Annotated in this window: 111 protein-coding genes and 12 pseudogenes (1 of these 123 running past the window's edge); 59 read left to right on the forward strand and 64 right to left on the reverse strand. The window is 61.8% G+C overall.

What is annotated here, in order from left to right; all coding sequences use genetic code 11:
• Positions 1-99: 99 nt before the first annotated feature.
• Genes serS through ACZ1HK_RS08450 form a run of 4 tightly spaced genes read left to right on the forward strand, consistent with a single transcriptional unit; the run spans position 100 to position 3,670 of the window.
• Entirely contained in the window at positions 100-1,392 is a 1,293-nt protein-coding gene (serS, locus tag ACZ1HK_RS08435; RefSeq protein ID WP_472628333.1) for a serine--tRNA ligase, read from the forward strand.
• Positions 1,393-1,438: 46 nt separating this feature from the next.
• Positions 1,439-2,170 carry a hypothetical protein gene (locus tag ACZ1HK_RS08440; RefSeq protein WP_472628334.1) on the forward strand — a complete coding sequence of 244 codons (732 nt, stop codon included), beginning with the start codon at positions 1,439-1,441 and terminating at the stop codon, positions 2,168-2,170.
• 52 nt (positions 2,171-2,222) lie between these two features.
• Positions 2,223-3,008 (forward strand): 5'/3'-nucleotidase SurE, encoded by a 786-nt coding sequence (surE, locus tag ACZ1HK_RS08445; protein WP_472628335.1) that lies wholly within the window; start codon positions 2,223-2,225, stop codon positions 3,006-3,008.
• A complete protein-coding gene (locus ACZ1HK_RS08450; protein ID WP_472628336.1) occupies positions 3,005-3,670 on the forward strand; it encodes a protein-L-isoaspartate(D-aspartate) O-methyltransferase in 666 nt (221 codons plus the stop codon). Before surE ends, ACZ1HK_RS08450 begins: the two co-directional genes overlap by 4 nt.
• 402 nt (positions 3,671-4,072) lie before the next feature.
• Here ACZ1HK_RS08450 and ACZ1HK_RS08455 read toward each other — a convergent pair whose 3' ends face one another.
• Both ACZ1HK_RS08455 and ACZ1HK_RS08460 read right to left on the reverse strand, forming a co-directional pair.
• Entirely contained in the window at positions 4,073-5,878 is a 1,806-nt protein-coding gene (locus tag ACZ1HK_RS08455) for a hybrid sensor histidine kinase/response regulator (RefSeq protein ID WP_472628337.1), read from the reverse strand.
• Positions 5,838-6,038, reverse strand: coding sequence for a hypothetical protein (locus ACZ1HK_RS08460; RefSeq protein ID WP_472628338.1), 201 nt, complete (start codon positions 6,036-6,038; stop codon positions 5,838-5,840). Before ACZ1HK_RS08460 ends, ACZ1HK_RS08455 begins: the two co-directional genes overlap by 41 nt.
• 226 nt (positions 6,039-6,264) lie before the next feature.
• On the opposite strand from ACZ1HK_RS08460, the gene ACZ1HK_RS08465 reads away from it, so the two are divergent.
• The 7 genes from ACZ1HK_RS08465 (at position 6,265) to ACZ1HK_RS08495 (ending at position 9,131) form a co-directional block, all read left to right on the forward strand.
• Complete coding sequence (locus tag ACZ1HK_RS08465) at positions 6,265-7,389, forward strand: peptidoglycan DD-metalloendopeptidase family protein (RefSeq protein ID WP_472628339.1); 1,125 nt, start codon at positions 6,265-6,267, stop codon at positions 7,387-7,389.
• A 114-nt stretch (positions 7,390-7,503) separates the two neighbouring features.
• A complete protein-coding gene (locus ACZ1HK_RS08470; protein WP_472628340.1) occupies positions 7,504-7,641 on the forward strand; it encodes a hypothetical protein in 138 nt (45 codons plus the stop codon).
• A 40-nt stretch (positions 7,642-7,681) separates the two neighbouring features.
• On the forward strand, positions 7,682-8,140 hold the full coding sequence (locus ACZ1HK_RS08475; RefSeq protein ID WP_472628341.1) for a DUF7884 domain-containing protein: 459 nt from the start codon (positions 7,682-7,684) through the stop codon (positions 8,138-8,140).
• Positions 8,044-8,367 (forward strand): SAM-dependent methyltransferase, encoded by a 324-nt coding sequence (locus ACZ1HK_RS08480; RefSeq protein WP_472628342.1) that lies wholly within the window; start codon positions 8,044-8,046, stop codon positions 8,365-8,367. Before ACZ1HK_RS08475 ends, ACZ1HK_RS08480 begins: the two co-directional genes overlap by 97 nt.
• 56 nt (positions 8,368-8,423) lie before the next feature.
• Positions 8,424-8,741 carry a class I SAM-dependent methyltransferase gene (locus ACZ1HK_RS08485; protein WP_472630807.1) on the forward strand — a complete coding sequence of 106 codons (318 nt, stop codon included), beginning with the start codon at positions 8,424-8,426 and terminating at the stop codon, positions 8,739-8,741.
• 13 nt (positions 8,742-8,754) lie between these two features.
• The gene (locus tag ACZ1HK_RS08490) at positions 8,755-8,910 is read left to right on the forward strand and encodes a hypothetical protein (protein ID WP_472628343.1); all 156 of its coding nucleotides are present in this window, start codon (positions 8,755-8,757) and stop codon (positions 8,908-8,910) included.
• Positions 8,907-9,131, forward strand: a complete 225-nt coding sequence (locus ACZ1HK_RS08495; protein ID WP_472628344.1) for a hypothetical protein — start codon at positions 8,907-8,909, stop codon at positions 9,129-9,131. Before ACZ1HK_RS08490 ends, ACZ1HK_RS08495 begins: the two co-directional genes overlap by 4 nt.
• Positions 9,132-9,141: 10 nt before the next feature.
• On the opposite strand, the gene ACZ1HK_RS08500 is transcribed toward ACZ1HK_RS08495, so the two are convergent.
• Positions 9,142-9,819 (reverse strand): HAD family hydrolase, encoded by a 678-nt coding sequence (locus ACZ1HK_RS08500; RefSeq protein WP_472628345.1) that lies wholly within the window; start codon positions 9,817-9,819, stop codon positions 9,142-9,144.
• A 184-nt stretch (positions 9,820-10,003) separates the two neighbouring features.
• On the opposite strand from ACZ1HK_RS08500, the pseudogene carB reads away from it, so the two are divergent.
• A pseudogene (gene carB, locus ACZ1HK_RS08505) lies at positions 10,004-13,339 on the forward strand (carbamoyl-phosphate synthase large subunit).
• Between the two features lie 1,089 nt (positions 13,340-14,428).
• On the opposite strand, the gene ACZ1HK_RS08510 reads toward carB, so the two are convergent.
• Complete coding sequence (locus ACZ1HK_RS08510) at positions 14,429-14,551, reverse strand: hypothetical protein (protein WP_472628346.1); 123 nt, start codon at positions 14,549-14,551, stop codon at positions 14,429-14,431.
• A gap of 160 nt (positions 14,552-14,711) precedes the next feature.
• Here ACZ1HK_RS08510 and ACZ1HK_RS08515 point away from each other — a divergent pair, with 160 nt between their 5' ends.
• Positions 14,712-16,001, forward strand: coding sequence for a trypsin-like serine peptidase (locus ACZ1HK_RS08515; protein WP_472628347.1), 1,290 nt, complete (start codon positions 14,712-14,714; stop codon positions 15,999-16,001).
• Positions 16,002-16,098: 97 nt separating this feature from the next.
• Here the strand turns inward: ACZ1HK_RS08515 and ACZ1HK_RS08520 are convergent, their stop codons facing one another.
• The 13 genes from ACZ1HK_RS08520 to ACZ1HK_RS08580 form a co-directional block, all read right to left on the reverse strand.
• Positions 16,099-16,482, reverse strand: coding sequence for a hypothetical protein (locus ACZ1HK_RS08520; protein ID WP_472628348.1), 384 nt, complete (start codon positions 16,480-16,482; stop codon positions 16,099-16,101).
• Positions 16,483-16,515: 33 nt separating this feature from the next.
• Entirely contained in the window at positions 16,516-16,680 is a 165-nt protein-coding gene (locus ACZ1HK_RS08525) for a hypothetical protein (RefSeq protein WP_472628349.1), read from the reverse strand.
• Positions 16,681-17,098: 418 nt separating this feature from the next.
• Complete coding sequence (locus ACZ1HK_RS08530) at positions 17,099-17,266, reverse strand: hypothetical protein (protein WP_472628350.1); 168 nt, start codon at positions 17,264-17,266, stop codon at positions 17,099-17,101.
• A 156-nt stretch (positions 17,267-17,422) separates the two neighbouring features.
• Positions 17,423-18,781, reverse strand: a complete 1,359-nt coding sequence (gene proS, locus ACZ1HK_RS08535) for a proline--tRNA ligase (protein ID WP_472628351.1) — start codon at positions 18,779-18,781, stop codon at positions 17,423-17,425.
• A gap of 68 nt (positions 18,782-18,849) precedes the next feature.
• Positions 18,850-19,038: a hypothetical protein gene (locus ACZ1HK_RS08540; RefSeq protein WP_472628352.1), complete on the reverse strand. Its 189-nt coding sequence runs from the start codon at positions 19,036-19,038 to the stop codon at positions 18,850-18,852.
• Complete coding sequence (locus ACZ1HK_RS08545; RefSeq protein WP_472628353.1) at positions 19,038-19,250, reverse strand: hypothetical protein; 213 nt, start codon at positions 19,248-19,250, stop codon at positions 19,038-19,040. The genes ACZ1HK_RS08540 and ACZ1HK_RS08545 overlap by 1 nt, the downstream gene beginning before the upstream one ends.
• Positions 19,251-19,451: 201 nt before the next feature.
• Entirely contained in the window at positions 19,452-19,646 is a 195-nt protein-coding gene (locus tag ACZ1HK_RS08550; protein WP_472628354.1) for a hypothetical protein, read from the reverse strand.
• 381 nt (positions 19,647-20,027) lie between these two features.
• Positions 20,028-21,569, reverse strand: coding sequence for a Ppx/GppA family phosphatase (locus tag ACZ1HK_RS08555; RefSeq protein WP_472628355.1), 1,542 nt, complete (start codon positions 21,567-21,569; stop codon positions 20,028-20,030).
• 71 nt (positions 21,570-21,640) lie between these two features.
• The gene (locus tag ACZ1HK_RS08560) at positions 21,641-23,815 is read right to left on the reverse strand and encodes an RNA degradosome polyphosphate kinase (RefSeq protein WP_472628356.1); all 2,175 of its coding nucleotides are present in this window, start codon (positions 23,813-23,815) and stop codon (positions 21,641-21,643) included.
• Between the two features lie 30 nt (positions 23,816-23,845).
• On the reverse strand, positions 23,846-24,523 hold the full coding sequence (locus ACZ1HK_RS08565) for a DnaA/Hda family protein (RefSeq protein ID WP_472628357.1): 678 nt from the start codon (positions 24,521-24,523) through the stop codon (positions 23,846-23,848).
• The gene (locus ACZ1HK_RS08570) at positions 24,523-25,611 is read right to left on the reverse strand and encodes an AI-2E family transporter (RefSeq protein ID WP_472628358.1); all 1,089 of its coding nucleotides are present in this window, start codon (positions 25,609-25,611) and stop codon (positions 24,523-24,525) included. Before ACZ1HK_RS08570 ends, ACZ1HK_RS08565 begins: the two co-directional genes overlap by 1 nt.
• 134 nt (positions 25,612-25,745) lie before the next feature.
• Positions 25,746-26,507: an alpha/beta fold hydrolase gene (locus tag ACZ1HK_RS08575; RefSeq protein ID WP_472628359.1), complete on the reverse strand. Its 762-nt coding sequence runs from the start codon at positions 26,505-26,507 to the stop codon at positions 25,746-25,748.
• Positions 26,504-27,103 carry a DsbA family protein gene (locus ACZ1HK_RS08580; protein ID WP_472628360.1) on the reverse strand — a complete coding sequence of 200 codons (600 nt, stop codon included), beginning with the start codon at positions 27,101-27,103 and terminating at the stop codon, positions 26,504-26,506. Before ACZ1HK_RS08580 ends, ACZ1HK_RS08575 begins: the two co-directional genes overlap by 4 nt.
• 114 nt (positions 27,104-27,217) lie before the next feature.
• Between ACZ1HK_RS08580 and ACZ1HK_RS08585 the strand changes: the two genes are divergently transcribed.
• Positions 27,218-28,246 (forward strand): ribose-phosphate pyrophosphokinase, encoded by a 1,029-nt coding sequence (locus ACZ1HK_RS08585; RefSeq protein ID WP_472628361.1) that lies wholly within the window; start codon positions 27,218-27,220, stop codon positions 28,244-28,246.
• Here the strand turns inward: ACZ1HK_RS08585 and ACZ1HK_RS08590 are convergent.
• The 10 genes and pseudogenes from ACZ1HK_RS08590 to ACZ1HK_RS08635 all read right to left on the reverse strand — a co-directional run bounded on the left by ACZ1HK_RS08590 (position 28,243) and on the right by ACZ1HK_RS08635 (position 37,095).
• Complete coding sequence (locus ACZ1HK_RS08590; RefSeq protein WP_472628362.1) at positions 28,243-28,833, reverse strand: hypothetical protein; 591 nt, start codon at positions 28,831-28,833, stop codon at positions 28,243-28,245. The two genes, ACZ1HK_RS08585 and ACZ1HK_RS08590, sit on opposite strands and share 4 nt — an antisense overlap.
• A gap of 94 nt (positions 28,834-28,927) precedes the next feature.
• Entirely contained in the window at positions 28,928-29,278 is a 351-nt protein-coding gene (locus tag ACZ1HK_RS08595; protein ID WP_472628363.1) for an H-type lectin domain-containing protein, read from the reverse strand.
• Between the two features lie 151 nt (positions 29,279-29,429).
• Entirely contained in the window at positions 29,430-29,828 is a 399-nt protein-coding gene (locus tag ACZ1HK_RS08600; protein WP_472628364.1) for a F0F1 ATP synthase subunit epsilon, read from the reverse strand.
• A gap of 50 nt (positions 29,829-29,878) precedes the next feature.
• Complete coding sequence (gene atpD, locus ACZ1HK_RS08605; RefSeq protein ID WP_472628365.1) at positions 29,879-31,300, reverse strand: F0F1 ATP synthase subunit beta; 1,422 nt, start codon at positions 31,298-31,300, stop codon at positions 29,879-29,881.
• Between the two features lie 19 nt (positions 31,301-31,319).
• Positions 31,320-32,198 carry a F0F1 ATP synthase subunit gamma gene (locus tag ACZ1HK_RS08610; RefSeq protein WP_472628366.1) on the reverse strand — a complete coding sequence of 293 codons (879 nt, stop codon included), beginning with the start codon at positions 32,196-32,198 and terminating at the stop codon, positions 31,320-31,322.
• A gap of 254 nt (positions 32,199-32,452) precedes the next feature.
• Positions 32,453-33,988: a F0F1 ATP synthase subunit alpha gene (gene atpA / locus ACZ1HK_RS08615; protein ID WP_472628367.1), complete on the reverse strand. Its 1,536-nt coding sequence runs from the start codon at positions 33,986-33,988 to the stop codon at positions 32,453-32,455.
• Between the two features lies 1 nt (position 33,989).
• Entirely contained in the window at positions 33,990-34,550 is a 561-nt protein-coding gene (locus tag ACZ1HK_RS08620; protein ID WP_472628368.1) for a F0F1 ATP synthase subunit delta, read from the reverse strand.
• A 345-nt stretch (positions 34,551-34,895) separates the two neighbouring features.
• Positions 34,896-35,705 (reverse strand): methyltransferase domain-containing protein, encoded by an 810-nt coding sequence (locus ACZ1HK_RS08625; RefSeq protein WP_472628369.1) that lies wholly within the window; start codon positions 35,703-35,705, stop codon positions 34,896-34,898.
• An 82-nt stretch (positions 35,706-35,787) separates the two neighbouring features.
• On the reverse strand, positions 35,788-36,318 hold the full coding sequence (locus ACZ1HK_RS08630; RefSeq protein WP_472628370.1) for a flavodoxin family protein: 531 nt from the start codon (positions 36,316-36,318) through the stop codon (positions 35,788-35,790).
• Positions 36,315-37,095, reverse strand: a pseudogene (locus ACZ1HK_RS08635) (class I SAM-dependent methyltransferase). The gene ACZ1HK_RS08630 and the pseudogene ACZ1HK_RS08635 overlap by 4 nt, the downstream one beginning before the upstream one ends.
• 77 nt (positions 37,096-37,172) lie before the next feature.
• On the opposite strand from ACZ1HK_RS08635, the pseudogene gloB reads away from it, so the two are divergent.
• From gloB to ACZ1HK_RS08650, 3 genes and pseudogenes are all read left to right on the forward strand, one after another.
• A pseudogene (gene gloB / locus ACZ1HK_RS08640) lies at positions 37,173-37,946 on the forward strand (hydroxyacylglutathione hydrolase).
• Positions 37,947-38,155: 209 nt separating this feature from the next.
• Positions 38,156-40,491, forward strand: a pseudogene (clpA, locus tag ACZ1HK_RS08645) (ATP-dependent Clp protease ATP-binding subunit ClpA).
• A 168-nt stretch (positions 40,492-40,659) separates the two neighbouring features.
• A complete protein-coding gene (locus ACZ1HK_RS08650; RefSeq protein WP_472628371.1) occupies positions 40,660-41,625 on the forward strand; it encodes a M23 family metallopeptidase in 966 nt (321 codons plus the stop codon).
• Between the two features lie 24 nt (positions 41,626-41,649).
• Here the strand turns inward: ACZ1HK_RS08650 and ACZ1HK_RS08655 are convergent, their stop codons facing one another.
• The 5 genes from ACZ1HK_RS08655 to ACZ1HK_RS08675 all read right to left on the reverse strand — a co-directional run bounded on the left by ACZ1HK_RS08655 (position 41,650) and on the right by ACZ1HK_RS08675 (position 45,737).
• A complete protein-coding gene (locus ACZ1HK_RS08655; RefSeq protein ID WP_472628372.1) occupies positions 41,650-43,365 on the reverse strand; it encodes a peptidoglycan -binding protein in 1,716 nt (571 codons plus the stop codon).
• On the reverse strand, positions 43,277-43,915 hold the full coding sequence (locus ACZ1HK_RS08660) for a hypothetical protein (protein WP_472628373.1): 639 nt from the start codon (positions 43,913-43,915) through the stop codon (positions 43,277-43,279). Before ACZ1HK_RS08660 ends, ACZ1HK_RS08655 begins: the two co-directional genes overlap by 89 nt.
• Positions 43,916-43,917: 2 nt before the next feature.
• Positions 43,918-44,832, reverse strand: coding sequence for a biopolymer transporter ExbB (locus ACZ1HK_RS08665; protein ID WP_472628374.1), 915 nt, complete (start codon positions 44,830-44,832; stop codon positions 43,918-43,920).
• Positions 44,817-45,122, reverse strand: coding sequence for a hypothetical protein (locus ACZ1HK_RS08670; RefSeq protein ID WP_472628375.1), 306 nt, complete (start codon positions 45,120-45,122; stop codon positions 44,817-44,819). The genes ACZ1HK_RS08665 and ACZ1HK_RS08670 overlap by 16 nt, the downstream gene beginning before the upstream one ends.
• Before the next feature lie 72 nt (positions 45,123-45,194).
• The gene (locus ACZ1HK_RS08675; protein WP_472628376.1) at positions 45,195-45,737 is read right to left on the reverse strand and encodes a gamma-glutamylcyclotransferase; all 543 of its coding nucleotides are present in this window, start codon (positions 45,735-45,737) and stop codon (positions 45,195-45,197) included.
• Positions 45,738-45,796: 59 nt separating this feature from the next.
• On the opposite strand from ACZ1HK_RS08675, the gene ACZ1HK_RS08680 reads away from it, so the two are divergent.
• Both ACZ1HK_RS08680 and ACZ1HK_RS08685 read left to right on the forward strand, forming a co-directional pair.
• Entirely contained in the window at positions 45,797-46,696 is a 900-nt protein-coding gene (locus ACZ1HK_RS08680) for a DUF2125 domain-containing protein (protein WP_472628377.1), read from the forward strand.
• Positions 46,693-46,899 carry a hypothetical protein gene (locus ACZ1HK_RS08685; protein ID WP_472628378.1) on the forward strand — a complete coding sequence of 69 codons (207 nt, stop codon included), beginning with the start codon at positions 46,693-46,695 and terminating at the stop codon, positions 46,897-46,899. Before ACZ1HK_RS08680 ends, ACZ1HK_RS08685 begins: the two co-directional genes overlap by 4 nt.
• Before the next feature lie 172 nt (positions 46,900-47,071).
• Here the strand turns inward: ACZ1HK_RS08685 and ACZ1HK_RS08690 are convergent, their stop codons facing one another.
• The 4 genes and pseudogenes from ACZ1HK_RS08690 to ACZ1HK_RS08705 form a co-directional block, all read right to left on the reverse strand.
• Positions 47,072-47,860, reverse strand: coding sequence for a hypothetical protein (locus ACZ1HK_RS08690; RefSeq protein ID WP_472628379.1), 789 nt, complete (start codon positions 47,858-47,860; stop codon positions 47,072-47,074).
• Positions 47,857-48,789 carry a prephenate/arogenate dehydrogenase family protein gene (locus ACZ1HK_RS08695; RefSeq protein ID WP_472628380.1) on the reverse strand — a complete coding sequence of 311 codons (933 nt, stop codon included), beginning with the start codon at positions 48,787-48,789 and terminating at the stop codon, positions 47,857-47,859. The genes ACZ1HK_RS08690 and ACZ1HK_RS08695 overlap by 4 nt, the downstream gene beginning before the upstream one ends.
• A pseudogene (gene hisC, locus ACZ1HK_RS08700) lies at positions 48,786-49,870 on the reverse strand (histidinol-phosphate transaminase). The gene ACZ1HK_RS08695 and the pseudogene hisC overlap by 4 nt, the downstream one beginning before the upstream one ends.
• 63 nt (positions 49,871-49,933) lie before the next feature.
• Complete coding sequence (locus ACZ1HK_RS08705) at positions 49,934-52,123, reverse strand: primosomal protein N' (protein ID WP_472628381.1); 2,190 nt, start codon at positions 52,121-52,123, stop codon at positions 49,934-49,936.
• Between the two features lie 89 nt (positions 52,124-52,212).
• On the opposite strand from ACZ1HK_RS08705, the pseudogene fsa reads away from it, so the two are divergent.
• From fsa to ACZ1HK_RS08725, 4 genes and pseudogenes are all read left to right on the forward strand, one after another.
• Positions 52,213-52,865, forward strand: a pseudogene (gene fsa / locus ACZ1HK_RS08710) (fructose-6-phosphate aldolase).
• A 108-nt stretch (positions 52,866-52,973) separates the two neighbouring features.
• Positions 52,974-53,702 (forward strand): DUF484 family protein, encoded by a 729-nt coding sequence (locus ACZ1HK_RS08715; protein ID WP_472628382.1) that lies wholly within the window; start codon positions 52,974-52,976, stop codon positions 53,700-53,702.
• Positions 53,703-53,706: 4 nt separating this feature from the next.
• Positions 53,707-54,630, forward strand: a complete 924-nt coding sequence (locus ACZ1HK_RS08720) for a tyrosine recombinase XerC (RefSeq protein ID WP_472628383.1) — start codon at positions 53,707-53,709, stop codon at positions 54,628-54,630.
• A 135-nt stretch (positions 54,631-54,765) separates the two neighbouring features.
• On the forward strand, positions 54,766-55,461 hold the full coding sequence (locus ACZ1HK_RS08725) for a CDP-alcohol phosphatidyltransferase family protein (protein ID WP_368476134.1): 696 nt from the start codon (positions 54,766-54,768) through the stop codon (positions 55,459-55,461).
• Positions 55,462-55,705: 244 nt separating this feature from the next.
• Here the strand turns inward: ACZ1HK_RS08725 and ACZ1HK_RS08730 are convergent, their stop codons facing one another.
• The 3 genes from ACZ1HK_RS08730 to ACZ1HK_RS08740 are packed head-to-tail and all read right to left on the reverse strand — an operon-like array spanning position 55,706 to position 58,206.
• Entirely contained in the window at positions 55,706-56,500 is a 795-nt protein-coding gene (locus ACZ1HK_RS08730) for an inositol monophosphatase family protein (protein WP_472628384.1), read from the reverse strand.
• Between the two features lie 45 nt (positions 56,501-56,545).
• Complete coding sequence (locus tag ACZ1HK_RS08735; protein ID WP_472628385.1) at positions 56,546-57,301, reverse strand: glycerophosphodiester phosphodiesterase; 756 nt, start codon at positions 57,299-57,301, stop codon at positions 56,546-56,548.
• Positions 57,298-58,206 (reverse strand): LysR family transcriptional regulator, encoded by a 909-nt coding sequence (locus ACZ1HK_RS08740; protein ID WP_472628386.1) that lies wholly within the window; start codon positions 58,204-58,206, stop codon positions 57,298-57,300. Before ACZ1HK_RS08740 ends, ACZ1HK_RS08735 begins: the two co-directional genes overlap by 4 nt.
• Positions 58,207-58,299: 93 nt before the next feature.
• On the opposite strand from ACZ1HK_RS08740, the gene metF reads away from it, so the two are divergent.
• Positions 58,300-59,166 (forward strand): methylenetetrahydrofolate reductase [NAD(P)H], encoded by an 867-nt coding sequence (metF, locus tag ACZ1HK_RS08745; protein WP_472628387.1) that lies wholly within the window; start codon positions 58,300-58,302, stop codon positions 59,164-59,166.
• A 26-nt stretch (positions 59,167-59,192) separates the two neighbouring features.
• Here metF and ACZ1HK_RS08750 read toward each other — a convergent pair whose 3' ends face one another.
• Positions 59,193-59,774, reverse strand: coding sequence for a Spy/CpxP family protein refolding chaperone (locus tag ACZ1HK_RS08750; protein ID WP_472628388.1), 582 nt, complete (start codon positions 59,772-59,774; stop codon positions 59,193-59,195).
• Between the two features lie 62 nt (positions 59,775-59,836).
• Between ACZ1HK_RS08750 and ACZ1HK_RS08755 the strand changes: the two genes are divergently transcribed.
• The 5 genes and pseudogenes from ACZ1HK_RS08755 to ACZ1HK_RS08775 all read left to right on the forward strand — a co-directional run bounded on the left by ACZ1HK_RS08755 (position 59,837) and on the right by ACZ1HK_RS08775 (position 64,345).
• A complete protein-coding gene (locus tag ACZ1HK_RS08755; protein WP_472628389.1) occupies positions 59,837-60,361 on the forward strand; it encodes a Crp/Fnr family transcriptional regulator in 525 nt (174 codons plus the stop codon).
• A gap of 246 nt (positions 60,362-60,607) precedes the next feature.
• Positions 60,608-61,096 carry a PaaI family thioesterase gene (locus tag ACZ1HK_RS08760; RefSeq protein ID WP_472628390.1) on the forward strand — a complete coding sequence of 163 codons (489 nt, stop codon included), beginning with the start codon at positions 60,608-60,610 and terminating at the stop codon, positions 61,094-61,096.
• Between the two features lie 81 nt (positions 61,097-61,177).
• Positions 61,178-62,368, forward strand: coding sequence for an acetylornithine transaminase (locus ACZ1HK_RS08765; protein ID WP_472628391.1), 1,191 nt, complete (start codon positions 61,178-61,180; stop codon positions 62,366-62,368).
• Positions 62,369-62,454: 86 nt separating this feature from the next.
• Complete coding sequence (argF, locus tag ACZ1HK_RS08770; RefSeq protein WP_472628392.1) at positions 62,455-63,381, forward strand: ornithine carbamoyltransferase; 927 nt, start codon at positions 62,455-62,457, stop codon at positions 63,379-63,381.
• Between the two features lie 110 nt (positions 63,382-63,491).
• Positions 63,492-64,345: pseudogene (locus tag ACZ1HK_RS08775) on the forward strand (DMT family transporter).
• Here the strand turns inward: ACZ1HK_RS08775 and ACZ1HK_RS08780 are convergent.
• Positions 64,314-65,369 (reverse strand): serine hydrolase domain-containing protein, encoded by a 1,056-nt coding sequence (locus ACZ1HK_RS08780; RefSeq protein WP_472628393.1) that lies wholly within the window; start codon positions 65,367-65,369, stop codon positions 64,314-64,316. The pseudogene ACZ1HK_RS08775 and the gene ACZ1HK_RS08780 overlap by 32 nt on opposite strands.
• 137 nt (positions 65,370-65,506) lie before the next feature.
• Here ACZ1HK_RS08780 and ACZ1HK_RS08785 point away from each other — a divergent pair.
• Both ACZ1HK_RS08785 and ACZ1HK_RS08790 read left to right on the forward strand, forming a co-directional pair.
• Positions 65,507-66,084, forward strand: a pseudogene (locus ACZ1HK_RS08785) (GcrA family cell cycle regulator).
• A complete protein-coding gene (locus ACZ1HK_RS08790; RefSeq protein ID WP_472628394.1) occupies positions 66,081-66,437 on the forward strand; it encodes a glyoxalase superfamily protein in 357 nt (118 codons plus the stop codon). The pseudogene ACZ1HK_RS08785 and the gene ACZ1HK_RS08790 overlap by 4 nt, the downstream one beginning before the upstream one ends.
• Before the next feature lie 123 nt (positions 66,438-66,560).
• On the opposite strand, the gene ACZ1HK_RS08795 is transcribed toward ACZ1HK_RS08790, so the two are convergent.
• The 3 genes from ACZ1HK_RS08795 to ACZ1HK_RS08805 are packed head-to-tail and all read right to left on the reverse strand — an operon-like array spanning position 66,561 to position 68,898.
• The gene (locus tag ACZ1HK_RS08795; RefSeq protein ID WP_472628395.1) at positions 66,561-67,067 is read right to left on the reverse strand and encodes a transglycosylase SLT domain-containing protein; all 507 of its coding nucleotides are present in this window, start codon (positions 67,065-67,067) and stop codon (positions 66,561-66,563) included.
• Positions 67,068-67,069: 2 nt separating this feature from the next.
• Positions 67,070-68,044 carry an AsmA family protein gene (locus ACZ1HK_RS08800; RefSeq protein ID WP_472628396.1) on the reverse strand — a complete coding sequence of 325 codons (975 nt, stop codon included), beginning with the start codon at positions 68,042-68,044 and terminating at the stop codon, positions 67,070-67,072.
• Positions 68,005-68,898: an AsmA family protein gene (locus ACZ1HK_RS08805; RefSeq protein ID WP_472628397.1), complete on the reverse strand. Its 894-nt coding sequence runs from the start codon at positions 68,896-68,898 to the stop codon at positions 68,005-68,007. The genes ACZ1HK_RS08800 and ACZ1HK_RS08805 overlap by 40 nt, the downstream gene beginning before the upstream one ends.
• A 128-nt stretch (positions 68,899-69,026) precedes the next feature.
• On the opposite strand from ACZ1HK_RS08805, the gene rimO reads away from it, so the two are divergent.
• The gene (rimO, locus tag ACZ1HK_RS08810) at positions 69,027-70,394 is read left to right on the forward strand and encodes a 30S ribosomal protein S12 methylthiotransferase RimO (protein ID WP_472628398.1); all 1,368 of its coding nucleotides are present in this window, start codon (positions 69,027-69,029) and stop codon (positions 70,392-70,394) included.
• Here the strand turns inward: rimO and ACZ1HK_RS08815 are convergent.
• Both ACZ1HK_RS08815 and ACZ1HK_RS08820 read right to left on the reverse strand, forming a co-directional pair.
• Positions 70,391-70,741, reverse strand: a complete 351-nt coding sequence (locus ACZ1HK_RS08815) for an LIC10280 family protein (protein ID WP_472628399.1) — start codon at positions 70,739-70,741, stop codon at positions 70,391-70,393. The two genes, rimO and ACZ1HK_RS08815, sit on opposite strands and share 4 nt — an antisense overlap.
• A 100-nt stretch (positions 70,742-70,841) precedes the next feature.
• On the reverse strand, positions 70,842-71,552 hold the full coding sequence (locus tag ACZ1HK_RS08820) for a M48 family metallopeptidase (protein ID WP_472628400.1): 711 nt from the start codon (positions 71,550-71,552) through the stop codon (positions 70,842-70,844).
• Between the two features lie 107 nt (positions 71,553-71,659).
• Between ACZ1HK_RS08820 and ACZ1HK_RS08825 the strand changes: the two genes are divergently transcribed.
• Complete coding sequence (locus ACZ1HK_RS08825; protein ID WP_472628401.1) at positions 71,660-72,046, forward strand: thiol-disulfide oxidoreductase DCC family protein; 387 nt, start codon at positions 71,660-71,662, stop codon at positions 72,044-72,046.
• Between the two features lie 9 nt (positions 72,047-72,055).
• Complete coding sequence (locus tag ACZ1HK_RS08830; protein ID WP_472628402.1) at positions 72,056-72,295, forward strand: hypothetical protein; 240 nt, start codon at positions 72,056-72,058, stop codon at positions 72,293-72,295.
• Here ACZ1HK_RS08830 and ACZ1HK_RS08835 read toward each other — a convergent pair.
• The gene (locus ACZ1HK_RS08835) at positions 72,292-72,693 is read right to left on the reverse strand and encodes a TraR/DksA family transcriptional regulator (protein ID WP_472628403.1); all 402 of its coding nucleotides are present in this window, start codon (positions 72,691-72,693) and stop codon (positions 72,292-72,294) included. The two genes, ACZ1HK_RS08830 and ACZ1HK_RS08835, sit on opposite strands and share 4 nt — an antisense overlap.
• 43 nt (positions 72,694-72,736) lie before the next feature.
• Between ACZ1HK_RS08835 and ACZ1HK_RS08840 the strand changes: the two are divergent.
• The 7 genes and pseudogenes from ACZ1HK_RS08840 to ACZ1HK_RS08870 all read left to right on the forward strand — a co-directional run bounded on the left by ACZ1HK_RS08840 (position 72,737) and on the right by ACZ1HK_RS08870 (position 77,789).
• Positions 72,737-73,836 (forward strand): annotated as a pseudogene (locus ACZ1HK_RS08840) (class II histone deacetylase).
• Positions 73,836-74,264 (forward strand): imm11 family protein, encoded by a 429-nt coding sequence (locus tag ACZ1HK_RS08845; protein WP_472630808.1) that lies wholly within the window; start codon positions 73,836-73,838, stop codon positions 74,262-74,264. Before ACZ1HK_RS08840 ends, ACZ1HK_RS08845 begins: the two are co-directional and overlap by 1 nt.
• 16 nt (positions 74,265-74,280) lie before the next feature.
• Entirely contained in the window at positions 74,281-74,511 is a 231-nt protein-coding gene (locus ACZ1HK_RS08850; RefSeq protein WP_472628404.1) for a hypothetical protein, read from the forward strand.
• 73 nt (positions 74,512-74,584) lie between these two features.
• The gene (locus tag ACZ1HK_RS08855; RefSeq protein ID WP_472628405.1) at positions 74,585-75,280 is read left to right on the forward strand and encodes a CoA transferase subunit A; all 696 of its coding nucleotides are present in this window, start codon (positions 74,585-74,587) and stop codon (positions 75,278-75,280) included.
• A gap of 10 nt (positions 75,281-75,290) precedes the next feature.
• The gene (locus ACZ1HK_RS08860; protein WP_472628406.1) at positions 75,291-76,349 is read left to right on the forward strand and encodes a GSCFA domain-containing protein; all 1,059 of its coding nucleotides are present in this window, start codon (positions 75,291-75,293) and stop codon (positions 76,347-76,349) included.
• Entirely contained in the window at positions 76,346-77,161 is an 816-nt protein-coding gene (locus ACZ1HK_RS08865) for a hypothetical protein (protein ID WP_472628407.1), read from the forward strand. Before ACZ1HK_RS08860 ends, ACZ1HK_RS08865 begins: the two co-directional genes overlap by 4 nt.
• A gap of 4 nt (positions 77,162-77,165) precedes the next feature.
• Positions 77,166-77,789 (forward strand): 3-oxoacid CoA-transferase subunit B, encoded by a 624-nt coding sequence (locus ACZ1HK_RS08870; RefSeq protein ID WP_472628408.1) that lies wholly within the window; start codon positions 77,166-77,168, stop codon positions 77,787-77,789.
• On the opposite strand, the pseudogene ACZ1HK_RS08875 reads toward ACZ1HK_RS08870, so the two are convergent.
• Positions 77,786-78,622: pseudogene (locus tag ACZ1HK_RS08875) on the reverse strand (lytic transglycosylase domain-containing protein). The gene ACZ1HK_RS08870 and the pseudogene ACZ1HK_RS08875 overlap by 4 nt on opposite strands.
• Before the next feature lie 261 nt (positions 78,623-78,883).
• Here ACZ1HK_RS08875 and ACZ1HK_RS08880 point away from each other — a divergent pair.
• The 14 genes and pseudogenes from ACZ1HK_RS08880 (at position 78,884) to ACZ1HK_RS08945 (ending at position 92,279) form a co-directional block, all read left to right on the forward strand.
• The gene (locus tag ACZ1HK_RS08880) at positions 78,884-79,120 is read left to right on the forward strand and encodes a hypothetical protein (protein ID WP_472628409.1); all 237 of its coding nucleotides are present in this window, start codon (positions 78,884-78,886) and stop codon (positions 79,118-79,120) included.
• A gap of 489 nt (positions 79,121-79,609) precedes the next feature.
• Positions 79,610-79,846 (forward strand): hypothetical protein, encoded by a 237-nt coding sequence (locus ACZ1HK_RS08885; protein ID WP_472628410.1) that lies wholly within the window; start codon positions 79,610-79,612, stop codon positions 79,844-79,846.
• Positions 79,847-80,118: 272 nt separating this feature from the next.
• Positions 80,119-80,355 (forward strand): hypothetical protein, encoded by a 237-nt coding sequence (locus tag ACZ1HK_RS08890; protein ID WP_472628411.1) that lies wholly within the window; start codon positions 80,119-80,121, stop codon positions 80,353-80,355.
• A gap of 261 nt (positions 80,356-80,616) precedes the next feature.
• Positions 80,617-81,441, forward strand: a complete 825-nt coding sequence (gene cpaB / locus ACZ1HK_RS08895) for a Flp pilus assembly protein CpaB (RefSeq protein ID WP_472628412.1) — start codon at positions 80,617-80,619, stop codon at positions 81,439-81,441.
• Positions 81,442-81,652: 211 nt separating this feature from the next.
• The gene (locus ACZ1HK_RS08900; RefSeq protein WP_472628413.1) at positions 81,653-83,044 is read left to right on the forward strand and encodes a type II and III secretion system protein family protein; all 1,392 of its coding nucleotides are present in this window, start codon (positions 81,653-81,655) and stop codon (positions 83,042-83,044) included.
• Between the two features lie 10 nt (positions 83,045-83,054).
• Positions 83,055-83,867 carry an OmpA family protein gene (locus ACZ1HK_RS08905; protein WP_472628414.1) on the forward strand — a complete coding sequence of 271 codons (813 nt, stop codon included), beginning with the start codon at positions 83,055-83,057 and terminating at the stop codon, positions 83,865-83,867.
• A gap of 111 nt (positions 83,868-83,978) precedes the next feature.
• Complete coding sequence (locus ACZ1HK_RS08910) at positions 83,979-85,241, forward strand: AAA family ATPase (protein WP_472628415.1); 1,263 nt, start codon at positions 83,979-83,981, stop codon at positions 85,239-85,241.
• Positions 85,242-86,716, forward strand: a pseudogene (locus tag ACZ1HK_RS08915) (CpaF family protein).
• 15 nt (positions 86,717-86,731) lie between these two features.
• A complete protein-coding gene (locus ACZ1HK_RS08920) occupies positions 86,732-87,700 on the forward strand; it encodes a type II secretion system F family protein (RefSeq protein ID WP_472628416.1) in 969 nt (322 codons plus the stop codon).
• 46 nt (positions 87,701-87,746) lie between these two features.
• Entirely contained in the window at positions 87,747-88,730 is a 984-nt protein-coding gene (locus tag ACZ1HK_RS08925) for a type II secretion system F family protein (protein ID WP_472628417.1), read from the forward strand.
• Between the two features lie 128 nt (positions 88,731-88,858).
• Entirely contained in the window at positions 88,859-89,401 is a 543-nt protein-coding gene (locus ACZ1HK_RS08930; RefSeq protein WP_472628418.1) for a tetratricopeptide repeat protein, read from the forward strand.
• A 64-nt stretch (positions 89,402-89,465) separates the two neighbouring features.
• On the forward strand, positions 89,466-90,308 hold the full coding sequence (locus ACZ1HK_RS08935; RefSeq protein WP_472628419.1) for a tetratricopeptide repeat protein: 843 nt from the start codon (positions 89,466-89,468) through the stop codon (positions 90,306-90,308).
• Positions 90,309-90,418: 110 nt separating this feature from the next.
• Positions 90,419-90,946 (forward strand): A24 family peptidase, encoded by a 528-nt coding sequence (locus ACZ1HK_RS08940; RefSeq protein ID WP_472628420.1) that lies wholly within the window; start codon positions 90,419-90,421, stop codon positions 90,944-90,946.
• Between the two features lie 94 nt (positions 90,947-91,040).
• On the forward strand, positions 91,041-92,279 hold the full coding sequence (locus ACZ1HK_RS08945) for an ATPase (RefSeq protein ID WP_472628421.1): 1,239 nt from the start codon (positions 91,041-91,043) through the stop codon (positions 92,277-92,279).
• A 79-nt stretch (positions 92,280-92,358) separates the two neighbouring features.
• Here ACZ1HK_RS08945 and ACZ1HK_RS08950 read toward each other — a convergent pair whose 3' ends face one another.
• Genes ACZ1HK_RS08950 through ACZ1HK_RS08960 form a run of 3 tightly spaced genes read right to left on the reverse strand, consistent with a single transcriptional unit; the run spans position 92,359 to position 94,188 of the window.
• A complete protein-coding gene (locus tag ACZ1HK_RS08950; protein WP_472628422.1) occupies positions 92,359-92,604 on the reverse strand; it encodes an isocitrate lyase/phosphoenolpyruvate mutase family protein in 246 nt (81 codons plus the stop codon).
• Positions 92,529-93,116: an isocitrate lyase/PEP mutase family protein gene (locus ACZ1HK_RS08955; protein ID WP_472628423.1), complete on the reverse strand. Its 588-nt coding sequence runs from the start codon at positions 93,114-93,116 to the stop codon at positions 92,529-92,531. Before ACZ1HK_RS08955 ends, ACZ1HK_RS08950 begins: the two co-directional genes overlap by 76 nt.
• A complete protein-coding gene (locus tag ACZ1HK_RS08960) occupies positions 93,103-94,188 on the reverse strand; it encodes a bifunctional transcriptional activator/DNA repair enzyme AdaA (protein WP_472628424.1) in 1,086 nt (361 codons plus the stop codon). The genes ACZ1HK_RS08955 and ACZ1HK_RS08960 overlap by 14 nt, the downstream gene beginning before the upstream one ends.
• Before the next feature lie 250 nt (positions 94,189-94,438).
• On the opposite strand from ACZ1HK_RS08960, the gene ACZ1HK_RS08965 reads away from it, so the two are divergent.
• Together ACZ1HK_RS08965 and pdeM are read left to right on the forward strand one after the other, a co-directional pair.
• A complete protein-coding gene (locus tag ACZ1HK_RS08965; RefSeq protein WP_472630809.1) occupies positions 94,439-96,859 on the forward strand; it encodes a ligase-associated DNA damage response DEXH box helicase in 2,421 nt (806 codons plus the stop codon).
• A 153-nt stretch (positions 96,860-97,012) separates the two neighbouring features.
• On the forward strand, positions 97,013-97,693 hold the full coding sequence (pdeM, locus tag ACZ1HK_RS08970) for a ligase-associated DNA damage response endonuclease PdeM (RefSeq protein ID WP_472628425.1): 681 nt from the start codon (positions 97,013-97,015) through the stop codon (positions 97,691-97,693).
• Positions 97,694-97,708: 15 nt separating this feature from the next.
• Here pdeM and ACZ1HK_RS08975 read toward each other — a convergent pair whose 3' ends face one another.
• Entirely contained in the window at positions 97,709-98,329 is a 621-nt protein-coding gene (locus tag ACZ1HK_RS08975; protein ID WP_472628426.1) for a LytTR family DNA-binding domain-containing protein, read from the reverse strand.
• Positions 98,330-98,617: 288 nt separating this feature from the next.
• Between ACZ1HK_RS08975 and ACZ1HK_RS08980 the strand changes: the two genes are divergently transcribed.
• Positions 98,618-99,067, forward strand: coding sequence for a PaaI family thioesterase (locus ACZ1HK_RS08980; protein ID WP_472628427.1), 450 nt, complete (start codon positions 98,618-98,620; stop codon positions 99,065-99,067).
• A 14-nt stretch (positions 99,068-99,081) separates the two neighbouring features.
• Here ACZ1HK_RS08980 and folD read toward each other — a convergent pair.
• The 3 genes and pseudogenes from folD to ACZ1HK_RS08995 form a co-directional block, all read right to left on the reverse strand.
• A pseudogene (folD, locus tag ACZ1HK_RS08985) lies at positions 99,082-99,980 on the reverse strand (bifunctional methylenetetrahydrofolate dehydrogenase/methenyltetrahydrofolate cyclohydrolase FolD).
• Entirely contained in the window at positions 99,977-100,432 is a 456-nt protein-coding gene (locus ACZ1HK_RS08990; RefSeq protein WP_472628428.1) for an OsmC family protein, read from the reverse strand. Before ACZ1HK_RS08990 ends, folD begins: the two are co-directional and overlap by 4 nt.
• 4 nt (positions 100,433-100,436) lie before the next feature.
• A complete protein-coding gene (locus tag ACZ1HK_RS08995; protein WP_472628429.1) occupies positions 100,437-102,113 on the reverse strand; it encodes a formate--tetrahydrofolate ligase in 1,677 nt (558 codons plus the stop codon).
• 386 nt (positions 102,114-102,499) lie between these two features.
• On the opposite strand from ACZ1HK_RS08995, the gene ACZ1HK_RS09000 reads away from it, so the two are divergent.
• Positions 102,500-102,790, forward strand: a complete 291-nt coding sequence (locus ACZ1HK_RS09000; protein WP_472628430.1) for a sll1863 family stress response protein — start codon at positions 102,500-102,502, stop codon at positions 102,788-102,790.
• A 77-nt stretch (positions 102,791-102,867) separates the two neighbouring features.
• On the opposite strand, the gene ftsH is transcribed toward ACZ1HK_RS09000, so the two are convergent.
• The 9 genes from ftsH to ACZ1HK_RS09045 all read right to left on the reverse strand — a co-directional run.
• Complete coding sequence (ftsH, locus tag ACZ1HK_RS09005; protein ID WP_472628431.1) at positions 102,868-104,781, reverse strand: ATP-dependent zinc metalloprotease FtsH; 1,914 nt, start codon at positions 104,779-104,781, stop codon at positions 102,868-102,870.
• Positions 104,782-104,855: 74 nt separating this feature from the next.
• Positions 104,856-106,133, reverse strand: a complete 1,278-nt coding sequence (tilS, locus tag ACZ1HK_RS09010; protein WP_472628432.1) for a tRNA lysidine(34) synthetase TilS — start codon at positions 106,131-106,133, stop codon at positions 104,856-104,858.
• Positions 106,130-106,273 (reverse strand): hypothetical protein, encoded by a 144-nt coding sequence (locus ACZ1HK_RS09015; protein ID WP_472628433.1) that lies wholly within the window; start codon positions 106,271-106,273, stop codon positions 106,130-106,132. The genes tilS and ACZ1HK_RS09015 overlap by 4 nt, the downstream gene beginning before the upstream one ends.
• Complete coding sequence (locus ACZ1HK_RS09020; RefSeq protein ID WP_472628434.1) at positions 106,270-106,980, reverse strand: tetratricopeptide repeat protein; 711 nt, start codon at positions 106,978-106,980, stop codon at positions 106,270-106,272. The genes ACZ1HK_RS09015 and ACZ1HK_RS09020 overlap by 4 nt, the downstream gene beginning before the upstream one ends.
• A 1-nt stretch (position 106,981) precedes the next feature.
• Positions 106,982-107,515 (reverse strand): peptidoglycan-associated lipoprotein Pal, encoded by a 534-nt coding sequence (pal, locus tag ACZ1HK_RS09025; protein WP_472628435.1) that lies wholly within the window; start codon positions 107,513-107,515, stop codon positions 106,982-106,984.
• Between the two features lie 66 nt (positions 107,516-107,581).
• Positions 107,582-108,910, reverse strand: coding sequence for a Tol-Pal system beta propeller repeat protein TolB (gene tolB, locus ACZ1HK_RS09030; RefSeq protein WP_472628436.1), 1,329 nt, complete (start codon positions 108,908-108,910; stop codon positions 107,582-107,584).
• A 67-nt stretch (positions 108,911-108,977) separates the two neighbouring features.
• Entirely contained in the window at positions 108,978-109,475 is a 498-nt protein-coding gene (locus tag ACZ1HK_RS09035) for a hypothetical protein (protein ID WP_472628437.1), read from the reverse strand.
• The gene (locus ACZ1HK_RS09040) at positions 109,472-111,046 is read right to left on the reverse strand and encodes a hypothetical protein (RefSeq protein WP_472628438.1); all 1,575 of its coding nucleotides are present in this window, start codon (positions 111,044-111,046) and stop codon (positions 109,472-109,474) included. Before ACZ1HK_RS09040 ends, ACZ1HK_RS09035 begins: the two co-directional genes overlap by 4 nt.
• Before the next feature lie 82 nt (positions 111,047-111,128).
• Positions 111,129-111,176 carry the 3' end of a hypothetical protein gene (locus tag ACZ1HK_RS09045; protein ID WP_472628439.1) on the reverse strand. It continues 1,125 nt past the right edge of the window, so the window shows 48 of its 1,173 coding nt (coding positions 1,126-1,173); its start codon lies off the right edge, out of view; its stop codon occupies positions 111,129-111,131.

Raw genomic sequence — 111,176 nt, forward strand, 5'->3', positions numbered from 1 at the left:
GAAAAACTACAGAATAATTACACCACAAAACCCCTCTTTTCCCGCCCTTCCCCCTCTGGCATACCCGCCCCACACAACACCCATCGGAGGGCCAGAGCCATGCACGACATCCGCATGATCCGCGACAATCCAGACGCCTTCGACGCGTCGATCCAGCGCCGTGGCCTCTCCCCCCAATCCGCAGCCATCCTCGCCATTGATGAGGCCCGTCGCGCCGCCATCACCGCCGCTGAAACAGCGCAGGCCGACCGCAATGCGGCCTCCAAGGAAGTGGGCAAAGCCAAGGCCAGCGGTGACGAGGCAGAGTTCGAACGCCTCCGCGCGTTAGTCGCTGAAAAGAAAGATGAAATCGCCCGTCTTGAGGAAGAGGCAAAGGCCAAGGATGCGGAATTGACCGCCATTCTCGAAGCCCTCCCCAACCTCCCCGCCGCCGATATTCCCGACGGGTCGGATGAAGAGGATAACGTCGAACTCCACCGCCGCGGAACCCCGCGCACGTTTGATTTCACGCCGCTCGAACACTTCGACATCCCCGCCGTGAAAGACAGTATGGATTTTGAGACGGCGGCCAAACTGTCGGGCAGCCGCTTTGTCCTTATGTCGGGCGCCACCGCCCGCCTGCACCGCGCGTTGGCGCAATTTATGCTGGATATTCATACACTTGAGAACGGCCTCACCGAAGTGAACTCTCCCGTCCTTGTCCGGAACGAGACGATGTACGGCACCGGCCAACTGCCCAAATTCGGCGAGGACAGCTACGAGACAACCAACGGCTGGTGGCTCATTCCGACCTCCGAGGTCAGCCTCACCAACATCGTCGCAGGCCACACCCTCGACGAAGATTACCTCCCCCGCCGCTACACCGCCCACAGCCTGTGTTTTCGCTCTGAAGCAGGCTCCGCAGGCCGCGATACGGCGGGCATGTTGCGTCAGCACCAGTTCGAAAAGGTTGAAATGGTCTCTATCACCCATCCCGATAAAAGTGATGAAGAACAACAGCGTATGCTTGGTTATGCCGAAGGCATTCTGGATCGTCTGAATATCCCCTACCGCACGGTTGTGCTGTGCACGGGCGACATGGGGTTCGGCGCGGTGCGCACCTACGATATCGAAGCCTGGCTTCCTGGCCAGAACATGTATCGTGAGATCAGCTCCGTCTCCACCTGCGGCGATTTCCAGGCCCGCCGCATGAACGCCCGCTTCAAGCCGAGCGCTGGTGGCAAGCCCGAGTTCGTTCACACCCTCAACGGCTCTGGCCTCGCCGTGGGCCGCTGCCTGATAGCCGTGCTAGAAAACGGGCAAGAGGCCGACGGCTCCGTCACCCTGCCGGAGGCATTGCACCCTTATCTGAATGGCAAAACGCGGATCACCGCCGACGGCGCGTTCGCGTAAGAAAAAGCGGGCGGGAACCTCTCGCCCGCCTCCGCATTATTCCTACATGACGTATATGCATGTGCCTGCCCAATCCGACCGCGCCCGCCTTTGGGCCATCCTGACGTTCACCGCTGCGTTGGCCTTCGCGGTTGTCCCGATCTTTGCAAATCCATTCGCGGGGTTTGAACCCGAACGCTTCCCGGTTCCCGTCAACAATCCGCCGATCCAACCCGCAGGATGGGCGTTTTCCATCTGGGGCGTCATCTATCTTTGGCTGATCGCTGGTACCGGCTACGGCCTTTTCAAACGCGCCGATGACGCGCGATGGGCTCCGCACAGACCGTGGGCATTTGTCTCGCTAACCATCGGGGCGGCTTGGATCCCGGTCGCCAATCAAAGCCCGATCTGGGCGACGATCCTTATCCTTGTAATGCTTGGCACGGCGCTGATGGCTCTGGCAAAAGCGCCCATAATTGAACGCGGTTGGGCGCGCTGGCCCCTCGGCCTTTACGCAGGCTGGCTCACCGCCGCTTCGTTCGTCTCGCTTGCAACTCTCAGCGCTGGCTACGGTATCGCATCGGCAGACCTCGCCAGTTGGATCGCCCTGCCTCTGGCAGTGATCGTCGCAACCGCAATCACTTTGCGTCTTTGGACACCAACCTATCCGGCCGCTGCAGCGTGGGCGGCCTTTGGGATCGCAATGGCGAATTGGCCGTCTGGCTATGCGTGGGGCGCTGCAACCGGGGCCGTGCTGCTTGGTGCACTGGTATCAATGGCGGTCGCCCGCCGGCTCTAGCCACAGCACACCACCGCTGGACGCCCCCTGCGCCACCGGATACACCGCGACCATGCGCATTCTCATCACCAACGACGACGGCATTAACGCCCCCGGCCTCAAGATCCTGCACGCCATCGCGGCAGAGCTTGCCGGGGCCGACAATGTCTGGACCGTCGCGCCCGCGTTCGAGCAATCGGGCGTTGGCCACTGCATCTCTTACGTGCATCCGACGCTGATCTCGGAATTTGGGCCGCAGCGCTTCGCCGCCGAAGGTTCGCCTGCCGATTGCGTGATCGCAGGCCTGCACGAGGTTATGAAAGACAGCCCCGACTTGATCCTGTCGGGCGTCAACAAGGGCAACAACTCGGCTGAAAACACGCTCTACTCCGGAACAATCGGTGCCGCGATCGAAGCTGCAATCCAAGGCGTTCCTGCCATCGCCCTGTCGCAATATTACGGCCCTGCCAATATCAGCCTCGCCAATAGCTTTGAGGCCGCCGCCGCCCACGGCGCGGATGTGATCCATAAGATCCTCGCCGCGCCGGGCGCCTTCGACAGCGCGCCCTACAAGCTGTTTTACAACGTCAATTTCCCGCCCTGCCCGGCGTCCGACGTCAAAGGCACACGCGTCGTGGCCCAAGGCTTCCGCAATGGCCAATCTGGCATGGGCATGAAGGCCGACATCGCGCCAAATGGCCGTAAGTTCCTGTGGATCACCGGCAACCCGCAAAACGTCCCCTCGGGCGATGACACAGATGCAACCGTCAATATTGACGGCTATATCTCGGTCACGCCCATGCGTGCGGACCTGACCGCGCGGGATCGGCTGGCCGATCTGAAGGCTGCCGTGGAATGAGTGACGCCCCCGATCAGAACGGCGGCTTCAACGCGGAACGCAAGATGCAGTTCCTGTTTCAGCTCCGTCAGAAGGGGATCACCGACAAACGTGTGCTCGAAGCGATGGAAAAGGTTGATCGCGGCGCCTTTGTGCGCGGCCATTTCGCCGCCCGCGCGTACGAAGATATGCCGCTGCCGATCAGTTCGGGCCAGACGATCAGCCAACCCTCCGTTGTGGGGCTGATGACGCAGGCGCTGGGAGTGCAGCCGCGCGATACCGTGCTCGAAGTTGGCACAGGCTCGGGCTACCAGGCTGCGATCCTGTCGCACCTCGCGCGCCGCATCTATACGGTCGACCGTCACCGCAACCTGACCCGCGAGGCTGAGTTGGCGTTCACGCGCGAAGGCCTCGTCAATATCACCGTGATCACCGGTGACGGCTCCTTCGGGCTGCCCGATCAGGGCCCGTTCGACCGCATCCTTGTAACCGCCGCCGCCGAAGATCCGCCGGGCCCGTTGCTGAACCAGCTCAAGCCCGGTGGGGTCATGGTTGTGCCGGTGGGCCAATCCGATGCTGTCCAAAGCCTCATCAAAGTCACCCGCACAGATGCGGGGTTCGACTATGATGAGATCATGCCCGTCCGCTTTGTTCCGCTGATGGAAGGCGTTGCGCGCGAGTGATCCTAATGCCCGGGGATGTCGAAGACGCAGATTTCGTCGTCCGTCCCAAGGCTCAACACGGCATCATCTACGGCAGAAACATCGCATCCGACACGACGCCCTCATGGGCGATGAAGCGGGGCAACTCTCCCCGTTTCCACGTCCCGCAAACGTATCGTTTCGTCCCGGTCGCAAGGTTGTGCACGCAGACAGAAGACCCGTCATCCCAGGCGACGGTAAGCGCGCTCGAGAAAGGCCAGAACATTTACCAGCACGCAATATCGCCAGGCCGCGCGGCCTTGCCGACCGTGCGTAGCTAGGCGCGACGATTAAGGGCGGCCGCACCAGGCAAAAAGCGGTCAACCGAAACCGCGCATGAAATATCATCCTTCGAATGTCTTGAATCAGTCTGCGGACTTATCCTTATGCCGCGTGCAACGCATCCGCAATTGCACTGGCCAATTCGTCAGCCGGCGCGGGCTTTTGCAAAAGCGGGGCACTGACTGCGCCCATCTCGGACGCCGTGAACCCGGTATATCCCGACACATAGATCACCGGCAGATCGGGCCGGGTTTCCCGGGCAAGGCGGGCCAGCTCAAAGCCGCCCAATTTGCCCGGCATCACAACATCTGTCAGCAGTAGATCAACTGTCGCGCCTGACGTGATCAGGTCCAAAGCCTGCTGGCCAGAGGTCGCCGTAACGACGTCGTAATCCAGCTTTTCCAGCAAATCTGTCATCATGCTCAGCAGCATGAATTCATCCTCGACCACCAGGATCGTCTCGCCCGCGCCCTGTTCGACTGGCGCTTTGTGGACCGCCCCCTCGCGTTTGCCCTGCGATGTGCCTCGCGGCAGAGTCATCTGCACCGTGGTGCCGATCCCGTCTTCCGAATAGATGCGCAAATCTCCATCGGACTGGTTGATGAACCCATAGACAATGGCCAGCCCAAGGCCCGTGCCGGAATTGCTCTCTTTGGTTGTGAAAAACGGATCGGTGCAGCGTGCAAGCGTTTCTTCGTCCATGCCGGGCCCATTGTCCGACACGCTGATTTCGACATACCGCAAGGCAGAATCGTCCTCGTGCACCCCTGCATTTTGGGTGTCGTCCAGAGTTTCGCTTGTTGCCAGAACCGGCCGGGCCTTGATCTGGATGCGGTTGCCCTCACCAGAGCGTATCATGGCGTCGCGGGCGTTCAGCACCAGGTTCATCAATGCGGTTTCAAGCTGGGTCTGATCACATCTGTGACGCAGGTCAGGCTCGCTGACGGACACCTCGATCTCGAAATGCGCTTCGATCATGGGGCGCACCAAGGCTTTGAAATCCTCAAAAACCTCAGCGGTCGACCGGACTGTGGCCAGACCCGGTTGGCGGCGCGCAAAGGCTAGAAGGCGTGCTGTCAGTGCAGAGCCCCGCTTGACCGACTGCGCAGCTGTCTCAAGGTAATCTGCCCGTGCATCGGGATCCGTGGCCTTGCCCGCCAGGTCGATGGCGTAGAGCAGCGAGGCCAGCAGATTGTTGAAGTCATGGGCAATACCGCCCGTTAGCTGACCAAGTGCGTCGAGCCTGCTTTTGCGTTCAATGACCTGCCGGTTGCGTTCTTCGTTGGAGACATCGTCGAGCACCAGCACCATGTGGATATTGCTTTCCGCATGGGCGACGCCGGCATTGCCCACGCGCACATAACGTGCCGACTCGGACCCGGAATGGCGGCGCATCAAATGTGTCTCGCCCTGCAAGGAATGCCCGGCCAGTGCACGGCGCAAAGGATCGGCGCTGGCAATCAGGGGCTGCATCGTCTCGGGATCAAGAAACTGGATCGCCTCCGGCCAGGCAAAAGGCACCTCAGCACTGATCCCACCCAGCATATGCCGCGCGGCGGAATTGATGCGGACAATCACGCCACCCTCATCCATCGCGACAATGCCGCTGGAAGCCGCGTTGAAAATCGTCTCAAGCTCATCCCGGGTCGCCGCGATTGCGGTTTCGCTGGTCTTTTGCTGCGAGATGTCGGTCGCCACACCAATATGGCGATGCACGGCCCCGTCTTCATCGCGGTCAAAAACAGTGTCGTTTGACAAAAGCCAGACCCAATGGCCGCTTTTGTGACGCAAGCGGTACTCAATCGAAACCGTTTTGCCGTCCACGAGGTTTTGCAGGGACGCGAAGTATTCGCCAATTCGTGGCAGATCATCGGGATGGCACAATGTGGGAAACAGGGCGTCGCCCAATTCGATCAGTTCTGCGCTCGGAATAGCCCAGAATGTCGGCCAGCGTGGTGTTGGTATATTCGTTGGATTGGGTCTTTTGGTTAAAAACATAGACAATCCCCGGGATCACCTTGGTGATCTTGGCAAGAAAGGCGTCCGCCTCCCAATTTGTAGTTGGCATTGAAAGATCCCATCCCAGCGATTTGGTTTGGTGTAGCACATGTGCGGGCTAACGCACATCGCCCACGCTTGCTCCGATGTGGGACCGACGGTGCGAGCAATCCCCCGCCCATCGCGCGCCTGCGGGGCAAGCCCCTTCCGATTTCCCCTTTGGTCATGCTATACTTCCATGCAATTAAAGGCCAAAGGCCCGGTACGAGGCCGACATTGAGGAAGGTTCGAGCGCCATGCGCCTGCCCATGATACGTTTTGCCCGCCGCAGTCTGATGCTGATGGCGCCCGCTTTGTTGGCCGCTTGTGTTGGCGCCCCGTCAGAGTGGGATTTTGATTTCCGGCCCAATGCACCGCGCGGCGAAGCCGTGACAGCCGATCGCCCGGATCCCGACAGTCGAGGGCTGATTTCCTATGACAGCTACCAGGTCGCCGTGGCGCGCCGGGGCGACACGGTCGCGGATGTGGCCACGCGGATCGGCCTTGGGGCAGACGAGCTGGCCAGCTTCAACGGACGCTCGGCAGGCGATGCCTTGCGCGACGGCGAGGTTCTGGCTCTGCCGCGGCGCGTGACCGGTGGAACAACGCCGGGCGCAGGCAACGACATCGCCTCCATTGCCCGCGGGGCCATCGATGCCGCCGATGCAGCGAACCCGACCTCATCTGGTCCGCAATTGCCTGACGGGCAAGAACCCGTTCGCCACCGCATCGCACGCGGCGAGACCGCCTATTCGGTCGCGCGCCTTTATGGCGTGTCGGTGCGCAGCCTTGCCGAATGGAACGGCCTTGGCCCGGATCTGGCCGTCCGCGAAGGGCAGTTCCTGCTGATCCCCATAGTGATCGAAAATGCTGCGGCACCCGAGGCGACCGAACCGGGAACCTCTGTGGCGCCCCTGCCGCCATCGTCCTCCGCACCGCTGCCCGGGCAGATCGAGACCGCAACCCTGCCAGATCTTGAAGGCACGGGGACGGGTGCGCCCGAAGCCGCCCCCGCCCCTGCGCCGCAACAATCCAGCGCGCGGCTGATCCGGCCCGTCGAAGGCTCGATCCTGCGGGGCTACGGCTCGGGCAATGAAGGCATCGACATCGGGGCTGCCGCTGGCACGCCGGTGCGTGCAGCCGCGGACGGCACAGTGGCCGCGATCACCCAAGACACCGATCAGGTCCCGATCCTGGTGGTCCGCCATGCCGATGGGCTTTTGACGGTCTACGCCAATATCCAGAACATCCGCGTCAGCCGGGGCGACAGTGTGAGCCGCGGCGCGACCGTGGCCGAGGTGGGCAGCGGCGATCCGTCCTTCCTGCACTTTGAGGTCCGGCGCGGGTTTGAAGCCGTCGATCCTTCGGACTTTTTGCCATAGCGTGAGGGGCAGATAAGGGGTTGCGCCGGCTGCGCCGTCGCCGGGCGCGCGCTTCGCGCGCGACGGCTGCGGTGATTGGGGCGGCCGTTCGCGCTGTAACCTGTCGCGGCGCGCTTGGCTGCTATCGCCGCATTATTGCATATTTCCGGAACAAAGATGGGCAGGGCGCACCCAGCACCGCTCGGCAAGGCGCTGAAATATGCCGATCTTTCGTCCACGAGCGGCGCCTTTTTGATTTTCAGCGCGTTCTGAGGCAAACTCCGTAGTTGCCAGCAGCTATGGGAGGCCGCCCATGTGGGACCGCATCCTTGACCGCATGATGCGCGATTTCATCCAGCGCCGTGCTCTTGCTTTGACCTATCCCGATGGAACCCGCCGCGTGTACGGCGAGGCTGATGTCGCGCCTGTAGAGGTCACGCTCGACGACCCTGCCCTGCCCCGCAAGATTGTCATGAACACAGATATGGCGGTGGGTGAGGGCTATATGGATGGCCGCCTGACAATCGCGCAGGACGACCTTGAGGGTTTTCTGGCCGTCGCCGTCAGCAATGCCAAGGTGGGCGACCGGGTCTGGTGGCGCTGGCTGTCTGCACTGATCTTCGGGGCGCGGCGCAGGATCGACCAGTGGAACCCGGCGCGGCGCGCGCGGAAAATGTGGCGCATCACTATGACCTCAGCTCCGAACTGTACGAGCTCTTCCTCGATGCGGATCGACAATATTCCTGTGGCTACTTCCCCGACCCGTCCATGACGCTCGACCAGGCGCAGGAGGCCAAAAAGCACCACATCGCCGGCAAGTTGCTGCTTGAGCCGGACATGGAGGTGTTCGAGATCGGATGCGGCTGGGGCGGTATGGCCCTGACACTCGCGCGGGATTACGGCGTGCGGGTCCTAGGTGTGACCTTGTCGGAAGAGCAGCATCGTATCGCCACCCGCCGTGCCGCCGAGGCGGGGTCTGCAAGACCGTGTGCGCTTTGAGTTGAAGGATTACCGCCACGTCACCGGGACAGTTCGACCGCGTGGTCTCCGTGGGCATGTTCGAACATGTCGGCGTGCCCCATTACGGCGAGTATTTCCGCACTGTGCGCGAGCGTTTGAAAGATGACGGCGTGGCCCTGATCCACACCATCGGCCGCACAGACCCGCCCGGCTATACCAGCCCCTGGATCCAGAAATACATCTTCCCCGGCGGCTATTGCCCGTCCCTGTCCGAGATGTCCAAAGCGGTGGAGAAATCCGGGCTTTACGGCTGTGACGTTGAGGTCTGGCGCCTGCATTATGCCGAGACGCTCCGCCATTGGCATGACCGGTTTCAAGGCGCGCGAGGACGAGGCCCGCGCGCTGTTCGATGACCGTTTTTGCCGGATGTGGCGCTATTATCTGAAAGCCTGCGAAACCACCTTTCGCCACAACCGCCAATGCGTGTTCCAATACCAGATGGCCAAAAGGCAGGACGCGGTGCCGCTCAGCCGGGATTACCTCTATCGCGCACCCGTCGCAAAGGTAGAGGCCGCCGAATGAAGCCGATGATCTTTGGGGACCATCTGTTCAACCAGTCCGGCCACTTCGACGGCATGATCAGTGGCAGGGCCACCGTGGTCTCTGACGTTGAGCTAAAGCTCAGTGGCATGGTCGGGGGCGATCCTCTCATCGGGAAGGGTGCAACCGTGCACCTTAGCGGAATGGTCGGGGGTCGTATCTGCAATGATGGCGGGCGCGTCATTTGCGCCCGCACGCTGTAGCGCCCAGACCTCAGGCCGCCGAAAGGCCAAGCCCACAGAAGCTTGGCTGCAGCCGATCCACATGGTGCGCAACACCTGACGGAAAGCTCCGCCCACGCGCCGATTCTCCCGGAAAGGCGATGCATTCGATGCCTGCGGCCAACGCGGATTGCGCGCTTTCAGGCGTGTCTTCGATGGCCACGGCCTGTGCCGCCGAGATACCGAAATGGGACAGCGCAAGACGGTAGATTTCGGGCGATGGCTTCCCTTCTGTGACGAAATCGCGATCCCCGACGAAACCGAAGGCGTTGCGCGGAACCGCTCCGTCCAGCCCCTCGAAAATCAGATCGACTGTTTTCGATCCCGTGGTGGTCGCAAACCCCAACAGAATACCTGAGCTCTGCGCCCGCTCGATAACCTCAACGACACCTGGGCGCGGCTCCAACCCTTCGCGGGCGAACTCCTGGAAGTAGGCGACCTTGGCGCGATGGATTTTTTCGACATCCACATCTTCACCCCGCACTTCGGCATAGGCCTCGACACGCGCTTGCCCGCCGGGCTTCTTCAGCATGTCGCGATACGCTTCCCGGCCCCAGTTCCAATCCAAACCCAGATGCGCAAAGGCGGCGTTGTAGGCACGGCGCTGCATGTCGCTGGTTTCACAAAGGGTGCCGATGGCGCCAAAAAACAGGGCTTTGGGTCGGGTCATGGGAAAGATCGCCTTTCGCTTTCAAGAACAGGTCGCTCGCCGGTGAACGTAGCCCCCCACCCAAAAGTTCCACCGAAAAGGTGCAGCTCCTCCTTTCGGCCCCTTGCACCCCGCGCGCCCATCCCTATAACGCGGGCAGTTTGCCCGCTGCACGGGCATCCGGGTCATACCGTCGGGGGACACCATGCCGAAAAGAACCGATATCAACTCCATCATGATCATCGGCGCAGGCCCCATCGTCATCGGGCAGGCCTGCGAATTCGACTATTCCGGCGCCCAGGCCTGTAAAGCGCTGCGCGAAGAGGGCTACCGCGTCATCCTCGTCAACTCGAACCCCGCCACGATCATGACGGACCCCGAGCTTGCCGACGCCACCTATATCGAGCCGATCACGCCCGAAACCGTCGCCAAGATCATCGAGAAAGAACGCCCCGATGCCCTGCTGCCGACCATGGGCGGGCAGACCGGCCTGAACACCTCCCTCGCGCTCGAAGAAATGGGCGTCCTCGACAAATTCGGCGTTGAGATGATCGGTGCCAAGCGCCCCGCCATCGAAATGGCCGAAGACCGCAAGCTGTTCCGCGAGGCAATGGATCGTCTGGGCATCGAAAACCCCAAGGCCGAGATCGTCACTGCCCCCATGGTGGACGGCAAGAAGGACCTTGATGCAGGCGTCGCCATCGCGCTGGAAACGCTCGAATTCGTGGGCCTGCCCGCCATCATCCGCCCCGCCTATACCCTTGGCGGCACCGGTGGCGGCGTGGCCTACAACCGCGACGATTACATGGCCATCTGTCGCTCCGGCATGGATGCCAGCCCCGTGGGCCAGATCCTCGTCGATGAAAGCCTTCTGGGATGGAAGGAATACGAGATGGAGGTCGTGCGCGACAAAGCCGACAACGCCATCATCGTCTGCTCCATCGAAAACGTCGATCCAATGGGCGTGCATACGGGCGACTCGATCACGGTTGCCCCAGCGCTGACGCTCACGGATAAAGAATACCAGATCATGCGCACGCACTCGATCAACGTGCTGCGCGAAATCGGCGTCGAAACGGGTGGCTCAAACGTGCAATGGGCCGTGAACCCCGAAGATGGCCGCATGGTCGTGATCGAGATGAACCCGCGCGTCTCCCGCTCCTCCGCGCTCGCCTCCAAGGCCACGGGCTTTCCCATCGCCAAGATCGCCGCGAAACTCGCCGTGGGCTACACGCTGGACGAGCTCGACAACGACATCACCAAGGTCACGCCCGCCTCGTTCGAACCCACAATCGACTATGTCGTCACCAAGATCCCGCGTTTTGCCTTCGAGAAATTCCCCGGCTCCGAGCCGAACCTGACCACCGCCATGAAATCCGTCGGCGAGGCCATGGCCATCGGCCGTTCCTTCCACGAATCCATGCAAAAGGCGCTGGCGTCGATGGAAACCGGCCTGACCGGCTTTGATGAAATCGAGATCGAAGGCCATCGGCACCGACCCCGCCGCGATCACCAAGGCGCTTTCCCAGCAAACCCCCGACCGCCTCCGCGTCATCGCGCAGGCCATGCGTGAGGGACTTTCCGACGACGACATCCAGCACGTCACATCCTTCGATCCCTGGTTCCTCGCCCGCATCCGCGAGATCATCGAGGAAGAGGCGCGCATCCGCGACGCGGGCCTTCTCGCCACGCCCGAAGATTTCCGCCGCGTGAAGATGATGGGCTTCACCGATGCCCGCCTCGCCACGCTCACTGGCATCCCCGAGGCCGAGATCCGCAATGCCCGCCACGGCGCTGGCGTCATCGCCCAGTTTAAGCGGATCGACACCTGTGCCGCCGAATTCGAGGCGCAGACGCCCTACATGTATTCCACCTACGAGGCGCCCGCGATGGGGGAGGCCGAGTGCGAAGCCCGCCCGTCGGACCGCAAGAAGGTCGTCATCCTCGGCGGCGGCCCCAACCGCATCGGCCAAGGGCATCGAGTTCGATTATTGCTGCTGCCACGCCTGCTTTGCGCTTTCCGATGCGGGCTACGAGACCATCATGGTCAACTGCAACCCCGAGACCGTCTCCACCGACTACGACACCTCTGACCGCCTCTATTTCGAACCGCTGACGCTCGAGCACACCCTCGAAATCCTCCGCGTTGAACAAGACAACGGCACCCTCCACGGCGTCATCGTCCAGTTCGGCGGCCAGACCCCGCTGAAGCTCGCCAATGCGCTGGAGGCCGCAGGCATACCCGATCCTCGGCACCACGCCCGACGCCATCGACCTCGCCGAAGACCGCGAACGGTTCCAGCAGCTCGTCCAGAAACTCGACCTCAAGCAGCCCGAAAACGCCATCGCCACAACCGACGAGCAGGCGAAGGAGGCCGCCGAACAACTCGGCTACCCGCTCGTCATTCGCCCCTCCTACGTCCTTGGCGGCCGCGCCATGGAAATCGTCCGCGACACCGCGCAGCTTGATCGCTATATCCGCGACGCCGTGGTCGTCTCGGGCGACAGCCCCGTCCTGCTCGACAGCTACCTCGACGGCGCCACCGAAGTGGACGTCGACGCGCTGTGCGATGGCACGGATGTCCACGTCGCGGGCATCATGCAGCATATCGAAGAGGCCGGCGTGCATTCCGGCGACAGCGCCTGCTCCCTGCCGCCCCACACGCTAAGCGTCGAGGTTCAGGACGAAATCATCCGCCAGACCAAGGCGCTCGCCAAGGCGCTCAACGTCGTGGGCCTGATGAACATCCAGTTCGCCGTCAAAGGCGACGAGATCTACCTGATCGAAGTCAACCCCCGCGCCTCCCGCACCGTGCCCTTCGTCGCCAAGGCCACGGACTCGGCCATCGCAAGCATCGCCGCCCGCCTCATGGCCGGTGAGAAACTGGCCGACTTCCCCACCCACGCGCCCCATGTCGACGTGGACGAAGACACCCCCATCGAGATCGGCGACCCCATGTCGCTCGCCGACTTCCGCACGCCCTGGTACTCGGTCAAGGAAGCGGTCCTCCCCTTCGCCCGCTTCCCCGGAGTCGACACGCTTCTGGGGCCGGAAATGCGGAGCACCGGCGAAGTCATGGGCTGGGACCGCACCTTCCCCCGCGCCTTCCTGAAAGCCCAACTCGGCGCAGGCGTGGAACTGCCGCAAGAGGGCACCGCGTTCCTCTCGATCAAGGAAGCCGACAAAACGCCCGACCTGATCGAGGCCGCCCAGATGCTGAAAGACCTCGGCTTCACCATCCTCGCCACCCGCGGCACCGCCGCGTTCCTCAGCGACCACGGCATCCCGTCCGAGGTCGTGAACAAACACTACGAGGGCGGCCGCACGATCGTCGACATCATGAAAGACGGCGGCGTGCAGCTTGGTGATGAACACAACAGAGGGCGCGCAAGCGGTCGAGGACTCACGGTCCATGCGCGGCGGTCACGCTGATGGACAAGATCCCGTATTATACGACGCTCGCAGGCAGCTCATGCAGCGGCGCAGGCGATGGTGTCAGCGAAAGAGGGTGAGACCGTGGTGCGGGCGTTGCAGGGGTGAAGTCTGCTACGTTACGCTTTGCCATGGTAGCAGTCCAAGCTGAGAACGAGCCTCATACCAGCGGCAAAACTCAGCGAGGAAACGTCAACGCAAAACCACCCAACGAAAAGACTGTTTCGAAGTGCATGTTTTGGCCGCGTGTTTTGCGACTTGAGAACCGAACACGAAGTTACTTCCGCCGCCGAAAAATGTTCTAACCTTGGATAGGCTGCTTTCACTGAAAACGTAATGTGACGATCATAATCGCTGCTAATGGCCACACGAAGCGGCGCGCGCTTTCGCGCCGCTCAACCGGTCGTTGCAATCGCCTGTTCGTACCGTGAGATTTCATACTCTATCAGAAGGCCAAGGGCCTCGCTCGCTACTTGCTTCCCTTGCGGCTTCAAGAATTGAACTATCGCCAACGTTGGAGTCAATCGAGTTAACAGAACTATTGCATCATGAACGATAATGGAAGAGCGGGAAACAAAAGAACCACGAGAAACCGGAGCCAGTGAAGGTTCTCTAAGAAAACTAGACTGCTCGTGCGACATTTTCTGCGATGTAGTCTTTGAGATCTGAGAAAAACACAAAGGCAGTGCTCCCTTTCTTCGACCTTCGACGGCTAAAATCCACTCCGTCTTCTCCAAGAAAAACTGAAAATTCTACCTCGCTGTTCCCTTCTTTTGGAGACGCAATTTCGATGGATTTTATCTCGTTAGGTTTCGCGTTATCCCCTAAGCCTCCCAATAACCATTCGATACATCTGTGGTTTCATAAACGACTCCTCCTCCCAAGGTTACTTTGAGAATAGCGCTCGGATCGTTTCGCCATTTCGTGTCTGTTCGGCTTTTGCCACCACCCTGCGCAACCTCTCTTCGTTCAAAACCGAAGCCTCGGTCAATTTTCGTGTTTGATCTTTGCTGACATCTCTTTCGCCAGCTTTCTACTAATGCTCGCTCACTGAGATCCAGTTAAAGCAGAATGCTTTCCTCGCGCAATGAGAAGACTCGGGTCATTGGCACGGAAAGTAGTAGGTGTCGACCGCTGCTTCGTTTTCGGGATGGCCCAGTCTCAAATTATTGGTTTAACAAAATGAAATCGCCCCCGTCACTCACACACCAACTCCGCAACCTCCAGCGTGTCCGGATCGATCACCTGCGTGCACTGATCCCCTTCCCCCACACATCCGACCACCAAAACCACAACAACAGCCAAACCCAAACGAACCATTTATAAACCCTCAACAAAATCCACCTCCACCCTCTCCATCCCCTCACCCAAAATCAACTCCGCGTCATCAAATCCCGTTTATTCCCCGCATTTCCTTACCTTGCGCCACCCCTCGCCAGCGGCCACCTTTAACGCATCAGCCACAACCAAAGGCACCAATATGCGCATTCTTGCAGCCACCGCTTTGACGCTTCTCGCCGCTCCGGCCCTCGCCGACGCCCACAAACCGGGCGAAGACGGCGCCAGCACCGGCGCGCCCACCTTCGGCGAAGTCTCCCTCGTCACCAACTTCCAGCCCGACCCGCATGAAGTGCAAGTCGAGGCCGGTGGCCCGCATATCGGCACCTATACCGACCAACGCACCGGCAACCGTTGCCAAGGCCACTTCTCGGGCGATCCGAACTTCCGCCTGAACTTCACCTCCGGTGATCTCGGCTTCCCGCTGCAATTCTTCGCAACCTCCGGCGCCGATACCGTCCTGCTCGTGCAGACACCCGACGGCACCTACCATTGCAACGACGATTTCGCGGGCCTGAACCCCCGCATCCGCTTCGACACGCCCACCACCGGCGCCTACAACATCTATGTCGGCACCTATTCCCCCGTCTCCGGCGCGCTTCCCGTGGCCGACCTCGCCATCACGGAATATGAAAATTACGGGCCCTCCTTCGACCGCGCCTTCTTCGGCAATGACGACCGCATCGTGATGGATGCCGCCGAAGCGCCCTGGAACATGATCGGCTTCCTCGACCTCTCAGACGCCTCCTGCACCGCCGTGTTGATCGGGCCTGCCACAATCATGACCTCCGCCCATTGCCTGGCCGAAAACGGGCGCATTGTCTCGCAACCGGTCGAATTCCTCGCCGGGTTCCAGAACGGCAACCACGTCGCGCGTGCAGGCATCACGGGCTACCACGTCGCCCAAGGCTACCTGAATGGGGAGCAGGAGGGGACGGACTACGCCTTCCTGTACCTCGACGAACCATTGGGCGAGCAACTGGGCTGGATGGATGTAGGCGTTCTGACGCCTGAGGAAATCTCCGCCCTCCAAGCCGGTGGCGGCCCCGACATCCTGCAAGCGGGCTACTCCTACGACCAGCAAGGCACGCTGACCGGCAATCTCGATTGCCCGTTCATCGAAGTGGCCCCGCAAAACGTCCTCGTCCACCAGTGTGACACGCTGCAGGGCGACAGCGGCTCACCGCTCTTCATCCAGGACGGCGACCGCTACCGGATCATCGGCGTGGAAAGCCGCACCGACCCCCGCCCGAACGAGGAATATGACCGCAACGTCGCCATGTATGTCGACTACGTGGTGCGGGAACTCGCAACGATTCGGCCAGGGCGGTGCCCCGGCAGCAACCCCGCAGCCGATCAAGTAAAAGGAAAGCGCCGCCCAATCGAAACGGGCGGCGCTTTCACGTTACGCCATCAGGTGCATGTGCCGTAGCGACGACCGTAGATATCAACCCAGTAGCCGCATCCGTCACGGATCGGTATGGAGCCGTAGAAGGTGTCTGTGCTCAACCCAAACCGTCAGAAAGCCCTCAGCATTCCGCGAAGCCGCGCCCATAGATATCGTAGACCACGCCACAGCCGCGCGGCGCAGAACGGTAGTCCTGCAAGCCATAGATCTCGGCCTGGGTTAGGAGGGACGACAGCTCATCAAACGAGCCGATGATAACCACCACACCCTCCTGTCCGCCGACGTTGACAGCATCGGGGTTGGTGCGCCCGAACCCGGGCAACCCATCCGGATAGGGGGTAGATGCGGCGGTGCCGATCCCGGTTGCGCCGGTCGAGCCGCCGCCCCCGGTCAGGAACGGCCCAGGCCCCACCGCCTCACGCGGGGCGGTGCCAAGGACCGGCCCAAGAGTCCCGGCCCGCGCCCACCGGCAATGGATCAACGCAGGCCGCAAGAGCCAGCACACTCAACGCAACTGCATATCGCATAATCCGGGCCGTCACTCGCACGGCGCGAAGTTGCCCGAGGCATCAACGCACGGAATGTCCGCATTTAGAGCCGGATCGCCGCCCGAATGAACCGGCGGTGCAGGGTCCGGCGCAACCGGCTGCAAGACGCAGGCCGAGGCGAGCAACAGCCCGGCAATCAATAGAGTCTTCTTCATGTCACTTATCCCAGTTGGTTCTTGTCGTTTCGTTTGCTTTATCGCCGAACCAGCACATCGCGTGGTGCCGCGCGCCGGTCAAAGACCTGTTCTACGACCGCACATGAAAACGCTGCGCCGAAGGTGGCAAACCCACCCCCTTAAACGATTGTTTCGAATGAAAAATCCCCTACTCGACGGCACAACAGTAAGCGCCGGCCGTTGTGGGTCCACAGAAAACAAGCCAGCCAGGGTCAAATCGTCTCGCATGCACGTTTTTCGGGCACGGGAACGCGGCCCAACGCCGCCAGAACGCGCTGGGGCCGCGATAAATGACATGCTCCCGCGCTCAGATCAGCCATACACCCGCACCCGTTATGGCGATCCGAGAGTGTTTTTCAGCATGGAGATTGCCGACCAGCCAAACCTTCGCTGGCGGTCAGCGACAGATCACCTGCTGATACTGATCGTAGTAGCAATGCGCAGGCAGATCGTAGATGTCCGGCTCTGCCGGGCCGCCATAGCCACCGCCGCCATAGGGCGCAGTGGGCGCATAAACGCAGGCGCTTGCGGCCAGAAGACCTGCAACCAAAATCAGTTTCTTCATGGAAATCTCTCCTTTTCAATGACTTGAGGCTAGCCCCGGCACTCCCCTGGTCCAGCATTATGTGCCGCCCCTTCGAAAAACGGGCAGAGCACCCACAGTAAACCAAAACACAACTTTGGTGGGTGTTTGAGGGATACATCGCCGGCAAAACCGGCTCTAAATTCCCGCATTCACCGGTCTGTGGGGCGCATAAATCTCCGCCACACGGGCCACGGCGGCCTCAGGAGACATCTCTTCGCTTTCGCCTGTTTTCCGGCTCGTCAGCTCCACGACACCGTTCTTCAAGCCGCGCGGACCCACGGTGATCCGCCACGGAAGGCCGATCAGATCCATGGTCGCGAACTTGCCGCCCGCACGCTCGTTCCGGTCGTCGTAGAGCGGCTCAAGCCCTTCGGCTTCCAGCGCCGCATACAGGCTCTCGCAAGCCGCATCAGCCTCCGCATCGCCTTGCTTCAGATTCACGATCCCGCAATGGAACGGCGTCACGCCTTCGGGCCAGATGATGCCATTGTCGTCGTGGCTGGCCTCGATAATCGCCCCCAGCAGACGGCTCACCCCGATCCCGTGCGATCCCATATGAAGCGGCACCCGCTCGCCCGCCTCATTCTGCACCATGGCCCCGAAGGATTCCGAGTATTTGGTGCCGAAATAGAAGATCTGGCCAACCTCGATCCCCCGCGCAACTCGTTTGCGTTCCTCGGGAATTTCGTTGAACAGGGCTTCGTCATGGGTCTCATCCGTGCGTGCGTAACGCCCGGTGAATTCATCCATGATCGCCTGGCAGGCGGCCTTGTCGTCATAGTCGATCTCGCGATCGCCAAAGGTCAAATCGGTGACTTCGCTGTCGTAGAAGACCTCGCTCTCACCCGTATCCGCCAGCACCAGGAATTCGTGCGTGTCATCGCCGCCAATCGGCCCGCTATCGGCACGCATCGGGATCGCCTGCAGGCCCATCCGCTCATAGGTGCGCAGGTAGCTGACGAGGTGGCGATTATAGGCATGCAACGCCTCTTCCTTCGACACATCGAAATTGTACCCGTCCTTCATCAGGAACTCGCGCCCCCGCATCACGCCGAAGCGCGGGCGCACCTCGTCCCGGAATTTCCACTGGATGTGATACAGCGTCAGCGGCAGCGCCTTGTAGGACGTCACGTAGTTGGCCACGATCTCGGTGATCATCTCCTCATTCGTCGGACCATAGAGCATGTCACGGTCATGCCGGTCCCGGATGCGCAGCATCTCAGGCCCATAGGCATCGTAACGTCCTGATTTCTTCCACAAATCCGCGCTTTGCAGGGTGGGCATCAGCATCGGGATATGGCCCGCGCGGATCTGCTCTTCGTGCACGATCCGCTCGATATTGCGCAGCACCTTGTAGCCCAGGGGAAGCCACGAATAGATGCCTGCACTTTGCTGCTTGATCATGCCCGCGCGCAGCATCAGCCGGTGGCTGACAATCTGCGCCTCGGCAGGCGTTTCCTTGAGAACGGGGAGGAAGTAGCGGCTAAGGCGCATATTGGCGGAACCCTTGGAAATATTGGTCCGCCAAGCTCTACGCGAAAGGAAAATGGCTCACAAGCGGCTCAGACGTTCGGGTCGCCACCGGCCATTGTGCCAAACCCATCCGGGCGCGGCGTGGGCGCAGGCCGGTCGATCGACCCGAACCCACCGGTTGGCGTTTGCAGGACCCCGGCCGCAGCGGGCCTAACCGCAAGCGAAAGGGCTGCGACGCCCATGGCGAGGGTCAGAGATGCAAGGATCACGCGCGACATCAGACCGTCCCTCCGGTGCAGGACCCGGGCACAAGCCCGGCGATCCAGGGTGCAAGGCAAAACGAGGGCCGATCTATCGTGCCCAACCCACCCGTTGGCGTCTCCAACACACCAGCCTCAGCCATCGGCGTGTTGAGAAGCAGCAGCGCCATGACCGCGCACAGAATGGCCAAAAAACCAAGGGCGGAGAAGGTGATACGTTCAAAGGTCATGGCATGCTCCATCAGACGTTCGGATCGCCGCCACTGGTTGTTCCAAACCCATCCGGTCGCGGCGCAGGTGCGGGGCGGTCAATCACGCCTCATCCGCCCGAGGATGTCCCAAACACACCAGCTTCCGCCATTGTCACGGCGCCAAGGCACAGGATCAGGCCAATCGTGGCGGCAAGGTGAAGGCGTCCGGGGGTGGTCATCTTACTGAGCCTCAAACAGGCCCGGCACGTCATCCATCGTGTCAGGCGCGAAATTCGCCTCGACACTCGGGGCAGGCAGGAAAACGGGGACGCTCGGCTCATTGGCCTGGGCTGCACGAATTCCGAAGAACAGGGCAATGCCAGAGGCGAGGATCAAAACGATAAGCGTAACGGACAAAATATTCATGGTAGACATTGGGGCAGCTCCTTCTCTCCTGCATCCAACTTACGCCCAAGCGCCCCTGCGCGGTATGGGGGCTTTCCCTACCATTTGCGCAGTCACACGAAAAAAAGCGGCCCCAAAATGGGGCCGCAGGAAAAGGGAACAAAGGGAACGGTGCGGCGGTACAAGGGACAAAACCCGCCGCACCTTCAGGGACATATCGCGTCAGATCACCCCGGCCGAGACGGGGGCAGATAGCATGACCGTAAACATCACAAGGATCAGCAAAACAGCAGAGCAGGCGATGGTATTCAGGGCAGTCATGGCAAGTCTCCTACGAAGTCATCCTTCGCGATGACCCATAGCTAGGGCATCGCGTGCGATCACTCTATTGAGGGAATCCCTACCACCCGCTTAACGCAGGCCCTTCACAATCGGCTCCACTTCAAGCGCTTGCGCCAGCGCCTTGAACCGCGCCTCCGACACCTCGCCAAACAGGCTTCGCCCCTCGTCCGAGGTCAGCGTCAGGATCAACTCGCGCCGCTTGGGGCGCAGGCGCAGCTTGCCGTGATCGACCGGGTTCTCCAACGCGAACATTGCCCCGAACCGCATGGCACGGCCCAGGATCTCAGCCTCGCGCACCTTCTTCTCTGACAACAACTCCAACAGGTTCGCATCAAAGCCCGTGCCTGCCCTGTTTGATTTGTAACGATGCAGCAGCGCCAGCCCCAGATAGACCCGCTCCCCATGGGTCAGCCCGCCAAGGTTCGCGCGCGTGGCGTTGTCAAAGCAGACCTCCGCCCGGTAATCGGGATGCGCGCGCCAGCTGACATCATGCAGCAGACAGGCCGCGCGGATCAGGCGCTTCTTGTCGGGCCGCGCGCCGGGAAAAAGCGGCTCGATAAACCGGTAAAGCGCCCGACCGAACCCGCGCTGCCGGGCGGAAGACGCCTCCGCATGGCGCGCCGCTTCAATCAGTGGATCACGCTGGCGCAGCGCATCGGACATCTGATCGTACAGCAGCCCTTCGCGGATCCCGTAGCTGGAAATCGCGACCTCCTTGGGCTTCAGCTGCCGCACCAATTCCTTCAGCACCAGCGCCGCCAAGGGCACCAACCGCATCCGTTCCACCGAATTGCCGGTCTGCGCCCTAAGCGCCTCCACGTCCGTGGCGCCGATATGCCTGATCGTGTTCATGATCGCCTTGGGCGTCATGCGGTATTCGTGAAGAACCTTCAGCGGATAGTCGCGCCGGATCATGTCGACCCGCGCAATCGCCCGCCACGAGCCACCGACAAGGAACAACCGCTTGGGCTTTTCGGGAAACCCGTCGATCAGCTCTGCAATCCGTTCCCGGATATGGGCGCGGATCGCCTTCTTGCCGCCCTTGATTCCCATCAGCTTGAGCGGCCCGAGGTTCGAGGTGCGCCGCTCCCCCACGACGCCGTCGCCTTTCAACACCGCCAATTCCATGGAGGACCCGCCAATATCGCAGATTAACCCCTGCGCACCGGGCCAGCCCAGAAGCACGCCCTGTGCCGAAAGCCGCGCCTCTTCCTCGCCATCAAGGATCTGGATCTCCAGCCCCGTATCCCGCAACACGTCGGCGCGAAACTCCGGCCCATCCTCTGCATCGCGCACTGCTGCCGTGGCCACCGTCAGCATCGGATGCACCTTCATCGACCGCGCCAAAGCGGCAAAGCGCTTGAGCGCTGCAAGGGCCCGCACCCGGCCTTCCGCATTCAAGCGGCCCGTTTCGGCAAAACCGGCGCCCAAACCACAAAGGATTTTCTCGTTGAAATAGTAGGCGGGCGAGCGCGCCGCGCCATCAAACACCACAAACCGGACGGAGTTAGAGCCGATATCAATCACCCCCACCCGTGCAAGCGACCGCGCTTCGGGGCCATCGAACAAGGGCACTCCGAAAGGACCCCAATCGGGGTGGCCGTCCTCCATGGTCTTGCTCCCCCTCAGGCCCGGATGCCCGCGTTTTGTGGCACGGCCTCCGCGCCCCGGTCAATCACCGGTCAGTCATCACCATGGGTCAATTCGGGCACATCCTTCGCCCCGGCAGATCCCCGGCCTGACAGCGATGGGTTTTCCATGAAAAAGCGGTGGCAGGAGAACGGGTTCTCAATCTGGCTAAGGTCGGGCCGCTCGAACGAGCCATCCCCGCGCAAGACCCAGCTTTGCGCCACATCCGCGAGGTTCGCGGCCATGATCTGGCCCACGATCTGCGCCTTCACGGTGGCGTTTTTGCACTCCACCAGAGTCTCCACCCGGCGGTTGAGGTTGCGGCCCATCCAATCGGCGGAGGAGATGAAGACCCGCGCCTTTTTGGCGGGAAGTCCGTGCCCATTGCCGAAACAGACGATCCGCGAATGCTCAAGAAACCGGCCCACAACCGATTTCACCCGGATATTCTCGGACAGCCCCTTAACACCGGGGCGCAACCCGCAAATCCCGCGGATAACGAGGTCGATCTGCACGCCCTTCTGGCTCGCATCATAAAGCGCATCGATCACGTCAGGCTCGATCAGCGAATTCATCTTGGCCCAGATCATCGCGGGCTTGCCCGCCTGTGCGTGCTCGGCCTCCGCCGCGATCCGCTCCAGCAACGTGGATTTCATCGAAATCGGCGAAATCGAAAGGTTTTCCAGGTTCGCAGGCTCGGCATATCCGCCGATATAGTTGAACACCTTGGTCGCATCGCGCCCCAAGGCGGCATCGCAGGTGAACAGGCTCAGGTCGGTGTAAATGCGCGCGGTAATGGGGTGGTAGTTGCCGGTGCCATAGTGGGTGTAGGTGACAAGGCGGTCTCCCTCGCGTCGGACCACCGTGCTGATCTTGGCATGGGTCTTGTAGTTGATGAACCCGTAGACCACATGCGCGCCGGACCGTTCCAGTTTGCGCGACTGGCGGATATTGGCGGCCTCGTCAAAGCGCGCCTTCAACTCCACCAAAGCAGTGACGGATTTGCCGTTCTCGGCCGCCTCACACAAAGCCTCCACGATGGGGCTCTCATTCGACGTCCGATAAAGCGTCTGCTTGATCGCCACCACATTGGGGTCCCGCGCCGCTTGGGCCAGAAAGCGGATGACCATATCGAAGGTCTCGTATGGGTGGTGCAGCAGCATATCCTTGGACTGGATCGCCGCGAACATATCGCCGTCATGGTCCTGCACCCGTTCCGGCACGCGCGGTGTGAACGATCGCCACAGCAGATCAGGCCGGGTGTCGGTGACGAGTTCCTTGAGTGAGACAAGGCCGATCATGCCTTTGACCTCAACCACCTCATCTCCACTGACATGCAGTTCATCAAGGATTTCGCGCGCCAGTTTCTCGGGCGCACCCTCACTGATCTGCAGGCGCACCACCTCTCCCCGGCGGCGACGCTTCAGCGCGGTCTCGAATTCGCGGACGAGGTCTTCGGCCTCTTCCTCGACTTCCAGATCGCTGTCACGCAGCACGCGGAACAGACAGGTGCCGCTCACATTATAGCCGGGGAAAAGTGCGTTGATGTTCAGCAACAGCAACTCTTCCAGCGGCAGATACCGCGCCTTGCCGTCCTCGGCCTCCAGCGGAAGGAAACGGTCGATCTGACCCGGGATCGGCAGCAGGGCCTGAAGCTGCCGTCCGTCCCGGTCACGCTTCATTTGCAGCGCGAGGGCGATGCCTTCATTCGGGATGAACGGGAAGGGATGCGCCGGGTCGATGGCAAGCGGTGAGAGAACCGGAAAGACCTGCTCCAGGAAGAAATCCGCAAGATGCGCCTTGTCGGCCTCGGTCAACGCATCCCGGGTGACGACGGTGATCCCCTCGGCTTCCAGCTCCGCGCGCAGGCCGGTGAACACCTCCTGCTGGCGGACCATCAGGGCCCGCGCATCGGCGTTGATCAGCTTCAACTGCTCCGCCGGTGTGCGCCCATCGGCGGCGGGCGTCAGGTTGCCCTCCTGCGCCAGCTCGCGCAGGCCCGCCACACGCACGGTGTAGAATTCATCTAGGTTGCCCGCGGAGATCGAGACAAAGCGTACCCGCTCCAACAAAGGCACACGGGGGTTCGCGGCCTCTTCCAGCACGCGCCAATTGAACGCCAGCCAAGACAATTCCCGGTTGAAGAACCGCTTGGGGCCTTCAATGTCGTCGGCCATCAGGTCCAGAGGCGCGCAGATGGGCGCATTGAGGAAGTCAGCGAAGCTCATGGATGCGTGCAATACCTTGGGTTTGTGGCTTCAGGATGACGGATCACCGGCTACATCCGCAAGGGCTGCACGGATATGGGCCATGTTGACGGGCTTCTTCTCGCTCAACGCCAAAGCATCGGCGCGTTTGATCAAGGCCGTGATCGCCGCGAAATCGCGCGGCATGCGGGCGGTGATATGGCTCAGCATATTGGGGGTCAGGCCCATGTTGCGGTCAGCGGCCTGTTTGACAAGGACCATCATCAAAAGCTGATCATCGGGCGGGTCGATATGCGCGAGCCCCGCCTGCGCCATGCGGCTGGCAAGATCCGGCAGGCGCAGGCCCCAGCGGCTGGGGGCCGTGGCGGCGGTGAAAAGCAGCGGGATGCCCTCGGCCACACAGGCATTGTGAAGGTGAAACAACCCCTCCTCGGCCACGGCATCCCCCGCGACCGCCTCGCAGTTTTCCAACACTAGGGCGGGCGGCAGATCGGTGAGGTCGTGCGACGCATCCGCCGCCACGATCCGCGCACCCGACTGCGCGGCCCAGACATGGGCGAGGTGCGTTTTGCCTGCGCCGGGTGCACCCGTCAGGACCATCTTGCCGTGTGGCCAATCCCTCCAGCCGTCGATCAGCGCAACAGCACTCATATTGGCCGCGCTGACGAAAAAGTCGTCACGCCCCATCGCCGGGCGCGGGGGCAGATCAAAGGTCAGTTGCCGGGGCATTACTCTGCGTCGCTGTCCTGGCTGCTTCGGGCTTCAACACCGCGATACAACAGCCCTTGCTGGTAACGCTCGATGAAATAGCGCACCAGCACGCCAATGGCCGCCGCCACCGGTACGCCGACCAGTAGGCCCACAAAACCGAACAGCGCGCCAAAGGCGGACAAGGAAAACAGCAACCAGACCGGGTGCAGGCCAACGGACGAGCCTACCAATTTCGGGGTCAGGACATTGCCCTCGATCATCTGGCCGATCTGGAAGATCGCGGCCACCACGATGATCATCCACCAATTGTCCGCGCCCCAGAACTGGAACAGCGCAAGGCCCACGGCCAAAAGCCCGCCCACCAGCGCACCGACGTAAGGAATGAACGTCAACAGCCCCGCGACAAGCCCGACCACCAGCCCGAATTGCAAGCCCACAACCATCAGGGCGATGGCGTAGAAGGCCCCCAGGATGAGGCAGACCGTGCCCTGGCCGCGAATGAAACTGGCCAACGTCCGGTCGATCCGGGCGGCGAGATCCCGGATCACCGGGGCGTGGTCACGCGGCAAAAGGTCGTCGATCCGCGCGACCATCCGGTCCCAGTCCAGCAGCATGTAGAAAGCCACCACAGGCACAACGACCATGAAGACCAGAACGTTGATCACACCGGCAGCCGAGCTGAGGACGGTCTGCAAAAGCTCCGCCCCGCGCTCCTGGATCGTTTCACCGATATTGGCCAGCGACTGGCGAATGGGCGAGGCTTCGTTGATCAACTCGGGGAAGCGTTCCGTCAGAAAGCCGCGCAGATTCTCGAAAATGCCGGGGGCCGCGGCGATCAGGTCGCTGGTTTGCTGAACCAGAAGCGGGATTACAATCAAGGCCGCCAATACGACGATCAGGATCAGGAAGACGAAGATGACGGCCGTCGCCAAAACGCGCGAGGCGCCCATCTTTTCCAGCCGGTCTGCGATTGGGTCCAGGAAATAGGCAATCGCCCCGCCAACAAGGAACGGCATGATCACATCACCAAGCAGATAAAGCACCGCAAGGAAAACGAGGGCGGCGATGCCCCAGTAGATCATCTGTTGCCGAACGGGCAGTGCCATGGAATGCGCCTTTCTGTTGAGGTTCTAGATGCGTCACCCGCGGCTGCGGTGCAAGGGGCTGCGTCGCGCGCACGGGGGCCAGCCCCCGTCCTGCGGACTCCCCCAGGCATATTTCGGGAACAAAGAAGGGCGGGTCAGAGCGTGGCGAGGAAATGCCGGATCTCGGACGCCACGGCCTCTGGATGTGTGATCGGCGCCATATGGCTGGCACCCTCAATCCGGGCGCGGGCAGCGCGGGGCAGATCAGCGGCCAGGCGCGTGTTGATCTCGGCAATCACCGGCGGGGATTTTGTGCCTTCAAGAAGCAGGGTCGGGAGGGTCAGCGCGCGCAAGCGCGGCAGCAGGCGCGCGCCGTCATGGACAAGCGCGGGCTCCGTCGCCTCAGGGATCCAGATGCGGTCAGTGATGTAGCGTTGCTGCGCGGCGGGCAGATCATCGAAGGCCTCCGTGCCCCAAAGGCCAAGGAAGATGCGCGCGGCCTCGTCCAGGTCGCCCTCAGTCATGGCCGTGGCTAGCGGCGCAAAATGCGCATCATGGGCGGCGCGACCGGGGCCATCGGCGGCACAGAACAGCACCGGCTCGATCAGCGTGAGGGATCGCACCCGCGCGGGCGCCTCGATGGCGAGGCGGAGGGCGAGTGTGGCGCCGAAACTGTGGCCGATCAGGTGCACTGGGGCGTCTGGAAAATGGCGCATCGCGCCCTCGGACGCCTGATCGTGAAAGTCACGGTTGCGATCAGCCTCGGGCCCCGCGCCATGGGCCAGAAGATCGGGCGCGATCATCGACAGGCGGTCACCCAGATGCCGCGCAACACCCGCCCAGGCCCGGCCATGGGCCAGGGTGCAGTGGAGCAGGACGGCATGCTCGGCCCCCTGCCCCCAGTGCCGGACGCTCACAATTTGCCGGCGAGGAACAGGTCGAGGTCCGCTATCCGATCCTGGCCCCAGAATTTCTCGGACCCATCAACGATGTAGAAAGGCGCACCAAAGGCTCCGGCGCTGACCGCATCTTCCAGGTTCCGTGCATATTCCTCGGCCCCCGCCAGCATCCCGCTATCGGCCAGCGCTCCGTCAAAGCCCGCCTCTTCCAATGCGGCGCGGATGACATCATCCTCGCTGATGTCCTGCTCATCCGCCCAAACGCGGCGCGTGAGCGCATGGACAAGCGCGCCCAAATCTCCACCGCCCGCTTTCGATGCGGCGATGAAAGCGTAAGACGATGGCGCCGGGTTCGTCGGCCAGAACGCGGGTTGCAGGTTCATCTTCATGCCCAGTTTCGCCGATTGGCGGCGCATTTCCTGCAGGCGCATCTCTTTGCGGCTTTCGTGGCGGTCGGCGGGCTTCACGCCGCCTGTCCGCCCAAACAGCGCAATAATGTCGAGCGGCTTGTAGGTGATCGTCGCGCCATGATTGGCTGCGACCTCCTCCATCCGGGTACCGGCGAGGTAGGTGTAGGGTGAGATCGTCGAAAAATAGTAGTCGATATGTGGCATGATGCGCCCCCTTTTGGCTTGGCGGATAAGTGGAGCGGGTGTTAGGGGGTGTCAACTGTATACAGGGGGGCCGCGTGGGGACGGGCCGATACCTTGGCCAGAGGGGACAGATCAATGGCTGCACAAGACCCGAAACTCATTTCCGGCAATGCAAACAAGAGCTTGGCGGATGCCATCGGCAAGCGGATGACGATGCATCGTGGGATGCAAGTGGGCCTGGTCGATGCCCGGGTCGAGCGATTCAACGATGGCGAGATTTTTGTCGAGGTGTTCGAGAATGTCCGGGGCGAGGACATGTTCATCATCCAGTCGACATCGAAGCCCGCCAACGACAATCTGATGGAGCTTCTGATCATGGCCGACGCCCTGCGCCGGTCCTCGGCATCCAGGATCACCGCGGTGATCCCCTATTTCGGCTATGCCCGTCAGGATCGCCGTACCAAGGCGCGCACGCCGATCAGCGCCAAGATGGTGTCGAACATGATCGTCGCAGGCGGGATCGAACGGGTCCTGACGATGGACCTGCACGCGGCCCAGATCCAGGGCTTTTTCGATATTCCGGTCGATAACCTCTACGCCTCGCCGATTTTCGCCCTCGACATCCTGCACCAATTCGGCGGCGACATGTCCGACGTGATGGTCGTCTCCCCCGACGTGGGCGGCGTGGCCCGCGCGCGCGAGCTTGCCACCCGGATCGGCGCGCCGCTGAGCATTGTGGACAAACGTCGGGAAAAGGCTGGCGAAGTGGCCGGAATGACCGTGATCGGCGATGTGACAGGCAAGAAATGTATCATCGTTGATGACATCTGCGATACCGCCGGCACGCTCTGTAAAGCCGCTGAGGTGCTGATGGAGGCTGGCGCCACCGAAGTGCATTCCTACATCACCCACGGCGTGATGTCCGGCCCGGCGGTAGAGCGTGTGACCAACTCCGTCATGAAATCGCTGGTGATCACCGACACGATCGAAGCCACCGAACACGTGGAAAACTGCGCCAATATCCGCGTGGTTCCGACCGCGCCCATGTTCGCACAGTCGATCCTGAATATCTGGAACGGCACGTCGGTGTCATCGCTGTTCGACACGGCCTCGCTGGTGCCGATCTACGAAGGGCTCTACCCCAAGGGCATGTGGGGGCGCTAAGCGCGCCGCCACACCGACAAGATCACCAAGTAAATGGTCTGCCAGCCGCAGAACAATGCCAGAAGCCATGGCACGGCAAGGGCGTCGTCGGAACTGGCCCACAACAGTGCGAAGGCAACACCGACCGCCCAGAGGGTCGGGACCACTAACAGGCTCGCCAACAATTTCATCTTCGCCAGATAGGGCCGGAACATGACAATCGGCGCCCCCAGGATCAGCGCACCGACCGGGCTCCCCACCAGATAGGACAGGACGTACTGGTTCGACGCATTGTCGAAAAACAAGATAGCCGCGTAGAACGCAGCACTCATGCCTATGATTGATCCTACGAACCAAAGGGCCGCATGGCGCAGATCATAGTCCAGCCGCCACAACCCGAACCCGGCGCCTGCAACGCCAAAGCAAAGGCCTGCCGTCAGTCCCAGGATCGACAAAAACCCAACGAGCGTGTCCTGCAGAAAGCTGATCTGTTCAAGGAATTGCACCCCCGGCTCCACCGCGAAGGCCGAGATCACGCCCGAAACCAGCCCGACCAGCACCGCTGGCGCCGCTTGCGTCATCCAGTCGATTAAAGTGTCACCCGCCATGGTTGCCGATCCTCCCGAATGCGATTCGAGATTGAACGTAGTTCATTTTTGAACGATGTTCAAAGTGACGTGGCGTCACACGGTTTGCTGCGGATCAATCGACGTCCCAGAAATCGTCATCCGGCAACTGCCCGATGGCCATCCAATCCGCCCGAATGCGGGCCACTCGGCTGTCACCCCAGGTGCGGAACACAAGGCTGAACCCCTTGGTCGTGATCTTCTCGGCCCGAAGATCCGCACGCTGGTTGGTATCGCCGCCCATATCCCACATGGAGATCGAGACATGGACCATCGGCGGCTCCAGATAAGGCTCCGCGAATTCGACCTTGGTCACCGACTCGCGCGGGCCTTCACCGGACCACATCGGCCCATTGTTGGAGAAGTCGGAAAACAGAACGCTCGACCCTTGGTCGACGGCGACGGAATTGGATTGGAAACGTTTCATGGCACTGACGAAATTACACTTTCGCTGTTTGTAAGCTGAAACCTGCGGCAATGTTGAGAAAAAGAATGGCGTAGGCCATGAATTCGCGCCGGATAAACAAAAAGGCCCTCAGCTTTGCGCCAAGGGCCTTTCGCAATTCATATTGTGGCGCTTATCGGCCGACGATTGCATCCAGCGTCGCGGTCAGGTCGGCATGGTATTTCGCCGCCACATCCGCCGCGGCCTCACTCGCCTCAGCCTTCTTGGCCTCGGAGGCCGAGATCAACTCTTCCACCAACTCGCCCGTGACTTCCTCGATCGGCAGCGCACGTTCCGCCAGGATCGTGGCAGACGGACCCGCGACATCGGCAAAGCCACCCGTCACGAAGTACGATTTCTCACCGTCCGCACCCGACACCTTCAGCACGCCGGGGCGCAGCGTGGTGATCATCGGCGCGTGGTCAGGCATCGCGGTCAGGTCGCCATCGGCGCCGGGGATCTGAACCTCCGACACTTCCATCGAGGCCAGGCGGCGCTCGGGGCTGACGAGATCAAATTGCATGGTTGCCATGATGGCCTCCGGTTTTCGGTGTGACGGGCCGGCGAACCGGCCCGCTTAAATCAGGCAGCCTCGGCTGCCATCTTCTCGGCTTTGGCGATCACGTCGTCGATGCCACCCACCATGTAGAAGGCCGCTTCGGGCAGATGGTCGTATTCACCTGCCACAACCGCCTTGAACGAACGGATCGTGTCTTCGAGGGCGACCTGCACACCGGGCGAACCGGTGAACACTTCGGCCACGTCGAAGGGCTGCGAAAGGAAACGCTGGATCTTCCGGGCGCGGGCCACGGTCAGCTTGTCCTCTTCCGACAGTTCGTCCATCCCGAGGATGGCGATGATGTCCTGCAGCGACTTGTAGCGCTGAAGGATACCCTGCACGGCAAACGCCACTTCGTAGTGTTCTTCACCCACAACGCCCGGATCCATAAGACGCGAGGTCGAGTCGAGCGGGTCCACGGCGGGGTAGATCCCCAGCTCCGAGATCGCGCGCGACAGAACGGTCGTGGCATCAAGGTGCGCAAACGAGGTTGCTGGCGCGGGGTCGGTCAGGTCGTCTGCAGGCACGTAGATGGCCTGCACCGAGGTGATGGAGCCCTGCTTGGTCGAGGTGATGCGTTCCTGCATCGCGCCCATGTCGGTCGCCAGCGTCGGCTGATAGCCCACAGCCGAAGGAATACGGCCCAGAAGGGCGGACACTTCGGAACCGGCCTGCGTGAAGCGGAAGATGTTGTCGACGAAGAACAGAACGTCCGTACCGGACTGGTCACGGAACTGCTCGGCCAACGTCAGACCCGACAGGGCCACACGCATACGCGCACCCGGAGGCTCGTTCATCTGACCGTAAACCAGCGCCACTTTGGACTGGGTCAGGTCTTCCATGTTGATAACGCCGGACTCGATGAATTCGTAGTACAGGTCGTTCCCCTCACGGGTCCGCTCCCCCACACCCGCGAACACCGAGAAGCCGGAGTGCACTTTGGCGATGTTGTTGATCAGTTCCTGAATAAGAACCGTCTTGCCCACGCCGGCACCGCCGAAGAGGCCGATTTTACCGCCCTTCGCGTAAGGCGCCAGAAGGTCCACAACCTTGATGCCGGTCACGAGGATCTCGGACTCGGTGGACTGCTCCTGGAAGTCAGGCGCCTCCTGGTGGATCGCACGGGTCTCGGTCGCGTCAATCGGGCCACGCTCGTCGATGGGCTCACCCACAACGTTCATGATCCGACCCAGCGTGCCGTTGCCCACGGGCATCACGATGGGGCCGTCCGTGTCGGACACTTCCTGACCACGCACAAGGCCCTCGGTTGCGTCCATGGCGATGGTGCGCACGGTGTTTTCACCCAGGTGCTGCGCCACTTCCAGAACCAGCCGCTTGCCGTTGTTGTCCGTCTCAAGCGCGTTGAGAATTGCGGGCAGGTGTTCGTCGAACTGCACGTCAACGACGGCGCCGATGACCTGCGTAATTTTACCGACTTTTGCCATGTCTAAGTCTCCGGTTCCGTTAGAGCGCTTCCGCGCCCGAGATAATTTCGATCAGCTCGTTGGTGATGACAGCCTGACGCGAGCGGTTGAACTCGATGGTCAGCTTGTCGATCATCTCGCCGGCATTGCGCGTTGCGTTGTCCATCGCGCTCATCCGGGCGCCCTGTTCGGACGCTGCATTTTCCAGAAGGGCTGTGAAGATCTGCGTGGCGATACCGCGTGGCAGAAGGTCTTCCAACACCGCCTCTTCCGAGGGTTCGTAGTCATAAAGCGTGCCGCTGTCGGCGTCTTCGCCCGCATCCTCGAACGAGGCCGGGATCACCTGCGTCGCGGTCGGGATCTGGCTGATCACGCTCTCGAAGCGGTTATAGAAGATCGTCGCGACGTCGAACTCGCCTTCGTCAAACCGGCCCAAGACGTCCGACGCGATGTCAGCCGCATTGGCATAGCCGATGCGCTTGACGTCGCTCAGATCAACGTGGCCGACCATATGCGCCGACAGATCACGCTTCAGCTGCTCCCGGCCCTTCTTGCCGACCGTCAGGATCTTGACGGTCTTGCCTTCGGCTAACAGCTTTTGCGCGTGCTGGCGCGCCAGACGGGCGATGGACGAGTTGAAGCCACCGCACAGACCACGCTCGGCGGTCATGACCACCAGCATGTGCACGTTGTCTTCACCCGTTCCGGCCAACAGCTTCGGCGCGCCTTCCGACGCCCCAACGGCAGAGGCCAGGCCGCCCATCACGGCGTTCATCCGGTCCGCATAGGGACGCGCAGCCTCCGCCGCTTCCTGCGCACGGCGCAGCTTTGCGGCGGCGACCATCTGCATCGCCTTGGTGATCTTGCGGGTCGACTTGACCGACTCGATCCGGTTTTTCAGGTCCTTAAGGCTCGGCATTCATATCCGCCCTTCACTCAGCTATCCCACATCGCAACGGCAACGATCAAAAGCACACTCGCAATCCCAAAGATCGCCCACTCTTTTCGTCGCCCCCGCCGATGCAATTTCCATTCGTCGTTCGTCATCTCGAAGGGCACATATTGCCCAAGTCGCATCGCGCAAATTCCGCGCCGCCTAGGACAAGGTGAGGTTCCCTCACGTATCCTTCTGCATTCGAGACACCGGTATACCTTCTTCACAGTCCCTTTCGATCAGGCGAAATCAGCCGAATAGGCGTCGAGCACGGCTTTGATCGTGTCAGCAGCCTCACCCTTCACCTTCGGGTCTTCCGTGGTGATCCAATCCAGCAGATCCTGATGCTTCGACCGCAGGAAGGTGATCAGGCCCTGCTCATAGCGGCCCACATCACCCACCGGCAGATCATCAAGGTAGCCGTTGGTGCCCGCAAAGATGACCACAACGATTTCCGCGTTGGTCAGCGGCGAGTATTGCGGCTGCTTCATCAGCTCCGTCAGACGCGCGCCACGGTTCAGCAGCTTCTGCGTCGAGGCGTCGAGGTCTGAGCCGAACTGCGCGAACGCCGCCATCTCACGGTACTGCGCCAGTTCCAGCTTCACCGGGCCAGCCACCGACTTCATTGCGTTGGTCTGCGCGGACGAGCCCACACGAGACACCGACAGACCGGTGTTCACAGCCGGGCGGATGCCCTGGAAGAACAGTTCCGTTTCAAGGAAGATCTGACCGTCGGTGATCGAGATCACGTTGGTCGGAATAAAGGCCGAAACGTCGCCGCCCTGGGTCTCAATCACGGGCAGAGCCGTCAAAGAGCCCGAGCCATTGTCTTCGTTCAGTTTCGCCGAGCGTTCCAGCAGGCGCGAGTGCAGGTAGAAAACGTCACCCGGATAGGCTTCACGTCCGGGCGGACGGCGCAGCAGCAGGGACATCTGACGATAGGACACAGCCTGCTTCGACAAGTCATCATAGATGATCAGCGCGTGCTTGCCGTTGTCGCGGAAATATTCCGCCATCGCGGTTGCGGCGTAGGGTGCCAGGAACTGCATCGGCGCGGGGTCGGATGCGGTTGCGGCCACAACGATCGAGTATTCGATCGCGCCGGTCTCTTCCAGCTTCTTCACCAGCTGCGCCACGGTCGACCGCTTCTGACCCACAGCCACGTAGATGCAGTAGAGCTTCTGGCTCTCATCCGTCGCGGCGTCGTTGTAGGTTTTCTGGTTCAGCATCGTGTCGAGCGCCACAGCGGTCTTGCCGGTCTGACGGTCGCCAATGATCAGCTCGCGCTGGCCACGGCCAATCGGGATCATCGCGTCAATGGCTTTCAGACCCGTCGCCATCGGCTCGTGCACCGATTTACGCGGGATAATGCCGGGCGCTTTCACGTCGGCCACGCGACGCTCTTCCGCCTCAACGGCGCCTTTGCCGTCCAGCGGGTTGCCCAGACCGTCCACAACACGGCCCAGCAGACCCATGCCAGCCGGCACGTCCACGATCGAATTCGTGCGCTTGACGGTGTCGCCTTCTTTAATCTCGCGGTCGGTGCCGAAGATCACGACGCCCACATTGTCGGATTCGAGGTTCAGGGCCATGCCTTGAATGCCACCGGGGAATTCGACCATCTCACCGGCCTGAACATTGTCGAGGCCGTAGACCCGCGCAATACCGTCACCCACGCTCAGAACGCGGCCGACTTCGGCAACCTGCGCGTCCTGACCAAACGACTTGATCTGCTCCTTGAGGATCTGAGAAATCTCAGCTGCTTGGATCGCCATGTTATCCGACCTCTTTCATCGTGTTCTGGAGTGCGTTGAGCTTGGAGCGGATCGACGTGTCGATCATCTTCGAGCCAACTTTAACAACAAGACCGCCGATGATACCCTCATCGACGGTCGCTTTCAGGTTCACGGATTTGCCGACAGACGCTTTCAGCGACTTGGCCAGCTTATCCAGTTGTGTCTTGGTCAGGGCCTTGGCCGACGTCACTTCCGCCGTCACCTCGCCCTTGTGGTCCGCAATCTTGGCGCGCAGCTCTGCAAGCAGCGCTGGCAGCACGAACAGGCGACGCTTGGACGCCATCAGGCGCAGCGTGTTGCCGGTGATCGCGTTCAAACCCATCTTGTCGGCCACGCCGCCAATTGCGGACGCCGTTTCCTCACGCCCGTAGATGGGTGAGTTGATCAGGTCGCGCAGGTCGGCGCTGCCCTCAAGGGCCGCGTCCAATGCATCAATGTCGGATTCCAGCGCGGGGAGCGCCTTGTCCTCAGACGCCAATTCAAACATTGCAGTCGCATACCGCGCAGCAATGCCGGTCGAGATCGAAGCTGGTTCGCTCACGAAGACCCCTTTCGTATACGTCGCGCCCGAAAGGCGCGCTCCATTTGGACGTGTGCCCGGGTCGGTTGGCAGCGACGCTGTCCCCGGGCAATCCCTGTCGTGACGGCGCTCGGCCATCACTCCCCTGTGAATTCGGGCGGGGTGTAGCAGAGGGTTTGCGATGCTGCAACAGGGTGTGCGAAAGCCCCTTCAGGTTGAAAGAGCGCCTTGTTTCAAAGGGTTGAAGGCACATCACGTCGCTGCGGCGCTTTGCCCGCGCAAAAGGTGCGGCACATTGGCTCGATTCTTGGGCGATTTGTCGTGGCACAGCGGCAATATTTGAGGTTTAGGCACAGTGCTCAGGCCTCAGGTGCTTGGCTTAAAGGCGATCTGGCTGACATAGGACATGAACCCAAAAAACGTCTTGGCGGACACCCTCCGCCGCGCTTCTGCCTTGAGGGCCACCGCCGTTTCCGCAAAAAGCGTGCCTTCTTCAACCATACGGTCGGCGCCGCGATCTATCACCGTCAGAAAGTAGGCGGCCTCACCTTCCGCCACATATCCATGCCCTCTGGACACGCCAAGCTGGAAACCGGCCTTGGTCAGAAGCCCGGTGATCTGGCGCATGATCCAAAGGTTGGTGACATTCTGGTTGATCATAAATCGGACAAGCTGGTCCACAGGGTCGAAATCCGCAATCTGCGCCGTCGCCGTGCTGTAGTCGCCATCGCATATCGCCAGAACCCCGCCCGGCTTCAGAATGCGAAACGCTTCTTCCACCACCTCTTCCGGACCGGGGACGTGACACAGCAAGGTGTGCATCAACACCAGATCGAAGGAGGCATCCTCAAAACCCGTCTGCTTCGCGTCCCCAATGGCGAAACTCAAACGCGGGTCATCGCCAAAAGTCTTTTTCGCCCGTGCAACCATCACCGGCGAGGGCTCCAACCCATGCGCGTTTGATGCGCCAGCAAGATCGAGCAGATCCTTCGTCACATGGCCGGTGCCGGACCCAAGTTCCAGCGCACGAGCATTACCCGGCAGATTCAGACCGCTGAGATAGTCTTTGCGAATGGCGATCTGCGCCGGCTCCAAACAGCGGGCCTCCATCGCGGCAGCAATCCGTTCTTGAAGTGCCGCATCCTGCGCGCCGAGGTCGGAATAGGGGTCGGCCATGGAGTCCTTCGCTCAGGTTAACGCCAGCAAAATACACCGTGCCAACCTCTTCACGAAGCAAAAAGTCCCTCATGCGCAGCGTCTACTGCGCCGCACCCCTCTGCCACCGCTTGGCCGCCGCCGTCACGCGCGCCCCAAACAGCCGCGCCGTTGCCTTGTCACCCTCCGTTACCGGATCGGTCGCCATCAGCCCCAGCCACGATCCATCGCGGTTGATCCCCTCCCGCTCCGGCTTCACCGGCGCGCCGATCTCGGATTGGCCCGCCCAGATCATCCCCATCTGCGCCGCAAACACCGCCAGCCGCACCAGCGCATTCAGCTTGTCGCCTGATGGGTGCACCGCCACGGTGAAGCCAGCCGCGATCTTGTCAGCCCATGCGCCCGTGTCCCAGCGGCTCGCCGCCTCTTCCAGAAACATGTCAAACCGCGCGGCGGTGGAGCCCATGTAGGTCGGCGCTCCAAAGACAATCGCCTCCGCCGCGTCCAGCGCGGCCCAATCCTGCGGCCCCATGGCCTCGACGTCGATCAACCGCACCTCGCCGGCGCCTTCGGCCACAGCCTCCGCAACAGCCCGCGTATGCCCGGTCTCGCTGAAATAGACGATGCAGATCACGACACGTCCCGCCGCGAGATATCTGCGGCCCTGCGGCCCGACACACCAGCCGGAGTTGGCGCACCTTCCAGCACCCGCAGCGGGCCTGCGCACAGCCGCCGCCAGACCCGGCCTTGGCCGCGCCGGCACGCGTTTGGACGCCTCCAGCAAGATCACCCCGCCCGCGCGGCTGCGGCTCAGCTTGCCACCAATCCGCTCCAACATGTCCGCACTTTTCAGCCAGAATTTCTGGTGCGACGGGGAGAACAAGGCCGCCGCATGGCGCTCTGGCACGAAATCGTGCCGCTTGAGCTGCGCCTCTAACTGCCCCAGCGAATAGGGCCGCCCGAACCCGAACGGCGTGCCGTCCCGTCGCGCCCACAGGCCCGATCGGTTCGGCACGATGAACATCGCCCGTCCGCCGGGGGCCAGCACCCGCTGGCATTCCTCCAGCACCGCCGCCGGATGCTCCGACGTCTCCACCCCGTGCAAACAGATCAGCTTGTCGGCACTTTCCGATTGCACCGGCCACAGGCCTTCGCGGCACAGGGTCGAGACATTCTCCAACCCTGCAGGCCAGGGCATCACTCCCTGCTCACCCGGCATCAGCGCAATCACCCGTCGCGCATCGGCCAGATACGGGCGCAACAACGGCACCGCAAAGCCGAAGCCCACGACCGCCTGCCCCTTCGCATCCGGCCACATCTTCAGCATCCGCTCCCGCACCGCCTTTTGCGCGATCCGGCCAAGCCGCGTGCGGTAATAGAATTGCCGCAGGTCGATGACGTCGAGATGCATGCAAGAAATCCGTTTGAACCCCACGGCACCATGGCGCAGGCTTGCCCAACAAGATAGCCAACCCCAGGGGGATTACCATGTCCGAGCCGCAGATCGTCACCATCCCGTGCCTGTCGGACAACTACGCCTTCCTCCTGCATGACCCCGCCACCGGGGCGACCGCTTGCATCGACGTGCCCGACCACGCCCCAATCATCGCCGAGCTTGACGCGCGTGGCTGGACCCTGTCGCACATCCTGATCACCCACCACCACTGGGATCATGTTCAGGGCGTCGACGCGCTGAAGGCCGCAAAAGGAGGCGCTGTCTACGGCTGCGGCGCCGATGCCGCCCGCCTGCCCGCGCTCGACCATCCGCTGGCTGAGGGCGACAGCTTCACAATCGGTTCCCTGAAGGTCGACGTCCTCGACGTCTCTGGCCATTGCGACAACCACCTCGCATTTGTCGTGCCCGGGGCCCGCGCCGCCTTCACTGCCGACAGCCTCATGGCGCTCGGCTGTGGCCGCCTGTTTGAGGGCACGCCCGACCAGATGTGGGACAGCCTGTCCAAGCTCGCCGCCCTGCCGCCCGAGACGATGATCTATTCCGGCCACGAATACACCGCGTCCAACGCGCGCTTCGCGATGACCATTGAACCGGACAATCCAGACCTTATCTCTCGCCTATGCCGAGATCGAGGCGGCCCGCGCCGCGGACCAGCCCACCATCCCCTCCAGCCTTGCTCAGGAATTGGCCACCAACCCCTTCCTGCGCGCCAATCGAGCCCGACATTGCCGCGACCCTGGGCCGTCACAAACGCCCCTGCCGTCGATGTCTTCACCGAGATCCGAGCCCGAAAAGACAAGTTTTGAACACGAAAGCAGCAGTCGCTGCAAAAACAAGCAACCCCAATACCTTACCGCGTAAATCCTGGTGAACCCCAGCATCTTGTGGCTCCGAACACGGACCGTTGATACATTTTTTCTTGAAACCTCCGCGCGGAAAGCAAAACTTAACTCTATGAGGCCATGATCGGGCGGGGACTTGCGCCGCCTCGACGCACACGGAAGGAGCACGCGACGTGCCATCTTTTTCGACCACTTTGGAACAGGCCATCCACGCTGCCCTGGCGAATGCCAATGCTCGTCGTCACGAGCTTGCGACGCTGGAACACTTGCTGCTTGCCCTGATCGACGAACCCGACGCGCAAAAGGTCATGAAGGCCTGCTCGGTTGACGTCGAAATCCTTCGCGAAACACTCGTGAAATTCATCGACGATGATCTCTCGACGCTGGAAACGGATGTCGAAGGGTCGGAGGCTGTGCCCACGGCCGCCTTCCAGCGCGTCATTCAGCGCGCCGCGATCCACGTCCAGTCCTCGGGCCGCACGGAAGTGACCGGGGCAAACGTGCTGGTCGCGATCTTTGCCGAACGCGAGTCGAACGCCGCCTACTTCCTGCAAGAACAGGACATGACCCGTTACGACGCGGTCAACTTCATCGCCCACGGCGTCGCCAAGGATCCGTCCTACGGCGAAGCCCGCTCTGTCTCCGGGGCCGAGGATGAAGAAAACGAAGCCCAATCCGTGCAGAGCGGCGAAGTTGAGGAAGAGGGCAAGGAATCCGCCCTCTCGAAATACTGCGTCGACCTCAACGCCAAGGCCACCAAGGGTGATGTCGATCCCCTGATCGGTCGTTCCCATGAGGTTGAGCGTTGCATTCAGGTGCTCTGCCGCCGCCGCAAGAACAACCCGCTTCTGGTGGGTGATCCCGGCGTGGGCAAAACCGCCATCGCGGAAGGTCTCGCCAAGAAAATCGTCGAGGGTGAGACACCCGAAGTGCTGCAAGGCGCCACCATCTTCTCGCTCGATATGGGCGCGCTGCTGGCCGGCACCCGCTATCGCGGCGATTTCGAGGAACGCCTGAAGGCCGTGGTCAAGGAACTCGAAGATCACCCCGATGCCGTTCTCTTCATCGACGAGATCCACACCGTCATCGGTGCAGGTGCGACGTCCGGCGGCGCAATGGATGCCTCAAACCTCCTGAAGCCCGCGCTTCAGGGCGGCGGCCTGCGCTGCATGGGCTCCACCACCTACAAGGAATACCGCCAACACTTCGAGAAGGACCGCGCGCTGTCCCGCCGGTTCCAGAAGATCGACGTGACCGAACCTTCGGTGGAAGACAGCGTGAAGATCCTCAAGGGCCTCAAGCCCTATTTTGAGGAGCATCACTCCGTCAAATACACCGCCGATGCGATCAAGACGGCGGTGGAACTCAGCAGCCGCTACATCAACGACCGCAAGCTGCCCGACAAGGCCATCGACGTGATCGATGAAGCCGGGGCCGCACAGCACCTTGTCGCTGAGTCCAAGCGTCGCAAGACCATCGGCACCAAGGAAATCGAAGATGTCGTGGCCAAGATCGCCCGCATCCCACCCAAGAACGTCTCCAAGGACGACGCCGAGGTTCTCAAAGACCTCGAAGTCTCCCTCAAGCGGGTCGTCTTCGGGCAGGACAACGCGATCGAGGCGCTGTCTTCGTCCATCAAGCTCGCCCGCGCGGGCCTGCGCGAACCGGAAAAGCCGATCGGCAATTACCTGTTCGCAGGACCCACCGGCGTCGGCAAAACCGAAGTCGCCAAGCAATTGGCCGATGTTTTGGGTGTCGAGATGCTGCGCTTCGACATGTCCGAGTACATGGAAAAGCACGCCGTCTCCCGCCTGATCGGTGCGCCTCCGGGCTATGTCGGCTTCGACCAGGGCGGCCTTCTGACCGATGGCGTCGACCAGCATCCGCATTGCGTGCTGCTGCTGGACGAGATCGAGAAGGCGCATCCGGATGTCTTCAACATCCTCTTGCAGGTCATGGATCACGGCACGCTCACCGACCATAACGGTCGCTCCGTCGATTTCCGCAACGTGGTCCTGATCATGACCTCGAACGCGGGCGCGGCTGAGCAAGCCAAGGCCGCCATCGGCTTTGGCCGCGACCGTCGGACCGGCGAAGATACCGCCGCAATCGAACGCACGTTCACGCCGGAATTCCGCAACCGTCTGGATGCGGTCATCTCCTTCGGCGCACTGCCAAAGGATGTGATCCTGCAGGTGGTCGAAAAGTTCGTCCTCCAGCTGGAGGCGCAGCTGATGGACCGCAACGTCACGATCGAGCTCACCAAGCCCGCCGCCGAGTGGCTGGCCGACAAGGGCTACGACGACCGGATGGGCGCCCGCCCGCTTGGCCGCGTGATCCAGGAGCATATCAAGAAGCCCCTCGCGGAGGAGCTTCTTTCGGGAAGCTGGCCAAGGGCGGCAACGTCAAGGTCGGCGTCAAGGATGGCGAGATCGAGCTGCGGATCGAAGAACCCGGCAGCCCGCGTTTGTCGTCCAAAAAGAAGCCGCCGCTTCTGACGGCCGATTGACCCAGTTCGGACCAGAGCAACAGGGGCCGGTGGCGCAAGCTGCCGGCCCTTTTCGTTGGCTCGACCTCGCAGCCGGCCATTTGCAAAATGCGGTCATCTGGACGCATCTTTGTAGGGCCTGGAAAAACCCGTCCATTTGGACGCTTTTTTCGCGAAAAATGCGTCCAAATGGACGCATTTGCGTTCAACTGGTCACAGTTTTGGGTAGTGATCTGGCCCCTCGCCGCTCCGGCACAAGACGCTCTGGAGTTACATTTTCCCGTTGAATGCACCCTGGGTGAGACGTGCTTTATCCAGCAGGCGATGGACCGTGATCCCGGCCCCGGCGCGCAAGATTTTCGTTGCGGGGCACAGACTTACGATGGCCACCAAGGCACCGACATTCGCCTGCCCGACCTCGCGGCCATGGCCCAAATCGTCCCCGTCCTCGCCGCCGCCTCCGGCACCGTCCTGGGCACCCGAAATTCAGTCCCAGACACAGGAATCGCAGGCTTTCCAGACGGCCAGGATTGCGGAAATGGCGTTGTTCTGGACCATGGAAATGGCTGGCAAACGCAGTATTGCCACCTTGCCCAGGGCTCGATTTCTGTGGCTAGCGGCGACACAGTCCAAGCCGGTCAACCTCTTGGCTTCATTGGACTTTCTGGCCGAACCGAGTTCCCGCATCTGCACCTCTCCGTTCGGCAAGATGGCACCCATGTCGATCCGTTCGACCCGTCCGACACCCATACCTGCGCAATCGACGCGGATGATCTCTGGGCCGATGAAATCGCTTTGCCAGCGGGCGAGATCCTCAGCGCAGGCTTTTCCGAAACCGTCCCCGATTATGCCGAAATTCAGGCTGGAACCGCCCGCGCCGAAACCCTCAGCGCCAACGGGGAAGCCCTTGTTTTATGGGGGTTTTTCCATGGCGGTCGCGACGGCGACGTTATCGAGTTCACCATTGCTGACGAAGATGGCGTCACCTTCCACAGCCAGTCCATCACGCTTGAGCGCACCCAGGCACAGCTTTTCCGCGCCTCCGGTCGTCGCCTCCGCGCACCCCTCGATCCGGGCACTTATGCAGGTACGATCACCCTCTCTCGAGGTGGTCAAGCCATTGATTCTACGACAATTTCCATCGCACTCCGATAGGCCGCGAGGATAAGAACGGGCGAATTACCGCTCGGTCAGCTTCAACTCGATCCGCCGGTTCGCCGCCTGCCCCTCAGCCGTTCCATTCGAGGCAATCGGGCGATGTTCTCCAAACCCCGTCGCCGCCAGCCGCGACGGAGGAATCCCAAGTTCTTCAGACATATAGAGGACAACCGACAAGGCCCGCGCCTGGCTCAATTCCCAATTGTTCGCGAACTCCGCACCCTCACGCAGTTGCTGATCGTCGGTATGCCCATCCACGCGAATGATCCAGTCAATCTCCGACGGAATCTCATCGGCCACTTCCAGCAGCAAATCGGCGACCCGCTGGATCTGCGCCAAACCCTCATTCGCAAGGTCCGCAGATCCCACTTCAAACAGCACTTCCGACGAGAACACGAACCGGTCGCCTTCGATGCGCACCCCTTCGCGGCCCTCCAGCAATTCACGCAAACGTCCAAAGAATTCAGACCGATAGCGTTCCAATTCCTGCGCCTCGGCGGCCAGCCGTTCGGCCTCCGCCGCCTCGAGCGCCGCATTTGCCCGCTCTTCCGCCGCCAGTTGCGCCAGGGCCGTGTTCAGTCGCGATCCCAGCGCGCTGATCTGAACCTGAGCCTCTGAGTCGCGCTCGTCTGCCACATCCAAAAGCGCCTCCAGCGATCCCAATTGTGCCCGCAAGGCCGCCACTTGCTCATTCAGCAACGCCACCTGCCGCGCGCTTTCGGCTGAGGCGCTTTCGGCGGCCTCAAGCTCCCGATTGGCCTGTGCCAGCAACGCCTCGCGCACCTCAGCCTCGCTCAGCGCCTCTGCCAATTCCGCGTCCGTGGACTGCCGCGCAGCCAGCGCCGCCGCCAATTGCGCCTCGAGCGTCGAAAGCTCCCCGGTCGCATCAGCGGCCTCCGCGGTGGCCGTGCTCACCTGCGCCTCGGCTTCGGCAATACGCGCCTCCAATTCTGCCAAACGGGCCGCTGTGCTAGCCTCCGTGCTTTCCAACCGCGACAGGGCCAGCGCCAGTTGCGTCTCCAAATCCGACATATCGCTGGATTGCGCCGCCAGCGCCGTTTCCACCCGGCCCAATTCCAACTCCGCCGCTGCCAGGGCATCAGCCAGAGTCGCAGCCTCGCCCTGCCCCTCATCGGCCCGCGCCAGCGCGCCGGCCAAACGGGTGGCAAGATCGTCCCGCGCGGCCTCCGCCGCAGCCAGCAAGGTCAACGTATCCTCGGCGCGCTGACGCTGCTCTTCCAAAGCCAGCGACATCGCGGTCAGTTCCGCATCCGCATCCTCCAACCGCCGACGCAGGGCTTCGGCAGCCGCAGCCTCAGCCAAACGTGCGGCCTCCTCTTCAGACAGGGCCGCATTCGATGCCTCAAGTTGCGCCTGTAACGCCGCCGCTGCGGCGGCTTCGGCCAACCGCGCGGCCTCTTCCTCGGACAGGGCGGCTTCGACCTCCCCTAACCGCTGGCGCAAGGCCTCGGCTGCCGCCAGCTCTGCCAATCGCGCGGCTTCTTCGGCGGATAGGTCCTCCTGAACGCTTTGCAACTCCGCCAGCAACTCGTCCGCCCGCTCATCACCCGTTGCAAGGGCCGCCAACGCATCTGAGAGGGAACTGTCCCGCTCCAGAAGTGCACCGGCAAGCTGTGCATTGCGCGTCTCAGCCGCCGCCAATGCGCGCAGGGCATCGGTCAGCGAGCCGTCCCGCTCCTCCGCCTGCGCTTCCATGTCTGCAATCAGGGCTTCCAAGCGCCTCGCGCCGCGCTGCCGCCAGACGCGCCGCCTCAGCCGTCGCGTCAATCTCGGACCGTGCCGTGGCCAGCGCGAGGTTCAGCGCCTCCGCCTCCGACATCGCCTCGGCCAACTCGCCTTCCGTGGCGGCAAGGCCAGCCGCCAACTCGCTGTTCTGCGCAAGCAGGCCGGCGACCTGCTCCTCAAAGGCCACTATCCGTGCGGCGCGTTCGGCGCTTTCTGCGGTGAGCGATGCGATCAACGCCTCCTGCGCCGCCGCCTGTTCTTCTGCCACGGAAAGGGAACCCGTCAGCGTCGCCACCCGGTTTTCCAGATCACCGGATCGCGCCTCTTCCAACCCCAGCGCCTCGGCCAGTTGGTTGACCTGCGCGGTCAGCGAATTCAGCTCGTCATCCTGCGTGCTGATCTCTTCGGACAGGACAAATTGCATGACCATGAAGATCGACAGGACGAAGATCATCACCATCAAAAGCGCGGTGATCGCGTCGACAAAGCCGGGCCAGATGGTGCCCGACATGCCTTGGCGTGCGCCGCGGTGAAAGGCCATCGCTACTCGCCCTGTGCCTGACGGCGCGCGCGGGCCTCGGCCGGTGCGCGCGCGGCTTGGGTCAGGGCCTGAAGCGCCTCAGTCAGCTGCGCGATGTCGCCGCGCAGGCCTGAGACCTCCGCATCGCGGGTCGCGCCCATTTCCTCGGCCAGCTTGAACAATTGCACGTCGATCGACCGCAACCGGTTCCGGCTTTCGTCGTCCAGCCCGTTTTCGGCGGCCAACCCGTCCAAGGCCGCCGCCAAGCGGTCCTGTGCCGTTGCCAAGCGTTCCGTGACAGCCACCTGACCCGGCCCCAGCTTTTCGGTCAGCCCTTCGACCGATTGCGACAGGTTCAACAAGCGTTGTTCGGTGGCAGCGCGCCGCGTCTCGGATTGCGCGAACAGGGATTGCAGCGTGTCCATCTGGTCGACCATGTGGTCGAGAACCGTGGCAATCGCCGCCTTGTCGATGGCCCCGTCGCCTTCGCCGGACGAGAACGACACGCGCGTGATGGAGGCCAGCCATTCCTCCAACTCGCGGTAAAACCGGTTCTGCCCGTGGCCCGCGTATAGCTCCAACAGACCCACGATCAGAGAGCCTGCGAGGCCCAGAAGGGACGACGCAAAGGCCGTGCCCATGCCGCCCAATTGATCATCGAGGCCGTCCATGAGCCGCCCGAAGACCGCAAGCCCCTCCTCCCCCTCGGTGGGTTGGAGGGAACGGATCGTCTCAACCACCGCCGGAACTGTGGTGGCGAGGCCAAAGAACGTGCCAAGAAGACCAAGGAAAATCAGAAGGTTGGCGATATACCGCGTGATGTCGCGGCTTTCTTCCATCCGCGCACCGACCGAATCCAGCACCGACTTGGCGGAAGCGGGTGTCACCTGCATCCGGTTGCCGCGCATGCGCGACACGCCTGTCATGGCTGCCAGCAAACGGGGGGCTTGTCTTCGTCGCTGGCGTTCCCGCCACCGGCCAATTGCTCGATCCACGCAACGGAGGAGAACAGCTGGATCACTTGGAAGAATGTCGCAAAGACGCCCACGATGAACACGACACCGATAGTGCCGTTCAGGAAGGGCGCCGACAGAAAAACCGGCTGCACGCGGGGCCAAACCAACACGCCGCCTGCGATGACCAACGCAAGGATGATCACCATCAGCACAATCTGCTGCGTCGGTCGTGTAAAGCGGAGCGCGCCTGCGCCCTCTCTGCTGCTCGCCATGGCGTTTCAATCGCTCTTTGGTCGTCTCTGGCGCGACCTTACACGGGCCGGACCCTTTCGCCAACAAAAGCCTTAAGGGCCACCGTTGATCGCACGCACCTGTGCGACAAGGCTGTCGAGGTCCTCGTCGCCGATGCCGAGGTCTGCCAGATGCGCAGCGGTATTGTAGAGGTATTCATCGTTCGGCCCGCGCCCGCCATGGGCGCCCGCAATGATGCGGGCCTGAACATCCAGCGGGTGCTGGCAATACTGCACGTGGCTCCGGTCGATCACATAGGCCAGCACATCTTGCTGCCGCGCGCCGTCGCGAAACTCCACCTCCTGGCGGGTCTCGATATAGGCCGAGGATATCAACTCCCGCTCGCGCAGGTAAGCTAAGGTCGCCTCTTCCGTCCCGGCTTCGGCCCGCAAGGCAAGGCCGTCGCAAAAGGCCGATGGCGCCTCATCCAGCGCCAGGACAAGGCCCGGATCAGCCTCCGTTCCGCGGTGGTGGATCGAGGTCATGCAAAACGACCGGTGCCAGCCATGCAGCCGCGCAATACGCGTCTCGGCCACCGGGAATCCTGGATTCCAGAGAAGCGAGCCGTAGCCGAAAACCCAAAGCGGTGCTGTCATGAACTGGTCCTTGTCGTGCCCCGCCGCTATAGGCGATAGAACGCCGGAAGGGGAGTGGTATGAAACGGCTTTTGATCCTGATTGTCATTCTGGCGGTGTTGGGCAGCATTGCATGGGCCGTGGCGGCCATGACGATGCAGACGGCGGCCACACGCTGGCTGGATGATCGGCAAATCGAGGGCTGGGTGGTCAATGTCGCCGATGTGTCGGTCGAAGGTTTCCCGCTGGATTTCGAGACCGACTTCACAGACATCCAACTGGCCGACCCCGACACCGGCCTTGCCTGGTCGACCCCACGTTTTCGCCTAGAGCAGGAGGTTTTCCGCCTTGACCGCATTACCGCCTATTTCCCGGAAACGCAGACCATCGCCACGCCGCAGGAGCGGCTGACTTTGGACAGCGGCGCGATGTTCGCCTCGCTTGACGTGCAACCAACCGCCAACTTCGCGCTCGATGGGCTAAGGGCTCAACTGGACGCCTTGAATGTGGTCTCAACCCTCGGTTGGTCGCTTGATCTGGACCGTGGGTTGGTGACGCTCGACCGGATGGAAGGCGAGGACAGCCGGTACGACATCCATGTGAACGCCTCCGACCTCAACCCGCCGGAGGCCATCCGCGCACGCCTCGACCCGGCGGGTGTCCTCCCCGAACGGATCAGCCATCTGTCATCTGTCACCCGTGCCCGTTTTGACGCGCCATGGGACATGGCGGCGCTGGAAATCGCCCGTCCGCAGCCCACGGAGCTTGAGATTGAGGATATCACCGCCCGTTGGGGCGACATGCTGTTCCGTGCGACGGGCACCTTGGATGTGACCGAGGGTGGCGTGCCGGAAGGGGAGCTTCGCGTGCGGGCCGAAAACTGGCGCGCCATGGTCGAGCTTGCCGAAAATGCGGGGCGTTCTGCCCGAGCGCATTCGCCCGACGGCGGAAGCCATGCTTGGAGGTTCTGGCGGGCATGAACGGCAGCGCCGAGAATATCGACGCAACGCTCAACTTCTCGAATGGGCGCGTCTTCATCGGGCCGTTGCCCCTGGCCCGGCGCCGTCGCTGCGCATCCGTTAAGGCACTTGCGTTTATCCAAGGCACTCTTTTCGCGTTCCGCGTTCGCGCCATCGGCGCGCGGCAGCGGGTTGCGCGTAAAATCAAACGCAAAGGGCTCTAGCGGCAATAGGACCCAGACCGGTAGGACGCCACGTCGAAGTGGAAATTGATCCTGATGGAACCGGTCCGCCGTCCGGGCCCAGGCACGGTGCCGAAGGTGCCACAGGCGGCCTCGTGCAAGCTGCGCATGGTGCCGCGAATTGCCGCTGCGCCAATCGCTCAGCACGCTCAACTCAGACCCGTTTTGCAAGGCCGATCCCGCCAATATCAATGGCATTTCCGGTCGAATGCTCCGACAGACCGCGCGCCCGGTTGCGAATTGCGGGTCCGGCACGCGTAGGAGGCCAGAACGCGCAAATTGGACATGCCACCGCCGGTATTCCCGATGATATCGTCGGCATCCAGACACCCATTGGCTGATCGGCCTGTGCGGTCGTGCAATTGATGGTCGCAGGCGTGGTCAGTTGAACCCCATGGACCACCCGCAGGCGCACCGCATTCTGGATACCGCATCCGCTGATCCGGCCCGTCACAGGTTCGATCACGTCGCCTTGCAGGCCGACAACACCACAAAGCTGGCCAGAGCTTTGGCCCGGTCGCGTCACACTGCTTGGCGTGTTGCGCGTTGCAGCCGCCCGCACCCGGCTTTCCAACCCATCGGGGCGCAGTGTGGGCCGCAGGGAACTCGCCACTGCAAGGGCCGTGCCGCCGCCCGCAACGACGGTGGGGGCTGCGTTGACCGCGCCAAGACCGCCGCCATTCTGGCGCGGACGGAACAGACCGCCCAGGATACCGGGCCGACGATTGGGGGCTTGCGGTTGCGCGGCGGCGGCCGCTGCGACGCCTGCATCAGCGGCGGATCCGGCGGAGGGCACAGGTGTTCCACCCGGACGAGCCGGAGGACGCAAAGACGCCCCCGGCGCAAGGTCCGTGGCCGTGATCACCCGCACCTCAGCTTGTTGTGCCACCGCCAAGGCAGGCACGGCCAATGCAATCGCCAACAGACCCGCGCGTATCCTCATGCGCCACTGTCCTTTCTTGCCGTAGAACGCCCGAAATTCGGCGCGTCGGTATCTTGCCCCGCCTCGATGATACCACGGCGGATCGCCCGCGTGCGGGTGAAATAATCGTGCAGATGATCCCCATCACCGGTGCGGATGGCCCGTTGCAAGGCAAAAAGCTCCTCCGTGAAACGGCCAAGGATTTCCAGCGTCGCCTCTTTGTTTGACAAGAACACGTCGCGCCACATCGTCGGATCACTGGCCGCAATTCGCGTGAAGTCGCGGAACCCGGCAGCAGAATATTTGATGACCTCACTGTCGGTCACACGCCGCAAGTCGTCGGCCACGCCGACCATCGTGTAGGCAATCAAGTGCGGAGTGTGCGAGGTCACGGCCAAGACAAGATCATGGTGATCCGCGTCCATTTCCTCCACCAACGCTCCACAGCCTTCCCACAGGCTTTTCAACCGCGCCGTTGCTGCTGGATCAGTACCGTCAACCGGGGTCAACAACGTGTAACGATTGTCAAAAAGCTCGGCAAAGCCGGAGGTTGGTCCAGAATGCTCGGTCCCCGCCAATGGGTGGCCCGGCACGAAATGCACATGGTCCGGCAGATGCGGGCCGATCGCCTCGATCACCTCGCGCTTGACCGAGCCCACATCCGTGACAGTCGCCCCGTCCGCCAGATGCGGCGCGACATCGGCGGCCACAGCAGACATCGCGCCAACCGGTACACAGAGCACCACAAGGTCTGCATCTGCCACCGCCTCAGCCGCGGTGTCCACGACCCGGTCGCACAGCCCGATGTCTCGCGCGGTTTCCCGGGTTTCAGCCGACCGCGCGGTCCCCACGATCTCACCCGCCAGCCCCTGCCGGCGCATCGCATGGGCCATCGAGCCTGCGATCAAGCCAAGGCCGATCAGGGCAACGCGTTGGTAAATAACGCTCATTCCGCCCCCTTGAACGACGCCAACGCGTCCAGCACACGGGTATTGTCTTCGGGTCGGCCAACGGTAATGCGCAGGCAATGGGGTAGGCCGTAACTCTTCGGTGCTCGCACGATAATGCCAGCCGCCTTCAGATGCGCATCGGCCGCGTCAGCCTCTGCCTCATCCGCGAAGCGCGCCAGCACGAAATTCGCGAAGCTGTCGTCGCAGGCAATGCCAAGCTGGCGCAATCCGCCCGTCAGGCGCGCCCGTTCTTCCTCATTTACGCGGATACAGTCGGCCACCCAATCGCGGTCCTTCACGGCTGCCTCGGCTCCGGCAAGGGCCACGCCGGACAGATTGAACGGCCCACGAATGCGGTTAAGCGTGTCGATCACATGCTGCGGCCCATAACCATAGCCAACCCGCAGGCCGCCCAAGCCGTACGCCTTTGAAAAGGTGCGCGTCATCACCACGTTGTCGCGGTTATCCACAAGGGCTTTGCCGCCGTCATAGCCTTCTGCAAATTCGGCATAAGCACCGTCCAGGACCAGAAGGCACTGATCCGGCAGAGCGTCGGCCAGACGATGCAGATCACCGCTTTCCAGCATCGTGGCCGTGGGGTTCGCCGGATTGGCGAGGAAGATCAGCCGCGTCTGCTCGGTCAGACCGCCAATCAACGCGTCCACATCCACGCGCCGCTCAGCCTCGGGCACCTGCACGGGGTTGCCCCCGCCGCCAAGGCGCTGATCCGATACATCCCGAACCCATGCTCGGTATAAAGCACCTGCGTTTGAGGCCCCGCATAGGCCTGGCACAGGAAGTGGATCACCTCATCCGATCCGACCCCGCAGATCACGCGATCCGCGTCCAGCCCGTACACCTCGGCAATCGCCGCGCGGAGCGGGCCGTGATCCGTCGGCGGGTATCGGTGGCTGTCCGTCAGGACCTTGCCCATCGCCTCCACCGCAGCAGGCGAAGGCCCGAACGGATTCTCGTTCGAGCTCAGCTTCAGCGGCGCATCGTGGCCTTCGATCTTCGACGCCCCACCCTGATAGAGCGCGATGTCGAGGATACCGGGTTGCGGGCGAATGGGGGCGGTCATCTCAGATCCTGTTTACAGTTCCGCAGGGTTCTAGCGCGCAGGCGCGTGCGGGGGAACAGGTTTTCAGAAGAAGTTCTGCGGGTCGATATCCACCGCCAACCGCATATGCCCCGGCAGTTTCAGCCCATGAATCCAGCGACTTATCGCAGGCTGCAGCGCCACGCCCTTGGGCGCCTTGACCAATAGCCGCACCCGATGCCGCCCGCGCACACGCGAAATTGGGGCGGGGGCCGGTCCATAGACGATGCCGCCCGCGTCACGGATCGGCCCGTCGTTGCGCGCCAGATGCGTGCCCAGATCAAAGGCCGCTGCCGCCTCGGTTGAGGAGATGATGATCCCCGCCAGACGGCCGTAAGGCGGCATGCCGGCCGCTTCCCGCTCCGCCGCTTCCGTCCGCCAGAACCCTTCCTCATCCCCGGACAAGATCGCGCGGATCACGGGATGATCCGGTTGGAAGGTCTGTAGCAAAGCCTGACCCGGCTTTTCGGCCCGGCCCGCACGCCCCGCCACCTGCCGCATCAACTGAAAGGTACGTTCCGCCGCGCGCAGGTCGGAGCCCTGTAAGCCAAGGTCCGCGTCCACCACACCCACCAGCGTCAAACGCGGGAAATTGTGTCCCTTGGCCACCAGCTGCGTGCCGATGATCAGGTCCGTGTCGCCATTCGCCAACTCCTCGATCTGCGCCTTCAGGGCGCGCGCGGAGCCAAACAGGTCCGACGACAGGATCGCCATCTTCGCATCCGGGAACAACGCCGCCGCTTCTTCGGCAATCCGCTCCACCCCCGGGCCAACGGCGGCCATTTTGCCCTCCACCTCGCAAGACGGGCAAGCCAGCGGCACAGGCTTCGTCTCGCCGCATTGGTGGCAGATCAGGCGCTTCTGAAAGCGATGCTCGACCATGCGTGCGTCGCAATGATCACACCCCACCATCTCGCCGCAGGCCCGGCAGAGCGTGACGGGCGCAAAGCCGCGGCGGTTCAGGAACAGCAGCGATTGTTCGCCCTCCCTCAACCGTTGCCCAACGGCTGAGGCCAGCGTTGGCGAAATCCACGACGATCCCGGCAAATCCTCCAACCGCATGTCGATCGCCGACATGTCCGGTAGGTCTTGGGGGCCAAACCGGCTGGTCAGGTCCAGCCGCGTGTACTTCCCGGCTTGCGCATTGGCCCAGGTCTCCAGCGATGGCGTGGCCGAGGCCAGCACAACCTGCGCATCGTTCAGCGAGGCGCGCAGCACGGTCATATCGCGGGCATTGTAGCTTGCCCCCTCATCCTGCTTGTAGGAGGTGTCATGTTCCTCATCGACAACGATCAACCCAAGGTCCCGGTAGGGCAGAAACAAAGCGGACCGCGCGCCAACCACCAGCTGCGCCTCACCCTGCCCCACCATCCGCCAGCACCGGCGGCGTTCGGTCATCGTCACGCCGGAATGCCATTCGGCCGGTTCCGCCCCGAACCGCGCCTTCACCCGCGTCAGGAATTCAGAAGTCAGCGCGATTTCGGGCAAAAGGACCAGCGCCTGCCGCCCCTGCCGCAGACATTCCGCCACCGCTTCCAGATAGACTTCCGTCTTGCCGGATCCTGTGACGCCCTTCAGCAACACCGTGCCATACCGGCGCGCCTTCAGACCGTCGCGCAGCTGCTCCGCCGCCTGCGCCTGATCTTCGGTCAGTTCTTTGCCCGGCAAGCCCGGATCAAGCGGCAGATAAGGCGCATCGCGCGGCGTGTCGGCCTCTTCCACCACGCCTTGTTTGGCGAGGCCTTTCACAACCGATGACGTGACCCCCGCCAATTCGCTGAGCTCCTTCAGCGTGAAACCAAGGCCACCATATTCTACGAGCGTATCAATGACCCTTTGCCGCGCGGGCGTGACGCGATCCGGCGCGCCCTGACCCAAGCGGTAGACCTTGCGCATCGACGGCGGGTCACTCATCCCCGGCGCGCGGGTCGCCAGACGCAACATGATGCTCATCGGCGTCAGGGTGTAGGCTCCTGCCTTTTCCAGAAACTCCCGCATCTCGGCCCGCATCGGGGCCACGTCCAGCACGCGGTTCACGGACCGCACCTTGGCAATGTCCCAATCGCCGCGTCCCTTGCCCCAAACCACGCCCAGGACCTTGCGCGGCCCCAGAGGCACCTCCACGAACGCCCCCAGCCAACAGCCGCCCGCGGGCGCTTTGTAATCGAGCACGCGATCCAGGGGCTCTGCCGTCAGAACCCCCACCAGATCACCTTCGTCAAAATGCTCGTCCATCGTATGTGTTAAGGGCTTCCTGTTAGCGCTAACGCAGGATATAGGGTGCCCCAAACGATCATACCCAATCCCCGAAAGGAACCGGCCAAATGAAATTCTTTGTGGATACAGCCGACGTCGATGCGATCCGTGAACTGCACGAGCTGGGGATGGTCGACGGTGTAACAACGAACCCTTCGCTGATCATGAAGTCGGGCCGCGACATCAAGGAAGTCACGGCTGAGATCTGTGCCATGGTCCCCGGCCCCGTTTCAGCCGAGACAGTCGCGCTGGACGCAGACGGCATGATCGCCGAGGGCCGCGAGCTGGCAAAGATCGCCGACAACATCACCATCAAGGTGCCACTGACCTGGGCCGGGCTTCAGGCCTGCAAGGTTCTGTCGGGCGAAGGGCGCATGGTGAACGTCACGCTTTGCTTTTCGGCCAACCAGGCGCTGCTGGCGGCCAAGGCGGGTGCGACGTTCATCTCCCCTTCGTCGGTCGCTTGGACGATATCAACATCGACGGCATGGATCTGATCGCTGAGATCCGCCAGATTTACGATAACTATGATTTCTCCACAGAAATCCTCACAGCCTCGATCCGTTCGGCCAACCACATGAAAGAGGCCGCGTTGATCGGCGCAGATGTCGCAACCGCGCCGCCGAATGTCATCAAAGCCATGGCCAACCACGTGCTGACCGACAAGGGCCTTGATGCCTTCATGGCAGATTGGGCCAAGACCGGGCAAAGCATCGTCTAAGGGTCACACCGACCGCTAATTCTCGGGCCAGAGTGAAAAATTCTGGCCCGTTTTGCCTCCGCCATGTTATGCCGCCCTCAACGAACAAGAAGACTTGAGGCAGTTGTAATGAGCACACCCGAGGCAGACGCCCCGCTCTTTCCCAATGAAGATTGGCGCGATCGCGCCCTGGCCGATCCGGAATTGATCCTTGAGGATCGCGACCTGATGCGCGCGCTGATCGCCGCAAATGACCGCCAGATGGGCGGCAATATCGTCGATATGCGCGGGATTGCGATGGAACGCCTGCAAAACCGCCTCGACCGGCTGGAAGACACCCATCGTTCCGTCATTGCCGCAGCGTATGAGAATCTCGCCGGCACCAATCAGGTGCACCGGTCGATCACACGCCTGCTGGATGCCAAGGAATTCACCGAGTTCCTGACCATGCTCGGCACCGATGTCGCGGGCATCCTGCGCGTGGACCGCGTGCGCCTCGTGCTGGAAAGCGCCGAAGCGACCGAGACCGAGGCCCCCAAGGTCCAGAAACTTGAAGATGTTTTGACTGTCGTCGCGCCCGGGTTCGTGAAGGATTACGTGACAGCGGGCCGCGATGTCCCCCACAGGCAGGTTACCCTGCGCCAGGTCGGCGGCGATGCCTCCAAAATCTTTGGGGAAGCCAGCCGCTGGATCCATTCGGAGGCCTGCCTGACACTCGATCTGGGCGAGGGGCGCCTGCCCGGCCTTCTGGTCATGGGCGCCGAGGACCCGCACCAATTCCGCCCCAGCCAGGGCACCGACCTGCTGACCTTCTTCGCGGGCGTCTTCGAACGCCTCATGCGCGGCTGGCTGGACTAGAGCCATGTCGACGGCGATCAACCCTGCCGTCCGTTCCCTGCTGGAAGCCTGGCTCACCCACCTGCGCGGCGTACGCGGGCGGGCAGAGGCCACGCTGACCGCATATGCGGCCGATGTGACCGATTTCCTCGCCTTTCAGTCGGGCCATCTCGGTGGTGCCCCCGGGCCCGCCGAACTCCGCTCGCTCCAAACCCGCGACTTACGCGCCTGGATGGCCAACCAGCGCGCCCGCGATGTCGGCCCGCGCTCGCTCGCGCGGCGCCTGTCGGCTGTGAAAGCCTTCTACAAATGGTGGGCAGAACGCGATGGGTTCGATGCCACGACCGTTCTGTCGATGCGCGCACCCAAGCACACCCGCCGCTTGCCTCGTCCACTGACAGAAGCGGGCGCAAAAGACATGATCAACGGCGTCGCCATGCAGGACGAACGCGATTGGGTGCAGGCCCGCGACATCGCTGTTGTCACCCTGCTCTATGGCTGCGGCCTGCGGATTTCCGAGGCGCTAGGCCTCACCGCTGACGCGCTTCCCCTGCCGCAAGTCCTGCGGATCACCGGCAAAGGCGGCAAAGAGCGCGAGGTTCCCGTTCTGCCCACAGCCCAGGCGGCCACAGCAAAATACGCCCGCCTCTGCCCTCACCGCCTAGAGGCCGAAACCCCGCTGTTCCGCGCCATACGCGGTGGCCCCCTTGGCCCCCGCGCGGTCGCAAAGGTGATGGAACAGACACGGATGCAGCTTGGCCTGCCTTCCTCTGCCACGCCCCATGCGATGCGCCATTCATTTGCGACGCACCTGCTGGACGCGGGCGGCGATTTGCGCGCGATACAAGAGCTGCTCGGCCACGCCTCCCTATCGACGACACAGGCCTACACCGCAGTCGACACCGCGCGCCTGATGGAAGTCTACAACGCCGCCCATCCCAAGGCCTAAGCCCCTTCCTTGTTTTGAAAATACCTCGGGGGAGGCGCGCATCGCGCGTCGGGGGCAGCGCCCCCCCAAACGCCCCACCACCCCGAATTGACCGCCACCTGTTGCAAATCCCCCGCAACCATGCATCCAGCCAAGATGCGTTTTAGAGCTTATTCTGTTCATCTCTTTACGGCCATCGGCGCCTCCCTCGCGATGCTCGCCCTGATCGAGGCTGCACAGCAGGATTGGGCGATGATGACGATCTGGCTTACCGTGGCCTTCATCGTCGATGGCGTGGACGGCCCGCTGGCGCGGCGCTACGACGTGACCGAGAATGCACCGATCATCGACGGCGCCCTGCTCGACCTGATCATCGACTTCCTGACTTACGTGATGATCCCCGCCTATGCGCTTTACGGCTCGGGCCTGATGCCCGGCTGGTCTGGCTGGATCGTGGTTCTGCTGATCCCCTTTGCCTCATCGCTCTATTTTGCAGACACGCGGATGAAGACGGCGGACAAAAGCTTCCGTGGCTTTCCAGGCTGCTGGAACATGGTGGCGCTTGCCATGCTGGTGATGGAGCCGCCTTGGTGGGTCATCCTTGCGCTGGTCATTGCCCTGTGCGCCGCGCAATTCCTGAACCTGAAATTCGTCCATCCCGTCCGCACGATGCGCTGGCGGTTCCTGTCCTTGCCGATTGCGATCCTGTGGGTGGCCGCAATTGCCTTTGCAGCCTGGACGAACTTCGCGCCAAATCCCGCGCTGACGTTGGTGGTGATGGTGACGTCGATCTACCTGGCAGTGGCAGGCATCGCACAGCAGGTCATCTACGATCGCGGCTACGCCCGCTAAAGCACTTTGCGTTTTATCTGAGGAACTCTTATCGCGTTCCGCGTTCGCGCCATCGGCGCGAGGCAGCGGGTTGCGATTCAATTCAAACGCGAAGTGCTACAGGCGAGCGCGGAATGCCGCGCATTCCGTATGGATTTCATCGCGAAATCCGCGGCAGCACCCAGTCGAACCGTCAGAGCTGGTATGGAACCGGCGGGGAAAACGCGCGCTTTCCACACGGATTTCTTGAGAAATCCGTCCGCGATCAATCGCGTGAGCGGATCACCTTGGCAAAGGCATCGAAGATCGGCTCGGCACCACACAGCACATGACCATCTTCCAGCAGGGATTGCTCTTCGCGGATCGGCTCCACAAAGGCGCCTGCTTCGCGCGCAATCAGGATCCCTGCCGCGATATCCCATGGCTTGAGGTTGTATTCCCAATAGCCCTCGAACCGGCCCGCTGCGACCCAGCACAGATCAAGCGAAGCCGCCCCATTGCGGCGCATCCCCGAACACATCGGCATCAGCTTTCCCAGATCCCGCAGGATGGCAGGCAGGTACTTGCCCCCATCGGGCGGCAGACCCGCGCCAAACACGGCCTCTGACATCTTGCTGCGGGCCGACACGCGCAGGCGCTGGGTGTCGTTCAACCAGGCCCCTTCGCCCTTTTCGGCAAAGAACATCTCGTCCTTTGACGGGTCGTATACGACGGCAGAGACAATCTCACCCTTGTGCTCCAAAGCGATGGAAATCGCCCAATGCGGCATGGCGTGCAGGTAGTTCGTGGTGCCGTCCAGCGGGTCCACGATCCAGCGCCGGGTCGGGTCCTTGCCCTCAACCGCACCGCCCTCTTCGCCGAGGAAGCCGTAGTTCGGGCGGGCCTCCATCAACTCTTCTTTGATGATCTCTTCCGCAGCCCGATCCGCGCGGCTCACAAAGTCGCCCGGCCCCTTGGACGAGACCTGCAATTGCTCCACCTCGCGGAAATCCTTCAGCAGGCTCCGCGCCGCCTTGCGCGCGGCCTTGATCATCACGTTGAGGTTGGCTGAGCCCTGCATGTCCGGTCACTCCGATAAGTCAGGCCGCGCGTATAGTCCCCGCGTTCAGGAATGCCAAGCGCCCCGCGCCTGCAACACCTCTTTCAACACAGTGGGCCGGTCGCTCATGATCCCGTCCACGCCCAGATCCAACAGGTGCTCCATCTCGGCGCGGTCATTGACCGTCCAGACCTGAACCTTCACACCCCGCCTGTCCGCCGCGCGCTGAACCCGCTTTGTGACCACAGGAATGCCGTTGAACGCGGTCGGCACCTGCACCACCGGAAACGGCAACCGCCCGACCGGCAACCCCCATCCCGCCACCCAAAGCCGCGCAACGCCTGCATGGGCGGGCGACCAACATAGGCCCTCCCCCAGCATGCCAAGGATCGCAGCGGTGTTCTTCGGATCGAACGCGCCCACGCAGACACGGTCCAGAGCGTCTGCCCGGCGAATGACCTCTGCCAATGGCGCGGCCACCTCCAAACACTTCAACTCGATGTTGAAAAAGGTCCCCGGAAACGCCTCCAACACCTCATCCAACCGAGGAACAGCCGCCCCACCAGCGGTCCGCAAACGCGTAAGTTCGGCCCAATCCATATCAGCGACCGCACGCGGATCGCCAAACATACGCTCAAACGTATCATCATGATGAACGACCACCACGCCATCGCGGCTCAGATGCACATCCGTCTCGATATGGGTGAACCCCAGGTCCACGGCACGGGCAAAAGCCTCCGCCGTATTCTCCTCCGCCTCCAATGCACCACCGCGATGGGCGAACCCGATAGGGCCGGGGAAATCCAGAAACGGATGCGTCATGCACGCCTCTGCAATTTCAACGGCTCGGTCCGGCACAGCTTCAGCACATGGCTCATGAATGGCTTTGCCGTGTCCTCCTCACGGCTCGCGCCATAAAGCCGCCGGGTTACCCCACCCTCGGTCAAGGGCTTGGTCACAATGCTCTGCGATCCACCCACATCGCGCACCACCCAGTCGGGCAGCACCGCAACCCCACGGCCAGAGGCCACGAGCAGCAAGATCACCGCAGACAATTCCACCTGCCGCACCGCCTTGGGCTCCACCCCCGCCGGATGCAAGAGTTGGCTGAACACATCCAGTCGCGCGCGCTCCACCGGGTAGGTGATCAGCGTCTGATCCGCGAAATCGCTGGCCTCGACGAAATCCTTGCCCGCCAACGGATGATCGGCGGCACAGACGAACACCGGCTCGTAGTCGAACAGCGGCGTGAAATCCACGCCCGCCAGATCCTCCGGGTCGCTCGACACAACCAGATCCACATCCTGCCGGATCAGCGCCGGCAAGGCCTCGAATTGAAGCCCCGGCCTGATATCCACATCCACATCGGCCCAGGTCTTCCGAAACGCCTCCAGCACCGGCAACAGCCAATCAAAGCAGGCATGGCATTCAATCGCGATGTGCAACCGCCCCGCCTTGCCCGCCCGCAGTCCAGTGAAATCCTCCTCCAATGCCGCAACCCTCGGCAGCACCTCCTCCGCCAAGCGCAGCATCTTCATGCCTGCCGCCGAAAGACGCATCGGCTTGGATCGGCGCACAAAAAGCTCCACGCCAGCCTGATCCTCCAGCCCCTTGATCTGATGGCTCAAGGCCGACTGCGTGATGTGCAGGCTGTCAGCGGCCTTCGCCAAACCGCCTTCCTCATAGATCGCCTTGATCGTGCGCAGATGTCGAAACTCGATATGCATACGGAACTCATATTCATGATGAGAGTTATGAATTTGGCTTCACCAGCCCTCTATGCGACATCCGAATGCGACTTATCAAGGACCTGAACCGTCATGGCCACTCCGCGCGTCTCTTTCGAATTCTTTCCGCCAAAATCCCTCGAAGCCTCCTTCCGCCTTTGGGACACGCTTGGCACTTTGGCCCCGCTGGCGCCGGAATTCGTGTCCGTCACCTACGGTGCGGGCGGCACGACCCGCAAACTGACGCATGAGGCCGTCACCACGATCCACGACAATTTCGGCGTGCCCGTCGCCGCCCACCTGACCTGCGTGGACGCCACGAAGGCCGAGACGCTGGAGATCGCCGACCAATACGCCGCCGCTGGCGTCACCCAGATCGTCGCCCTGCGTGGCGACCCGCCCAAGGGGTCCGACGGGTTTGCACCGCACGAAAACGGCTTCGCCTCCTCCGTCGAGTTGATCGAAGCCCTCGCCAAAACCGGCAAATTCGAAATCCGCGTCGGCGCCTACCCCGACCCACACCCCGAGGCCGCGTCCATGCAAGCCTGCGTCGACTACCTCAAACGCAAGATCGACGCCGGAGCCACCTCCGCCATCACGCAGTTCTTCTTCGAGGCCGAGACCTTCTTCCGCTTCCGCGACGCCTGCACGGCGGCAGGCATCACCGCCCCGTTCCTCCCCGGCATCCTGCCCATCGAGAACTGGTCCAACACCCGCCGCTTTGCTGAGCGCTGCGGCGCGACCATCCCCGCATGGCTCGACGATGCCTACGACGCCGCAATCCGAGACAACCGTGAAGAGTTGCTCTCAACCGCTATCTGCACCGAGCTCTGCTCCGACCTTATCGATGGCGGCGTCGAAGACCTGCATTTCTACACGCTCAACAAACCCGAACTGACCCGCGATGTTTGCGCCGCGCTGGGGGTCGCGCCGAAAGTGGCGCTCGCCGAGGTGGCGTGAGCCGTGCACACGGGCCCGGCATCGCCTCAGCCTTCGCATCCATTGTGTCGCTGCCACATCGCCGGATCGTGCCCCTCAGGCACGGCCGCACACGGGTCCGAGGTATAGCCTCGAAATACCGCATAGGCCGCCACCTGGTCCTGCTCCAAAACGTCCAAGGTCATCAAATGCCTGGAAAGATGGACAAAACGCAGATCAGCCCGGGCCGTTTCTGCCGCGTTGATCAGGGCCCTGAGTGCGCTTTCGTCCAAAGCGCCTGACCGGAATCCTGCGTCCAATGCCCGCTCCGCTTGGATCAGGGCCTCCCCGCGCGCAATCGCATCGGCGCGCATCGCCTCGTAGATCGCCTGAATGCGCTGCGACTGCGCATCCGTCAGCGCCAAATCCTCCGCCAATTCCAATACATGCGCCGGGCCAGGAAAACCGTTGAGTTCCGCCGGCAAGGCAAGACCCCAACCGGACCCTTCCCGTAATACCGCAATGTCTTCATCGGACAGGCTGGTGATCTCGCGCCGCTCAAACCCTTGGTAGGGCTGGGTATTGGTTTGTGCCGTCGCAGCGGACGAGGCCGCAATCAACGCAGTCGCAAAGACTATGGGGCGTAACATTTAAGTCCTCCTTGATTGATTGCTTATGGTCCGAATTGGGTCAGCCCTATATGATTGTGATCATGTGGCAGCCGTTTTTTGTTTTCGACCAGACACCTGTTCGCAAGATGGAGGCCGGGGATACACTCTTCCGAGCGGGCGCGCCGGTCTCCAAGGTATTCCTCGTACAAAGTGGGCGCACCGAACTGATCCGGCACTTGCCGTCGGGAGATCCCATCGTTCTGCAACGCGCATCTTCTGGACAGATCATTGCCGAAGCGTCGGTTTACGCGGCCCGCTATCATTGCGATTGCATGGCAACCGAACCAACTGTTCTGGCGTGTGTGTCGCAAGGGGCTTTCCTCGACGCGCTTAGGTCCGATGCGGATTTTGCCGAAGCTTGGGCGTCACACCTGGCCCGCGGGGTTCAACGGTCTCGCATGCTTAGTGAAATCCGAAGCCTGAAGACCGTGGCCCTTCGGCTTGACGCGTGGTTAGCCGAATACGGCTCGCTGCCTCCGAAGGGGCAGTGGCAGGGATTGGCGCACGAACTCTCGGTCAGCCGCGAAGCGCTGTATCGCGAATTGTCTCGGCGCCGCAAAAGCTGACTGATGTCTGCCCTGCGCATTTGTCAGAGGCCAACCCCGCCGCATTGGCAAAAAAGCAATCGCGATGCGCCAAAAATCATTTCTACAATTGTAGAAATATCAGAAATCCTAACCCATTGATTTCATTCAATCCACCCTCCAAAATCCACCCTGATCACGCGTGAGCAACCTTGCACACGCCCCCTTGCGCCCGCCCCACACCCATGGCCTCATACCTCCGACCGAGGAACCTAGAGGCCGCCACCCATGCCCCAACACCACTACGCCGAGACCATCGAGGGCCTCCCCACCCGCGAACAAACGCTCTCCATGTCCGGCCTCGATTTCATGCTTGGTATCCTGAACGGCACCCTCGCCGCCCCACCCATAAGCCAGACCCTCGGCTACCGCCTCGCCAGCGTCGAAGACGGGCGCGTCACCTTCCGTGGCACGCCTGAATTCAAGTCCATGAACCCCATCGGCACCGTCCATGGCGGCTGGTACGGCACCCTTCTGGACAGCTGCATGGCCTGCGCCGTGATGACGAAAGTGCCCAAGGGCTCCGCCTACACAACGCTGGAGTACAAGGTGAACATCACCCGCGCGATCCCGATTGGGACTGAGATCATCGCAGAAGGCACAGTCTCCCATGCAGGCCGCACCACCGGCGTCGCCGAAGGCACGATCCGCGATGCAGAAACAGGCAAGCTCTATGCCACAGGCTCCACCACCTGCCTGATCATGCAAATCACTTGACCCCATCAGCATCCGTGAATTGACTTGAGGTCAGCGCCCGTGCAAACCCACGCCTTCTTTTGAACCCATGGAGACGAGCCAATGATCTCGCCGGTCCTGCCAAGCTACAGCCGCGCCAACCTCTCCTTCGTCAAAGGCGAAGGGGCATGGATGATCGAGGCGGATGGCCGACGTTTCCTGGATTTCGCCAGCGGCATCGCCGTGATGGCCTTGGGCCACGCCCACCCCAAGGTGGTGCAGACGCTGAAGGATCAGGCAGATCAACTCTGGCACACGTCGAACCTCTACACCGTTCCGCAACAGCAGGCGCTGGCGGAACGGCTGGTCGAACACACCTTCGCCGACACGGTCTTCTTCTGCAATTCCGGCACGGAAAGCGCGGAACTCGCCATTAAGATGGCTCGCAAATACCGCGATGCCGTTGGCGAGCCTGAGCGCACCACGATCCTTTGCTTCGAGGGCGCGTTCCACGGCCGGTCCCTCGCCGCAATCTCTGCGGCCGGGCAAGAGAAACTGGTCAAAGGCTTCGGCCCCCTCGCCCCCGGTTTCCGCCAAATCCCCTTCGGCGACCATGACGCCCTGCGTGAAGCAGCCGCAGCTCCGGATGTCGGCGCGATCATGGTCGAGCCCATCCAGGGCGAAAGCGGCATCAAACCGCTGCCCGACCAATGCCTGAAGGGCCTACGTGATCTGTGCGACGAACATGGTCACCTGCTGATCCTGGATGAAATCCAATGCGGCATGGGCCGGACGGGCAAGCTTTTCGCCCATGAATGGGCCGGTATCTCGCCCGACATCATGCTGGTCGCAAAGGGCATCGGCGGCGGCTTCCCCCTCGGCGCGCTTTTGGCCACTGAAAATGCCGCCCAGGGTATGACCGCGGGCACCCACGGCTCCACCTATGGCGGCAACCCCCTTGGGTGCGCGGTCGGCACAACGGTGATGGATGAAATCACTTCTGACGGCTTCCTGGATAACGTAAACCGCAAGGCTGGCTTCCTGCGCCAGAAACTCGAAGGTCTTGTCGCCGCCCACCCGGATATCTTCGAAGAGGTACGCGGAACCGGCCTGATGCTTGGCCTCAAATGCAAAGCCACAAACCTCGATGTGGTCAATGCAGGCTATGACAATGACCTTTTGACCGTCCCCGCAGGCGACAATGTGGTCCGGATCCTGCCCGCGCTGACCATCACCGAGGACGAAATCAGCGAAGGCATCACCCGCCTGGATGCCGCTGCCACCGCATTGGAAGGGCGCGCTGCCGCCGAGTAGCGCTCTTGTCTTCCATTGGTCAAAAATACCTCGGGGGTCCGGGGGCTGGCCCCCGGGTGCACTCCACCAGCAAAAAGCACGCACACATGACCCATTTCCTCGACATCCACAAAACCAGCCAGGATGACCTGCGCCACATCATCGACCACGCGATCGAGATGAAGACGGCACGCGCCGGCCTCCCAAAAGGCACGCCGGACGCCGAGCAACCGCTTGCGGGCCACATGGTCGCGCTGATCTTTGAAAAACCCTCGACCCGCACGCGCGTGTCATTTGACCTGGGCGTACGTCAAATGGGCGGGCAAACCATGGTGCTCAGCGGTTCAGAAATGCAGCTCGGCCATGGGGAGACCATCGCCGATACCGCGCGCGTGCTCAGCCGCTATGTCGACCTCATCATGATCCGCACGTTTGAGGAGGAGGTCCTGCTGGAAATGGCCGAGCATGCCTCCGTCCCCGTGATCAACGGCCTGACGAACCGCACGCATCCCTGCCAGATCATGGCGGATGTGATGACGTTCGAAGAACATCGCGGCCCGATCAAGGGTAAGAAGGTGGTCTGGTGCGGGGACGGCAACAACGTCTTTGCGTCCTTCGCCCATGCCGCCGGGCAGTTCGGGTTCAACCTGACCTTTTCCGGCCCCGAAACGCTCGACCCGGAACAGGTTTTTCTTGATGCGGCCCGCGCCAAAGGCGTCTCGGTCGAGATTGAACGTGACCCGGCAAAGGCTGTCCGCGGCGCCGATCTGATCGTGACGGACACCTGGGTTTCCATGCACGACAGCCAGACCGCGCGCGAACGCCGCCATAACCAGCTGCGCCCCTATCAAGTGAACGACGCGTTGATGGCCCACGCCAATGACGACGCGCTCTTCATGCATTGCCTGCCCGCGCACCGGAACGAAGAAGCAACCGATGCCGTCATGGACGGCCCGCATTCCGTGATCTTCGATGAGGCCGAAAACCGCCTTCACGCGCAAAAGGCCATCATGCGGCATTGCCTTGGGGTTTAGGGCCAGGATCCTAGCCGCGTTCTGCGCCATGCCTCCCGCCCCGCAAATCCGATCAGCTGCCCTTACGACAGCGCCGATTAAAACCAGCGCCCGGCACGGCAATCCTCTTCATGCTCTGCGCCACCGCCTTCATCGCGGCGACCACTCTGATCGCCAAGGCGCTTGGTACAGACGCACTCGGTCCCGCCTTGCACCCGTTTCAGGTCACGTTTGGGCGGTTCCTGTTCGCGTGGCTCGCGATTGGCAGTTTCGTGGCAGTCACACGCCCACACTTCACGAAACCGCATCTGGGCCTGCATATCGGGCGGACGCTGTGCGGGGCGACGGGCGTGACGCTCATGTTCGCGGCCGCTGCTGCGATCCCACTGGCCGATGCCACGGCGATCAGTTTTCTGAACCCGGTCTTCGGCATGATCCTCGCCATCCCCCTACTGGGCGAGAGGGTGGGCAAATGGCGGTGGCTTGCAGCCGCCATCGCTTTCGCCGGCGCCCTTATGCTGATCCGTCCCGGCTCTGGGAGTATTCAGATCGGGGCTTTTCTTGCCCTTGGCGCGGCCGTTGTGCTGGGGCTGGAGTTGACGTTCATCAAGCGCCTTGCCGGGCGCGAGCGGCCTGTGCAGATCCTGTTCCTCAACAACTCACTGGGATTGCTGATCATTTGCGTGCCGGTCCTCGCCGTTTGGCAGGCGCCGACACCCGCGCAATGGGGCGGGCTGGCTGCACTGGGCCTGTTCATGGCCGCCGCTCAGGCCTGTTTCGTGAACTCGATGGCACGGGCTGATGCAAGCTTCGTGACCCCTTTTCCTACCTCACACTGGTCTTTGCCGCGCTCTATGACCTTGTCATTTTTGGCGTGATCCCAACCGGCCTTTCCATCGCTGGCGCGGGCATCATCATCGCCGGTGCGGCGCTTCTGGCTTGGCGCGAAAGGGTCAATCAGGCGCGCTCGACAGAAGCGACCTGAGCGCCTCATCCACTGGGCCCGCCACTTGTTCCAGATCACCGGAATTGACGGCCACAAACACGGCCTCCCCGGCGGCAGGGTCTATAAAGGCGACCGCATACCACATCGTATTCGACCCGGAATGCACCAGCGTCCCATCTTCGCCAACGCCCCAGCCCATCGCATAGTTCTGGGGTCCGACGGCGCTGTGCAGCATGTCCCAACTTTCTTCGGAGAGAAAACCACGATCCTGCAACAGATGCGCACGCAGATAACGCAACATATCCTCTGTATTCAGATGCACCCGGCCTGCGGGCCCCATCGCTGGAATGTTGTCTGAGCGCGTGCCCTGTCCCGCAGGTCGCAATCCACCGAACAAGCCTGGCCGATGCCCTTCAAGCGCGTCCCCCTGCGGCGCGCCGAAGCCCGCGCTTTCCAATCCAAGGGGTTCGAACACTTCACTCGTAATCAGGGTCTCCCATGAGGCATCCGCCGCCGCCTCAAGCATCGCCCCGGCCACCACATAGCCAGCGTTGGAATACAGAAACCCACCCGGAGCTTCGAGCGGTTGGTCTGAGAGTGCCGCGCGCACATACGCCTCCCTTGGTCGCTGTAGAAGAATGACAGACCGGATGAGGCCCATATTGGCGTCCATTCCACCGGCATGCGTCAAAAGCTGCGCCAAGGTTATGTCACGCCAATCCTCCTGCATTTCAGGAACTGACGGACCAAGCACTTCGCCGATCGTGCTAGTCCACTCAATCAGCCCGTCCTCCACAAGACGCGCCGCGAGCGTTGACGTCATGGACTTGGTCAATGATCCGACATGCCATGCGTCCGACCGAGCAGTCGGGGCTTCTCCACCCGTCACGCGCTGACCCGCAACCGCGAAATCCAGAAAGTCCGCCGTCACCCGCCCTGCCGTCGCGGCGGGAATGCCTGCCTCCTCGGCAAGTGCGTCCGCCACGTCTTGGGGCAGCGATTGCCCCGCACTCGGTCCATTCCACGCCATGATGGCCATCAATGTCAGCGCCAGAGATCTCATCGCACCACCTTCGTCTTGCCTCCGCTGGCCCGCAAGATAGAATAGGGCTTCCTTTTCAGGTCGACCCGCCCCATATGAGCGGGCTGAACCCAATCCGCCGCGCGGTCCTCGCGCCCAAAAGATCGGAACGCACTGCCATGTCATGGACCGACGAACGTGTCGAATTGTTGAAGAAGATGTGGGGCGAAGGCCAGTCGGCCAGCCAGATCGCGAAGGAATTGGGCGGTGTTACGCGCAATGCCGTGATCGGCAAGGTACACCGTCTGGGCCTGTCGAACCGGTCCGGTGGCGGTGGCACTTCAGCTCCGTCCAAGCCCGCCGCCGCGAAAGAGGCACCCGCCGCCAAGGCCGAGGCTGCGCCAAAGGCTGCACCGGCCCCCAAAGCCGATCCCGCACCTACGCCTGCGCCGCGCCCGTCGAACGTGACCCCCTGCGCAAGCCAATCGCGCCCGCAGGTCAGCCACTGCCGCCGCAGCCCTCGGCCAACGAGATCAGCCCTGAGGCCCTTGCCAAGGTCAATGAAGTGGAAAAACACGCCAAGAAAATCAGCCTGATGGAGCTGACCGAACGCGTGTGCAAATGGCCCATTGGTGATCCGGCGACCGAGGATTTCTATTTCTGCGGCCTGCCCGTGCAACAGGGCAAACCCTATTGCGATGCCCATGTCGGCGTGGCCTTCCAACCCATGAGCAGCCGCCGCGACCGGCGCCGTTGAACGCGCCGATCCCGATCCTTCGAAGCTACTCCGAGGCCGAGGCAAAGGCGTTCTACGTCGACTACCTTGGCTTCGAGATCACTTTTGAACACCGCTTTGATGCGGCAGCGCCTTTGTATTTTGAGGTGCGACGTGGTGCCTGTGTCTTGCATATCTCCGAGCATCACGGCGATGCCGCCCCCGGTGCAGCCCTGCGCATCGAGGTGGACGATATCGAGGCGTTTCACGCGGACATCACAGCACGCGGCCACAAAAGACTTCGGCCCGGGATCAACGAGACCGGCATCGGCTTTCGCGAAGTCAGCGTCGTGGACCCGTTCTACAACCGCCTGATCTTTTGCCAGCGGATGTAAGGGAACGTTCAAGCCATTGTGATTGGCGCCCGGCAAAGCGCCGGATCTTGAGGAATTCAGCTAAAGCACGGGACGGCGGGTGGGGCGCCTTTGGCCAATGGCCAAACAGCGTCACCCGGCGGATCATCGGCAGTGCCGCGCGACCTCGCGCTCTCGCAGCCCGGTTGCGACCAGCAGGCACCTGTCCCGCGCCTCGTAGTAATAACCGCGCGCATACCACATGACAGCCGCGTCGATATCCCCGTCACTCACCAGCCAGGCACCGCGCAGGTACCGGCCCGCATATTCAAGGTTGGTGCGCGCATCGAGCAGGTCATTGGGCTGGCCCTGAAACCCCATACCCCGCGCCGTTTCCGGCAGGATTTGCATCAAACCGTAGTACGGCCCATTGCGTGCATCGGCGCGGTAATCGCTTTCGCGCTGGATCACACGGTGCAAAAGCGCGACCGGTATATCGTGGCGCGCCGCATATTCGTTGACCAGCGCACGCATCTGCGGCGTTTCACCGGGGTAAAGGTCCGCAACCGGGGCCGCAGCAGCGGGTGCATCGTCGCGCCCACCGAACAGGCCAAAGCCGCCACACGCCGACAGCGCCAGGCAGGCACTCAGGATCACTACAGGTCTCAGCATGCTCATTCCTCTACTTCCACTTCCGGGTCCGGCTCACTCGGCGCGATCGGCCCGCCCAACAATCGCGCAACTTCTGCCGCGCGCGCCCGGTCCGCCGCCGCTGCTGCGGCCAAGTCCGCCAGCGCCTGTGCATCAGGCACGGCCTCCACATTGCCCCAGCGCCCGTTGATCAGAACGGGCACGGGCAATTCACGCTCAGGCCAGGCCGCCGGCTCCAGCCGATAGTCCATGCTGCGCTCTGCCAGATCAATCTGGCCCGCGCCCGTAAAGCTGCCCCAGGGCCCGTCCAACATCAAATCCTCAGTGATCACAACACCGCTGCGCACCCGGAACTCAGCTACGACCCTGTCAAATTCAGTTGTATCCCCCGGCGCGTCTGCATTCAGCGCCAATCCAGCAAGGTCCACACCCGAAAGCGCCCCTTGCCCAATCAACACGTCACCCTCTGCTTCCAGCCCATCGACAAGCGCGAACAGATCGTCCCCGACCCCCAAGAACTCGACGGAGGCGGAGCCGCGCCCCTCCACAGGTGCATGCCCCGACAAAGCCTCAAAAAGCGGGCCAGCCTGCGCATTTGCCAGCAACAGGTCTCCGCCAACCGACAGCCCGCCACGCCCGTTGATGACGAATTCACCCGCCAATTGCCCCTCGGCCAAACCGATTTGCGCAATATCAAAGACCATGCGCCCCCGCGTCAGCGCCACGCGCATGTCCAACCCTTCAAGGGTCACAGGCCCGACACCCAAACCGTCCGCTCGCACGGTCAGATCGGCGTCCATGTCGAACAGACCACTCACATCGATGGGGTCGCGCGACCACGTGCCATCCGCAACCAGAGAGGAAAATTCGAACTCGGGACCGAACCCGATCCGACCACCGGTTATTGTGCCGCGCACCAGAGGGCGGTCTTCGCCAGGGATAAGATCAAGTGCTGCGTTTAACTGGGTGTCGCCCAGTTCGACGATACCATTTCGCAAGTGAAACGACCCGCCTGTCGCGACGGACACGGTCCCGCGCACCGCCAATTCATTGCCAATCCACCGCGCAATACTGTCGGGCACATTGCCTGCCCAAAGGCTTGCAACCGGCGAAATATCCCGGGCGCGCAGCACCAGATCCCCTGCGCCGCGCCGCCAAGGGCCGCCGTTCCGTTGAAGCGCAGGCTGCCCTCATCCCACAGCAGATCCAGCCGCACCGGCTGCGACGCCCCTTCAAAGAACTCTGCCGCCTGCGCGATGGTGCCGGAAAGCTCCATCAAGGTGCCATTCGCCACGCCGGACGTGACAAACGCGGCAGAGCCACCGGCACTTTCGTTCAGATCAATGGAAGCAGTGACCTGACGCACATCCAGCGTCGTGCCCGCCGCCCGGTCAAGGTAGCGCACGCGCCCGCCCTGCATCTCAGCCTGCCGCAGGACCAAAGGCAAAAGCGAGGCTTCGCCATTGCGCCACGACAAGCGTCCATCATCTGCGCGCACAAGCGTCAGATCGGCGCCCGACAGATCAAGGCTGTCCACCCCTCCATCCCCGCCGAAAAGCGCCTGCCACCCGACTTGCAGCGTGGCTTGTTCAGCCCGTAACAGCGGGCGTGTTCCAGCCCAGGATGGGTTCGCAACTTCCAGCCCGTCGACCGTGATCATCAGATCGGGCCACAGCACGGGCCGCGTCGCGGCCTCTATCGTGATCTCGCGCCCGGTTTCCGCCGCCAGCCGGTCAACCGCAATTTGCGCCAGACGTTCCGCGGGCATCAAAAGAAAGACCGCAACAATCAGCAGTGCCAGAGCCACAAGGGCCCCGATCAGTCCGGAAAGTAGTCGCATTGCTCGTGTCATCGTCTTTGCCTCAGGCACAGATTAACCAGCCCCGCGCGCCACGCCCATCCCAAACCTGCGCCATGGGCGACCGCTTGCCGAAGATGTGGGGCTTTCCCATCCTCCGCGCCCGCGATAAAGCGAACGCCATGGCTCAAAACCCTCCCAATCTCCGCCCGGACCTCGCCCGCGCAGACGTGCCCGACGCGACCCGGCCCGGCCAGCCACGCATTGGCATGGTGTCCCTGGGCTGCCCGAAGGCGCTTGTCGACAGTGAACGCATCCTGACCCGCCTGCGCGCAGAAGGCTACGCGATCAGCCCCGATTATGCTGGGGCCGATGCGGTGATCGTGAACACCTGTGGCTTTCTCGACAGTGCCAAGGCCGAAAGCCTCGATGCCATTGGTGAGGCGTTGGAGGCCAACGGCAAGGTGATCGTCACGGGCTGCCTGGGGGCCGAGGCCGACTACATCACCGGCGCGCATCCCAAGGTTCTCGCCGTGACCGGACCACATCAATATGAACAGGTGCTGGACGCCGTGCACGATGCCGTCCCACCCGCGCCGGACCCGTTCATCGACCTTCTGCCACCCGCTGGCGTCAAACTCACCCCACGCCACTACGCCTACCTCAAGATTGCAGAAGGCTGCGATCACAAGTGCAAATTCTGCATCATCCCGGACATGCGCGGAAAGCTGGCCAGCCGCCCGCAACACGCAATCCTGCGCGAAGCTGAGAAACTGATCGAGGCCGGGGTGAAAGAGATCCTCGTGATCAGCCAAGACACCTCAGCCTATGGCACGGACTGGAAGGGTCGGGATGAGAAGTTTCCAATCCTCAATCTATCCCGTGACTTATCCACACTGGGTGCCTGGATACGCTTGCACTACGTCTACCCCTATCCCCATGTGCGCGAGCTGATCCCTTTGATGGCCGATCCCGCCAACGGCCTGCTGCCCTATCTCGACATCCCGTTCCAACACGCCCATCCCGACGCGCTCAAACGCATGGCGCGCCCCGCTGCCGCCTCGCGCACGCTCGACGAAATCCGCGCTTGGCGCAGCGACTGCCCGGACATCACGCTACGCTCCACGTTCATCGTCGGCTATCCCGGCGAGACAGAAGCCGAGTTTCAGACGCTGCTGGATTGGCTGGACGAAGCGCAACTCGACCGTGTGGGGTGCTTCCAATACGAAAATGTCGATGGCGCACGCTCCAACGCGCTGCCCGATCACGTGCCGGAAGAGGTCAAGCAAGAGCGCTGGGATCGCTTCATGGAAAAGGCGCAAGCGATATCCGAAGCCAAGCTGGCTGCAAAGGTCGGGCGCACGATGCAGGTGTTGGTCGATACGGTAGACTCTGAAGGCGCCACCTGCCGCACGATGGCCGACGCGCCAGAGATCGACGGCAACCTTTTCATCGACGAAGGCTTCGACGACCTCGCCCCCGGCGACCTTGTGACGGTCGAGGTGGACGAGGCCAGTGACTATGATTTGTGGGGTCGGGTGAAGGCTTAACGCGGATTGCGCGACAAAAGCTCAAGCCCGACGCCGTCGCCCCATGTGCCGTGCAGCTCACCATCGGGCATGACGATGTAGAACGCCGGATGATCGGCCCCCCATTCCACTGTCAGAACGTCCCCGTTCAGCACGCCAACGCCGGAATAGGAACTGCCAACGCTCCAATCGACACTCACGGTGCCGTCGGCATTGCCGGAAATCGCGACCGTGCCGCTATAGGCCGAGCCGTCGGCATTGCGGCCATAGGCGTAGTAGTCGCCCAGAATGTGCTGTTGCGCCTGCGCGATGGGGGCTGCGGCAAACAGTGCGGCGGCAGCAAGCGGAAGAAGGGAAATGCGGATCATTTGAGTGCTCCTGACAGAGGGGGTATCGCGCCACCCTGCCACGAAACCCGTCAAAGGCTCCATTCCGGTTTCCCCGCCCCTAAATCCGCCCCTCGGCGCCTTAGCACCGTTGCGCGGCAACCTGGCGGACAATGCGCACCCGTTCGCGGTTGGGAGGATGGGTGCCCAGCACGTTTTCGCCCGGGTCCGGCAATTGGCTGAAGAATTCCGCGCCCTGAACCGGATCAAAGCCGGCACGGCAAGTGATGATCGTGCCCAGTGCATCGGCCTCCAACTCGGCCGATTGGCTGAACTGACGCGAACCCACAAGCGCGCCCAGATTGGCTGCTTCAATCACCTCTTCCCGGCTCGCCCCCCGTTGGATCGCAGTATTCCCGAAAATGCGCGCGCCGCGTTCGGCCGCGCCCTGTTGCTGGTCGATATGTTGCGCGATGTGGTGCGCCGCTTCGTGCCCGATCACAAAGGCCAGCTCATCCGCGCTGCGCACTTCGTAGATCAGACCAACCGTCAGAATGATGACGGGGCGACCATTGTCGGGATCGACCGTTTGAAACGCGTTCACGCCGTATCGCGGATCGCGCAGCACAACGATGTCAAAATCGCAGTTCCGCCCCGGCGTCTCCGCTCGGCACACGGCTTCGGCCACAGGCTCCATCCGCTCAGTCACCTCAATGGCGCGGGCAACGGACACCGGCACGCCGGTCGGTGCTTCGGGGATCTGCGCCTCAGATGGCAACACGGTCGGCGTCGGGGCGGTCGTCACACAGGCCCCCAGGGCGAGGGGCGTGATCAGCATCATCAAAAGGCGCATGAAATCTCCAGTCTTCTGGCTATTGAGCCTAACCCGCTCTGGCCCGACGTCCAGCCCGGAAACGGGACATACTGGGCACCATGAAGACTTCGCCTATATCATCGCCGATGACAGCCACACTCATCCTCTACAATGGGCGCTGCCCGATTTGCGCGGCCGAGATTGCGCATTATCGCGCACGCGCCGTGAATACAGATGCGGCGCTGACGTTCCTTGATCTGCACGAGGCAGATCTTGGCGCATGGTCCCTGACCCCGGATCAGGCCAAGCGACGGCTTCACGCGCGTTTGCCCGACGGGACCATGGTCTCGGGCCTTGCCGCGTTCGAGGCCGTGTGGCGCAACCTTCCAGGTTTGCGCTGGCTGGCCCGTTTGGTCGGCTTGCCCATCCTGCGGCCCGTGGCCGCCATTGCTTATGACCGTCTGGCCGCCCCGCTCCTCTATCACCTGCATCGGCGGCGAGAGAGGCTTGGCAAGGCCGTCCCCCGCACATAGCGTGGGCCCATGTTTACGATTGAACACGAATTCGACGCCACCATCGTGACCCTTGTCGATGAAGGTGATGCGCCCTTACTCGAGGACGTTATCATCTCAACGTTTGAGGAATGCGTGACCTTGCAACAGGCCGATCCGCGCACCGATCAGATGCGCACGATCACGCTGTCCCTGGCGCAAGTCCGCGACCTTGCCGCCGCGCTCGATCTGCCGGAAGGGGCGTATCAATTGCAGGGATCCCCCGATTAACCGGCACAAGACACGCAGCGCGTGACACATGGGTCAACGCCCAATCGCCCATGACCGATGAAATCGCCGCAGTCTTCGCAAAAGCCGAACTCAGCGTCTGCAAAACGCTGAAGCGCCGCGTCAATGGCCCGGTGCCGGGCTGCCCGCCGCGCCTCCAGACCCTTTTGCATGGCCTGCCCCTGCAAAGCGTCCATCCGGCTCAACCGCCCAACGGCCTGCTGATCCAACTCAACCACCTGCCGTGCGTCCGCCGATTGCGCCGTCTGCGCGCTCAACGCCGCGCGTTCGTCCTCCAAAGCCGGGCGGTAGCGGGCCTCCAATTCTGCGTCGCTTGGCTCATCCATGCCCCACTCTCTCACCCCGGCCACGAGGAGCGCAAGCGAGGAGGGGCTGGCCACCTGCTCCCTTTCCTCCAATAGTGCCCCGAGGACGGAGGGTTACATGACAACTGGTTTCTTCTGGGATGAACGCTGCTTCTGGCACGGCGGCGGGAATTATGCGGGTCTTTTGCAGGTTGGTGGCCTGATCCAACCCGGCGGTGGCCTGCCCGAGAACCCGGAAACCAAGCGACGCTTGGTGAACCTGCTGCGCGTCACCGGCCTGTGGGAGACGCTGGATACGCAAAGCGCCGATCCCGCCACGCACGACGATCTGCTGCGCGTGCATCCCGAAAGCTATCTGCGCCAATTCAAAGACATGTCCGATGCCGGCGGAGGGGAGCTTGGCCTGCGCACCCCTTTTGGGCCGGGCGGCTATGAGATCGCAGCGCTGTCGGCCGGCCTTGCCAAAACCGCGCTCGCAAGTGTGCTGAATGGCACCCACCAAAACGCCTACGCCCTGTCGCGCCCGCCGGGCCACCATTGCCTGCCGGATTTCCCGAACGGCTTTTGCCTACTCGCCAACATCGCCATCGCGGTTGAGGCCGCCCGGGCCGAGGCCCTGACCGACCGTGTCGCCATCATCGATTGGGATGTCCACCACGGCAACGGAACAGAGGCCATCTACTACGACCGCGCCGACACGCTTACGATTTCCTCCACCAAGAACGCAACTACCCCCTCGACACGGGCGATTTCGCCGACCGTGGATCTGGCGCTGGCGAAGGCTTCAACCTCAACATCCCCCTGCCCCCCGGAACCGGCCATGTGGGCTATGTCGAGGCGTTCGAACGCCTGGTCCTTCCCGCGCTCCACGATTTCCAGCCCGACGCAATCGTCATTGCTTGTGGGTTCGATGCGGGCCTCGTCGATCTCTTGTCGCGCATGATCACCTCATCCGAGACCTTCCGCGCCCTCACCGACATGGCGATGGAGGCTGCCGACACTCTCTGCGACGGTCACCTCATGATGGCACATGAAGGCGGCTATTCCGAGGTTCACGTCCCCTTCCTCGCCCACGCGGTGCTGGAGGGCATGAGCGGGTCGGACATCCACGCCCCGGACCCCTTCCAGCAGAAATTCGAAGGCCAGCAACCCACCGACCGCTTCAATCGCTATGTCAGCCAGTTGATTGCCGAGATGGAGGAGGCGCTGGGGTATTGATGGTCTACGTCATCGACCAGGCGCAATCCGGGCGAAATTCCCGCATGGGCCAGTTTCAGTATTGGGATGCGAAGATCCCGGACGTGTCACATCGGTCTCGTATCACCCGCGCATTCCAAATGGGTGGCGAAGAACTTGTTCCGTGGGAAGTGCCTGAGCACCTGAAAATCACCGCTCGCACCGGCAAACTCCCCTTCTTTTTCACGACTGGAAACCACGGCCGAGTTATTCATGGCGTCCTAGCCGACATCATCGAAACCTTCGACCCCGGCCAGCATCAATTCTTTCCGCTACGAGTCACATGGCGCAACGGCGATGAAATCGAAGGGCCATGGTTTCTGCTGAACATCACTCGTGCCGAAGACCTCAATATGCGAGGCCGGAACAGCTTTTCGTGCCACTTATGGCGGAGAGTATGTGGAAGCTGAGGGGCGGAAGATTTGGGTGCAAGACAAGTCCAAGATCATCACGCGCTACCTTGACTACTATTTGGGGCCAGCCAAGACCGGCAAGAAAGTCGTCTATGATCCGGCGCGTCTCACGGGAAGAAGCCACTTCTGGCGCGAAAAGAGGTTTGGCGAAGCAATCCTGTGCTCCGACGAACTGTGGGCCGCGCTCAACCCAAAGGGGCCAAAGCGCATTGCAGGGTTCAAAGCCAAACCGATGCGGCACTGACCACGCCGCGTTGACACCACCCGCCCCTTTCGCCACTTTGCGCCGCAACGCAGCACTGCAAAGGATGCAAGCCATGAAAAAGGTTTACGGTTCAGCCAAGGACGCCCTTGATGGCGTCCTTTTCGATGGCATGCTGATCGCGGCGGGCGGCTTTGGCCTGTGCGGCATCCCCGAGCTTCTGATCGACGGCATCGTCGAGGCGGGCACCAAGGACATCACAGTCGCCTCCAACAATGCAGGCGTCGACGGCTTCGGCCTCGGCAAACTGCTTGAGACGCGCCAGATCAAGAAGATGATGTCGTCCTATGTCGGCGAAAATGCCGAATTCATGCGCCAGTACCTGTCGGGTGAGCTGGAGCTTGAGTTCAACCCCCAAGGCACCCTCGCCGAACGCATGCGCGCAGGCGGCGCGGGCATCCCCGGTTTCTACACCAAGACGGGCGTTGGCACTGTGATCGCCGATGGCAAAGAGGTGAAGCAATTCCATGGCGAGGATTACATCCTCGAAGAGGGCATCTTTGCCGACCTCTCCATCGTGAAAGCGTGGAAGGCCGATGCCACCGGCAACGCCGTCTTCCGCAAGACTGCCCGCAACTTCAATCCGCCCGCCGCCATGTGCGGCAAGATCTGTATCCTTGAGGTTGAGGAAATCGTGGAAACCGGCTCACTGGACGGCGACGCCATCCACCTGCCGGGCATCTATGTGCACCGCCTGATCCAGGGTGAGCACGAAAAGCGGATCGAACAGCGGACGACACGGGCCGCATAGGGCGGGCCGCGTGAGCGCCCGCTCCCCCTATTCCGGCCTGCCCCAGCGCGCTTTCTGGCGCGGGGGCGTTGCAGGCGCATCCGCCTTCCCGCCCGACTTCTACCGCCCGAAATTCCCGGTCACGCAAGAGACCCGCGTTTTCACCGCAGGCTCCTGCTTCGCCCAACATGTCGGCGCAGCCATGAAAGCCGCCGGTATGAAGGTGATCGATGCAGAGCCCGCCCGCCGCGGCCTGCCGCCTGAGACCGCCAAGCGCTTCGGCTACGGCGTCTATTCCGCCCGCTTCGGCAATCTCTACACCGTCAAACAATTCCGCCAACTCATTGACGAATTGAACGGCGCGCAGCCCGCCCTGCCCGTCTGGGAACGCGACGGCCGCTTCTGGGATGCCCAACGCCCCGGCGTCGAACCCGACGGTCTCGCCTCCGCCGACCTAGTCATGGAAATGCGCGCGCAGCACCTCGAAGCGGTAACCGAGGCGCTCTCACAAGCCGACATAATCGTCTTCACTCTCGGCCTGACCGAAGCCTGGGAAAACAAAGCCAGCGGCACCGTCTACCCCACCGCCCCAGGCACCATCGCAGGCGACTATGACCCCGACACCTTTCACTTCGTGAACTACGGCGTCGCCGACATCCTCGACGATTTCACCGCCTTGGAAGAGGCGCTGTCTGACATCAACCCGGATCTCAAATGGCTGCTGACGGTCAGCCCCGTGCCGCTGGCCGCCACCGCCTCGGGCCAGCACGTCCTTCCCGCAACCGTCCGATCGAAATCCATCCTGCGCACCGTCTGTGACATGCTGTGCGAAAGCTCCGACCGGATCGACTACTTCCCCTCCTACGAACTTGTCACGTCCCCCGCCCACACAACCAGCCCTTTCGCCGAAGACCTCCGCTCCGTCCGGCCAGAGATTGTGGCGCAGATCATGCAAACGTTCCTCGCGGCCCATAGCCTCAGCAAAGAGGAGAACGCAGCCGAGGACACAGCGCCAAACGCCGACCCTGCTGACGACGCGATTTGTGAGGATATCCTCCTCGACGCATTCGCCCCGGACACCGCCAAATGAAGATAGCTGTCGGCCCGGAGCGGCGCAAAATAGCAGTCGTAGGCACCTCCAATATCGGCGCCGTGAAATACGCGGAGGCGCAGATCGCAGCCGAACATCCGCATCTCCAAGTCACCTGCTTCGGCCTGCCCGGCGGCAAGTTTGACAGCGCCCACATGAGCGACGGCCATTTCGGCCCGGACCGCGCCGATCACGGCGCCATGAAACTCGCCCGCCGCGTGAATGGCGCGCCCACCATCGACCTCACCGCCTTCGACCACATCCTCGTCATCGGCGATACACTCGGCATGCCCCATACGCTGTGGACCGCCGCCTCGTACGACATCGCCGACTGGCCCGCCCGCACCGGCCGCGCGCTTCTGTCTGAACCCGCTTTCCTCAGCGCCATGGAAGAGGCCATCACCACCCGCGCGGACCACCTCCGCGCCCAATTCGCCGATCTGCCCATTCACGTCGCCCTCGCCCCCTACCCAACGACTGCCGTCGTCCCCAAGGGCGAGCACCATCAGATGCCCTATGCCGCCATGGCCCATCACCCGGAGGCTGCGCGCATCCAAACCCTCTACCGCACGGCGCTCACCAAAGCGCTCCTGGCCCGAGACATGATCTTCGTCCCCCAACCGGATGAGACCATCGCCTCCCCGTTCCTGACGAAAGAACCCTATGGCCACGGCTCCATGGACTTCCGCAACGAGGGGCGCATGCTCAACGATCACCGTCACATGAACGCCGATTTCGGCGCTTCGCTTTTCCGCGCCTTTGCGCTAGCACTCACCCAAGACACCGCTGCACCGCAGAACCAGGAGGGATAATCCCATGTGGGACCGCAACCAGATGGCCGCCCGGGCCGCTCAGGAACTTGAAGATGGCTGGTACGTGAACCTTGGCATCGGCATCCCGACGCTGGTGTCGAACTACATCCCCGAAGGCATCGAAGTGACCCTGCAATCGGAAAACGGCATGCTCGGCATGGGCCCCTTCCCGATCGAGGGTGAGGAAGACGCGGACCTCATCAACGCGGGCAAACAGACGATCACCGAACTGCCCCACACCTCATACTTCGACAGTTCGCAGTCCTTCGGCATGATCCGCGGCGGCAAGATCGCCATGGCGATCCTGGGTGCCATGGAAGTGGCCGAGAATGGTGATCTGGCCAACTGGATGATCCCCGGCAAGCTCGTCAAGGGCATGGGCGGCGCGATGGATCTGGTCGCGGGCGTGGGCCGTGTCGTGGTGGTGATGGATCACACCAACAAGCACGGCGACTCGAAAGTGCTCAAGGAATGCACCCTGCCTTTGACCGGCAAAGGCGTCGTGGACCGCATCATCACCAATCTCGGCGTTCTGGATGTGGTCGCGGGTGGCCTCAAAATCGTTGAGACCGCTGAAGGCGTGACAGAGGCAAAGCTTCGCGCCGCCACTCAAGCGACCATCGTCTAGTCCATCACCTGAAACACGCAGCCGTCCGACACCAGATCGGGCGGCGTATTGCACAAGGGTCCGTGCCATGGCCCAGGCCGACAAGACACGCGGCACATAAGTGCGCGTTTCATCATAGTTCGGGACACCGCCCGACCGCGTGACGGCCCCCTCGCCCGCATTGTAAGCAGCCAGAACCAATATCGGGTCGCGGTCGAACTCGTCCATCAACCAATCCAGGTACGCCACGCCGCCCGCGATGTTCTGCGCCGGGTCAAAGGCATCTTCCACGCCGAACCGTTCCGCGGTGGCCGGGATCAACTGCATCAGCCCCTGCGCCCCCGCCCCGCTTTCCGCGTCAGACCGACCGGCACTTTCCGCGGCTATCACAGCCAAGGCAAAGGCGGGGAAACCTGCGTCCCAATGCTCGCGGCCAGAATGTCCCGCCCATGTTCGCGAGCGATGCGGCTGACCGTATCCAGGCGCGGCGCGCCCAAGCTCGCGGCCTCCTCTGCACGCGCCAGATGCTCTTGCGCCTCCCAGTAGCGGTTGGGATTGGCGGGCATGCTGGCCGGGATCGTGGCCCAGAACCACTCCGATGCACTGCCGGCGGCGGGTTCAACCGGGGCAAGCGGCTCGGCTGAGGCCGCAACCTCCTCCGCCCCGTCTTCTGCACCCGCCGCCGCGATGGCGGCCTGACGCTCCATATCTTCTTCTGTCACCTGAATGTTGATGCGAGGGCCGCTATGGCCCGCATCCGGCGCACTCAAAAAACGGATCGAGCTTTCCTGTGCCATGCTCTGCACGGGCAAAAGGGCCGCCAACACGGCCCAGAAAACGGGGTATCTCACCATGAAGCACCTGTATTTACTGCTCATTCTTTAGGGGCAGACCGATCTGCGCCAGTCGCGAACCCCTTATTTTCTTAACCATGCCTGTCCAAATGACACGAAACAACCCTTTAGAAATCGCAAACATTTCCCAGAGGCGCCCAATTCGCGCCCCGATTGGCCGCGATACATCTCCTTGTCACAGGGACAACCCGGGGCTTCATCCCCCGCCCCGGACACCTGAAACCGAATAAAGACCTTTTTGTCATACTGGAGAACCTGACAATGAAAGCCATGATCCAAAACTTCGCAAAATCCGAATCCGGCGCCGTGACGGTTGACTGGGTTGTTCTGACAGCCGCCCTCGTGGGCCTGGGCCTGGCCGTTATGGCTGTTGTGTCCGCTGGTGTTGAGAACCTCTCGGACGATATCGGCAACTCGCTGGCAAACGCCAACCCGGAAACCAGCCCCTTCGCTGGCAACACCGACATCACCGCGTCCACCGACATCGCGCTGGACTAATCTCCGCAGCCATCAGGCTTACGGATGAGCTTACGGGTCGCCTTCGGGCGGCCCGTTTTCGTTTGCGCATGTGGTCGTGGACATCGGCAGACCTCAGACCTCAGACCTCAGACCTCAGACCTCAGACCTCAGACCTCAGGCCTCAGACCTCAGACCTCAGACCTCAGACCTCAGACCTCAGACCTCAGACCTCAGACCTCAGACCTCAGACCTCAGACCTCAGACCTCAGACCTCAGACCTCAGACCTCAGACCTCAGACCTCAGACCTCAGACCTCAGACCTCAGACCTCAGACCTCAGACCAACTTCCTTACGATTTGACACGAAACAACCCTTTAGAAATCGCAAACATTTCCCAGAGGTGCCCAATTCGCGCCCCGATTGGCCGCGATACATCTCCTTGTCACAGGGACAACCCGGGGCTTCATCCCCCGCCCCGGACACCTGAAACCGAATAAAGACCTTTTTGTCATACTGGAGAACCTGACAATGAAAGCCATGATCCAAAACTTCGCAAAATCCGAATCCGGCGCCGTGACGGTTGACTGGGTTGTTCTGACCGCCGCCCTCGTGGGCCTGGGCCTGGCCGTTATGGCTGTTGTGTCCGCTGGTGTTGAGAACCTCTCGGACGATATCGGCAACTCGCTGGCAAACGCCAACCCGGAAACCAGCCCCTTCGCTGGCAACACCGACATCACCGCGTCCACCGACATCTCGCTGGACTAATCTCCGCAGCCATCAGGCTTACGGATGAGCTTACGGGTCGCCTTCGGGCGGCCCGTTTTCGTTTGCGATCCAACCACGCCAGGCGCCTTGCGAACCATGCATAGAAAAGCTGAGCGATGCGCCAGCAAACTGCCGCTGCTCCTTCGCAAAAACATCTCTGGCCCGCCCAAATTGCGCCCGGATTTCAACAGACAACCATACTTAACAGCGCGGGTTGCAACATAGGGATCCGGCGCTTGGCCAAACGTTCACTATGACGGGATGAGACAACAATGAAGATCAAACTGAAAAACTTCTTCGCCAACGAATCCGGCGCAGTATCGACCGACTGGGTCGTTTTGACTGCCGTTGTGATGGGCCTGGCGCTGGTCTTCACCGCCGTCATCGTGTCGGGCACCGAAAACGCATCGAACGACATCAGCAACTATATGGCGAACGTGCAGACGGACACCGACCCGCTGCAAGCCAATGTCGATATCACGGCATCCACGGACATCTCGCTCAACTAAGACAGCGCGCTCCGGCAATCCTGAACACGAGGCCGTCCAAAAGGGCGGCCTAACGTGTTCCTGCCGCGCCGCAAACCATGAGCAAGGCCGCGCGCCTCGATCCCGGAAAGCATTGAATAAACCTATCAATTTCTACGCACTGCCACCGACATGCCCCTGCCCGACCCAATTTTTGCCCGAATTCCCGGCGACAACGGGGCCCTGTAGTGAGTTTTGTCTCCGAAGTGCGGACACAGAGCAGATAATAACGAGGTGGGCATTATGCGTATCGTTTTCATTTTGGTCCTAGCCGTAGGCGTCGGCCTTGCCGGCTTTGCGGTTTCGATCGCAAAAGACCGGTTCGACCAATATCAAGCGGCCTTGGCCGAACAGCAGGACGCGATCCTCCCAACGACACAGATTGTCGTGGTGACGCGGCAACTGGCATATGGTGATCAGCTGACGCCGGACGATGTTCAACTCGTGCGCTGGCCTGCAGAATTTGTGCCCTTCGGCGCCTTCACCTCCATTGAGGAGCTGTTTCCAGGCGATGAAGAAGAGACGCGCACTGTTATTCGCATGATGGAACAGCACGAGCCTATTCTGCTGACCAAGGTGACCTCCCCCGGCGAAGACGCTGGCGTGGCCTCGCGCCTGGCCGAAGGGATGCGCGCCATCTCGCTGAGCGTGAATATCAACTCCGGCGTGTCAGGGTTCCTGCGCCCCGGTGACCGCGTCGATGTCTATTGGACCGGTCAGGGTCGCAATTCCGAAAGCGTCACACGCTTGGTGCGCGCCAACGTGCAGATCATCGCGATCGACCAGATCACCGATGAACAGCGCAACAGCCCGACGATTGCGCGCACAATCACCATTACGGCCCTGCCCGAGGATGTCGCCTTCCTGACCCAGGCGCAGTCGACCGGGTCGTTGACCCTCGCCCTGGTGGGCGTTGGTGATGCGAGCGAAAGCGCCGATGTCGAGGTGTCCAGCTCGTCCGTTCTGGGCGACATCGAGGAAGTCGCCACGGAAGGCCCGAACGTCTGCACAGTGCGCAACCGCCGCGGTGCCGAAGTTGTGGTCACGCAGGTCCCCTGCCTGCAGTAATCCACAGACTTATCCACCAAATTTCAAACGCGCTCCTGCCCTGCAGGGGCGCGTTTTCTTGTGGATAAGTTTAGGACCGTTGTGGATTTGGCACATGAACAAACACGCCCAACACAGTGATTCTTGCACAAAAAACAGATTTGAGGCATGGTCCTCCAAAGGGCGAATAAGAAATATGGCCCATAACCGTGACATAGAGGCAGGTCACATCATGAGCATGACAGGTTTTCTGCGTGTATGCCTTCTGGGCTGCGCAACACTACTTTTCCAACCCGCAATGATGGTCGAGGCGCAGGGTCTGCGCGTCGTCGAAGGTGAAAGCACCGGAACATTGCGCGTTCCCATGAACCGTGCCGTCGTTGTCGAAAGCGACATGTTGTTTGCCGAACTTTCGGTGGCCAACCCGGCAATCGCGGACATCGCGACATTGTCCGAGCGTTCGATCTACGTGCTTGGACGCGCACCGGGCCGGACCAGCATGACATTGCTTGGCCCGGACGGCGCTTTGATCGCGAATGTCGAAATCCAGGTCGTGCCCGATGTTGCCGAACTGCGCGAACGCCTGCGTGAGATCCTTCCCGGCGAACCGGTGGAAGTGCGCACGGCAAATGACGGCATTGTCCTGTCGGGCACCGTCAGCTCCGGCCTTGTTGTTGATCGCGCCCTGGAATTGGCCGGTCGCTACGGCGCGGTGTCGAATCTGATGATGGTGGGCGGCACGCAGCAGGTCATGCTGCAAGTTCGCTTCGCTGAAATGCAGCGCACCGTACGCCAGGAATTGTCGACTTCGCTGGGGATCGGCGCCACCGCCGGTAACTTCGGCACAACCTTCGGGGCCAACGGGGCAACGGGTGGCGCTGAATTCGGCGGCACCAATACCGTGGCCTCCGGCGATGGCTCGGGTGGTCTTGGCGTCAGCTTCTCGGCCGGCGGTTTGCAACTCTCCGTCCTTCTGGAAGCGCTGGAATCCAACGGCATGGTCCGCACCCTTGCGGAACCGAACCTGACCGCGCTCAGCGGCCAGACGGCCAACTTCCTCGCAGGTGGCGAATTCCCAGTTCCGACTGAATCGGAATCGGGCGGCACCACGGTGGAATTCAAGCCATTCGGCGTCCAGCTGGAGTTCACGCCCACGGTTGTGGACGGCGACATCATCAACCTGAACCTGAATGCAGAAATTTCCTCGATTGGTGAGGTTTTCGCAGGCAGCTCCTCCCCCGCTCTCAACACCCGGTCGGCATCGACCACCGTTGAAATGCGCGATGGTGACAGCTTTGCAATTGCAGGTCTTCTTCAGGATGACTTCCGCAACTCGGTTGGCCAGGTGCCATGGCTTGGCGATCTGCCCATCCTGGGCGCGCTCTTCCGGTCGGCCAGCTACCAGCGGCAACAGTCCGAGCTGGTGATCATCGTGACCGCTCATCTGGTCAGCCCCGTTCGCGGCGAAGCGCTAGCGCTGCCGACCGACCGGGTGCGTATCCCGACCGAGCAGGAATTGTTCTTCTTGGGTGAGGTCACTGGCCGCGCCCCAGCCGTCGGAACCCCCGCCGGCGAAGTGGCTCAACAGGATTTCTCGGGATCCTACGGCTACGTCCTGGACTGAGGAGGCGATGATGACCAATAAACTCCCTTCACGGCGAATTCTGCTGGCCAGCATGGGCTCTACCCTTGCACTCACGGCTTGCGGTGATTTCCAAATCGAAACCGGTCGCCCCCTTGGTGCGGAACTGGACGAAGGCCGCTTCGGCGAACCAACGCGCCAGAACATCGGGGTCCACAACGGCGACATCAACTACGCCGCCCTTCTGGGCGAACGCTTCGCCGCCGAGGTGCCAACAACCATCAACTTCGCCTTCAATTCGGCGGAACTTGATGCCACCGCACGCGAGATCCTGACGCAACAGGCCCATTTCATCCGGCATTTCCCGGAAGTCCGCTTCTCGGTCTTCGGTCATACCGATGCCGTGGGCAGCCGCGCCTACAACCACCGTCTCGGCCTGCGCCGCGCGCGGGCTGCGGTGAACTTCCTGGTCCATCAGGGCGTGAACCGGCACCGCTTGCAGGCGCTGGTCTCGCTTGGGGAAACCCAGCCGATCGTCGCGACCGACATGGAAGAACGCCGGAATCGCCGCACCGTGACCGAGGTGACAGGTTTTGTCGAAACCAGCGATCTGGTGCTCGACGGCCAATATGCCGTGATCGTCTACCGCAGCTACAGTGGCGGTGGGGGCGGCGGCGGCGGAATAGCCTCCAAACCCTTATTTTGCTTGAAAATTGACCGCGTCGGACCCCCTCCGGCGCGGTTTTTCTTTTGGCGACAAAGCCCAGTGATGTCCACGAATTGTAAACGTAATCCCTTTTTTGTGTCCCATTCTCGCCGCTTTTCCAGAGCACGTTCACCCTTGGGAAGGACCAAGATGGCATGAGTCGTCTTGGCACTGAAATGGGTCCATGGACCGGCCGATCGAGCAAACAGGGCCACCATGAGCTTTTGAATGATGATCCGGGGATACCCCGGGCAGATTGGGATTTGAGGAATGAGTAGCGGACTGGCACTGAAATCCGAACCGGCCCCCATCGTCGCTTGCACGGTGTCGAGCATGGTTCATCACTTCGGTCTTTTGATCGAGGATATGGAAACCGAACTGGGCGAGGCCTGGGGTGATCTGGGCTTTGAAGAAGCGCGTGATTTCATCAACGCGCTGGAACCCGGCAACCTTGAATTCATTGCACTTGCCGTGCGTGAAGAGGATGAGGCCGACCTTGGTCGCATCGGTGAAGTTATCCGCGCCGCCCGCTCGAAAGACATCAAGGTTATCCTGATCCCCGAAAACCTTTCGACCGCTGGTCTGCGCGAACTCTTGCGCTTGGGCGCTGATGACTTCGTACCTTACCCGCTGGCCGAAGGCGCCTTGCACGACGCGATCGAAAAGATCCGGTCGGAGCCTGAGCCCGCCCCTGCCCCGCAAGTGCAGGCCGAAGAGCCCGCAACGCCCGCAACCGGTCAGCGCCTCGATACGCAATCCGCGGTTTTCGCCGTGCAAAACCTTGCTGGCGGCACCGGTGCCACAACCCTTGCCGTCAACATGGCGTGGGAGATGGCGAACATTGACAAAAAGAACGCGCCATCGGTCTGTATCGTCGACCTCGACCTGCAGAATGGCTCGGTCGCGACTTATCTCGACCTACCGCGCCGCGAGATCATGCTCGAGATGCTGCAGGACGCCACTTCGATGGATACCGACGGCTTCAAGCAGGCTCTGGTTGGTTACGAAGACAAGATGTCCGTCTTCACCACGCCGTCTGAGATTGTCCCGCTTGATATCGTTGGACCGGAAGAGATCGGCGCCATCCTCGATCTGGCCGCGCAAAGCTTCGACATCGTGATCGTCGACATGCCGCGCACCATGGTCATGTGGACCGAAACGGTCCTGAACCGCGCCGATATGTATTTCGCAACGCTGGAACTTGATCTGCGCTCGGCCCAGAACGCCATGCGCTTCATCAAGGCCTTGCAATCCGAAGATCTGCCGCTCGACAAGGTCCAGTATGTCCTGAACCGCGCGCCAGGCATGACGGATCTGAACGGCAAGACCCGGATGAAGAAGATGGCGGAAAGCCTTGGCGTGTCGTTCTCAAACATGCTGCCCGATGGCGGCAAAGCCGTGACGCAAGCCTGCGATAACGGGGAAACCCTGGCCGAGGCCGCCAAGAAAAATCCGCTCCGTAAGGAAATCACCAAACTCGCAGACGGGCTTTACAAGGCCATGGTCGGCGACGTGAAGGCGAAGGGTAAGTAAATGTTTTCGAAGTATAAAAAGACTGGCACGTCAGCCGCCGTTGCGCCTCTGACAGAAGTGGCGAAGTCGCCCAAAGTCGCAGCGGCTGCCCCCGTCCCTGAGGAAAAGGCGGCCCCGGCCCCCAAAGTGGCGCGCCAGCCCGAAAACGTGACCCCAATCCCGAAGGCAACCACGCCCGAGGGGAAGACAAAGACCGCAAGCGCCGCCTGCGTCTTGATGAGATCAAGACCGAAATGCACCATCGCTTGCTCGACAACCTGAACCTGTCGGCGCTCGAAGGCGCAAAAGACACGGAATTGCGCGCGGAAATCACCGCCATCACCAGTGAACAGCTGGCTGAGATGGGCGTGGTCCTGAACCGCGAAGATCGCCAGACGCTCAACACCGAACTGTTTGACGAAGTCACGGGCCTCGGCCCGCTTGAGCCGCTTTTGCAGGACGAAACGGTCAACGATATTCTCGTCAACGGCCCCAACCGCGTGTTCATTGAACGCGCCGGTAAGCTGGAACTCTCCGATGTGCGCTTTAAGGATGAACGCCACCTGCTGCGCATCATCGACAAGATCGTGTCCGCCGTGGGTCGCCGCGTAGACGAATCCAATCCCTACGTCGACGCCCGCCTGAAAGACGGCTCGCGTTTCAACGCCATGGTCCCACCGGTGGCCGTCGACGGCTCCCTCGTTTCCATTCGTAAATTCAAGAAGGAAAAGCTGGGGATCGACGACCTCGTCAACTTCGGTGCCTTTTCCGAGGAAATGGCCGCCTACCTCCAGGCCGCCGTGGCCTGCCGCCTGAACGTCATCGTCTCGGGCGGTACGGGTTCGGGTAAGACCACCACGCTCAACGCGCTCTCGTCGTTCATCGACAACAAGGAACGCGTGCTGACGATCGAAGATACGGCAGAACTTCAGCTGCAACAGATCCACGTGGGCCGGATGGAAAGCCGCCCGCCCAACGTTGAAGGCAAGGGCGCTGTGACCCAGCGCGATTGTCTGCGGAACGCGCTTCGTATGCGTCCCGACCGCATCATCGTGGGTGAAACGCGTGGCGAGGAAGTCATCGACATGCTTCAGGCCATGAACACCGGCCACGACGGATCCATGACGACGATCCACGCCAACAACGCCCGCGACGCCTGTTCGCGCCTTGAAAACATGGTCGCCATGGCCGGGATCGAGATGCCGCTGAAGGCCGTCCGCGCCCAGATCGCCTCGGCTGTGCACCTGATCGTGCAGGCCTCGCGCCTGCAGGACGGCTCGCGCCGCATGGTGTCGATCACTGAGGTCACCGGCATGGAAGGTGAAGTCATCTCCATGCAGGAAGTCTTCCGCTACCAGCGCACCGGCCTGGAACCCGATGGCAAGATCATCGGCCATTTCACGGCCTGCGGCGTGCGCTCGCACTATTCCGAACGGTTCCGGCAGTGGGGCTATGACCTGCCCAACGCCATCTACGAACCCATCGCAGCTGAATAACGGAGCGCTTAGATCATGCAACTCTCTATCGAACCGCTCATCTATATCGGCATCTTTGTCGGTGTGATCATGCTGGTAAACGGCATCTACTTGCTGGTCTTCGGCAAGTCGATCAGCCTCAATGCCCGCGTGAACCGTCGTCTGACGATGCTGGAATCCGGCACCAGCCGCGAAGACGTTCTGGCCAAGCTCCGCAAGGAACTGGACCAACACAAAGGCAGCGTCAGCCTGCCCTTCTACCAGATGATCGCCGACAAGGCGCAGCGCGGAAACATCGCCTTCTCCCCCAACCAGCTGATGCTGATGATGGTTGTCGGGTCGGTCGTGGCCTTCCTGTTGATGACCATCCTGACAGGCGCATCCGCGCCGTTGCGGGCCATTGCGTCCGTCGGCATGGGCGTGGGCGGTGTCTTTTTCTGGGTCAACAACAAGGCCAAGAAGCGCATCGCGATGTTCGAAGAACAGCTGCCCGATGCGGTGGAATTGATGGTGCGCTCCCTGCGCGTCGGCCACCCCTTTGTGTCAGCCATCAACACCGTCAGCCGTGAGATGTCGGACCCGATCGCGTCCGAGCTTGGCATCATCGCGGACGAGGCCGCCTATGGTCGCGACGTCGCCGAAGCCATCCAGGCCATGGCCGAACGCCTCGGCATTCAGGATTTGCGCTTTCTCGCCGTCGCCGTGGGCATTCAGCAGACCTCGGGTGGTAACCTGGCCGAGATCCTGCAAGGCCTGGCCAACGTGATCCGCGCGCGCTTCAAGCTGTTCCGCAAGGTCAAGGCCATCACGGCTGAGGCGAAATGGTCCGGCAACTTCCTGTCGATCTTCCCGATCCTGGCACTGGTCGGCATCAACGTGATGCAGCCTGACTACTACTCCGAAGTGATGGGCACGCCCGTCTTCATCCCCGCCTGTGCCGCCGTGGCCGTCATGCTGGCCATGAACATGATCATCATGCGCATGCTGGTGAACATCAAAGTGTAACGACAATGGGTGCGCACCCCGCACCCGCGTAAGAAAGAGCAGTCCGATGCAGTTTTTCACAGGTCTCTTCGATAGCGTGAACGAGTTTCTCGTGGCCCAGCTCGGCGAACTCGGGCCCCTGATTGCCGTGGGTGGCCTTGGCGTCCTTCTTGTCGTGGCGGTCCTTCCGTCGCTGATGAAAAAGCAGAAGGATCCGTTCAAGACCCTGCGCGAAGAACGCACAGGGACCGCCACGGGCGGCAAGAAAGATGCCCTGCGTCAGGCCGGTAAGAATGAAAAGCTTGATCGCTTTGCCCAATATCTCGAACCCCAGGACGAGGAGGAGCTTTCAGCAACCCAGTTGCAGATGATCCGCGCGGGCTATCGCTCCAAATCCTCGATCCAGATGTTCAGCTTCGCCAAGCTCGCCCTTGGCATCGGCGGTCTGCTTCTGGGCACGCTCTACGTGCTGATCTCCGGCGGTGGCGGTTCGGCCCAGAACTCGATCCTGATGGTCGTGGTTCCGGGCTTCATCGGCTACTACGCCCCGAAATACTGGATCCAGCGCCGCATTCAGGCCCGCGAGGATGAGATCAACGGAGGCTTCCCCGATGCACTCGACCTGATGCTCGTTTGCGTGGAAGCCGGTCAATCGCTCGACCAGGCCATCGTGAAAGTGGCGCGTGAGATCAAACCCTCCTACCCCGCGCTGGCCGAAGAGTTTGAGATTGTCAGCTACGAGATGAAGGCCGGTAAGGACAAAACCAAGGTCCTGCGCGATATGGGCGAACGGGTCGGCATTCAGGACGTGAACTCGTTCATCACCACGCTGATCCAGTCGTCGACCTTTGGTACGTCAATTGCCGAAGCGCTGCGCGTCTACGCCGACGAAATGCGCGACAAGCGCGTGATGCGGGCCGAGGAAAAGGCCAACAAGCTTCCCACGAAGCTGACGCTGTTCACGATGATGTTCTGTGTGCCACCGCTTCTGATCATCCTGATCGGGCCCTCGGTCTATGGCATCGCCACCGACCTTAACGGCGGCGGCTGATCCTCCACCCGACAGCACCACAAGAAAAGACATGCACCAGGCGCCAGCATAGACTATGTTGGCGCCTGAGCAGTTTTAAGAACCTGAGGCGCCAAAGTGCCCCGCATTTTTTCCTCTTCCTAGCGCCCTTGGCGCTGTCTGCCTGTTTGGGTGAGCCGCGTCTTGATAGCGGTATTCCCGATCTCGAAGGCCTGAACGTCCCCTCCACCGTGGATGGCTATGAAGAAGGCATTGACGGTCTGATCGTCGGCGACCGGCTGATGGCAAACGGCGAATATGAACTTGCGCTGCGCTCCTACTACCGCGCGGCCGCCGAGGACGGCCTCAACATAGATCTGGTCACCGCAATCGGGGCCGCAAACCTCGCGCTGGGGCGTCTTGGGCAGGCGGAAGAGCAATTCCGTCGCGCAATTGCCACACAGCCAGATTTCGTGCCTGCCCTCAACAACTTGGGGGCGACCCTTGTAGAGAGGGGCGAATATGGGGAGGCGCGGCGCATTCTGGAACAAGCCTTTGCGCTGGATAGTGGCAGTTCGGAAACGATTCGCGACAACCTGCGCCTCGCTATCGCGCTACAGGAAAATCAGGTATATTCTGACGAAGAAGAGCATAATCGGCCTGGGCTGATCCGTCGTGGCGGGGGGCGCTATACCCTCACCTCTGGCGGTTGAGTTAACCGGGGCGAACACCAACGAAGGCGTGGCACAAGATCACGCCAAGTAGATGAGGCAGAGCATGACCCGTTTCCTCCGGTTTATCCCGGCGGCACTTGCCGTCGTAGCGCTTGCAGCGTGCAACACCACCGAAGCCGATGTTGATCGCGCGCTCGATCCACTCAACGTGATCGACGAAACGAACATGTCCGACATCATGCTGAACGCCGCCGCCCCGACCGAGGCGGTCAGCTATTTCCAGCGCGCCGTCGAAGAAGATCCCGACCGCATCGACCTGCAGCGCGGCCTGGCCACCAGCCTCGTGCGCGCCGGTCGCGCAGGTGAATCCTTAACCGTTTGGCAAAGGGTCATCGACCATGATGCCGCCATGGATCAGGACCGTGTTGATTTCGCCGATGCGCTCATTCGCAATGGGGATTGGGACGACGCGCAAGCCCAGCTTGACGCGACCCCGCCCACATTCGAGACCTATGAACGCTACCGGCTTGAAGCGATGATCGCCGACAGCGAAGAAGATTGGGACCGCGCCGACAGTTTCTATGAAACCGCCGCCGGCCTCACGACGCGGCCCGCAAATGTGTACAACAACTGGGGTTATTCGCACCTGACCCGGGGCGACTATGCCGGGGCCGAAGATCTGTTCCTTCAGGCCATCTCCTATGACCCCGATCTCTTCACCGCCAAGAACAACCTGGTTTTGGCGCGTGCGGCCCAAGGCAATTACCAGCTTCCGCTCATCAACATGACGCAGATCGAACGCGCGCAACTGCTGCACACCGCAGCGCTCGCCGCGATCCGACGCGGTGACGTGTCCGACGGACGTGGGCTTCTGAATGAGGCGATCGACACGCATCCCCAGCATTTTGAGGCTGCAGTCACCGCACTCCGCGCGCTGGATGCGTGATCGGGGCCTGAATCAGCACAGTTGGACGGAAACGACCCAGTTCTTGCCCCTATTCGGCCCGATTTAATCGGCAAAAAACGGGGAAACCGTTTCCAAATCGGGAAAAGAGCATGACTTTCGACGTAGCCCTCACCGCCAGCCAGGCCTGGATCTTTCTGCCCATCTGTCTGCCGATTGCCCTTTGGGCGATCTACACGGACCTGACAGAGCTAAAGATCAAGAATGTCGCCGTCCTGGCGCTGTTCGCGGGCTTCGTCGTGCTTGGCCTCTTCGCCCTGCCCTTCCCCGACTATGCCTGGCGCTTTGCGCATATGGGTGTGGTCCTGCTGATCGGCTTTATCCTGACATCTCTGGGTGTCATGGGCGCGGGCGACGCGAAATTCGCCGCCGCCATGGCCCCCTTCATTGCGCTCCCGGACGCGATGCTTGTCCTTCTGATCGTCACCATGTCGGCCTTCGCCTTCATGATCGTGCACCAGATCGCCAAACGCATCCCCGCCGTGGTCGCGGCCACGCCCAACTGGGCCTCGTGGGACACCGGGCGCCGCTCGATCCGCAAGCAGGCCTTCCCCTACGGCGTGGGCATCTCAACCGGCCTGATCGTCTACATGATCCTCGGCATCACCGGCACCGCATAAGGACACGTTCCCATGAACATGCAGGTCACAGACAATTCAGCCGCTTTCGCCCCCGGCGCTGCGCAAGCTGACAGATACCGGGCTGACGATCGTGATGATGCGCGACATCGTCCTCAAAACGATCTTCCGCAAAAACGTTGAACAGGTCTCGGAAATCGCCAAGGCCGTCTGCCTCCCGATCCCGCTCACGACTGAGCTGATCGATATGCTGCGCGACCAGAACCTGCTGCAAGCCACAGGTACGCTGCACGCGACCTCGTCAAACGAGATGGGCTTTCAGCTGACGGATGGCGGCAAGGCCCGCGCTCTCGATGCGCTCAGCCAATCCGAATATTACGGCGCGATGCCCGTGCCGCTGGAAGATTACAAGGTGCAAGTGAAGCGCCAGTCGATCCGCGACATCAAGCTGACCCGCGACATGTTGGAGGCCTCGATGGGCCACCTGATCCTGCCCGACGGGCTGATCGACCAGCTTGGGCCCGCCGTGGGCTCCGGCCGCTCGGTGCTGATGTATGGCCCGCCCGGCAACGGTAAATCCTCTATCGCCGAAGGCATCCGCGCCGCGATGGGCGACAACATCTACGTCCCCCATGCGCTGGCCTATGCCGGCCAGGTGATCACCGTGTTCGACCCGATCGTGCACACACCGATCATGAAAAGCGAAACGTCTGAGCAAACCAGCCTGCGCCGCAGCGCCAGCAAGTTCGACACCCGCTACCTTCTGTGCACAAGGCCAACGGTTATGACCGGTGGTGAATTGAATCTGTCGATGCTCGACCTCAATTACAACGCGGTCAGCCGCACCTACCAAGCCTCGCTTCAGCTGAAGTCGACCGGCGGCGTCTTCATCGTTGACGACCTTGGCCGCCAGGAAGAGCCGCCGCAGGCGCTCATCAACCGCTGGATTGTTCCGATGGAGGTCAACTACGACATCCTCGCGCTGCAATCGGGCGAGAAATTCGAAGTACCCTTCGACACGCTGGTGGTCTTCTCGACCAACTTCCACCCGAATGAGATCTTCGACCAAGCGGCCCTGCGTCGTATCTTCTTCAAAGTGAAGATCGACGGGCCGAACCAGGAACAATTCCTGAAAATCTTCGCCATGGTCGCCAAGAAAAAAGGCGTGCCGCTCGATGAGGCCTCCCTCATCCACATGCTGAAGAAGAAGTATCCCACGATCGACAATATCTACGCGAACTACCACCCGGTGTTCCTGTGCGATCAGATCAAGGCGATCTGCGAATTCGAAGGCATCCCCTACCAGATGCGCCCCGAATTCATCGACCGCGCATGGGAAAACCTCTACGTCCGCGAAGAGGAAATCGTGCACTAACCCGCACGCAACAGGTCGCCTCACTCTCCTTGGCCATCATCGGGCGCGCACTCCCACGCGCCCGAGACGTGTGCGCGCCTTACGAGATCTCCCCAAACGCGCGCTTCAACTCCGCGCAAAATGCGCTGTAAGGCCCCGGCCCAAAACTCACGCGCGCCACGCCAAGTGCGGCCACCCCTTGCACTGACGTCAGGGGTGGCATCATCATGACGTTCACCGGCAGGGGAACTTGGTCCACCACCCGCGCGATCAACGAAAGATCGCCCAAACCCGGCACAAAGAAACAGGCCGCCCCCGCCTCGGCATAGGCCGTCGCACGCTCCACGGCTTCCGCGAATAAGCTCTCATGCCGCGCCGGGTCAGACCCCAAAACAGATCGGTCCGCGCATTCACGACCAATTCGATGCCTTCTTCTGCCGCCACATCCCGCATCGCCTCCAGTCGCGCGACTTGGGCTTCCAGCCCATGCAGCCCCTCGCCGCCCACAATCCGATCTTCAAAGTTGATCCCCACCGCCCCGGCGCCGATCACCTGCCGCACATTCTCTGCCACGGCCTCGGGCGCAACGGCATAACCGCCCTCGAAATCCACCGTCACCGGCACGTCGACGCTTGCGCAAATCCGCTCCACGACCCGCAACACAAGATCCATCGGCATCGCTTCGCCGTCGCCATAGCCGTGCGCCGCCGCCACCGACCAGCTCCCGGTTGCCACCGCCGTCGCGCCCGCCTTTTCCACAACTTTGGCGCCGCCGGCATCCCAAATATTATACAGAACCAGTGGGTTTTCCCCATGATGCAGCGCCAAAAGCTGCTTTGCCTTTTCATTTTGCGACATGCATGCCTTCCTTCTCGAAATCCGGCCCATAACCCTGTTCAATCTCCAGCAGCTTCTGTTTCCGCCACAATCCGCCGCCATATCCTGTCAGTTTGCCATCGGCCCCGATCACCCGGTGGCACGGAACAACCAACGCAATCTGGTTCGCTCCATTGGCCCGCGCGACCGCACGCACCGCGTCCGGGCGACCGATCCGCGCGGCGATCTGCGAATTGCTGCGCGTCTCGCCTGCCGGGATCTCGCGCAATGCGTCCCAAACCGCACCGCTGAACGGCGAGCCGTGATAGGCCAACGGGGTTCGAAATACGGCCGACGTCCCCTGAAAGAACGCTGCCAATTCTTCTCGAATTTGCTCCGACACGTCCGTGCGTCCAACCCCCAAGCGCCCTTTGACCTGGCCTTGCAACCGCGCCAATTCGCCCTTCAAAGCCTTGCGTTCGAAAAATTCCAGCAGGTGCAGCTCCGTCGCAGAACTCACTGAGATCATGTCTCCCAGAGGCGTCCGCACCCAATCGGCATGCAAAAGCGGGTTGGAAGACAGCCGCCCGGGCGCCTGCCCCAGCAGTTTCGCGAAAGCCGTTCGAAAGGCACTGGCTGATGTGAACCCGGCCTCCAACTGCCCCTCGATCACCGCGCCGCCGTCCGACAGGGTCACAAATCCCTCGCGCAATCTCCGCTGCCGCGCCATCTCAAGGAAGGTCATCCCGAACTGCCGCTTGAAGCTGCGCCTCACGGTCGAAGGATCGTACCCCATCGCCGCGACATCCCCCTCCCTCCACCGCCGTTGCGGCTCCGCGTCCAACGCTTCCAAAAGCCGCGCAATGATCGGATCTGCCAGCGCAGCTGGTCCCAAGGGATGACACCGCCTGCACGCCCGATACCCGGCCTCAATGCAACCGCCCACCGTCGGGAAGAATTGGCAATTCTCCCGCTTCGGCTTCCGTGCAGGGCAGGTCAAACGGCAGAAGACCCCGGTCGATGACACGCCAACATAGACGCGCCCGTCATAGGTCGCGTCCCGCTCCAAAAGCGCACCGTAAAGCGTCTCTTCATCCGGCAAATCAAACAACATGCGCCGACCCTATCACGGGCACAAACCCGTCGCCGCCGAAGATCGGGCGCCTATTGAAATTCGGGGGAGCCTTTCGGGACGGCGGGTGGGGCGCCTTCGCCCGCCCAGGGCGAACAGCGTCACCCCCGTCCCTCCCACATATCTGCTCAGCTGAACGCATTTTTCAGGATTTTTCCGCTCAACTGAACGCATATGCGTTCACATGAACGGATCTCTAAGATCGTGACGCCGGCATGGACAGGCCCTATCTATACCCCATGACGGCGCCCCTCCCCCGCAGATCGAACGCTGGTTTTCCGCCCGCGGTTGGTCCATCCATCCCCATCAGCGCGAGATGCTCGCGCTGGCCGATCGGCCCTGCCAACTCCTCATCGCCCCGACCGGAGGTGGCAAAACCATGGCCGGGTTTTTGCCGACCTTGGTGGAGCTTGCGGATGGTGAACATGACGGCCTCCATACGCTTTACATCAGTCCTCTCAAGGCCCTAGCGGCCGACATCAAACGCAACCTCACCGCTCCGATTGAGGAAATGGGCCTGCCGATCCGGGTTGAGGACCGCACCGGTGACACACCGTCAAGCCGCAAGAAACGCCAACGCGCCGACCCGCCGCACATCTTGCTGACGACGCCAGAAAGTCTCGCGTTGCTAACGAGTTACGAGGATGCCGAGCGCACTTTCAAAGGCCTGCAACGCGTCATCGTCGATGAAATCCACGCACTGGCGGAGTCCAAACGCGGCGACCAACTCATGCTCGCCCTCTCCCGCCTCTCCGCCCTCCGCCCCGACCTGCGCCGCGTGGGGCTCAGCGCCACCGTTGAAGACCCCGACGCCGTCGCACGGATCCTCGCCAAGAACCCCGACCCTTGTGCGATCCTCAAGGCCGATCCCGGCCCAGATCCCGACATCCAGATGCTCACGACCGAGGCCCCGCCACCCTGGTCCGGCGGCGGCGGGAAGTACGCGATGCAGGCCGTCCTCGATCAGGTAAAGGCCCATAATACAACACTTATCTTCCACAACACGCGCGCCCAGGCCGAGTTGTTCTTTCACCACCTCTGGCTTGCGAACGAAGATCAGATCCCTATCGGCATCCACCACGGCGCACTTGCGCGGGAGCAACGCGACCGGGTTGAGCAGGCCATGGTCAACGGCGAATTGAAGGCCATCGTCTGCACGGGTTCGCTCGATCTGGGCATCGACTGGGGTGACGTGGATCTGGTCATTCAGGTCGGGGCGCCCAAGAACGTCAAACGCCTCGTCCAGCGTATTGGCCGCGCCAATCACCGCTACAACGCGCCCTCCAAGGCGCTGATCGTCCCGGCAAACCGCTTTGAGGTCATCGAATGTGTCGCCGCGCTTCAGGCCGTGCGCGAGCACACCCTCGACGGTGATACAGACCATTCCGGCCCGCTCGATGTCCTCTGCCAACATATCCTCATCCGCGCCTGCGCCGGGCCATTCACCGCGGATGACCTGTACGCCGAGGTCATCACGACCGGCGCCTATGCCGACCTGCCCCGCACCACCTTCGACCGCTGCCTCGATTTCGCGGCCACCGGCGGCTACGCGCTCAGGGCCTACGATCAATGGCAGCGTTTGATCGAATTCGATGGCATCTACCGCCTGCGTGATCCCCGCGCGACGGCACGCATTCGCATGAATATCGGCACCATTGTCGACGCCGACAAGATGGCCGTGCGCCTGCAAAAAACGCGCGGCGGCAAGCCATTAGGGGAAGTTGAGGAGTACTTCGCCTCCATGCTTCGCAAAGGCGATACCTTCCTGATCGGCGGGGAAATCGTCCGTTACGAAGGGATGCGCGAGATGACCGTTGAGGTCACGCGCACCCCCTATCAAAAGCCCAAAATCGCCACGTTCATGGGCACGAAATTTGCGACATCCACACAGCTCAGCGACCGCATCCTTACGATGTTCCGGCAAGACGATTGGCCGGAATTGCCCAATCACACCCGCGACTGGCTGAAGTTGCAGCGCGATGTCTCAAAGCTGCCGGAACGCGACCGCCTGCTTGTCGAAACCTTTCCCCATGACGGTCGGGAACACCTCGTCGCCTATGGCTTTGCAGGCCGCAACGCGCAGCAAACCCTGGGTCTTTTGCTGACCCAGCGGATGGAGGAACAGGGCCTGAACCCAATGGGCTTTGTCTCAACCGACTATGCGACGTTGATCTGGGGCTTGGACCAAGTCACCGAAATCGCACCGCTTTTCAGCCGCGAGAACCTGCTTGCCACCATGGAAAGCTGGCTTGCCGACAATGCAGTCATGAAACGCACCTTCAAGGGCAGCGCGATTATCGCCGGGCTGGTCGACCGCGCCCTGCCTGGTGGCAAACGCAAATCCGGGCGACTGGCGACCTTTTCCACGGACATCCTGTACGACACCCTGCGCAAATACGATCCGGATCACGTGATGCTTGAAATCACCCGAAATGAAGCAATGCGCGGCCTTGTAGATTTTGGGCGGATCGAAGAAATGCTGATGCGGATCGGGGACCGAATTGATCACAAGGCGCTGACCCGCGTGACGCCACTTGCCGCGCCGTTATTTCTGGAACCGGGTCGAATTCCAATTCAGGGTTTGGCGAATGAACGCCTTTTGGGAGAAGAAGCCGAACGCCTTATGGAAATTGCAGGATTGCGATTGGCGTGATCGGCGCGTCCAATTCCTGCCATTAACGGTTTTGGATCAGTATTTTTTTGCGCCCCGAATAAAACTCGGAATTCTCCGCCCGTTGCGGCCTGAACCAACCTTGGTTCGAACTTGTACTTGCGCATCCAACGCGGGCACGAATATGAACGAAGCATGAACGAACGGCCTTTCACCTTCTGCGGCGAAGCCCTGTCCGCCCTGCCAAGCGGCGCATTGTGGTGGCCGAACGAGTCCTCCCTTGTCGTCAGCGACTTGCATCTTGGAAAGGCGGAACGGATGGCCCGGCGCGGCGGGCCAATGCTGCCGCCCTACGAGATCGAGGAAACGTTGGACCGCCTCATCGGGGATTGTGACGCGATGGGTGCGCGACGCGTGATCTGCCTTGGGGACAGCTTTGATGATCTGGAGGCGGCACAGGCGACGGCACGCGCCGTTTCAGACCGGTTGGCCCCCGCAATGGCGGGGCGTGAATGGATCTGGATTGAAGGCAACCATGACCCCGGCCCTGTTGATATTGGTGGCAACCATCTGGCCGAACTGCAAATTGGGTCGCTCACCTTCCGCCATATCGCGGGCCATGCCCCAATGGGCGAGGTCTCAGGCCACTACCATCCTAAGGCTCGCCTCGTCGCACGGGGACGTTCGATTACCCGGCCCTGCTTTCTTGTGGACGACGCACGGCTGATATTGCCGGCCTATGGCACCTACACAGGCGGGCTCTATTGCGATCATCCCGATTTGGCCAAGCTTATGTCGGCACAGGCCATTGCCATTCTGCTTGGGAACCCGCCGGTGCATATCCCGATGCCGCGTGGCCTGCCCCAAGACCCGTAGACCGCAGTTGTCGTGTCACTCTGCGGCAATCTTGATGCCGGCAGCCTCAAGATTCGGGACTTTTGAGGCGCTTACGGGCACCATCCCCCCGCACATAAGCTGCGCCGCGTAGCGCCGCCCTTCCGGGACCAATTGCTCAATCGAGTCGTATGCGACCCAATGGGAGCGATGCACCTGCATACCCGGGGCGCCTTCCAACTCGGTCAACGCATCGGAAAACCGCATGCGCACGCGCGTTTCGCCCTTGTCCGTAAATATGCGCAGCTGGTGATCCGCGGCGGAAACCCGCGTGATCGGTCCTTCAAGGTCAGGGTTAAGATGGCGTTCCAATGGCACGACATTGCGGGCCGGAACCGGATCGTTCGCCGCGTCTGCCGGAAAAACTTCGCTGTCGGACATGTCCGCGACCGGGTCAGCCACCAAAGCCGCTGTACGGTAATAGTGGCGAACAAGGACCGGCATGAAACAGATCGCCCAAATGATGACGAGATGCTCCACAAAGAAAACCCAATGTGCAAGGTTGGGCGTCAACAGCAGGAGGTTTCCCGCCCAGATTACCGGCGCAAGGGCGATGCCAATTGCCAAAGCCGCCAAGATATCGCGCCGCAGGTCAGACCCGGTGGCGCGTCCGATCACGGTCTTTCGTATGAAGTACGCCGGAAACAGACAGCCGCTAATCATTGCACCCCAATAAAGAAAGCGTTCCGTAAGGGAAAATCGCTCATAAGTTGAAAAAGGGCCAACCAATGAAACGACCACGATTGCAATCAGGCCGATCCAAATACGTATCTTCCAATTCTGCCGCGGGTCGATACCACGAGTGCTTTTCTTATTCACACGTCACGCCGTTGAATTCAGATATTTGCCGTTTGAACGAGGATAGAGTGTTGCCGCAATGAGCTTCAAGAATGAAATGAATTACAGATGACTGGAAAATCTCCAAATACAGAAACGTTTCAGCGCGTCGCGCTGAGTTTTGCCCGGCAACGCATGATGAAAACGATTGGCGCCCGGATCGAGCGCGTCGAAGCCGGGGAGGTCGAACTGAGGCTAGATGTCACGCCAGACATCGGCCAGCAACATGGCGCCGTGCATGCCGGGGCCACCTTCGCCCTGGGGGACAGCGCCTCAGGCTATGCCGCGCTGACGCTGATGGAACCCGGCCGGGACGTGATGACCGTCGAGATGAAGATCAACCTGCTGGCCCCCGCCACCGGACCGCGTCTGATCGCAACAGGACGTGTCGCCAAGGCGGGACGGCGTTTGCTGATCACGCAGTGCGATGTCGAGGCAGAGAATGAAGACGGCAACAGAAAGACGGTCGCCATCCTGCAAGGCACGATGATCCCGGTGGATCTTCCGCCTGGCGCCTGAAGGCAGGCTACGCGTCAGGCGGTCAATCCTGTGGGTTCGTCCAGACCATTGGCCCGGCAGCACGCCGTCAACGTGTTCGCCAGAAGGCAGGCAATGGTCATTGGCCCCACACCCCCGGCACCGGCGTCACGGCTGCGGCGACTTCGATAGCTTCGGCATAGTCCACGTCGCCCAGAAGCTTGGTTTTCCCCGGTTTGTCCGGGTGTGGGATGCGGGTGATGCCGACATCGATGACGGTCGCGCCGGGTTTCACCCAATCGCCCTTCACCATTTCGGCCCGGCCCACGGCCGCAACAAGGATATCCGCGCGGCGGCAGACCTCGGCCAAGTCTTTCGTCCGCGAATGCGCGATGGTGACTGTGCAATTCTCTTGCAGCAGAAGCTGGCCCATCGGTTTGCCAAACAGGTTCGACCGACCGATCACCACGGCCTCTTTGCCCGACATATTGCCGACCTGGTCCCGCAAGAGCATCAGGCATCCAAGCGGCGTGCACGACACAAGGCCCTTCTCGCCGCTGGCCAGCAGACCCGCATTCACCACGCTCAATCCGTCGACATCCTTCGACGGATCGATCCGCGCCACAACGCGGCGTTCGTCCAGATGATCGGGCACCGGGAACTGGCAGAGAATTCCGTGCACGCTGTCGTCAGCATTCAGCTTGTCGATCAGCGCAAACAGCGCCTCCTCCGAGACATCCGCAGGCAGTTTGTGTTCGAACGAGGCCATGCCCACTTCGACGGTCTGTTTGTGCTTGGCGGCCACGTAGACCTCACTTGCCGGGTCTTCGCCCACCAAAACCACCGCCAAGCCTGGCGTGATGCCATGCTCGGATTTCAAACGGTCTACATGGTCGGAAATCTGGCCCCGCACAGTGGCGGCAAAGGCCTTTCCGTCGATTTTCTGGGCGGTCATGGATTGTCCTCCAACAGGTTCACGACAATGTCGGTCCGCACCGAATTGGCGATGAAACAGGCATGGTGCGCTTTCTCATGCAGCGCTTTGTGGGTGTTGGCGTCGGGCGCGTTGGCCCATGTGACGCGGATGTTCAGATCGACGCGCGGGATCCACGTCTTGCCGTCCTGGCGAACCAATGCGCCAGTGGCGCGGTCTTCATAGGTTTCGGGCTCAAACCCAGCCTGGCGGGCGAAGTCCAGAAACCAGAGCATGTGGCAGCTTGAGATGGACGCGATATACGCCTCCTCCGGGTCCACAGCGGCAGGGTCGGAATACGGTTCCGGCACCACGGAGGGAGAGGCCGAGGCTGGAACCTCAAGCCCCCCATCAAAACGCCACATGTGCCCGCGTGCGTAGCGGTTGGCGGCGAAGTCGCCGCTCTTCTGCCAGATCACGCGGGCCTCATGCATGGGTTCAGAACAACCCTTCGATCTGGCCGTCGTCGTTGAGGTGGATCGCCTCAGCCGATGGCACGCGCGGCAGGCCGGGCATGGTCATGATCTCACCGCAGACAGCGACGATGAAGCCCGCGCCCGCCGAAAGCCGCACTTCGCGGACCGGAACGGTAAAGCCCGTAGGCGCACCACGCTGGCTTGGATCGGTCGAGAACGAGTACTGTGTCTTCGCCATACAGACCGGCAAGTTGCCGTAGCCCTGATCCTCCCACAGCTTCAGCTGGTCGAGGATCTTTTTGTCCATCACAGCCTCGTCCGCGCGGTAGATCTTCTGGCAGACGGTCTGGATCTTTTCAGCCAATGGCATGCCGTCGGCGTAGAGCGTTTCGAACTTCGCTTCACCCTTTTCGATGACTTCGACGACCTTCTCGGCCAGGGGCGCGGAGCCTTCCGAACCCAACTCCCAGTGACGCGACAGAACCGCTTCCGCGCCCTGCTCCGCCACGTAGTCCTTTACCGCCTGCACTTCCGCGTCCGTGTCGGTGACGAAGTGGTTGATGGCGACAACAACCGGCACGCCGAAGCCTTTCAGGTTCTCGATATGGCGGCCGAGGTTCGGGCAGCCAGCCTTGACGGCATCCACGTTCTCGGCACCTAGATCAGCTTTCGCCACGCCGCCGTTCATTTTCATCGCGCGCACCGTGGCAACGCAGACCACAACAGAGGGCGCCAGGCCCGCCTTACGGCACTTGATGTTCATGAACTTCTCAGCGCCCAGATCGGCGCCGAAGCCAGCCTCTGTCACCACATAATCGGCGAGTTTCAGGGCCGTCGATGTTGCAATGACCGAGTTACAGCCATGGGCAATGTTGGCGAACGGGCCGCCATGCACAAAGGCCGGATTGTTTTCCAGAGTTTGCACCAGGTTCGGCTGCATCGCGTCCTTCAGCAGCACGGTCATCGCACCATCGGCTTTGATGTCGCGCGCGAAAACGGGCGAGCGGTCGCGGCGGTAGGCCACGATCATGGCGCCCAAACGTTCCTGCAGGTCTTTCAGGTCTTTCGCCAGGCACAGGATCGCCATAACCTCGGAGGCCACGGTGATGTCAAAGCCTGCTTCCCGCGGGAAGCCGTTGGCCACGCCGCCAAGCGACGCCGTGATCTGGCGCAGGGCGCGGTCGTTCATGTCCACGACGCGGCGCCATTGCACGCGGCGCACGTCGATCTCAAGCTCATTGCCCCAGTAGATGTGGTTGTCGATCATCGCCGACAAAAGGCTGTGGGCCGAGGTGATCGCATGGAAGTCACCCGTAAAGTGGAGGTTCATTTCCTCCATCGGGACAACCTGCGCGTTGCCGCCGCCAGCCGCGCCGCCCTTCATTCCGAAGTTCGGCCCGAGCGAGGCTTCGCGAATACAGATCATTGCGTTCTTGCCGATGCGGTTCAGGCCATCGCCCAGACCCACGGTTGTTGTCGTCTTGCCTTCGCCTGCGGGCGTCGGGTTGATCGCCGTCACGAGGATGAGCTTGCCGTTTTCGCGATCCTGGACCGAGTTGATGAACGACTGGCTCACCTTCGCCTTGTCATGGCCGTAGGGCAGCAGATCATCCGACCCAATCCCGATCTTCGCACCGATCTCCTGGATCGGCTTTTTCTGCGCCTCGCGGGCGATTTCAATGTCAGATTTAAAGCCCATGGCGCGCGTCTCCCTCGCGAAAATCTTGCTCTCAACTCGCCTATAACGGGCAGGCCATGGGCGGATAGGGCCAATTCCGACATTTTCACAGAGCATCCCGTCATGGGGCGCTGCGAACGTTTCCGAAAGGAAAAACGCGCCCTACAGGGGAACCAAGCCCGGATTTGCACCGTTTCTTAACGAGATCCAGCGTTTACGTTGGGAATGTCTGCTATTTAGGGGAAATACGATGCAACTTCGCGCTATCAGCCTGATTATCTACACCGGCCTCGCCATGGGCATGTCGGCGGGCGTCGCCCTGCTAACCATCGCCGTGTGACCAACAAAGGCAGCCGCATTCCGTCGGATATGTGTTAGCGTACCTCCACCAACACGGAGGACATCGGATGCAAGACCCAAAGGAATTCATGGCCAAGGCCCAAGCCCAGATGGACAGCTGGACGGCTGAGATGGGCAAAGTGCAAGCCAAGATGATGGAGGCCGGCGCCAAGGGTCAGGCCGAAATGGCCAAGCAGATGGACTCGCTCAACGAACAGCGCAAGCACGCGGAAGCGCAGATGGAAGAGCTTGGCAAAGCCAACATGGAGGCCGCCAAAGAGATGCAGGCCAGCGTCCAGAAAATGTGGACGGACATGGAAGCCCAGATGAAAGAGATGCAGAAAAAGATGATGGGCTGACCCACATCACCGCCGCACATCAAAAAGCCCCGACCAATAGGCCGGGGCTTTTTTTGATGATGCTCCAGGCACCGAGCTTACGCCGTCGGTTCCGGCTCCATGTCACCCGAAGGCTTGGCCTTGGGTGGCAATTTCGGGATAGCCGTGACCGATGGAGTCCCACCGGAACTGGGCGCCTCATCATCGTCGTCGCCACGATTGAGAGGCTCGCCCGCGATCACCTTGGTGATCTCTTTGCCAGTCAGCGTCTCGTATTCCAGCAGGCCTTGCGCCAAGCGTTCCAGATCATCCGCCTTTTCAGTCAGGATGCGTTTGGCGGTATCGTAGCCTTCGTCGACCAACTCTTTGACCTTGTCGTCGATGATCTTCTGGGTCGCGGCAGAGTGGTTGGTGCCGCCGCTATATTGGCCCAGATAAGACTGCTGTTCGTTGGCGTAGTCGATGTACCCAAGCTCCTCCGCATAGCCAAACTGCGTGACCATCGCGCGCGCGATCTTTGACACCTGTTGGATGTCCGAGGCCGCGCCAGAGGTGATGTTCTCTTTACCGAAGATCAGTTCCTCCGCCACACGACCGCCCATCGCCATGGCGATTTTGGACGTGTATTTGCGGTAGGACACACTCAATTGGTCCCGCTCCGGCAAGGACAGGACCAGACCCAGCGCCCGACCACGCGGGATGATCGTCGCCTTATGGATCGGATCGTGATCCGGCACGTTCAGGCCAACGATGGCGTGACCGGCCTCATGATACGCGGTCAGCTTTTTCTCATCCTCGGTCATGACCATGGAGCGGCGCTCTGCCCCCATCATCACCTTGTCCTTGGCGTTCTCGAAATCTTCCATCGTGACGAACCGCCGGTTCACGCGGGCGGCCATCAGTGCCGCCTCGTTCACCAGGTTTGCGAGATCCGCACCCGAGAAGCCGGGCGTGCCGCGTGCGATGATGCGCAGGTCGACATCGGGGCCAAGCGGCACCTTGCGGGCATGGACACCCAGAATGCGTTCGCGGCCTTTGATATCAGGGTTCGGCACCTGCACCTGACGGTCGAAACGGCCAGGACGCAGCAGCGCAGGGTCCAGAACGTCGGGGCGGTTGGTCGCGGCGATGATGATGATGCCTTCATTGGCCTCAAAACCATCCATCTCAACGAGCAACTGGTTCAGCGTCTGCTCACGCTCATCATTGCCGCCGCCGTAACCCACGCCACGGGACCGGCCCACGGCATCGATCTCGTCGATGAACACGATGCAGGGCGCGTTCTTTTTCGCCTGCTCGAACATATCGCGCACACGGGATGCACCCACACCCACAAACATCTCAACGAAGTCGGAGCCTGAGATGGTGAAGAACGGCACGCCCGCCTCGCCCGCAATCGCACGCGCCAGAAGGGTTTTACCGGTCCCCGGAGGACCCACCAGAAGCGCACCTTTGGGGATCTTGCCGCCGAGGCGAGAGAATTTCTGCGGATTGCGCAGGAATTCCACAATCTCTTCCAACTCATCCTTGGCCTCGTCGATGCCTGCCACGTCATCAAACGTCACGCGGCCATGCTTTTCGGTCAGCAGCTTCGCCTTGGATTTGCCAAAGCCCATTGCGCCGCCACGGCCACCGCCCTGCATCCGGTTCATGAAGAAAATCCAGATGCCGATCAGGACCAACACCGGCAACCACAGCGACAGCACGCTCAGGAAGCCCGAGGTCTGCTGCGGCTGCGCTTCGATGCGCACGTCATTGTCCAGAAGCGTTTGCGTGGTTTCCGCGTCACTTGGCGCGATGGTGGAATAGGTGCCGTCACCGGTGGTGAATTGCACGTTCTCTCCATCCAGTGTGGCTGTCAAAACGCCACCATTTTCAACCTGTTGCACGAAATCGGAATAGGCCACGGTGCGGCTGTTCACCTGGCTCTGACCGCCTGAGAACAGGTTAAAGAGCGCCAGAATCAACAGGAACAGGATGACCCAGAATGCGATATTTCTCGCGTTACCCAAGGAGATCTCCTCGAAACGAGTAAAGGCGGGCCAGTGCCCGCGTTAGCTCTAAGATAAGGTTTGAGGGGGCAAGTTCAACGCGATTCAATGAATGTGATGAATTGTCCCGCCGGCGGCGAAAAACGGACCTGAAATTCAGGGGACGTATGAGCGGGGTGCCACGCGATAAGCCGGTCCCCCGCAAAGACAGCCGGAAGCGTGATCGCGGCGTCATGTGGCGGCAGATCGTCCGGCTTTTCGACAGCCTGTTTCCAGCCATCCGGCCCAAGCGCGCGAAGCGTCAGGCCCTCGGGCTTGGACGAACATACGTGCCATCGCGTGTCCCATGTGACTTCAGTCTCTTCGATGGGCGTCGCCACCCCATCAACCGCAGCATATTCACGGCTGATGCGGATTTTGGACGATGTCACCATCACGCGCGCGCCGTGAAGCGTGCTGCCACCCCCCGCCAAAGCCCGATCCAGCAAGGCCTCCAACGCAGCGGCACGCGGCCGGTACGGAGCAGAACTGACCCACTGCAACGCGGCAGCCAGAATGCGCAACTGCGTGTCGACCTCAACCACTGCAAATCGATCCCGGTCAATCAACAGATCGCCCGTAGGCATGTACTGGCACTGTTCCTGCGTCACACAATTCCGCGCCACATCCGCCGCACGCCGCGATAACGCGACCGAGGCGCGCTGCATCCGTTCAGCTGTTGCCGTGAACGTCCCGGCCTCAATTCCAAGGTCAGTGAGAGCCCGCCGCGCCTTCACGCGGTCAAAGCGCGGGTCATCGTTGGAAGGATCGTCGACATAAGGCACTTTCAGCGTCGCGATATGGTGGCGCAGATCTGCGCGGGCCTCATGCAAGAGCGGGCGCACAACCCGGAATGGCCCGTGCGCGCCCCGCACACGGCGCACGTCTTGCATCGCCGAGAGCCCCTCCACCCCCGACCCGCGGGCGAGTCGCATCAGGAACGTTTCGGCCACATCGTCTTGCGTGTGGGCCATCAACACATGCCCGATCTTGCCGCGCCACGCGTCGATCAGGTCCAGCCGCGCCCGGCGGGCGGCGTCCTGCAAATTGCCCTGCCCGTCCCATTCCCAACGCAGCGTTTCATGGGGATGGCCAAGCAGCGCGCATTCTTTGGCGACCATCTCGGCCTCATCCGCGCCTTCCGCGCGCAACCCGTGATCAACGGTCACAACCCGCAGCTTCACACCGAAGACACGCGCCCAGTCATGGGCCAGCGCCAGCATCGCCATGCTGTCGCCCCCACCTGAGACGGCGAGTGCAATGTCGGAGGGGAAATCAGGCCCGAGCAGCTGACCCATTCGGGCCGCAAACCGCTCGGGCAGGGTTTCGCTCACTGGCAGCCCAGACGCCCGCGTTCGGCCTGTGCTTCGGCGACGGAGGCCGAACCGGGATAGCGCACAGCCACCTCAGCGAGCGTCAGGCAAGCTTCTTCGGTCTGGCCGATCTGCGCCAAAGCCACGCCAAGCGAGGTCAACGCAACCGGCGCGCGTTGGCCATCGGGCGAAGCCGAAAACTATCGAGGAATGCCCGCGCCGCCGGGCTCCACCGGCCCTGGTTCGCCTCTGCCTCACCACGCAGGTAATGCGCATCCGCCGACAGGGGGCTACCCGGATAGTTGCTGGTGAACGCCTCGAACATGATCGCTGCATCCGCATATTCGCCGCCATCAAAGGCGGTGCGCGCGCGGTTGAAATCGTCTTCCTCCGCCACGGCGAGATTGGCACCGCCGGTATCCGGCAGGGTCGAGGATTCGATACCTGCCCCACCTGCAGAGGAGGCAGGCGCGGCACCGCCCGAGGCGGGTGTCACTCCGCCAAGCGACGGCGTGTCCCCCAAAGTGGCGATGTCACAATCGTCTTCGAGTTCACACAAACGAAACTCCAGATCACCGATCCGGTTCGTCCCGTCGCGCACCACACCGTCTAGATCAATCTGGATGCGTTCGGTCAGGGCGGTCAGCCGCTGCACCTCGGCCTCGATGGCGTTGACGCGGTCAATTGTACCGCCGGTGGCACCGGTTCCACTCGCACCGCCCGTGGTGTTCAATTCACCCCTAAGGCGTTGAATTTCGACGAACAAAACCGAAAGCTCTTGCCGGATATCGGCAAGGGTCTGCGCGCGGTCCTGCGCAAGCGCGGGACCGGCCACCAGAAGCGCACAAAGGGCAACGACCAGCCGCATCTTACGCTCCAAGACCTGCCGAGATCACCGTGACGGCACGGCGGTTCTGGCTGTAGCAGGCCTCGGTCGAGCAGATCTCGATCGGGCGTTCCTTGCCGTAGGAGATCGTGCGCAACCGGCTACCCGGCACGCCTTGGCTGATCAGGTATTCCTGCACCGCCGCCGCGCGGCGTGCGCCCAGGGCGAGGTTGTATTCACGAGTGCCCTGTTCATCGGCATGGCCTTCGATCAGCGCGGTGAATTCAGGGTTCGACAGCATCCACTGTGCCTGACCGGCCAAGATGGTCTGTGCTTCCGCCGAAAGGGTGGATTGGTCGACGGCAAACAGCACACGGTCGCCCACAACCTGGTTGAAATAGGCGGGGCTCGACGGGTCATTCACGCCGCCTGCACCTGCGCCTGCGCCAAGCGCGCCATCTGCGCCGGCACCGGCTTCGTCGTCACCGCGGAACCCGCCTTGCGAACAGGCCGCCAGCGCCAATGTGCTTACCAGAAGGACCACCGGGGCCTTGCGAAAGATGTTTGTCAGTTTCATTGCTCTGATCCTCGGATCTTGTTTTTTAAACTCATACCATGCGCGGCATGCCCGCGCCAATCACGCTTAACTCTGAAGCGGGCCCCATGCGGGATCCGACGCCATGCCGGGGGTTGCGACCCGCTGCAGGTTCCGGCCCGAGATATCGACCGAATAGACTGCAGGCGCGCCATCGTCGCCCGGCGTTTCGCGGGTGAACATGAGGACGCGGCCATTGGGTGCCCATGTCGGCCCTTCATCGAGGAACGAGGACGTGAGCAGCCGCTCTTCCGAGCCGTCGGTGCGCATGACACCGATGTGGAAGCGGCCATCCGCCTGATAGGTGAACGCGATATAGTCTCCACGCGGCGACCAGACTGGCGTGCCATAGCGCCCCGCTCCGGTCGAAATTCGCCGCCCTTCGCCACCGCCCGCAGGCATGACGTATATCTGCTGCTGACCGGTTCGGTCGCTTTCAAATACGATCTGGCTGCCATCGGGGCCAAAGGATGGCCCCGTCTCGATCGAGGGTGATTGCGTCAGCTGTGTGCGTGAGCCGCCGCCAAGTGCGAGGCCGTAAATGTCGGTGTTCCCACCTTGCTCCAGGCTGAAGACCACGTTCTGACCACTGGGTGCAAAGCGGGGTGAGAAGGTCATGTTGCCGCCGGGAATAGCCTCCAACGGGCGGCGCTGCACGCTCGCCACATCCATCAGATAGACCTGCGGGAACCCGCTCTCATAGCTGGTGTAGAGGATCTGATCGCCCGAAGGGGAGAAACGCGGGGCCAGAACCAGCGCGCGGCTGTCCGTCAGGTACTGCACATTCGCGCCGTCATAATCCATGATCGCCAGCCGCTTGAGGCGGGCATTCTTGGGTCCCTCCTCATGGATGAAGGCCACCCGTGTGTCGAAATAGCCCGACTCGCCAGTGATCCGGCTGTAGACCTGGTCAGCCACGTTATGGGCCATGCGCCGCCAACTGTTTGCGGGGCCGACAAATTGCAGGCCCTCGCCCAGAGGCGCGTTGCTGAACACGTCAAACAGGCGGAAGCGAACGACGATATTGCCATCACCGCGCGCCTCAACTTCGCCAGTGATCAGGGCTTGTGCGTTGATCGCCTGCCAATCGGGATAGCTGACCGGGGCGTTGAAGCTTGTCACCTGAGAGATATACGCATCCGGCGGGATTTGCCGGAACAGGCCTGTGCCGCGCAAATCGGCGGCTATCACGCGGCTGATATCCGCAGCCGCATCGCCGGACCCGATGAACGTGGGCAAGGCGAACGGCAAAGGTTCGATCACCCCTTCGGTGATTTCCAACCGCAAGGGGCCGTTCTGGGCAAGGCCCACATTCGGCAAAGCCGTGGAAGCCAGAAGAAGGCTGGAAGACCCGATGAAATTCCGGCGTGTCAGCATAACGCCACCTCTTTCTTGAATGGGTGCGGGAAGGACCGCGAGATATTTGGGATGCAAAGGCGCATGTTCAATTGCCTCCTGTTTGTGCGGGATCAAAATTGATTTCGACCCGCTCCCAATAGGGGAAAGCTGCCGCCGGTAGATCATAACCCGCCTCGCCACAGCGAATGACCGCCCGGCGCGCGGCGAGGAAAGCAAGATCTGCGGCGTCCTGATCGTCTGTCGAAGCCGAGACAAGCTGGAACGTATTCGGGATCGGTTCAGCCTCAGGTGTCATGGAAAAGCGCACGACGACGGCAGTATTGCCAGCCTCTTGCGCACTGCCCGTGTTCCAGCACGCACTGACTTGAGCCATGAACCCTGCGGTTTCGTCCTGTGTCAGGGGGCGTGTACTTTCGGCTGCGGCAGGACCCACCGGTTCCTGAACTGCTGCCGCAGCCGCGCGCGCTTCGGCGGCGGCGGCCCGTTCTTCGTCGGTCGGGCGCGGAACCGGCACAACTGTTTGCGCGGCGGCGGGCACAACGGCAAGCAGAAGGGCAGCGGCAATGCGCAGGGGGGCGATCATCTCAGGCGGACTCCGTTTCGGTCGAAAAGTAGGGTCGCAGGACGTGTTGCAGGCTCGGACCCCGACGCCTCTGCACACCCGATCAGAGCGCCGCGGGCGGCCTCAAAAGCCTCGGCTGCCGACGACGACATGACATGGGCGAAGCCGGTCAATTGGATGCTTTGTGCGGACGGCATGTTCATCTCGTCCAATGCGACGCTGACTGATAGGCGCGCCCAACCGGCCTCAGCCGCAAGATCGGCATATTGCCAGCAGATTTCGGCATCCGCGATCATCCGGGCCAACGCACTGGCATCGGGCGCTGGCAGTTCGGGCGCGGCGTCAGGATCCAGCGGGAGTGCATCTGACACGGGCATATCCGGCAGCGCCAAGGGGGCCAGTTGCGGCGGGGCCGGGCGCGGATCGGTCATCAGTACGGCGGCCATCGCCTCTGGCACAGGCGCGACAGGTGGAATTGCACGTGCCTGGGCGTCGGGCCCATTGGGCAAAAGCTCCGGTGGAAGAGCCGAATACGGGAACATGTCCGGTAAAGGCAGTGCTGCAAAGGAAAGACCTTCGGCACGGCCCGGCACGGTGGTTGGGCCCGGCATCAAAACCGCCGCGAGGCTCGCGGGCAATTCGACCTCTGGCGCGGTGACACTTTCCTGCGCCAAGGGGCCTTCGGGCAGCGGACGCGACAGAATAGGCGCCCTGTCTTCGCGCGGAACAAGGAAAGCCGCAGGCTGCACCGTAGGACGTGCACCAGCCGAGGCCCCGGGCAGAAGCACAGCCGACAGGGCGGCGGGTTGATTGCGGGACGAAAGCACTGCGACGGCTTGGACCGCCGTTGGTATGGGCGCCTGTGGGGGCGTTGCCTCGGAAGCTGCGAAGGCCGATGCCACAACGATATCTTCCGGTGTCAGGTCATCCAGCGCGGGCACTGTATCAGCGGCCACAAGTGGTGCCGCCGCCATGATGTCATGGGCGTCGTTGGCCAAGAGTGTGGCCAACTCGGCCGCAAGCGCCGCCGCTTCGTCGATTTCGACGCCAGCGATGTCAATCGGTGGTGCTTCGGCGGGTGCAGGCGCGGCAGCCTCTTCCACGATCTCCGTGTTCGGAGCCAGCAAGGCCTCGGCCGGCGGCGCAACCGGCTCGGCAACCTCGCGTGGGCGTTGGCGTGGGCGCGGCCCGGAATAGGCTGCGTCAATCGCGATGAAGAGCGTTTGTTCCTCCGGCACCTCTTCAAGGGCGATCTCGGGGTCGGGCGCTGCGGCTACAACCAATCCATCCGGGCGTGGGGTTGGCCGCGTAGACGGCGCTGCAGGCGTCTCCTCGGAGATTGCCGCGATGGAAGGATGCTCAAGGATCACACCCGACCCGCCGCCGGTCGCATCCAGCACAACGCCGCCGGACGGCTCAGCCGTGATCAACGGTGCGGAAACTGGTGCAGTCAGAATCTGAGCCTCGGCATCGGAGGCCGCCGGTTGTACGGAAATCCACATGCCCGGTCGATCGTTCAGGGCCGTCTGTGCGGCCAGCGGCGAGACGGACGCCATGAGGGAAACCATCAGTGCGGAACGGAACAAAGTCATAAGCCCGCCTCCTTCTTTTCCGAACGCGGGAAAGGCACCTTCGCGGTGCAGGGGGGCAGCTTTTGGGGAAGGGAGAAACAGGTCATCGCAGGCGCATCCCTTCGGGGTTGAACACCAGTTCAACCAGGCG

It is taken from the genome of Gymnodinialimonas sp. JB5-7 (assembly GCF_055693405.1).

What these genes read in the sequence shown, in the direction of transcription:
- serS (WP_472628333.1), top strand. Translation starts at nt 100, where the DNA reads ATGCACGACATCCGCATGATCCGCGACAATCCAGACGCCTTCGACGCG.
- ACZ1HK_RS08440 (WP_472628334.1), top strand. Translation starts at nt 1,439, where the DNA reads ATGACGTATATGCATGTGCCTGCCCAATCCGACCGCGCCCGCCTTTGG.
- surE (WP_472628335.1), top strand. Translation starts at nt 2,223, where the DNA reads ATGCGCATTCTCATCACCAACGACGACGGCATTAACGCCCCCGGCCTC.
- ACZ1HK_RS08450 (WP_472628336.1), top strand. Translation starts at nt 3,005, where the DNA reads ATGAGTGACGCCCCCGATCAGAACGGCGGCTTCAACGCGGAACGCAAG.
- ACZ1HK_RS08460 (WP_472628338.1), bottom strand. Translation starts at nt 6,038, where the DNA reads ATGCCAACTACAAATTGGGAGGCGGACGCCTTTCTTGCCAAGATCACC.
- ACZ1HK_RS08465 (WP_472628339.1), top strand. Translation starts at nt 6,265, where the DNA reads ATGCGCCTGCCCATGATACGTTTTGCCCGCCGCAGTCTGATGCTGATG.
- ACZ1HK_RS08475 (WP_472628341.1), top strand. Translation starts at nt 7,682, where the DNA reads ATGTGGGACCGCATCCTTGACCGCATGATGCGCGATTTCATCCAGCGC.
- ACZ1HK_RS08485 (WP_472630807.1), top strand. Translation starts at nt 8,424, where the DNA reads ATGTTCGAACATGTCGGCGTGCCCCATTACGGCGAGTATTTCCGCACT.
- ACZ1HK_RS08490 (WP_472628343.1), top strand. Translation starts at nt 8,755, where the DNA reads ATGTGGCGCTATTATCTGAAAGCCTGCGAAACCACCTTTCGCCACAAC.
- ACZ1HK_RS08495 (WP_472628344.1), top strand. Translation starts at nt 8,907, where the DNA reads ATGAAGCCGATGATCTTTGGGGACCATCTGTTCAACCAGTCCGGCCAC.
- ACZ1HK_RS08500 (WP_472628345.1), bottom strand. Translation starts at nt 9,819, where the DNA reads ATGACCCGACCCAAAGCCCTGTTTTTTGGCGCCATCGGCACCCTTTGT.
- ACZ1HK_RS08510 (WP_472628346.1), bottom strand. Translation starts at nt 14,551, where the DNA reads ATGGTTCGTTTGGGTTTGGCTGTTGTTGTGGTTTTGGTGGTCGGATGT.
- ACZ1HK_RS08515 (WP_472628347.1), top strand. Translation starts at nt 14,712, where the DNA reads ATGCGCATTCTTGCAGCCACCGCTTTGACGCTTCTCGCCGCTCCGGCC.
- ACZ1HK_RS08525 (WP_472628349.1), bottom strand. Translation starts at nt 16,680, where the DNA reads ATGAAGAAGACTCTATTGATTGCCGGGCTGTTGCTCGCCTCGGCCTGC.
- ACZ1HK_RS08530 (WP_472628350.1), bottom strand. Translation starts at nt 17,266, where the DNA reads ATGAAGAAACTGATTTTGGTTGCAGGTCTTCTGGCCGCAAGCGCCTGC.
- proS (WP_472628351.1), bottom strand. Translation starts at nt 18,781, where the DNA reads ATGCGCCTTAGCCGCTACTTCCTCCCCGTTCTCAAGGAAACGCCTGCC.
- ACZ1HK_RS08540 (WP_472628352.1), bottom strand. Translation starts at nt 19,038, where the DNA reads ATGTCGCGCGTGATCCTTGCATCTCTGACCCTCGCCATGGGCGTCGCA.
- ACZ1HK_RS08545 (WP_472628353.1), bottom strand. Translation starts at nt 19,250, where the DNA reads ATGACCTTTGAACGTATCACCTTCTCCGCCCTTGGTTTTTTGGCCATT.
- ACZ1HK_RS08550 (WP_472628354.1), bottom strand. Translation starts at nt 19,646, where the DNA reads ATGTCTACCATGAATATTTTGTCCGTTACGCTTATCGTTTTGATCCTC.
- ACZ1HK_RS08555 (WP_472628355.1), bottom strand. Translation starts at nt 21,569, where the DNA reads ATGGAGGACGGCCACCCCGATTGGGGTCCTTTCGGAGTGCCCTTGTTC.
- ACZ1HK_RS08560 (WP_472628356.1), bottom strand. Translation starts at nt 23,815, where the DNA reads ATGAGCTTCGCTGACTTCCTCAATGCGCCCATCTGCGCGCCTCTGGAC.
- ACZ1HK_RS08565 (WP_472628357.1), bottom strand. Translation starts at nt 24,523, where the DNA reads ATGCCCCGGCAACTGACCTTTGATCTGCCCCCGCGCCCGGCGATGGGG.
- ACZ1HK_RS08570 (WP_472628358.1), bottom strand. Translation starts at nt 25,611, where the DNA reads ATGGCACTGCCCGTTCGGCAACAGATGATCTACTGGGGCATCGCCGCC.
- ACZ1HK_RS08580 (WP_472628360.1), bottom strand. Translation starts at nt 27,103, where the DNA reads ATGCCACATATCGACTACTATTTTTCGACGATCTCACCCTACACCTAC.
- ACZ1HK_RS08585 (WP_472628361.1), top strand. Translation starts at nt 27,218, where the DNA reads ATGGCTGCACAAGACCCGAAACTCATTTCCGGCAATGCAAACAAGAGC.
- ACZ1HK_RS08590 (WP_472628362.1), bottom strand. Translation starts at nt 28,833, where the DNA reads ATGGCGGGTGACACTTTAATCGACTGGATGACGCAAGCGGCGCCAGCG.
- ACZ1HK_RS08595 (WP_472628363.1), bottom strand. Translation starts at nt 29,278, where the DNA reads ATGAAACGTTTCCAATCCAATTCCGTCGCCGTCGACCAAGGGTCGAGC.
- ACZ1HK_RS08600 (WP_472628364.1), bottom strand. Translation starts at nt 29,828, where the DNA reads ATGGCAACCATGCAATTTGATCTCGTCAGCCCCGAGCGCCGCCTGGCC.
- atpD (WP_472628365.1), bottom strand. Translation starts at nt 31,300, where the DNA reads ATGGCAAAAGTCGGTAAAATTACGCAGGTCATCGGCGCCGTCGTTGAC.
- ACZ1HK_RS08610 (WP_472628366.1), bottom strand. Translation starts at nt 32,198, where the DNA reads ATGCCGAGCCTTAAGGACCTGAAAAACCGGATCGAGTCGGTCAAGTCG.
- atpA (WP_472628367.1), bottom strand. Translation starts at nt 33,988, where the DNA reads ATGGCGATCCAAGCAGCTGAGATTTCTCAGATCCTCAAGGAGCAGATC.
- ACZ1HK_RS08625 (WP_472628369.1), bottom strand. Translation starts at nt 35,705, where the DNA reads ATGGCCGACCCCTATTCCGACCTCGGCGCGCAGGATGCGGCACTTCAA.
- ACZ1HK_RS08650 (WP_472628371.1), top strand. Translation starts at nt 40,660, where the DNA reads ATGGACGCATTTGCGTTCAACTGGTCACAGTTTTGGGTAGTGATCTGG.
- ACZ1HK_RS08660 (WP_472628373.1), bottom strand. Translation starts at nt 43,915, where the DNA reads ATGGCCTTTCACCGCGGCGCACGCCAAGGCATGTCGGGCACCATCTGG.
- ACZ1HK_RS08670 (WP_472628375.1), bottom strand. Translation starts at nt 45,122, where the DNA reads ATGGCGAGCAGCAGAGAGGGCGCAGGCGCGCTCCGCTTTACACGACCG.
- ACZ1HK_RS08675 (WP_472628376.1), bottom strand. Translation starts at nt 45,737, where the DNA reads ATGACAGCACCGCTTTGGGTTTTCGGCTACGGCTCGCTTCTCTGGAAT.
- ACZ1HK_RS08680 (WP_472628377.1), top strand. Translation starts at nt 45,797, where the DNA reads ATGAAACGGCTTTTGATCCTGATTGTCATTCTGGCGGTGTTGGGCAGC.
- ACZ1HK_RS08685 (WP_472628378.1), top strand. Translation starts at nt 46,693, where the DNA reads ATGAACGGCAGCGCCGAGAATATCGACGCAACGCTCAACTTCTCGAAT.
- ACZ1HK_RS08690 (WP_472628379.1), bottom strand. Translation starts at nt 47,860, where the DNA reads ATGAGGATACGCGCGGGTCTGTTGGCGATTGCATTGGCCGTGCCTGCC.
- ACZ1HK_RS08695 (WP_472628380.1), bottom strand. Translation starts at nt 48,789, where the DNA reads ATGAGCGTTATTTACCAACGCGTTGCCCTGATCGGCCTTGGCTTGATC.
- ACZ1HK_RS08705 (WP_472628381.1), bottom strand. Translation starts at nt 52,123, where the DNA reads ATGGACGAGCATTTTGACGAAGGTGATCTGGTGGGGGTTCTGACGGCA.
- ACZ1HK_RS08715 (WP_472628382.1), top strand. Translation starts at nt 52,974, where the DNA reads ATGAGCACACCCGAGGCAGACGCCCCGCTCTTTCCCAATGAAGATTGG.
- ACZ1HK_RS08720 (WP_472628383.1), top strand. Translation starts at nt 53,707, where the DNA reads ATGTCGACGGCGATCAACCCTGCCGTCCGTTCCCTGCTGGAAGCCTGG.
- ACZ1HK_RS08725 (WP_368476134.1), top strand. Translation starts at nt 54,766, where the DNA reads ATGCGTTTTAGAGCTTATTCTGTTCATCTCTTTACGGCCATCGGCGCC.
- ACZ1HK_RS08730 (WP_472628384.1), bottom strand. Translation starts at nt 56,500, where the DNA reads ATGCAGGGCTCAGCCAACCTCAACGTGATGATCAAGGCCGCGCGCAAG.
- ACZ1HK_RS08735 (WP_472628385.1), bottom strand. Translation starts at nt 57,301, where the DNA reads ATGACGCATCCGTTTCTGGATTTCCCCGGCCCTATCGGGTTCGCCCAT.
- ACZ1HK_RS08740 (WP_472628386.1), bottom strand. Translation starts at nt 58,206, where the DNA reads ATGCATATCGAGTTTCGACATCTGCGCACGATCAAGGCGATCTATGAG.
- metF (WP_472628387.1), top strand. Translation starts at nt 58,300, where the DNA reads ATGGCCACTCCGCGCGTCTCTTTCGAATTCTTTCCGCCAAAATCCCTC.
- ACZ1HK_RS08750 (WP_472628388.1), bottom strand. Translation starts at nt 59,774, where the DNA reads ATGTTACGCCCCATAGTCTTTGCGACTGCGTTGATTGCGGCCTCGTCC.
- ACZ1HK_RS08755 (WP_472628389.1), top strand. Translation starts at nt 59,837, where the DNA reads ATGTGGCAGCCGTTTTTTGTTTTCGACCAGACACCTGTTCGCAAGATG.
- ACZ1HK_RS08760 (WP_472628390.1), top strand. Translation starts at nt 60,608, where the DNA reads ATGCCCCAACACCACTACGCCGAGACCATCGAGGGCCTCCCCACCCGC.
- ACZ1HK_RS08765 (WP_472628391.1), top strand. Translation starts at nt 61,178, where the DNA reads ATGATCTCGCCGGTCCTGCCAAGCTACAGCCGCGCCAACCTCTCCTTC.
- argF (WP_472628392.1), top strand. Translation starts at nt 62,455, where the DNA reads ATGACCCATTTCCTCGACATCCACAAAACCAGCCAGGATGACCTGCGC.
- ACZ1HK_RS08780 (WP_472628393.1), bottom strand. Translation starts at nt 65,369, where the DNA reads ATGAGATCTCTGGCGCTGACATTGATGGCCATCATGGCGTGGAATGGA.
- ACZ1HK_RS08795 (WP_472628395.1), bottom strand. Translation starts at nt 67,067, where the DNA reads ATGCTGAGACCTGTAGTGATCCTGAGTGCCTGCCTGGCGCTGTCGGCG.
- ACZ1HK_RS08805 (WP_472628397.1), bottom strand. Translation starts at nt 68,898, where the DNA reads ATGACACGAGCAATGCGACTACTTTCCGGACTGATCGGGGCCCTTGTG.
- rimO (WP_472628398.1), top strand. Translation starts at nt 69,027, where the DNA reads ATGGCTCAAAACCCTCCCAATCTCCGCCCGGACCTCGCCCGCGCAGAC.
- ACZ1HK_RS08815 (WP_472628399.1), bottom strand. Translation starts at nt 70,741, where the DNA reads ATGATCCGCATTTCCCTTCTTCCGCTTGCTGCCGCCGCACTGTTTGCC.
- ACZ1HK_RS08820 (WP_472628400.1), bottom strand. Translation starts at nt 71,552, where the DNA reads ATGCGCCTTTTGATGATGCTGATCACGCCCCTCGCCCTGGGGGCCTGT.
- ACZ1HK_RS08825 (WP_472628401.1), top strand. Translation starts at nt 71,660, where the DNA reads ATGACAGCCACACTCATCCTCTACAATGGGCGCTGCCCGATTTGCGCG.
- ACZ1HK_RS08830 (WP_472628402.1), top strand. Translation starts at nt 72,056, where the DNA reads ATGTTTACGATTGAACACGAATTCGACGCCACCATCGTGACCCTTGTC.
- ACZ1HK_RS08845 (WP_472630808.1), top strand. Translation starts at nt 73,836, where the DNA reads ATGGTCTACGTCATCGACCAGGCGCAATCCGGGCGAAATTCCCGCATG.
- ACZ1HK_RS08855 (WP_472628405.1), top strand. Translation starts at nt 74,585, where the DNA reads ATGAAAAAGGTTTACGGTTCAGCCAAGGACGCCCTTGATGGCGTCCTT.
- ACZ1HK_RS08865 (WP_472628407.1), top strand. Translation starts at nt 76,346, where the DNA reads ATGAAGATAGCTGTCGGCCCGGAGCGGCGCAAAATAGCAGTCGTAGGC.
- ACZ1HK_RS08870 (WP_472628408.1), top strand. Translation starts at nt 77,166, where the DNA reads ATGTGGGACCGCAACCAGATGGCCGCCCGGGCCGCTCAGGAACTTGAA.
- ACZ1HK_RS08880 (WP_472628409.1), top strand. Translation starts at nt 78,884, where the DNA reads ATGAAAGCCATGATCCAAAACTTCGCAAAATCCGAATCCGGCGCCGTG.
- ACZ1HK_RS08885 (WP_472628410.1), top strand. Translation starts at nt 79,610, where the DNA reads ATGAAAGCCATGATCCAAAACTTCGCAAAATCCGAATCCGGCGCCGTG.
- ACZ1HK_RS08890 (WP_472628411.1), top strand. Translation starts at nt 80,119, where the DNA reads ATGAAGATCAAACTGAAAAACTTCTTCGCCAACGAATCCGGCGCAGTA.
- cpaB (WP_472628412.1), top strand. Translation starts at nt 80,617, where the DNA reads ATGCGTATCGTTTTCATTTTGGTCCTAGCCGTAGGCGTCGGCCTTGCC.
- ACZ1HK_RS08900 (WP_472628413.1), top strand. Translation starts at nt 81,653, where the DNA reads ATGAGCATGACAGGTTTTCTGCGTGTATGCCTTCTGGGCTGCGCAACA.
- ACZ1HK_RS08905 (WP_472628414.1), top strand. Translation starts at nt 83,055, where the DNA reads ATGACCAATAAACTCCCTTCACGGCGAATTCTGCTGGCCAGCATGGGC.
- ACZ1HK_RS08910 (WP_472628415.1), top strand. Translation starts at nt 83,979, where the DNA reads ATGAGTAGCGGACTGGCACTGAAATCCGAACCGGCCCCCATCGTCGCT.
- ACZ1HK_RS08920 (WP_472628416.1), top strand. Translation starts at nt 86,732, where the DNA reads ATGCAACTCTCTATCGAACCGCTCATCTATATCGGCATCTTTGTCGGT.
- ACZ1HK_RS08925 (WP_472628417.1), top strand. Translation starts at nt 87,747, where the DNA reads ATGCAGTTTTTCACAGGTCTCTTCGATAGCGTGAACGAGTTTCTCGTG.
- ACZ1HK_RS08935 (WP_472628419.1), top strand. Translation starts at nt 89,466, where the DNA reads ATGACCCGTTTCCTCCGGTTTATCCCGGCGGCACTTGCCGTCGTAGCG.
- ACZ1HK_RS08940 (WP_472628420.1), top strand. Translation starts at nt 90,419, where the DNA reads ATGACTTTCGACGTAGCCCTCACCGCCAGCCAGGCCTGGATCTTTCTG.
- ACZ1HK_RS08945 (WP_472628421.1), top strand. Translation starts at nt 91,041, where the DNA reads ATGATGCGCGACATCGTCCTCAAAACGATCTTCCGCAAAAACGTTGAA.
- ACZ1HK_RS08955 (WP_472628423.1), bottom strand. Translation starts at nt 93,116, where the DNA reads ATGTCGCAAAATGAAAAGGCAAAGCAGCTTTTGGCGCTGCATCATGGG.
- ACZ1HK_RS08960 (WP_472628424.1), bottom strand. Translation starts at nt 94,188, where the DNA reads ATGTTGTTTGATTTGCCGGATGAAGAGACGCTTTACGGTGCGCTTTTG.
- pdeM (WP_472628425.1), top strand. Translation starts at nt 97,013, where the DNA reads ATGAACGAACGGCCTTTCACCTTCTGCGGCGAAGCCCTGTCCGCCCTG.
- ACZ1HK_RS08980 (WP_472628427.1), top strand. Translation starts at nt 98,618, where the DNA reads ATGACTGGAAAATCTCCAAATACAGAAACGTTTCAGCGCGTCGCGCTG.
- ACZ1HK_RS08990 (WP_472628428.1), bottom strand. Translation starts at nt 100,432, where the DNA reads ATGCATGAGGCCCGCGTGATCTGGCAGAAGAGCGGCGACTTCGCCGCC.
- ACZ1HK_RS08995 (WP_472628429.1), bottom strand. Translation starts at nt 102,113, where the DNA reads ATGGGCTTTAAATCTGACATTGAAATCGCCCGCGAGGCGCAGAAAAAG.
- ACZ1HK_RS09000 (WP_472628430.1), top strand. Translation starts at nt 102,500, where the DNA reads ATGCAAGACCCAAAGGAATTCATGGCCAAGGCCCAAGCCCAGATGGAC.
- ACZ1HK_RS09020 (WP_472628434.1), bottom strand. Translation starts at nt 106,980, where the DNA reads ATGCGGCTGGTCGTTGCCCTTTGTGCGCTTCTGGTGGCCGGTCCCGCG.
- pal (WP_472628435.1), bottom strand. Translation starts at nt 107,515, where the DNA reads ATGAAACTGACAAACATCTTTCGCAAGGCCCCGGTGGTCCTTCTGGTA.
- tolB (WP_472628436.1), bottom strand. Translation starts at nt 108,910, where the DNA reads ATGCTGACACGCCGGAATTTCATCGGGTCTTCCAGCCTTCTTCTGGCT.
- ACZ1HK_RS09035 (WP_472628437.1), bottom strand. Translation starts at nt 109,475, where the DNA reads ATGATCGCCCCCCTGCGCATTGCCGCTGCCCTTCTGCTTGCCGTTGTG.
- ACZ1HK_RS09040 (WP_472628438.1), bottom strand. Translation starts at nt 111,046, where the DNA reads ATGACTTTGTTCCGTTCCGCACTGATGGTTTCCCTCATGGCGTCCGTC.